Here is a 113487-nt window from a genome sequence, read left to right as displayed (position 1 = left end):
GACGCTGCGGCCAAGGCCCGCTTCCTACAAGGGGAAAATCGCCAGGGAATTGGTCGATCAGGTCTGGCCGTTGCTCGAGAGCGGGCTTATCGTGACCCGTATCCACGAGATCGTCCCGTTCTCGCAGGTTCAGGCCGCCCATACCATCCTCGACGAAAACCGGCAGATCGGCAAGGTTGTGCTGGTGGTCGATCCGGCGCTTGCCGAGACCATTCCTGTGCCCCGCGCAGGATCATGATGCTCCAGAGATTGGTCGGGCGGCAGTGGATGCCGCCGCCCGACCAATCTTCAGCTTTCGGGCAGCGGATAATCGTCTTCGTTCAGAACCCAGCCCGGCTTTGCCGAGAAATCCGCGCGCGGCGGTGCAAAGATATCCACCAGCTGATTGACGCCGGCAGATTCCGCCGTCGTCGTGTGGATGGCGGGTGGCGGGATGACGCAGATCGAAGGCGACTCGCAGTAGAGATGTTCGTCTTCGCGCCAGATATTCATGTTGGTCGCCCACGGCCAACGTAGATGATGGGTAAAGCTGCCGCTGAGCGCCAGAGAGCATTGTTCGAAATCATCGTGATGATGGGGCGAGACCTTGTCGCGCTCGCGGGGACCGATCCGCGGGGTAAGATAGTTGATCATGAAGGTCGTGCAGCGATAGATCCGCCCGAACCGCGACGGATCTTCGGGCACGTCCAGGGTATACCACTTCAACTTGAGTCCGCCGGGCGGTTCGGGCCAGGCTTCGAACGGCGGCACGTTGGGGTGCGGCCCGTTAAAGGCATCGGCGTTGGATGCCGCCTTTGCCAGGTCCTCCGACTTCGGAGTGAATAACCGGACGATCGTGCCGGAGGTCAGCAGTCGGATCGAGCTTGCCCCAGGCGGCACAAAGGCCACGGAATAACCCGGAACGATCGTGCTTCCTTCTGCCGTCGTAATCTCGACCGAGGTCTCCCTGTCCGGGATGATCAACGCATATTCGTCAGGCTGGGTTTCTCTTGAAAAGGTGCCGCCTTCCTTGCCGTTGCTATAGACGACGACGAAGTTCTGCCCGCGACTGATCCAGGTGTCGCCGTTGGCATCGCTGACCTGTGGGTCTTCCCGATAGAAAAGGCCGGTCTGAGAGCCGAAGTAGCTGGTACGCGCCACGGCATCCTTCTGCGCGGCACTGCCCTGCAGGCTCGACCGCGGGTCGCTTTGGACGTACATCTTTATCTCCCTTGCTTTGGATGTGTTTCAGATCGCCATTGGAAGCTGTTTTTTCAGCTTCAGGATCTCGCGCGTCTCACCGACCGTGGCGATCGTGCCTCCGAGTTCCTTCACGATTCGCACGGCCTTTTGGACAAGGACCGTGTTGCTCTCGGCCAGCACGCCTTTTTCGAGATAGATGTTGTCCTCCAGGCCGACGCGGACATGTCCACCCGCCAGCCACGCCTGCGCCAGCATCGGGAACTCGAAGCGCCCCACGCCGAAAGCGGCCCAATGCGATCCCGTCGGGAGAAGCGATTTCATATAAAGAAGGGTTTCCGGTGTGGCGATGGCGCCGTAACGAACGCCGAGCACGATCTGGAAAAGCGCCGGGCCATCGAGCCGCCCCTCCTGCAGGAAATGATTGGCAAGCTGTATGTCCCCTGTATCGAACACTTCGAGTTCGGGGAGGACGCCGGCATTTTGAATGATATCGGCCATGATCGCCAGATTGCGCGGCGTGTTGATGACCACCGATGTCCCGGAATACATCGTGTTGAAGTCGAGGCTGCAGATCTCCGGTCGCAATGCGGCGATATGTTCGACGCGAAGTTCCGGCCGCAGCAGGGTCGTCCCCGGCGCGGCAGTCTTCGGGTCGTCTTCGCTCGGGATGAAGCGACCGCCAGGACCCGTGGTGAGGTTGATGATGACGTCATCGTCGGCCGCCCGAAGGCGCTCGACGACCTCCCGGTAGTGGGAAAGCTCCATGCTCGGTCGGCCGTCGGGATGCCTGACATGGATATGGACGATGGCCGCGCCGGCGCGGGTCGCCTCCAGGCAGGCATTGGCGATTTGTTCCGGCGTGATCGGCAGGTAGGGCGTCTGCGAAGGGCTCGTTATATTGCCGGTAACGGCACAGGTGATGATTGTGGGATCGGCCAAGCGTCGCCTTCCTTGCTGAGTGCGGTCGTCTATCGACCATGAGGGTTCGCGTATTCGCTCGCACCGGAAGCCGCCGATCACAATTCTTATCGCCGGCCGTTTCGCGCCTAGAAACGTACAGGCGGCCGCAGCCGGCGTTCCGCAGCGAGAAACGGTACGGCTATTGGCTTCGTAGTTGCGTCCGCAGCGTATAGGCAGCAGCTATCGAAAGGCAGGCTCAATGACCAACCAACGTCCTCACTTCAGTTCCTTCCGCGATCGTTTGCTGGCGCGAGATCGGATGATCGGCACGTTCCTCAAGCTTCCGACCACCCAGGTGGTCGAGATCCTGGGGGCGGTTGGCTACGACTTCGTGGTCATCGATCAGGAGCATGCGCCGCTTGATCGCACCATTACGGATATGATGATCTTTGCGGCGAGGGCATCGAATATCGCGCCGATCGTGCGCGTCGGCGACTTCAGCGACGCGAATATCCTCTCCGCACTGGATTGCGGTGCCTCCGGCATCATGGTCCCGCATGTGACGACGGTCGAGAAGGCTCAGGCGATTGCCAGAGCCTGCCGGTATAGAGGCGGCAGCCGCGGGTTTGCGGGGCTCACGCGCGCCAGCGGTTGGGGCGTGGTTGGCGGTGTGCAGCATATGGCGATGCAGGATCGACGGGTGACATGCATTGCGATGATCGAGGATGCCGAAGCAGTCGAACATGCAGGCGATATTGCCAGGGTCGACGGCATTGACGCATTGTTCGTGGGACGAGGCGATCTTACCGCATCATTCGGCGACGATCCTGATGCCGGCGCCAAGGTGGCCGAAATCGCCACCACGGTGGCCGCGGCCGCTCGGGAGGCCGGCGTTCCCCTGATGCTGTTGCCGAATGGTAAGGCAGATCTGACCTTTGCCAAGGAGCTCGGCGCCAGCGCCATGTTGGTGTCGAGCGACCATGGCTTTATCCGATCGGCGGCCACCGCGGCGCTGAAGGACTATTGCGACTAATTGGCTGCCGCCGGCGAAACCCCGGCGAAACCGTTGTGGATCGCGATCCCGACACCGGCCGCTTTGGGGCGAGGGGCTTTTCGTGGGGGCGTCGACCGGGCAGATTAGCGACGTCCCTGCTTGATCGGGTTCGACCAGCGGGGGATGGCTGGATGGATACGCATTTTCATCAAGCTTTCGATAATGGGCAGGAACCGCAGAGGTCTTGCCGGGAGGGGAAATGACTGCCATCGAAATCCCGGAACTGAAAATTCCGAAAGTCGCGCTCGTCACCGGTGGAAACAGCGGGATCGGTCGGGCGACAGCGGCACGTCTCGCCAGCATGGGCAGCACCGTCATCGTCGGCTACAACAGCCGACGCGAGATGGCGGAGGAGGTCGTGAACGGCCTCCAGGGCAGCGGTCATGCTGCAATTCGCATCGCGATCGACGATCCGGCCTCGGTCACCGAGGCCGCCGCCGCCGTCGGCGAGAAATTCGGTAGCCTCGATGCCCTGGTGAATTGCGGAGGCGCCACCACACCCGTTGCGGCAAACGATTTCGACGCGTTGACGGATGATATCTTCGATCGAGCGTTGACGGTAAATCTGAGAGGCCCATTTGCCATGATCCGCGCATTTCGACCCTTGTTGGAACAGGCCGACAGCGCGACGATCGTCAACATCTCTTCCATTGCGGCGCGGACGGGGGTGGGAAGCAGTCTCGCATACCTGGCCGCCAAGGGCGGCCTGGATGCGCTCACCATTGCGCTTGCCAAGGTTCTGGCGCCCAAGATTCGCGTCTTTTCCGTTTCACCTGCCGGCGTGGACACGGATTTCGTTCCCAATCGGTCCCGAGACCAGCTGCAGAAGGTTGCGGAAAGGCTGCCTCTTGCGAGGATCACTGCCCCGGATGATGTTGCGCGAGCAGTTATCGCCTGTATCGTTCATCTCACCAGTTCGACCGGCATCGTCGTTCCTGTCGACGAGGGGCGCCATCTATAACGCAAGCATGCAAATTGCCCGAAACGTCGCGCGCTATTCTGCGACACGCCGCTTCGGCCGTCTTCGTCTGGTGAAACATCGTCATTGCCGCGTTGCCAGCCTTCACCAGCTTTGTATTGATCAACCATGTGAGCACGTTTCGTGGTGCGTTGATGATCATGGTCCATTCTCAAGAGATGGACCATGCATCGGGTATCTTACGATAGCGTGCCACTTCTTCTGAGGTGAGGAGCTCGGATGAAGCTTAGCCAGGACGTTTTACTGGGACTGTTTTTTACCACCATCGGTGTCGGGTCGGCAGTGATGGCGGCAAGCTATCCGTTCGGGACATCCAGTCGGATGGGGCCGGGTTATTTTCCTGTCATCGTATCGAGCCTGCTCGTTCTCACGGGCATTCTGGTTCTGTTCCGATCGCGGCTGACCCTTGGAGCGATACCGGAAATCGGCTGGAAGCCGATCGTCGTGGTTTCCCTCGCGATCCTGATTTTTGGCCTGGTCGTCGAACCGCTCGGTCTGCCGATCGCCGTCTTCTTGCTGACGGTCGTCAGCGCCACGACGAGCGAAAAATTCCGGCTCGACTGGAGAGCCTTCGCAGGGGCGGCTGCTTTTGCCGCGTTCTGTTCGGTCCTTTTCGTGGAACTGCTCGGCCTGCCTGTTCCGATTGTCGGAAACTGGCTGCAGGGCCTTGGCCTATAGACATCGCAGGAGTTTGACATGGATATATTCAACGGACTTCTGCTTGGATTTTCGACGGCGACCACGCCGGAGAACTTCCTCTACTGTTTTTTCGGCGTGTTTCTCGGCACGGCCGTCGGTGTGCTGCCTGGCCTTGGCCCCATCGCCACCATTTCGATGCTGCTGCCTTTCACGTTCGGACTGCCGATCGACACGGCGCTGATCATGCTGGCGGGCATCTTCTACGGTTCCCAGTATGGCGGCTCGACCACGGCCATCCTGATGAACATTCCCGGCGAGGCTTCGTCCGTCGTCACGACGCTGGACGGCCATGAAATGGCCAAGCAGGGAAAGGCTGGACGGGCATTGGCGGCGGCAGCGATCGGTAGCTTCTTCGCCGGTACGGTCGGCACGCTTTTCATCGCGATATCGGCGCCGCTTCTTGCAAGTTTCGCCCTGACGTTCGGACCTGCGGAATACTTCTCGCTGATCGTGCTCGGCCTGATCACGTCGATGGTGCTGACAAGTGGTTCCCTGCTCACGGCTTTTGGCATGGCGCTGTTCGGCGTTCTTCTCGGCATGATCGGAACCGACGTCAATTCCGGGGCCGCGCGCTACACATTCGATTCCGCCAACCTCCTGGACGGGCTGGATTTCGTGGTCGTCGCGACCGGCATATTCGGTCTGGGCGATGTTCTTGCAAATCTGGAGAATGAGCGGAACCGGGTCGCCAGCGTGGCGACGGTCAGCAGCCTGTTCCCGACTGCTGACGATTGGCGCCGAATGTCCGCGCCGATCCTGCGCGGCACCGGCATCGGCGTATTGCTCGGCGTGCTGCCGGGCGCTGGGGTCTTGCTCGCCTCCTTTTCAGCCTATGCGCTGGAGAAGAAGATTTCCCGGCATCCCGAGCAATTCGGCAAGGGAGCGATCGAAGGCGTTGCGGCACCCGAGGCTGCCAACAATGCCGCGGCGCAAACCTGTTTCATCCCGATGCTGACGCTCGGCCTTCCCGGAACCGCGACCATGGCGCTGATGATCGGTGCGCTGGTGGTTCAGGGCGTCCAGCCAGGGCCTGAAATCCTGACGCAACAGCCAGCCCTGTTCTGGGGCCTTGTCGTTTCCATGTGGCTCGGCAACCTCATGCTGCTGTTTCTCAACCTTCCGCTTGTCGGCATGTGGGCAAGGCTGATCTCGGTGCCTTACCATTTTCTGTTCCCGGTGATCTGCGTCTTCATCGCGATCGGCGTCTACAGCATCAACAACAACGTCTTCGATGTTTACATGATGGCCCTGTTCGGCGTGCTCGGATATTTCTTCAAGAAAATTGGGGCAGAACCTGCGCCTCTCATTCTCGCGATGATCCTCGGCCCGATGGCGGAAGAGTATCTGCGACGGGCGCTTCTGATCTCCCATGGCGACGCGACGGTCTTTTTCACGAGCCCGCTCAGTCTCGGCACGCTGATCGTTGCCTTCCTGCTCCTCCTGTCGATTGTATCGCCGCGCTTCCGCAAGGTGCGTGAGGAGGGGCTGCAGGAGGCCGACTGATGGCAACAAATGAAGCGTCCGGCGCCTTCTGCCGGAAGCGCCTGACTCTGACCGAACCAATCGATCAACCTTCAGGGGGTTATGATGCAGCTGGACGATGACAAACGCCTTCGAGCTCTTCTCGATCGTGAAGAATTATTCGATCTCGTGCGCCGCGAGCGATTTGCCCGTGACCAACGTCGTTTCGACACCATGAGCGCATGTTTCCACAAGGACGCTTACATTCGCACAAGCTGGTATGACGCCCGCGGCGGAGAGGCCTATGTGGAGGCGACCCGCAAATGGATGGGCGCGACCGGCAACAGCAAGCACTGGGTGTTTCCGGCTTTCGCGCAGGTCAACGGTGATCGAGCAACCGTTGAAAGTCCGGCGATGATTTTCAACCGCGCACGCCCGGACGATATCGAAGTCGACGTTCACGTCTTCTGCCGCTTCTTTTCTCGGGCGGTCCGGGAAACGGGGACGTGGAAGCTGATGAGTTTCGAGGTGCTTTTCGAGAGGGACATCATGAAACCGGTCAATCCGTCGGATTTGCTGCCTGTCGATTGGTCGCTTCTGGCGACGATGCGGCCGTCCTACAAGTTCCTCACCTATATCCAGCACAAGCGGGGTGTGACGGTCAGTCCTGACCTTTTGGGGGACGATCGGCCCGACGAGCTCAGCGCTTTCCACGCCGGCGAAGAAAGCTGGCTTGCCGGCCATGAATGACGGCCGGCGCAGGAAGGCCATGCCGGCCGTTCCAAAGGGCGGAACGGCGATAGTCAGCAGTTCGCCCTGAAGAGCAGACAGGGTAGGGCTTTAGCCAAGGAACTCGATTTAACGAGTGGGAGGAGGAACAGAATGAACAGACGAGAATTCATCGTGCTGGGAGGCTCAGCTGTCGCGCTGGCTTCAGGCAGAATAGCAATTGCTGCCAATTGGCCAAGCAAGTCGGTGGTGGTGATCTCGGCTTACCCTCCGGGCGGCACGAGCGACATTATCGCCCGTCTCGTGGCAGACCTGCTGACGGCGAAATTCGGCCAGCAGTTCGTGATCGAGAACCTGGCCGGCGCGGCCGGCGCACTCGCAGGCGGAAAGCTCGCCCGCTCGGCGCCGGACGGCTACACGATCCTCATCAGCGGCAGTGCACCGATCGCCGCCAACAAGGTAGTGCAGACCAATCTCGCCTATGATCCTCAGGTCGACTTCACGCCCATCACCGTGGTTGCGGAAAGCCCGGCACTGCTGACCGCAAGCGCCAAGGCGCCGGCGAAATCGCTTCAGGAACTGATTGCCTACGCGAAAGCCAGTCCCGGAAAGATAAATATCGGAAACCCGGGCGCCGGAACGAAAGGTCATATCTGTGCTGCCATTATCGGCCTGCAGACCGGCATTGAGATAAACCACATCCCTTACAAGGGCTCGCCGCCTCTGCTCGCCGATCTGCTCGGCGGGCATATCGATTTCGCTCTCGACGCGCCGTCCAATTACCTGCCGCATATCAAGGATGGGAAAATCCACGGCGTTGCCGTGACGTCAGCACAGCGCATCGGCGAATTGCCGGATGTAAAGACGGTCGCCGAACAGGGGCTCAAGGACTATAATCAGACCCTTTGGTTTGGCGCGGTAGGCCCGAAGGGAATGTCTCCCGAGATCGTCAGTGCCATCCATAAGGCCATCAAGGAGTGGAGCGACACGCCCGCCGCCAAAGCCAAGCTGGCGTCGCTGGGTCTGACGGCCGTGGTCAATACGCCGGACGAAATGCGCGGTTCGATGGAGCGCGAGATTGAATCACTCAAACCCCTGGTCAAGGCGGGCCTCGTGCAACCGAGCTGATTTCGATCTGAAGAAGGGCGGCAAAGAGATTGCCGGGTGCTGAAATTCAACGCCCGGCATTTTTCAGAGCAGGCTGGGCGGTCCCGCCAGCTGCGGTCCTCAGCGACCAGATATCTCGTTAGGCAGGCAAAGAAGAGACTACATTGCATGAGCAAGCCTTTTACTCTGGCCGTCAACGGTCGGGAATATGACCTGGATGTTCCTCCCACTATGCCTCTGCTGGACGTGCTGCGTAATCATCTGGGGCTGAAGGGCAGCCGATATGGCTGCGGGCTTGAACAATGCGGCGCGTGCATGGTGCTGATCGATGGTTCTGCAGAGTATTCCTGCAGTCGCGAGGTCGGTACGCTTGGCGGTCACAGCATCACCACCGTGGAAGGTTTGGGCTCGGCTGAAGCGCTGCATCCGCTTCAGCAAGCTTTTCTCGATGAGCAGGCAGGACAGTGCGGATATTGCCTCTCGGGTATTCTCATGTCGGCCAAGGCTTTCCTAGATCGTAATCCGGACCCCACGCGCGCCGAAGTCGCTGCAGCGCTCGATGCAAACCTCTGTCGCTGTGGATCGCATCCCCGCATCCTGCGCGCTGTGCTCAAGGCAGCAGCCGTGTTGCGCCATGAGGCTGCTTGATGACCGGGCTTGTCCACAGTCTGAAGGACAACCCGCGTCTGGACCGCTGGCTTCGCTTCCTCAGCGACCGCACGGTACGGATCGGCACTGGCAAGGTCGAGCTTGGCCAGGGGGTTCTGACGGCGCTCGCCCAAATCGCTGCGGAAGAGCTGGATCTGGGCATCGGCCAGATCAGCATGATGTCCGGCAACAGCGTGGAGGGGCCGGGGGAAGGCTATACCGCCTCCAGCTGGTCGATCGAGCATTCAGGCGCTGCAATTCGCCTCGTCGCAGCGGAAGTCCGTGCGCTTGCCCTGAAGCATGCTGCCCTGCGCCTGAACGCCTCGCCGGATGAACTCACCGTCATCGAAGGCGCCTTTTTCAGAAACGGTATTCCGAGCAGGATCGACTATTGGACGATCGCAGGCGAGCTCGATCTTTCTGCCGAGGCGACAGGCATGGTTTCGCCGAAGCCTGCGGATGCTTATCGTCTCGTCGGCACTTCCGTTGCGCGGCTCGATCTTCCTGCAAAGCTGACCGGATCAGGCTTCATCCACGACATGACGCTGCCCGGCATGCTGCATGCCCGCACCCTGCGCCAGCCCGGCCGCGGTGCTACGCTTACCCTTCTCGACGAGGCGGCCGTGCGGCGCAAGGCCGGCGCCGATATCAACGTCATCCGCATCGACAACTTCCTGGCGTTCGTGGGGGGCGACGAGACCGCCGTTCGCGCGGCGGCCGTCGCTGCGGCGGAATATTCCGTCTGGACCAACGCTCGGACGCTGCATCCCGAACAGGCCACGGCTGAATGGGTGGCCGCACAGCCTTCTATTGACCGGCTGATAGGCGATCCTCTTGCTGACCCCTTATCCGATCGTGTGTCGGCCACCTTTTCCCGCCCCTTTCTGTCTCACGGTTCCTTAGCCCCCTCCTGCGCCGTCGCAGTTTACCGCGACGGCATGCTGACCGTCTGGTCCCACGGCCAGGGCATGCATCCGCTGCGGGAAAACATTGCAAAAACGGTCGGCCTGCCCCTCGAAAATGTTGCATGCCACCATGTGCAAGGCGCTGGCTGTTATGGCCATAACGGCGCCGATGATGCCGCGTTGGATGCCGCTCTTGTGGCATTGGCACTTCCAGGCGAACCGATCCGGCTGATGTGGCGGCGGGAAGAGGAGTTTGGCTACGAACCGCTCTCCTCGGCAATGACCGTCACCGTCCACGCGGCAGTCGACGCCGCCGGGCGCCCTGCCGATTGGACAACCGAGATATGGAGCGCCACGCATGGTCAGCGTCCCGGAGTTGGGGGTGCCTACCTGCTGGCCGCAGAGGCGATGAAGGAGCCACCGCCCGAACGCAAGCCCTTCGACATCCCGCTCGAGCGGGGAGGAGGTGCGGTGCGTAACGGAATTCCGCTCTACGATATGGCCGCCAAGCGGATCAGCTACCACCTGATACACGACGTGCCGGTGCGCACCTCGTCGTTGCGCGGGCTCGGGGCGACTTTGAATGTCTTTGCCATCGAAGCCCTGATCGACGAACTTGCCGCCCGGGCCGGCGAGGATCCGGTGAGATACCGCCTGTCCAGCCTTTCCGACCCGCGGGCCCGCAGAACCCTTGAAAAGGCCGCGGCGATGGCCGGCTGGTCGTCACGTGACGCTGGCGGCGCCGGGAAGGGCTTGGGTATCGGCATCGCCCGCTATAAAAACGCGTCGGCCTATGCCGCGGTCGTTGCAGCCGTCGAGGTCGACGAGGCGGTGCGCGTCACCGATATCTGGTGCGCCGTGGATGCGGGGCTCGTCATCAATCCCGATGGCGTCGTCAACCAGATCGAAGGCAATATCGTTCAGGCCATCAGCTGGGCCCTGATCGAAGAAGTTGGCTTCGGCCCGCAAGGGATCTCGACCGTTGATTGGCATAGCTATCCCGTCATTCGGTTTTCGGACATACCGGAAATTCGTGTCGAACTTATCGAAGCGGACCAGCATGAGGCGCTTGGAGTGGGCGAATGCGCCGGTGGGCCGACCGCTGCAGCCATTGGCAATGCCGTCGCCCATGCGTTGGGCATGCGCATCCACGACATGCCGATGACGCGGGAACGGATCATGACCGCCGCTTTGAGAGCTTAGGCATCCGGCAGACGGCTTGGAGAACAATAGGGAGGAGCGGGATATGGAGAATGTTGAGCTGCTATCGGGCGGGCTCTCGGCTCCGAAGGGTGAAACGATCCTCTTCTATAGTCCGGGAGCCTGTTCGCTTGCTCCCCATATCGCTCTCGAGGAGACCGGCCGGCCGTTTCGACCGATCGAGACATTGCTGGGGAAGCAACAGCACCTCACTCCCGACTATCTGGCGATCAATCCCCGGGGGAAAGTCCCATCCCTTGTGACGCTGGATGGCCAGGTGATCACGGAAAACACCGCGATACTGGCCTATATTGGCCTCATCAATCCCGAACTCCGCATGTTTCCGACAGATGTTGTCGAGCAGATGCAATGTATCGCCCAGATGGCGTGGTTTTCGAACACGCCGCATATATTTCAGAAAGCCAAATTCCGGCCCTATCATTTCGCCGATGAGGAAGAGGTTCACGACGCTATCCGGACGAAGGCTGCGGCGAGATACTGGGAGAGCATGGTAGAAATCGACAGGTTGATTGCCGATCACCATTGGATCATGGGCGAACAATATACGGTCGTGGACCCCTATGCGCTCGTCTTTTACGGCTGGGGCACGAGCAACGGCTTGCCGATGGAGACGCTCGGGCATTTCACCCGGCACAAAAACCAGATGCTCGAAAGAACAGCCGTGCGAACCGTGCTGGAACGCGAGATGAATCCTCATTTTAGAACCGCTATCTCGACCAATGCCTAACCAAAGGCGGGCGACAGGCGGTTCAGGACATTATAGGGAAGCTCAGCGCAGCCGTGAAATGGCGGCGCTTCTGCCGATGTCCGCGTCTGCTTGGGGAAAGGGCAGTCCGTACCGCTCGCGGACAGTTTTTTCCTCGTACCGGGTACGGTAGACGCCGCGCTCCTGCAGGATCGGTACCACCTTATCGACAAATTCCTCGATATCGTCCGGCGCGCGGGGTGGCTGCAGCGTATAGCCGTCGACGGTTCCATCCGCCCAAAGATCGATGATCCCGTCGGCCACCTCCTCGGGCGTGCCGAGCAGGAGGCGGTGATGCCCTTCCGAACGCCGCACGACCTCTCTGGCGGTCAGCTTCTCGTGGGTGAGCAGATCGACAAGCCCAAGTCCCATGCCTACCGCCTGCAGGCGATTTGGATCGGGAATGAAACGCTCCGCATCCAGAACCGCGTCCGGATCGAAACCGTCAGGATCAATGCCGTTCTCCTTGACGAAGCGGGCGATCAGGCCGTCTTCCGAGCCGGCGCCGCTGAAGAGTTCGTGCTTGCGCAGCGCTTCCTCGCGGGTCTCGCCGAGAATGACGACGAGACCGGGCACGATGCGAATGCCCAAGGGGTCGCGGCCGAACGCAATTGCCCGGTCCCTGACCTTCTTGCCGAAGGCTTGGCCGGCGGGACGCGAGAGGATGTTGCAGTAGATGATCTCTCCATGACGGGCGGCGAGGTCGATGCCGCCTTCAGACGCGCCTGCCTGTGCGATGACCGGGTGGCCTTGCGGCCCGCGCGGAACATTGAGCGGGCCCTTGACGGTAAAATAGCTGCCCTGGTGATCGATCGCATGGGCGCTGGTCGCATCCCAGAAACGGTCTTCCGGCACTTCGCCTTCGCGAGAGGGGTCCCAACTCGCCCAGAGCTTCTTGGCGACGTCGAGGAATTCCGATGCCTTCGCGTAACGCTGGTTGCGCGGCGGTAGCGGCTCCGAACCAAAATTGGCGGCGACGTTCGGATTGAAGGAAGAGACGATATTGATAATCAGTCTGCCGCCCGAAATGATGTCCGTCGATTGGGTGCGGCGTGCGAGGTTATAGGGCGAATTGTAGGTCGAGGACATGGTCGCCACGAAACCGATATCCGGTACTTGGGCGGCAAGCGCGGTACAGAGAATAAGCGGATCGATCGTGTGGAAGGGGCGGCCATTCGGATCGGTCATCAGCGCCGGATGGTCGGAGAAGAACACCGCGTCGAACAGGCCCTTGTGGGCAAGCTCGGTCAGGCGCCGGTAATAGTCGGGATCGGTGATCTCGTGCCGGTTGCCCGTCCGGTATTTCCAGGCATTGCCGAGATAACCGGTCGTGTTAATGCCGACATTGAGGTTGAGCTTGCGCTGTGTGCTTGTCATCTGTGTGGAATCCTAAATACGTGAGCCGTCAGTAGGCGGCAGTGAAGCGCCGGCGGACGAACTGGCCCCTGTCGAGTTCGTCGAGGATGGCGATGGCGAAGTCGGCCTCCGAGATGCGGCTTTCGCCGGCTTCATCGCGCAGCAGACGGTCTTCGCCGAGCCGGAACTTGCCGGTGCGCTCGCCAACCTTGATCGAAAGCGGCGGCGAGACATAGGTCCAGTCGAGATCGTGGTCACCGCGCTTGAGGCTCCTCAAGATCTCGCGGTTGCGCAGCGTATGGGCCTTGTGTTCGGCCGGGTAGAAATCGCTGTCGACCACATCGACACCCGGACTCGCCTCAAGGCTGCCAACGCCGCCGACGATAATAAGGCGGCGGACGCCTGCGTGTTTGATCCCCGCAAACAGCGCGTCATGCGTCTTGCGGATGAGTTCGGCTGCGTCATCGGCGCAGTGGCGGCGCAGGCCGGGACTGTAGGCACTGATCACCGCATCATGGCCGGCGGCAATCTTTGCGACGTCGTCGGAATTGGCGATATCCGCCTTGAGGACAGTCAAGCGCTCAGCAGGTTCGATCTCTGTCGAGCGGGTGACGGCGGTGACGCGGTGGCCGCGGGATAGTGCTTCCTTGCGGATATTGCTGCCGATGTTTCCGGAGGCGCCGAAGACGACGATGGACATGCGATTATTTCCTTGAAGCTATTGGGGAGCGGCCACGGCCGAAATCGGCCGGCCGGCACCGACATTGCGTACCATTGCCGAAAGAGAGGAGCGCACGGCCTCGTAGCCGTGCTCGCGCATGGCATTTTCATAATCGTTGACGGCAGCCGCCTGGGGTTTGCCGTGGCGGCGGGCGGCGGCGATCTGCGGCACGAGAAGGCCGGTATCGTAGAGCGCGGTATTGCCGCCCAGGGCGCGAAAATAGGTCATGGCGTGGATGGCGTCGCCAAGCAGGGTGACCGGTCCCGTCTGCCAAATGGCGCCGGGCGTCGAACTCTTCACCTTGAGGAAGGCGACGGTAGAGGGATCGGTATGCCGGATAAGCTTCAGGATGCGTTCGTCCCAATGTGGGATACGGGCGAGAAGCACCTCGAGCAATGCAGCGCCGTCCAGCTTTTCCAAGGCTTCGTCCGGTCCGAGCTCGCCGGTGTCGTAGGCCGTGTTCCACCAGGCATAGCTGGTGGTGTTGTTGAAGTGGAAGCCGGGGATACTCAAATGGCTCGGGTCCTCGGTGCCAATCAGGCCATGGCGCGCGTAAGCAGCCGGATTGACCCGGTGGCTGGTGATCATCAGCGTGCGGCCTCCGCGCGGGCGGATATGGGTGTTGAAATCGGTGAGCAGCGGCGAGATGCCATGGCGTTCGGCGTCCCTGAGCGCGATCTTTCCTGCGAGACGACGTACGCCGGTATCGATGCTGGTGAGATCAGGCAGGAGCTGGCGTCGCACCGCCGATCCCGCCCCGTCGGCACCGACCAGCAGATTGGCGCGCACTGCCGAGCCGTCGGCAAAATGAGCGATCACCGTGCCATCCGGCTGAAGAGCGTATCGTTCAAAACGTTTGCCGGTTTGAACGATATCGTCGAGGCCGGAAAGCAGGATCTGTCGCAGCGTGATGCGGCTTACGGATTTTTCGATATGCGTATCTTCCGGCTCCCCGCTGCCACGCCCCGTGTCGTCCAGCCGATTAAACTGCTCGTCGAGTACAAGATTTTCCGTTGGCGCAAGGCCGAGCGTATCGAGAAAGGCGTCGTACAGATGCGGCGGCAGGTTGGCCTGAAGCGCGTCGATGCCGCGTTGGCGGATACGCATGCGAAAGCCCTGCACATAGTCGGCGTGGACCGGATCGCGCTCGAAGACGGCGGCATCGATGCCGTTTTTCTTGAGGCCCTGAGCCAGGGCGAGGCCTCCAGGGCCGCCGCCGATGATGACGATGTCGACGAAGGGAATACTCATGGGTTCTATCCAACCAGGGCCGCTTCGGCGGCGAGATAATCTGACACGAAGGCCTCGACGCTTCGCGGTGGTCGCCCCAGGATCGAGGCGACGAGATTCGTCGTAACGGCCGCGCGGCCGGCGGCGATGAGGGTGGCGAATTGCGCGACGGCCCGATGTTCAAAATCAGTATCGGAAGGGCCGATGGCAGGCCGCTTCTCGATCGCCGTGACCCGTCGCCCAAGCGCTGTCGCGATGAGGCTGGCGATCTGCCGCGGCATCTTCACGTCAGGGCCGGTCAGGTTGAGCGCGTCGGCGTCGGCGATACGGTCGGCGATCCTGTCGGCGAGAAGAAGATGGACGGCGACATCGGCTATGTCGCGGGCATCGATATATCCGACGCCGGCATCAAGGTTCGCGGCGGTGAGGGGATTGCCGGCCAGGACGTGTTTGATGGTGTTGGCAAGCGACACCTGCATCCACGCATTTGGACGAAGGGAAACCGATTCAATCGAAAGGCGGCGGAGGTGTTGCTCGACGGCCGCGTGGGCGTCACCGGAAATCGAGACGCCGGGCGGATCGATCGTCCAGTCCGAACCCGAAATCTTGACGATGCGCTGCACGCCCGCCGCCTCAGCGGCGTTGGCGACGGCGATCTGGTCCGCCGCCAGCCGCTCACTGATCGGTGACAGGAGGAGAAGCCGCCCGACGCCCCGGAGGGCGGCATCGAGCGAGTAGCGGTCGGCAAATTCGCCGGCGGCGATCTGGACGATGGCGCCGAACAGATTGCGTGCCGTTTCCGGTCGGCGGGTGAGGATCCGGACCGGCCGGTTCTGCGCGACGAGCCGTTCGACGATAAGCTGGCCCAGCCTGCCGGTCGCGCCTGTGACGAGGACCCGGCTCATGCGGCGGCCCGCCGGTTTGCAGCTTCCAATGGCCTGCTGTCGATCCAGGTCGAAACATTGAAGTCGGCGGGAATGAAGCCCCATTCGAGCAGGAAATTCTTGAAATGGTCGAAGGCGGCGATCTGGTCTGCATCCAGCGAGAGCGTCAAGTGCTTGTGCACGTCGGGGCCATTTGCCGCCCAGACCGCATCTTCGCCAACGCCGATCTCATTGGCGATCAAGCGTACCGCATCTCCCGGATTGGCCTCAGCCCACGCCGCCACGCCGCGGATGGTTTCGACAAGCTCGGTCACGAGGTCGAAATGCTCGTCGAGGAAGCGCGCATCGACCGTCAGGGGCCGCGGCGTGCCATTGTTGATGCGAATCTTCGCGTCGGGATGGAAGCCGAACTCCGAGACGACGACGGCGCCGATCTGGTTGGCAAGCACGATGCCTTCCGCACCCTTGACGAAAAAGGCGTCGATGTCGCCGCGGGCAAGGGCCAGAAGTTCGTCGCCATAAGGGTAACGGCGCTTCAGGCCGAGAAAGGCGGTGTTGCCCCGCTCGATCAGGTTGGCCTCGGTGCTGTCGAGATAGACGAGTTTGACGTCATCGTGCGTCAGGCCATCGAGCGAAAGCGCCGAAACAATCCCTTTCAGAGCCGTGGCTCGCTGGAAATCGACGATCTTCTCGTCCGGCTTGCGCGGCACGCCGAGGCGACGGCCCTTCAAGTCGGCACCGGTCTTTATGCCGGATGAGGGGAGCGCGATGATCGCCTGGAACTCATCGGTGCTGGTGATGCCGATGACGCGGGTCTCGCGTCCGCCGGAACGCGCCCAGATCGGCGGGATGTTGCCCCCCTGCCGGAAAGAGTAGTCGAGCGCATGGGTGAAATGGCTCTGACGAACGACGGGGTCCTTGCTGTCGCGGATCGAGCGGACAATGACCCCGGAGGATTCGAACTGCCGGTCGATCCAGCCGAGCTGGTGGGCGATGGAGAGGGGCGTCGGCGCCGGGCAGCGCGTGTACCAGACGGAGGAGAGAAAAGACATGATGGCTCCTAACCGCGGCCGACGACGGCGAGGCGGGGTTGTGGGTGAGGGCGCACCGGCACCGGTTCGAGCACGACCGCGGGTGCAGCGGCGTGCCGGCCGAGCGCGGCCTTGGCGAGCATGGTGCGGATAAGGTTGTTCTGGGGCGCATGGGCCTTGCCGGACAACGCATCCCGGTGATGCCGCTCCAGTGGGTTGTCGCGGCTGATCCCGGGATTGCCGCCGAGTTCCAGTGCCAGCGTGGTGACGGCGATGGCGTTTTCCATGACGGTATGTTTGACCGCCGCCGCATCCGCACCGAACGGCCGTCCTGCATCGAAATCCTCGGCGATCGAGCGGAGCAGGCGGCGGTTCGCCGTCAGCCAGACCTCGATCTGGCCGAGGCCGTCCTGAATTCGGGGTACTGTCGAGAGGGGAGCGCCAAGGCTTGCCGGCGCCCTTGATGTGGTGAATTCGATCAGCCAGTCGCGGGCGCCTCGGGCGGCGCCGTCATAGATCGCCGGGACGAGGCTGAAATACCAGGCGCCTAGGCGTTCGTCACGTTTGATGCCCTCACTGGCCGGCGCGATGTCGAGCACATCCTCCAGCGGGATTGCCACATCGTCGAGGATCAGGTCGTCGCTGTTGGTGGCGCGCATGCCGGTGGCGTTCCAGGTCTTTTCCACTCGGATGCCATCGGCACTGGTCGGCACCAGGAATGAACCGAGGCGCGGCTCCGGCTCGTCGGTAATGGCGAGCACGGAGACCCAGCGCAGCAGCGGAATGCCGGTCGCATAGGTCTTGTGGCCGGTGATCCGCCATTCGTTGCCGACCCTGCGGGCAACGGTTTCCGGTGGCGTGCCGTGCGAAGGCGAGCCGACGCGGGGCTCCACCTGCGCGGCATTGATCAATGCCACGCCTTCACGATTGGCTTTGGTTACCCGCTCGACCAGATGTTTCGGCCATTTGCCCGAAGCGCGGATCGAATAGTGCTGGTTATAATGCATGGAGAGCACCAGCGCGGTGGAAGGCTCGCCGCGGGCGATGGCGGAAACGACCGCAAGCGCTTCGGTCAGTCCTCCGCCGAGGCCGCCATGTTCGACCGCTGTCACGAGCCCAAGAAGGCCGGCTTCGTGAAGGGCATCGAAATTGGCGAAAGGAAATTCGCCCGTGTCGTCATAATGCCGCGCGGTAAGCGCGAAGCGTTTCCCCAGTTCCTCGGCTTTGGCAATCAGCGGTGCGAAATCGATCGAAGCGGTCATAAAGTTCTCCGATCAGGCGACGGCACGGGTTTCGAGCAGTGCCCAGGGACGATGATCGACCCAGGCGTCGATATCGAAATTGGAGGCGAGGAAGCCCCATTCGTGCAGAAAATCCTTGTAGTGGCCGATCGCTTCGACCAGCTCAGGCTCGAGCCCGATACCCAGATGCTTGTGGAGGTCCGGTCCGTTGGCGGAGGCGACGACCTCTTCCGACGCGCCCACCTCGCGGGCAACGAAGCGGCGCACGTCGTCCGGATGGCTCTCCGCCCAGGCGCTGGCGCGCTTTAAGGTTTCGATAAGCTTTGCCACGAGATCCGGCCGGTCTTCGGCAAACCGTTCATCGACGGTGAGGATGCGCGGCGAGCCGGAATTGATGCGGATCTTCGGGTCGGGGTGGAAGCCGAATTCGGCGACCGTGTGGGTCGCGAAGAGGTTGGCGACACCGATGCCGGGCGTGCCTTTCACGTAGATCGCGTCCACCTCGCCGCGCAGCAGGGCGGCGATTTCCGGCCCGTAGGCCTGCCGGTTGCGCAGGCCGTAGAGCTGCGGGCCTTCACGATTGTCGAGTACCGAGTCGGGAAGCGCAAGATCGACGATCTCCACGTCCTGGTGGGCGAGGCCTTCCAGCGAAAGTGCGGAGACCAGGCCTTTCAGCGCGGTGGCGGCCATGAAATCGACGATGCCGGGCGGACGGCGGGTGATGCCGAAACGGCGACCGACGAGATCCCTCGTCGTTCTGATACCGGTGCCGGGCAGGGTAATGATCGCCTGGAACTCGTCTGTCCAGGTAATGCCGACGAGGCGCGTCGGATTGCCCTCCGAACGGGCTCGGATCGGCGGGACATTGCCGCCGTGGCGGAAGGAATAGTCGAGGTGATGATCGAAATGGCTGGACCGGATGTTCCGGTCCTTGCTGTCGATGATCGAGTTGAGGGTGATTCCCTCCCTGGCGAAGGTTTCGTCCAACAGACCGAGCTGGGTCGCGAGACCCACCGGAGTGGGCACGGGGCAGCGCGTGTACCAGATTTGAGAAATGGCGTTGCGAATGGTCATCGTATCCTCCTATGCCTCGTCCGCGTCTTCAGGCCTGCGGAAGCCTTTTTCTCCCAATCGCAGCAAACGAGTGCGTTCTTGCCTCTCGCTCGCGAAACGTGGGAGATAATTGCGATTATCGACCAATATTGAGCATTAACGAAAACCTGATTTCGAAAAATGATTGTTATCTGGTTTTATTTTGCGCAAACAGATTTGACAAAGCCTATAGAATTAGTCAACTATCAAAATTACCGGATACCAAAATCGATGTTTCCGGAAGCTTTGAGCTGCTCCGTGCAGCTATCTTGAACCTGAGAGGCGGAGCACGATGCCGGCGCTGCTGAGAATTGCACGAACACTGCGACGCACGCTGTTGCAGGCGATCCCGACCGTGCTTGGGATCGTCATCCTGAATTTCTTTCTGCTGCAGCTGGCACCCGGTGACGCGGCCGACGTGATGGCCGGCGAGGCGGGATCGGCGACGGCGGAAAGCATGGCGGCACTGCGCTCGCGCTTCGGCCTCGACAATCCCGTGCTCGTGCAGCTCGGGCACTATCTCAACAATCTCGCGCATTTCAGCCTTGGATTTTCGCCGCGCTACGGCATGCCGGTCGCCGACCTGATCGCCCAGCGCCTGCCGGGCACGCTGACCTTGATGGCGCTCGCGCTGACCATCGCCATCCTGCTCGGCGTCGTCCTCGGTTCGCTGATGGCAAGCTTCGCCGGCCGTATTCCGGATCGCTTGCTGTCGATCTTTTCGCTGCTTTTCTATTCGATCCCGAGCTTCTGGATCGGCCTGATGCTGATCGTCTTCTTCTCGGTGAAGCTCGGCTGGTTGCCGAGCGGCGGCGCCGGGACGATCGGTTCGCGGCTGACCGGTGTGCCGGCAATCCTCGACAAGGCGCGCTACATGGTGCTGCCGGCGACGTCGCTCGCGCTGTTCTACGTGGCGATCTATGCCCGGCTGACGCGCGCTTCGATGCTGGAGGTCAAGAACCAGGATTTCGTGCGCACCGCCTATGCCAAGGGGCTGACGCCTTTCGGCGTCACCGCACGGCATATCCTGCGCAATGCGCTGATCCCGATCACCACCATGGCCGGCATGCATATCGGCGGCATGCTGGGTGGCGCGGTAGTGGTCGAGACGGTCTATAGCTGGCCGGGACTCGGTCGGCTCGCTTTCGAGGCTGTCATGGGCCGGGACTTCACAGTGTTGCTCGGCATCCTGCTTTTGTCTTCGCTTCTCGTCATCATCGCCAATGCCGCCGTGGATATCATCCACGCCTGGCTCGACCCCCGTATTGGAGCCCGCTGATGTCCACGACCGATGTCGGAAACTTTCGCAGCCTTGTGGCCGAACGCGAGGCGACCGCCGAGCCGGAAACGGTTGCCGCGAGTGCTGCGGCGAACGGGCCGGCTTGGTCCAACATGAAAGCACCCGATGCCCGCTCGCAGCAGAGCGCGGCGGTTGCGGTGACCAACGGGCGGCGGGCGCTGAAGGTCTTTCTGTCGAACCCGAACGCCTTGTTCGGCACGGGTTTCCTTGCCTTCGTCATCCTCGTCGCTCTTACCGCCCCGATCCTTTATCCGGACGATCCCCTGTCCATGGTGGGCCGCCCGTTCCTGTGGCCGGGGCAGAACTCCGCCTATCCGCTCGGCACGGATTCGCTCGGTCGCGACGTGCTTGCCGGTATCCTGCATGGTTCGCGCATTTCATTGTTCGTCGGGCTCATGGCAACGGCGCTGGGGCTGACGTTCGGCGTCCTGGTTGGCTCGACGGCGGGTTATTTCGGCGGCTGGATTGACGATCTCCTGGTTCGGCTTATCGAAATCTTCCAGACGCTGCCGAGCTTCGTGCTGCTGGTCGTGCTGGTGGCGATCGCTCAGCCCTCGGCGACAACGGTGACGTTGGCGATTGCCGTGATCTCGTGGCCGACGGTCGCCCGGTTGACCCGCGCCGAATTCCGCGCCATCCGCGAGAAGGATTTCGTCATGGCGGCCCGCAGCCTCGGCTACGGCCATGCCCGCATCATCTTCCGGGAGATCCTGCCAAACGCGCTGCCGCCGATCATCGTCACCTCGTCGGTCATGGTGGCGACGGCAATTCTCATGGAATCGGCGCTTTCCTTCATGGGGCTTGGCGATCCGAACGTGGTGAGCTGGGGTTCCATGATCGGTACCGGTCGCGAGCTTGTCCGGACGGCATGGTATCTGACCGCGCTGCCGGGACTGGCAATCGTGTTCACCGTCCTCGCCCTCAATCTTATCGGCGACGGCTTGAACGACGCACTCAATCCCCGTTTCTCGCAGGATCGTTGAGACCATGGCCCCGCTGCTTCAAGTCGATAATCTGACCATCCGCTTTCCCCGTGCAGAACCGGTCCGCAATCTGTCATTCGAAATCGAGCAGGGGGAGACGCTGGCGATCGTCGGCGAATCCGGCTCTGGCAAATCGCTGACGGCGCTGGCGCTGATGCAGCTTCTTCCACGCGCCGCAAAGATCGCCAATGGCCGCATTACGTTCGGCGGGCGCGACCTCACCAAGCTCGATGCGCGCGAGATGCGGCATCTGCGTGGCCGTGAGATCGCCATGATCTTCCAGGAGCCTATGACCAGCCTCAATCCGGTCATGACCATCGGCCGGCAGATTGGCGAGGTGCTGAAGGTGCACGAAAAACTGTCGGGCAAGGCGGCGCGCGAACGGGCGATCGAGCTTTTGAGGCTGGTGCGCATTCCGGCGCCCGAAAAGCGGGTCGACGATTATCCGCATCAGCTCTCCGGCGGCATGCGCCAGCGTGTGATGATCGCGATCGCGGTTGCCTGCAAACCGAAGCTGCTGATCGCCGACGAACCGACCACGGCGCTCGACGTGACCATCCAAGCCCAGGTTCTCGACCTGCTCGACACGCTGCGGCGAGAGCTGCAGATGGCTGTCGTGCTGATCACCCATGACCTCGGCGTGGTAGCGCAATGGGCCGACAAGGTGGTCGTCATGTATGCCGGCCGCAAGGTGGAGCAGGCGCTGCCGGGCGATCTTTTCAACGATCCGCTGCATCCTTATACGCGCGGCCTGCTCGCCGCCTCACCGCGACTGAAGCACGATTTTCATTATCGTGACGGTGCGCTCACCGAAATTCCCGGCTCGATCGTCTCGGCGGTCGGTGAAGCGGGCTGTCCATTCCGGCCACGATGCAATCAGGCGCGCGCCAGCTGCAGCCATCACGTGCCTCAGCTCATCGTTCCGGCCGCAGACCGGCTGGTTGCCTGCCCTTTTACGACATCCATCAAGGCCGTGCCCCATGCCGCTGCTTTCAGTCTCTGATCTCAAGACCCACTACAAGAGCCGGGACGGCCTGTTGCGTGCCGTCGACGGTATCGATCTCGTCGTCGAACGTGGCGAGACAGTCGGGCTGGTCGGCGAGAGCGGCTGTGGCAAGTCCACGCTCGGCAAAACGGTGCTCAGACTGGTCGACCCGACGGCAGGCCGCATCGAGTTCAAGGGCGAGGATATCACCGTGCTCGACCAGCGAAACCTGCAGCGGGTTCGCAGATCGATCCAGATGATTTTCCAGGATCCGTATGCCTCTCTCAATCCGCGCCAGACCATCGGTGAAATCCTCGAAGCGCCGCTTGTCGTCCACAAGGTCGGGGATCGCACCGAACGGCGGCAGATCATCGCCAATATCGTTGCCAAGGTCGGGTTGCCTGCGGAATCCATCAATCGTTATCCTCATGAATTTTCCGGCGGCCAGCGTCAGCGCATCGGCATCGCACGGGCGCTGCTGCTCAATCCCGAACTGATCGTCTGCGACGAGCCCGTCTCAGCGCTCGACCTCTCCATCCAGGCGCAGATCCTCAACCTGCTCGTCGAGATGAAGAAAGAATTCGGCCTTTCCTACCTCTTCATCAGCCATGACCTTTCGGTGGTGCGCTATTTCGCGGACCGGGTTATGGTCATGTATCTCGGGCGGATCGTGGAGAGCGCCGATAACGCGACACTCTGGTCCGATCCGCGGCATCCCTATACGCGGGCGCTGATGGAGGCAGTGCCGGATCCGTCGCGGCCACGCCAGGCAGCCCCTCTCGGCGGTGACCTGCCAAGCCCCAGCGACATTCCTTCGGGCTGTCGGTTCCACACCCGTTGCCCGCTCGCGACAGATCTCTGTCGCGCCGACGAACCCGAATTCCGCGCCATCGCACCCGGCCATCAGGTCGCGTGTCATTTCGCGGACCGCATCAACTGAAAACAAGGGAGTTTTTGAATGGTTGACTATCGCTATCTGGGGCGCAGTGCCCTGAAGGTATCGCCGCTGACGCTGGGAGCCATGATGTTCGGCAACCAGACGCCGGACGACGTCGCTTTCCGCATCATCGATAAGGCGCATGAACAGGGTATCAACTTCATCGATACCGCCGACGTCTATCATGACGGCAAGTCGGAGCAGGTGGTCGGGCGCGGCATCAAGAAGAACCGCGACAGCTGGGTGGTGGCGACCAAGTTCGTCAACTCCCACAACAAGGGTCCGAACCTCGGCGGTTATTCCCGCAAGTGGGTCTATCAGACGGTCGAGAATTCGCTACGCAATCTCGATACCGACTATATCGACATCCTCTACTTTCACCGCGCCGTCTTCGACGCACCCCTGGACGAGCCGGTTCGGGCGATCGCCGATCTGATCAAAGCCGGCAAGCTGCGTTATTTCGGCGTGTCGAACTTCCGCGGCTGGCGTATCGCGGAGGTCGCCCATCTTGCCGACCAGCTCGGCATCGACCGGCCGATCGCCAGCCAGCCGCTCTACAACATCGTCAACCGGACCGCTGAAGCCGAGCAACTGCCGGCCGCTGCCGCATATGGTCTTGGGGTCGTTTCCTACAGCCCGCTGGCGCGCGGTGTTCTCACCGGCAAATATAATGTCGGAGAAGCCCCGGCCGCCGATACCCGTGCAGGTCGCGGCGACAAACGCATGCATGACGTCGAGTTCCGAGAGGAATCGATCGGCATCGCCAAGCAGATCGCGGCGCATGCGCAGGCCAAGGGCATTTCGCCTGCCGATTTCGCGTTGGCCTGGGTGCTCAACAACACGTTGATCACTTCGGCGATCGCCGGCCCACGCACCGAGGAGCAGTGGGACGCCTATATCCGCGCACTCGACGTGAAGCTCGATGCGGAGGATGAAGCGCTCGTCGACCGGCTGGTCGCGACCGGCCATCCGTCCACGCCGGGCTTCACGGATCCGGGTCATCCGGTCGAAGGTCGCGTACCCCGCTCGGTCGCCGCATCCGGCGAAGTCGTTCCGCTCGCCCGTCCCCAGCGCGTTGCCTGATCGGGAACTGTGCCCAATTGACGGACACAATTCTTTAAAAGAAGCCCCGGATTCGGTCCGGGGCTTTGTCGTCGGCCAAGGTCTATTCGGCCGCTTGAGCTTGCGCCTCTCGAACCTCAAGCAGACGCCTGGCATTGCCGCCGGCCACAAGGCGTGCTTCCGCTTCGCTCAGACCTGCCTCGGTGAGGCTGGCGGTCAGGCTCTTTCTATCGAGTGCCGCCAGGATCGGCCAGTCGGTGCCCGCCAGCACCCTTTCTGCGCCAAAGAAACCGGTCAGCGTGCGGATGATGGCCGGGTCGTGCCCCATCGTGTCGAAATAGATGTTCGGGCGCTTGCCTGCCGCTCTTTCCGCGCGACCATAAATGCCGCCGCGTGCCGCCTGAACGATCGCGCCGAGGCCGAGGGTCGCAAAGATGAGGTGAAGGTCCGGCAGGTCGTCGAGCAGCGACGATTGAATGACCGACAGGAAGGCGACACCATTCATCAGGCCGCGGCCAAGGGAATTGCCGAGCGTACCGGCGCCTGCGATCAGCACCTGCGAATTCGGATGGGCGACCGGGTGTACGAAGACGGGCACCTTGTAGCGTGCGGCAACTTCGAGGGTGGGCCTGACAGACGGATCGCTCAGGAATTTGCCGTCGCGCGAGGAATCGATCACCAGGCCCGACAGGGCGAGTTCGCCGATTGCGCGTTCGGCTTCGCGCGCACCCTCTTCGCCGCTGAACGCGTCGGTGACGGCAAAGCCGACCAGCGACGGATCGTAATGGGAGACGGTGGCAAGCCAGTTATTTGCCTCGCGAACCGCGGCAGGATCGACGGCCCCCTCGGCACCGAACAGACTTTCGATCGTGGCAGTGACAATCGCGAGCGATATTCCAGCCGCCTGGAATTCGTCCACCAGCGCCTGCGGCGTGGTGATCTTGCGATAAAGATCGGGGGCAAAGCCGCCTGCGGGTTTGGCATATTGGCCGCCAGGTCCCCAGGCCGGCGGCCAGAGATGCGTATGAATATCGACGATATCGAGCGGCGTGGTCATTCTGCAGCTACCTTCCTGGCTTCGCGTTCGGCAATCCCCGCTTTCACGAGCGGCACCACATCGCGGCCGTAAGTGACGGTGTCTTCCGTCGGATAGAAGCCGCGCACGAGAAAGTTCGAGACGCCGGCGTCGTAATAGTCGAGGATCGCATCGGCCACCTGTTCGGGCGTCCCGACCAGTGCGGTAGAATTGCCGCCGGCGCCGCTTGCTTCTGCAACCTCGGTCCAAAGCCGCTTGTCGAGCACCTTGCCGCGTTTGGCTGCTTCGCGCAGACGCACCGAGCCGACATTCGAGGGCAGCTTTTCGCCATTGCCGCCGGCCACGCGGGCGACTTGCGATTTCACCTTTTGCAGGATATCGGCGGCTTTTTCCCAGGCCGTGTCCTCCGTCTTGGCAACAACGGTCCGGAAGGCGAGCGTGAAGCGGATGTCGCTCGCCGTGCGGCCGTTGGCAACGGCTGCGGCTCGCACCTTGGCGATCGTCTCGCGCGCGCCGTCCAGCGGTTCGCCCCAGAGAGCGTAGATATCGGCATGCTTGCCGGCGACCGCGATCGCGGCATCGGAGGAACCGCCGAAGGAGATCGGGATGCGCGGCTTCTGGTATGGCTTCACCTGGCTGAAGGCGCCCTTGAACTTATAGAAGCGGCCTTCGTGGTCGAAGGGCTGGTCGCTTTCCCAGACCTTCTTCAGCACCGTCAGATATTCGTCGGTGCGGGCGTAACGGGTATCGTGGTCCTCGAAATCGCCGTCGCGAGCCTGGTCGGCCTCCGAGCCGCCGGTGATGATATGGACCCAGACACGCCCTTCGGAAAACTGGTCGAGGGTGGCGAGCTGACGGGCGCCGAGCGTCGGCGCCATCAGGCCGGGTCGGTGGGCAAGGAGCGCGCCGATGCGTTCCGTCTGGCTGAAGACGTAAGACGCGATCTGGTTGTTGTCCGGCCATTGCGCGAACTGGCCAATCAGCAGCCGATCGATGCCGGCGGCTTCCGCAGCCTGAACGTGGTTGCGGATATAGGCCTTGTCGATGACCGGGCCGGAGGCGGGGACGATGTCGGACCCTTCCCGGTTGGACGTGTGGCCGATGAATTCGGGGTGCATCAATAAGCTCCTGAACGCGATCCAGTTTGGTGACCAAGCTGCGGCTGAACCGGAGTTCGAGCGGCTTGGTCGGTTCGCTTTAGTCTATTTCGTTGATAGACTTTGTCGATTGCGTTTTGCGAAGCTATCTTGGGAAGGATTTCCAATCGACGGGCGTTCCGTGGGATTTCCTTCGTGTGTTGAGCGGCAGGCTCGTTCAAGCCGGAACATCCGTCCTGTTTGGAGGACGGCATTCGTGCTGAGGTTAAATTTGCGGCGAGGGACGGCGTTTTGTCGGGCTCGCGCGAAAAATTCTCCAAAAGGCGGGAAAAACCTCCGCCTTTTTCCATTTCTCCATATCGCTTTAGAAATCCAGTATCTCGATAAAGTTAGTAGATTTTATATTCTCAAAGTAACCACGCTCGATCGGGTGTTGGACGAAATCCAGGTCGTTCCTGCTTGATGAATGGCTGCTTTGGGGGATATTTCATGACGATCAAAACCGCTCGTGTGCTGACGCCGACACGCCGCGCCTTCCTGCTTTCCACTGTGGCGCTTGCGGCTGCGGCCGCCGTTCCGCATATGTCCCAGGCACAGGACGAGACACCGCGCGGCGGCAGCGTTTCGATCAATATCGGCACCGAGCCTCCGGTTCTGGTGCTCATCGCCCATAGCGCGGGTGCCGCCTATTACATCAGCGGCAAGGCGACCGAGAGCCTCTTGACCTATGACCGCGGGTTCAATCCGCAGCCGCTTCTGGCGACCGAATGGAAAGTCAGCGAGGATGGCCTGCGCTACTGGTTCAAGCTCAGGCAGGGCGTGCGGTGGCACGACGGCAAGGATTTCACCGCCGAGGACGTGGCCTTTTCCATTCTCGCACTGAAGGAAAACCATCCACGCGGTCGGGCGACTTTCGCCTCTGTCCAGAAAGCCAACGTGCTCAACTCCCATGAGGTCGAGCTCCTTCTGTCCAAGCCGGCGCCCTATCTCCTCAGCGCCTTCGCCAGCTTCGAGGCGCCGATCGTGCCGAAGCATCTCTACGAAGGCACGAAGGTTGCCGAAAACCCGCACAACGTTGCGCCGGTCGGCACGGGACCCTACAAATTCGTCGAGTGGGTGCGCGGCAGCCATGCGCTCTTCGTCCGCAACGAAGATTACTGGGGCTCGCCGAAGCCTTATCTCGACCAGATCATCTTCCGCTTCATCATCGATCCGGCCGCTGCTGTGGCGGCGATCGAAACCGGTGAAGTGCAAGTCTCGACCGCCAATCTGCCGCTGACGGATATCGACCGCCTGAAGGCCAATCCGAACCTGGTCGTCGACACCACGCCGGCCGCCTATTCGCCGAGCATTGCCCGCGCCGAGTTCAACCTGGAAAACAAGTATCTCGCCGACATCAAAGTGCGTCACGCGATCGCCCATGCGGTGGACAAGGATTTCATCGTCAACACGGTCTATCTCGGTTACGCGACGCGGCTCGACGGGCCGGTGAGCCCGGACCTCGCGAAATTCTACAATCCCGATCTGCCGAAATACGAGTTCAATCCGGCAAAGGCGAACCAACTCCTGGATGAAGCCGGTTATAAGCGCGGCGCCGACGGGTTCCGCTTCAAGCTCTTCATCGATCCGACCCAGCCGTCTGGTCCTCCCAAGCAGACGGCTGAATATTTCGCCCAGGCGCTCGGTAAGGTCGGCATCAAGGTTGAGCTTCGCAGCCAGGACTTCGCGACCTTCGTGAAGCGGATCTTCACCGATCGCGATTTCGACATCGCCATCGAAGGTATGAGCAACCTTTACGATCCGACGGTCGGTGTCCAGCGGCTCTACTGGTCGAAGAATTTCAAGCCCGGCGTGCCCTTCACCAACGGCTCGAAATATTTCAACCCCGAGGTCGACCGTCTGCTCGAGACGGCCGCCGTTGAGGTCGATCCGAAGAAGCGGCAGCAACTGTTCAACGATTTCCAGAAGCTCGTCGTGCAGGATCTGCCGACGCTCGACATCGTCACGCCTTCGGTGATCACCGTCTACGACAAGCGGGTGAAGAACCTCAAGATCGGTGTCGAGGACCTCTGGAGCAACGGCGCCGACATCTATCTCGAGGGATGATCGATCATCGAGGCGGCCGGGTTTTCTCCCGGCCCCATGCCTTTTTCTGCGTTTTCGGAGACAATCGCTTGAGCATCGCCAAATTGCAGACCACCAGAAGCCCGACGCGCGCGGAGCTTCTCGCGCGCGTCGCCGCTTTCGCCGCCGAAATCGCCAGGGGCGCCGCGCAGCGTGATCTCGACCGCGAATTGCCCTTCGAAGCCTTCCGGCTGTTTCGCGAACTGGGTCTCGGCACCTTGCGCATTCCGGTAGCACTTGGCGGACCGGGCGGCTCGGTGGCCGACTATATCGAAATGATCGCGGCGATCGGTGCAGCCGATTCCAACGTGGCGCACGCTCTGCGCTCGCATTTCAACTATGTCGAGAACGTTATCCTCAGCGAACCACGGGAGCGGGATTCCGGTGCGGTCGAGCTGATCCTCGCCGGAAAACTGTTCGGCGGTGCCCATACGGAGCAGGGAACCGCACGACCGGGGCAGGTGACGACGACGATCGTGCGCCAAGGCGACACCTATCGCCTCAACGGCCGCAAATGGTATGCCACCGGCACAGCCTTTGCAGATTTTGCGTCTTTCAGCGCTCTGGACGAAGAGGGGCAGACGGTCGGTGTTCTCCTGCCGGTCGATCGCGAGGGTATCAAGATCCTCGACGACTGGGACGGCATGGGCCAGCGCCTGACGGCGAGTGGCGGCGTTCTTCTGGAAAATGTCGAAGTGTTCCCGCATGAGTTCGCGACGCGGGGCCTCGACAATCTCGTCGGCCGGCACTGTTCGGCGCTGCGTCAATTGCATCTGGCAGCAAGTGCGGCTGGAGCGGTTCGCAACGTGCTGACGGACGGGCTTGCCTATGTGCGCCGGCAGGCGCGTTCGGCGGCACACAGCGTGGCGGAAACAGCAAACCAGGATCCGTTCGTACAGCAGGTGATCGGCGAGATAGCCGCCAATTCCTTCGCGATCGATACGGCCGTCGCGGCCGCCGCCGTGGCTCTCGATCGGACCGTGGCTGCCTTCGGCAAAGGCGACGAAGCAGAGATCGAGGAGGCCCTGGTCGCAAGCGCGCTGGCGACGGCACGCACCCAGCTCGTGCTCGGCCAGCTCGGCCCCCGCAGCGCCGAACGCATGTTCGAACTCGGCGGCGGCTCGGCGACCTCCCGCAACAACAATTTCGACCGTCACTGGCGCAATATCCGCACTGTCCTCAACCACAATCCGCTTCTGCATAAGTCGAGGGTGGTCGGCGATTATCTCATCAACGGTACGACGACGCATCTCAAGGAAGGAAGGGTGTTCTGAAATTGACTTCGGCGCGGTTGCAATAAGTCCTGGAGGTTTACATGTTCCCGACCCTGATCTTGCCCGGTCTCAACGGCTCGCCCGAAGGACACTGGCAGCGCCATTGGGCAACGGAGCACTCCAGCGCCTCGATCGTCGAGCAGCAGGATTGGAACTGTCCCGTCATCGAGGATTGGCAGGCGGAGCTGGACAGGGCGCTTTCGGTGGTGGAAGGCGCCTTCCTCGTTGCGCATAGCCTCGGATGCCTGCTGGCGGCGAGCTATGCCGGACGCGGCAATGTGGAGAAGATACGCGGTGCCTTACTTGTCGCACCGTGCTCCCTGGAAGTGACTTTGCGGCGTCATCCCTGCATGATCGAGTTCGGGTATGAACCGCTTGCCCGGCTTCCCTTTCCAAGCCTCGTCATAGGCAGTCTGAACGATCCCTATATGAGCATGCCGGATCTCGAACGCCATGTCCGTGGCTGGGGCAGCGATCTGGCAACGATCGGGTTTGCTGGACACATCAACATCGCAAGTGGTTTCGGGCGCTGGCCCGAGGGTTATTCCTTTTTCAACAGGTTGAAAGGGGGAAGATCGGATGCCCACTCAAAGGGAACCAGTGCGGCGCATACCGATCGGGCCACGGTCAACACCGTCGATGGCGGCCGCCTCCCGGTGACTTAGGTTATCAAACTCCAGAAGCCGTGCTTTTTACCGTGCCGGTCCTTCAGTCCCGCGACATACGCGTCGTGAGATTCGACGCTGCCGAAGTCGTCGACATGCGGGGCAAGCGATGCGCATGCCATAAGATGCTGCGCCGCATAGCGATTGCGGCTCGACCGCGCTCTGTCGAGCGTGAAGTCGATCATCGAACGCAGAACGATCGTTGCTGCAAGTGGGTGTTTCTGCGCCAGAGCGTCCGCTGCCGCCGTCATCAGCTCATAGAGATCGCCATCGAGTTCCGCCTTGCGCTTCAACACGAGCCTGGCTGCCTCGCCAACCGCTGGCCAGCGCAGGAAAAAAGTAAGGGCTCGATGGACCTCCGGAAAAGCCTGGGCATAAGCGAACGCCTTTTCTTCGGCCTCCATGTCGTCGAAGTCCGGCAGCCGGCGGATAAACGCGCGCAAGTGTACGTCGTTCAGCGAGTGCTCAAACCACTTCCATCGATCCGCTTGGGCTTCGTCCGCGCGTCCCAGGGCTTCGAGCACCTCGCTGCGGGCAAGCTGCCATTCGATCGGAGTGTCGGCATGGCCTCGTTCATCGATGGCGTCCAGCGTTTCGAGCGCTTCGGCGGCTCGTCCCGCGGAAAGCAGCCGGCGGGCGATGTCCGTTGCCACCAAGGGCGACCGGCGGGTCTTTTCCGGCTGCTGGGCGATATACGCATCCACGTCGCCCTGGGCATCGGCGATTTCCTGCAAGGCGATCCGTACCAGCAGTTCCTGGTGATTGCCGTAGACCTGGTCTTCGTAGATCGGCCCATTGCTGCTCCAGCCGATGACGCGGCGATCGCTCTCGGCGATTTTGTCCTCAGGCTCCTTCGGCCACTGCCCCAACAGGACCTTGAGTCGTTCAAGACCGTCTCCGCCGAGCGCAGGCGCCATAACGGCAATCAGCGGATCATACTGGCCATAGCCGTTGTTCAGCACCGCTGCGAAGATCTTGTCGGCAAGGGCGTCCTTCTCGACGCCTGAAGACTTCGCGATCGCGCCGGCATCCGCGCACGCGTCGTGAAAGCTCTCGATGATCGAGCCGCTGCCGTCGTCGGATCTCTCAAACACCGGATCGGCAAGCGCCAGGAATTGCCAGATAAGCTCCAAGGCCTCCTTCGGATCGTCGCGGGCAACGACATCGACGATCGTCTTCCGCTGCGTTTCCAGGTCCGTCTTGAGCCCCTTCACCTTGCGCCAGTTTATAAAGGTTCGGGAACGGCCGATGCTTGCGAGCCGTTTGCGCACTTCGCGGGCGACCTCGGCGCTGCTGTGGTTGCCGGCAAGCTCCATGCGAAGCCGTCGTTTGTTTGCCGCACTGCCGGTGCTGATCTCGATCAGCAATTCGGCCAGGCGCGGCGCGCCGAGTGCTTCCAGGTTCTTCGCGTTGAGTGTGGTCTTGGCTGCCATCGATTTCCGCTGTCGTTTGCACCCAACACTAGCCTCGCGGTCGATTGGCGCAAGACGGCTTGGCGTGGCCGACAGATTTTTAGACACTTGAGAAAAGGCATACGGCCGTTTAGCTCAGAAGCAGGGATCACAGCACCATGGCTTACCCGGTCACTTGCCGCCGGCGAGGTCGAAGGCGGGGACCACGTCTCCTTCCGTGCGGAACAATCGTTCCAGTTCCGCCAGATCCGGGCAGACCGGGACAGACTGCAGAAAAGCCGGGTCCATCTCGGCATTGGGGAGCGCGATGACCGCTGCGGCAAGCAGCGTCGTCCCTGCCTCGATCTGTCCACGGAGCTGGGGAAGAAGTGTCTTTGCGTGAATGAGATTGGTATTGGCGATCGGGCTCATGGCATGGCCGTCCCGCCTGAAGGCAGGTGAGAGGTCGATGATTGCACTTGTGTCGGTCTGACCATACCACGCCGCCAGGCCTTCGCCTCGGCTGGCGATATCGGCCTGGAAATCGGCCTGTTCAATGGCAAAGCCGCCCTCCGTCGTTTGCAGGGCACGGGGCGTGACAATGCGGTGGACACGGATATGCCAGGGATTGGCCGGCACCAGCCAGGTCTCCACTGTGACATCGCTCCAGGGCTTCCAGCGGGAGTAGAGCCTGTCGCCGGCGATCAGCGCCTGCTCGAGCGTCTCGCGCATGCGGAAATGCACGCCGTTGTCGGAGAGGCCCAGGATGCCGTCAAAACTTGCCGCGGCAAAATGTCGATCGTTGGCCTCGATGTTGAAGGCATAGCGGGTGGAATAGACGAACTTCGAGTATTTCTCGTGGGCGCCGCGCATCCTGTCGTGCTGCTGCCCGGAGGCGAGAACGACCACGTTGCCGGGCGTATGCATGGCAACCATGCCGGGTTCCTTGAGTGGTACAGGATCCGCAAAGGAGGGTGCTGGCGCTTCTTCTGCCACCCAGAACGGATGGTCGGCGGGCAGAGCCAGGGGCAGAAAGAATTTCAGCGCCCAGTAGGGCGATCCGGCCGAGTTGTAGCTCTCGCTCATCAGGAGATTGGGATAACCGTAGCCGATCGACAGAACCCCGTCCCGGTCGGCGATCGGAAGCTTCGACCACCAGCGGATATGGCGCATGTAGTAGCCCTTGATCTCGGCCCAGGGCAGGGCCTCGACGCCCGCAAATGCCAATGCGCCCCAGAAGCCGCCTGCCGCAAACCGGTATGTCTGGCTGCGCCCGAAGGCGAGGGCGGCGCCATCCGGGCCGAACCAGTGGCGGATATTCTGCGCAAAGACACGGGCACGCTCGCGATAGGCATCGCCGCGCATGGTGTCGCCCTTCGCCAGAACCGAATAGATCAGCGCATAAAAATGCAGGGCGAAGGGGATATAGTGATCGACGCGCTTGACCGGCCCGTCGCGATACCAGCCTTCGCCCAACCGGAAGGCCTCGGTCTCGTCGAGATATTTCTCCGTCATGGATCGGTCGAAGCTTATGCCGACGCGTGTCAGGCCGAGATCGATGAGAACTCGGAAGAATTTCCAGTTGTTGTCGATGAATTCCTTGTCACGGGCCGACAGGAGGTAGGCTGCGACGGTTCTCTTCTCTCCTTCGCCAAGTGGATCCCAGATGTGTTCGGGCACCATGGCAAGCGCAAAACCGACCGCCGCCAGTTCCACCTGACGCTGGTCGCGGTCGGAAATGTCGCCCCAATATTCCGGATGAGACGGATCGGTGCCGTTTGCGAGACCGCGGCGGTAGAGGTCCCAATGCGGGAAATCATGGCCTCCGGCTGCGAGCGGTACGATCCCCCAGAGCGGTCGGGCAAAACCTTCAAGGTCGGCCGCGGCACGATCGAAATGCGCGCCGGTCGCGCTCAGGCGGACCCGTGCGCCGCCTTCGGAAAAATAAGGAAGAAGCGGTTTGAAGAGATCCAGCACCGCCTTGCCAAGATCGTCTCGGGAAAGAAGAGGGTTTCCCCAAAGGGGATTGGCTCGGACTGGGTCGTAGATCACGGGCAAACCATTTATTTATCGAAAGAGGGACCCGCGGAGGACGTGGCCTCCGCGGGTCGGGCTGTTACTTGATGGCCTTCACGCCGTCGGTCATTTCCTTCAGGCCGTCGTCGATGGAGATGTTGTCGGTCATGATCGAGTCATGCGCACGGTTGAGAACAACCTCGATCTTCGCCGCATTCGGATTGACGGCCATCTCCAGGAAGGACTTGCCGGACTGCAGCGCGTCCTTGCTCGCCTGATCCTGGGGGAAGCCGGGCAGGGATGCGATCTTGGCGGTGACTTCCGGCGTACGGACGGTCGGGATCGTGCCGGTACCGGCGATGATGGCCGCACCTTCCGGGCCGGTGACGAACTTGATGAAGTCGAGCACCTCGGCCTTGTGAGCGGAGTTGGTGTTGACCGCGAGACCGGAAATCTGCGCTGCGGTTGTGCCTGCTGCAACGCCATCCGGATGCGGGAACTTCACGATCCCCCAGTTCTTGCTCTTCGACTCGCCGGAGGCGACCTTGGCGATCTGGGTGCCGACGAACCAGGTACCCATCGGCAGCATGCCGATCGTGCTGTTGAAGAACAGCGCCGAGTAGTGGGTATTGGAGGTCTTCAACGACGCATAGGACGGAACGACGCCGGCCTTCTGCAGGGCAAGCGCGCGCTCATACCACGGCTTCAGGAAGGCGTAATCCGGCCCCGCCAGCGTCTTTTTGCCGTCAAGGATGCCCGGCAGCTGAACCGTTGAGCGCCATGTGTGGAAGAGCGCCCCGTAGGTCTTGTTGGCACCCATGCCGCCGGCGAGCTTCGTGGCGATCTGGTCGAACTGCGCCCAGGTCATGTCGTTGGTCGGATAAGTAACCCCGGCCTTGTCGAAAATGTCCTTGTTGTAATAGACGACCCAGAAATCCGAACGGAAAGGCAGGGCATAGATCTTGCCGTCGATCTTGAGTTCGTCGACAAGGCCGCCGAACGACGCCGGGTCGATCTTCTGTTCCGTCATGAAGCCGGAGAGGTCCGAGATCGAGCCAGCGCGGACGAGGTTCGTGTAGTTCGGAACGTCCTTGACGGTGACGATGTCGATATCCTTGGAGCCGCCCGCGAGCTGCGTGGCGATCATCTGCTGGTAGTCCTGCGAACCGAGGTCCACGGATTCGAACTTAACGTTCGGATTCTTGGCCTGGTATGCCGCTATGAGCGGCTTGTAATAAGCCACCTTGTCCCAATCCCACAGCGCCCATTTGAGCGTCACGGCATTGCCCGACTGTGCGTATGCCGATCCTGCGATCGACGTTGCCATGGCGAGACCCGCCATCGCGAACCTCACCGATCTCCCGAATTTCCCCAAATACATTTCCGTTCTCCTTCCCTGAAGTGTCTCTGGATTAGATATGTTTAGCGTCACCAGCATGCGGTTCGCGATGCGCCTGTATTGCCATTGGCAGGGCTAGAACCATGACCGCTGCCCGATGGACGCCGAATGTGACGGCGAACATTCCGAGTGAAAAGTTGAGGGTGGCCGGCATGAAGACGGACACCGGATAAAAGACGATATGCGCGAGCCAGAGTGCCGCCACGAATGCAAGCGCGCCGAGCGCCGGCAGCGGACGCACGACCGATGCAATGGCTGCCAGCCGCAGCAGCACTGGCGCCGAAAGATCACGCATCACCATCAGCACGACGAGGTGGCAGGCCACCACGGCGATGAAAACCGTCGCGATCAGCGCGATCGTCAGCGGCAGGGCCAGGACGAGATTGTCTTTGGCGGCCGCCGCATAGGTGATTAGCGAATAGACGCCGAGTCCGATGGCAAGGGTGAAGGCCAGCCCCCAGGCAGTCGCGCGCCAGAAATATCGGAAAAACGCTTCGACGAAATCGCGCAGGAGATAGGTGTTGCGATCTTCGACGAAGGCGACCGAAATGCGGGCGGTCGCAGCGATTGCAGCGGGAATGGTGACGACGAAGAGTGCCGCCAGAACGAACAGGATGTTCAATTTGACCATCTCCCACCATTCGCGCGCGACCGTGTCGGCGAAAAGGGCAAGACCGGTCTTCTTCGGCGCATTCTTCGGAATGCCCGGTCCTTCCTTCGTCCACATGTTCCGCAGCCACTGCATGGCCGTTCCTCCCGCTCACCTAATAAAGGATCGAGCGCTCCGTTTGCCTGTCGAACAACTGCATGTTGGTGGTGTCGACGACCAGCTTGACCTCGTCGCCGATCGCGCCTTTGAACCGGGGCGACACGCGCGCGATCAAGCTGCGTCCTCCGGCGACGATGTTGAGATGGATCTCCGAGCCCATGGGTTCGGCAAGTTCCATGACGGCGCTGAAGGGCGCCAGGTTTTCCGGCGCGATATCGGCCGGCGGCAATTCGTGAAAATTCTCGGGCCGGATGCCGATGACAAGCTCGCGGCCTTCGTAAGGTGCAATGCGGCTTTTGTCGAAATGCGCCGGCAATGGCAGTTCCCGCCCGTCGAACGCGGCAAAATATCTGTCGCCGCGCCGCTCGATCACGGATGGCATCATGTTCATCTGCGGGGCGCCGATGAAGCCGGCGACGAACATGTTGACCGGCCGATCATAGAGGTTCTGCGGCGTGTCGACCTGCTGGATATGCCCGTCCTTCATCACCACGATGCGATCCGCCATGGTCATCGCCTCGATCTGGTCGTGGGTGACGTAGATGAAGGTGGCATGCAGACGCTTGTGCAGCTTGGTGATCTCGGCGCGCATGGTGCCGCGAAGCTTGGCGTCGAGATTGGAAAGCGGTTCGTCCAGCAGGAAAACTGCCGGATTGCGCACCATGGCTCGCCCGAGTGCGACGCGCTGGCGCTGGCCGCCGGACAGAGCCTTCGGCTTGCGGTTGAGAAGGTGCGTGATGTCGAGGATTTTCGCAGCGTCCTGAACCTGACTGTCGATGAAATCCCGGGACACTTTGCGAAGCTGCAGGCCGAAAGCCATGTTCTTGTAGACGGTCATATGCGGATAAAGCGCATAGTTCTGGAAGACCATGGCGATGTCGCGGTCCTTCGACGGCACATCGTTCATCAGGTCGCCGCCGATCTGCAGTTCGCCGCCGGAAATCTCTTCCAACCCGGCGATCATCCGCAGTGTCGTCGATTTGCCGCAACCCGAAGGGCCGACGAGAATGATGAATTCCTTGTCGGCGATCTCAAGGTCGATGTCGTGGACGACAGTGAGGGCGCCGTAGGACTTGTTCAGTTTTTTCAGCGAAATGCTGGCCATCGGATTCTCTCACCAATAGGAAGACCAGGCGCGCGAGAGGCGCGTCAGGGCTTCCATGTAATAATAGTCGCCCCAGGAGACGCACTCGTCGACGCCTTCGCCGCGGCAGGTGTTGTAGGGCGATTTTTTCGAATAGGTTCCGTTGAGGACAAGGCCGTTGGACATGGTCGGATCCTTGACCGCGTAGCGCTCGGCAAGGCTCTTCATCATGCGCCGCGCGAGATCGCGGTAACGTGCGGCGACATCGGCCTCGACAAGGTCTGCCATTTCGAGCAGTCCGCAGGCGACGATCGAGGCCGACGAACTATCGCGCGGCTCGCCGTCTCCGTCGGAGAACACCAGGTCCCAATAGGGCACCATGTCGGTCGGCAGCTTCTTCAGATAAAAATCGAGAAGCCGGTCGAACGTGTCGCGATACTCGTCGATCGGCTCATAGCGATAGGAAAGCGCCATGCCGGCAATGCCCCAGGCCTGCCCGCGCGCCCAGAAACTGTCGTCCTTGTAGCCCTGTTTCGTCGCACCGCGCACGGGCGCACCGGTAACCGGATCCATGTAAAACGTATGATAGGTGGAATTGTCCGGCCTGACCGAATTTGCCAGCGTCGTGCGGGCATGGATGAGCGCGATGTCGCGATATTTCGCATCGCCCGTCTCACGGCTTGCCCAATAGAGCAGTGGCAGGTTCAGCAGGCAGTCGATGATGTAGCGGTATTCCTCCGCGACACCCTTGCGACCCCAGGCCTGGATGAACTGGCCGATCGGCTGGAAGCGCTCGATAAGCTGATCCGCGGCCAGGATGGCGGCCTTGCGCCCGTCCTCATCGCCCACCAGCTTCCACGCCGCGATGCAGGAGGGCGAATAGAGAAAGCCCATGTCGTGGTGGTCGGTCTCGATGCGGTTCTCGATCCGGTGCAGGAAGCTCTGCACCTGGATCTGCGCCGCATGCTGAAAAACCTTGTCGCCCGTATGCTCGAACGCCAGCCAGATTTCTCCCGGCCAGAAACCTGCGGTCCATTGGGTATTCTCGACAGCGGGATAGAAATTGCCGACGCTGGAATGGTTCTGGGACGCGTAGGTGAAGGCCGGCAGATTGCGCCGGATCTGGGCGACGGCAAGATCGAGCGCCGCCTTGACCTCGGCATCGGTGATCGGTTGGGGAGCGGTCGGCGTGACGGCATTCATGGCATTAACCCTTGAGGCCCGACGAGGCGACGCCTTCGACGAAGAAGCGCTGCAGCGACAGGAAGACGATCAGGACGGGAATGAGGGCGACGACCGATGCAGCCATGATCAGCCCGTATTCGGCGGAATATTGCGAGATGAACATGCGCAGGCCGATCTGGATCGTCTTCAGCTCCGTCTTGGTCAGGTAGATCATCGGACCGAGAAAGTCGTTCCAGGTGGTGACGAAGGTGAAGATGGTCAGCGTCGAAAGTGCGGGCTTCGACAGCGGCAGCATGATGCGCGCCCAGATCTGATATTCGTTCATGCCGTCGATGCGCGCCGCTTCGCAAAGCTCCGTCGGGATCGACATGTAGAACTGCCGCATGAGGAAAACGCCGAAAGCGGTGAAGGCCTGCAGGCAGATCAGCGCCAGATGGGTGTTGTTCAAGCCGAATTCGCGCATCAGCAGGAACTGCGGCACCATGTAGACCTGCCAGGGCATGGCAATGGTCGCGATATAGCCAAGGAAAAGCGTGTTCTTGTAGGGGAAATCGAGCTTGGCAAAGGCATAGGCCGCAAAACTCGACGTCAGCAGCTGAAGCAGGGTGACGATGATCGTCAGCTTCGATGTGTTGTAGATGAACAGCCCGAGCGGGATCTTCGTCCAGATGTCCACGTAGTTCTGCCACTGCGGTTGCGACGGAATCCACTCGATCGGGAATACGAAGACGTCGCGGCTGAGCTTCAGCGAAGCTGACAGCATCCAGGCGAAAGGCATCAGCATCACGGCGGTGATGACGATGACCGTCGCATAGACTGCAATGCTCTTGGCGGTGACCTTGCGACCGGCAATCTTCACGGATCAATCCTCCCTCTGTCGGCGGAACTGGACGACCGTGACCGCCAGTACGAGAAAGAAAAGAACGAGCGCAATCATGCTGGAGTAACCGAGGTCCCAGGAAATGAAGGCTTCGTTGTAGATGTGATAAACGAGGACCAGCGTCGAGGTGCCGGGGCCGCCCTGGGTGATCATGTAGATCTGATCGAAGACCTTGAACGACTGGATGGTCAGCATGACCGTGACGAAGAAGGTGGTCGGTCCGAGCTGCGGCACGGTGACATAGAGAAATTTCTGCCACGAGCTGGCGCCATCGAGATCAGCCGCCTCGTAGAGTTCGGAATTGATGCCCTGCAGCCCAGCGAGATAGATGACCATGTAATAACCCATGCTCTTCCAGACGCCGAAGAGGATGACTGTCACCATCGCCCAATGCCGGTCGGCTGCCCAGCCCGGCATGTCCTTGGGGTCCAGGCCAAGCGTATAGAGGATCATGTTCACCGGCCCCATTTCGGGATTGAAGATCATGTTCCAAACCACGGCGACGGCCACGAGCGAGGCGACGTAGGGAAAGAACATCGCGGTGCGGAAGAAGTCGCGCCCGAAGATCTTCTGGTTCAGCAGGATCGCCAGACCGAGCGCACAGGCGAGCGTCGCGGGAACCGATACGACCGTATAGATGATCGTGTTCCAGAATGCGGCAATGAAGACCTTGTCTTCGAACAGCCGCCAGAAATTGTCGAGACCGGCGAAGGTGATCGCATTCGAGCCGTCCCAGTGCATGAACGCCAGCACGAAGGCGAACAAGATCGGGCCGAGCGTGAAGACGGCAAAACCGAGGAAATTCGGGGCGATGAAGGAGTAGGCGACCAGCGCGCTCTGTATCTTGCGCCGGCGGCGCGACAACACCTTGCTCGACGGCCGGGACGCTACCGGCGCATCACCTGCGGCGATGGTCGAATTCGATATGGACACTTTATCCCTCCTCGAACCAGGATGCTCCGATCGACGCCCAAGGGCTATCCACGGCTCGCCATCGTGTCACGAGCGTGCCGCCTCCCTACCGAGGGGATAGCACATCTCTCACATTGGTCAAACAAATTTATGGATAAATCATATGAATTCTGTAGTCATCTTAAAATACGTATGATAGGTGGCGAATGAGGTCGTTTATCGGTCGCATGGAGGAAGGTTGATGTTCAGCGAGATCGCCGGGTCGTTGCCGCCGGTTTTGGCGGACTTCATGCCCGGCGCGCCGATCGGCAACCGGGCCGCCTGGGATGCCGTATCGGATGATATGCGCTCCGCGGTCATCCGGGATGCGGAGGCGGCGCTTGGCCGGCCGTGGTCGATAATCAAGGCGTCTGACTATCGCGAATATTCGCTGAACGGGAACCGCTCGCGCTTTGAAGCGCTGTATTTTTCGCGGCGACGGATGTTGAACGACCTAGTTCTCGCCGAGCTTCTCGAGGGCACGGGGCGTTTCATCGATGCGATCATCGACGGTGTCTTCCTGATCTGTGAGGAAAGCGGCTGGCAGCTACCGGCCCACAACGCGTACGAACGAGGCGGGCAGCGGTTTGCATTGCCGGATGCGGAGCAGCCGGTCATCGATCTGTTTGCTGCGGAGACCGCTGCCCTGCTGGCAACCGTGGCAGCTCTCATGAAAGATCGGCTCGACGAGGTCAGCCCGCAGATCGTCGCCCGGATCGAGCGGGAAATCCGGGTGCGCATATTGTCGCCCTATCTCGACCGGCATTTCTGGTGGATGGGCAACGGCACTGAACGAATGAACAACTGGACGGCGTGGATAACGCAGAACGTCCTGCTTTCGACCTTTGCCCTGAAGACGGAACAGGACCTGCGGCGGCAGATCGTCGGGAAAGCCCTTTCCAGCCTGGATGCCTTCATCAAGGATTACGCGGAGGACGGGGCCTGCGAGGAGGGAGTGGTCTATTATCGCCATGCGGCGCTTTGTATGGCCGGAGCGATGGCCATCCTCGACAAGGTTGCGCCGGCTTCCATGACACCGCTCTGGAAGGCTCCAAAAATCCGCAGCATGGCGGAATATATCGTCAACATGCATGTCGCCGGTCGCCGGTATTTCAATTTTGCCGATTCCGCCGCGGTCATAGAGCCGTGTACCGTGCGCGAATATTTGTTCGGCAGGGCCGTTGGGTCTGATGTCTTGGCGGCATTTGCCGCGCGCGACCGGCTGTCGTCGGAGCATAAACATCTGCCGGAGGAGTGGAACCTCTGGTACCGCGTGCAGGAACTGCTGGTAACGCCGGCAATCGGTGGACAACCGAAGCCGGCAGGCGATGTGTTCTATCCGGGAATTGGCCTGTTCGTTGCCCGCGACGACCACTTTGCGCTCGCCGTCAAAGGCGGCAACAACGGCGAAAGCCATAACCACAACGATGTCGGCAGCTTGACGGTCTATAAGGACGGCAAGCCGTTCCTGATCGACATTGGCGTCGAAACCTACACGGCAAAAACATTCTCTTCCGAGCGGTATGACATCTGGACCATGCAGTCCGGCTTCCACAACCTGCCGACTTTTGGCGATATCGGCCAGGCACATGGCGCGGATTTTTCGGCGCGGAATGTCCAGGCCGAGTTCGCCGAAAAAGAGGCGCGGATATCGCTGGACATAACGTCCGCCTATCCGGTCGAGGCCCGCGTCCAATCCTACCGGCGAACCGTCACGCTTCGGCGCGGGCAGGAGATCGAGGTCGTGGATATCCACGAGGGTGGCCTGCCGGCGGTGCTTTCTCTGATGACCTGCGTCGAGCCGTTCATCGGCCGTGCCGTTCATTTCGACGGTCTCGGCCGCATTGACCTTGAAGGAGCCGGCGAGATCGAGGTCGATGCAATCGATATCGACGATGCCCGCCTGCGTCTCTCCTGGCCCCCAAGAATTTATCGACTGCGCATCCCCTTTGCCGGGACCTGCCTGAAACTGCGGATCGTCTGAGGAGGACGAGCATGGAACTGACACTGAAAGTCGTGGATGTGGCGGGCGAGGTTCGCGCCAGGGCAACGGGCACGGACGAGGCGTATCTCGTTTATCGCGATAGCTACAATGAAGGCGATCAGGTTGTCGTCGAAGCGTCCGCGCCGGGGTATCTCGTGCTCGCCCTCGACGACGCGATGACGCCCGCGATCGTCTATATGAAGGGGCCGACCTATGCGCTCGCGGTCCCCTTCGGTTCCAAGCGCGTTCCCTATTCTCCGCGGGCCTTCGACGGCAAGATTCATAGATTATGCGTGCGCAAGGCGCGGCCGGACGAAATCGCGGCACGTCGGAACCTGGCATTCAATCCATGGGATGACCACGCCAATGCTTCCGTGTTCCCACACGCCAAGGCGAATGTGGAGACGCGCGGGGAGGCGGTCTTCGCCGCGCGCAACGCCATAGACGGCGAAAAGGCGAACGACGATCATGGCTTCTGGCCCTACACGAGCTGGGGGATCAATCGCGATCCCGAGGCGACGCTGACGCTCGATTTCGGCCGGCCGGTGAAAATCGACGAAATCGTCCTCTACCTGCGAGCGGACTTTCCGCACGACGCCTGGTGGGAAAAAGTAAGCGTCACCTTTTCCAACGCCGAGACCGCATGTTTCTCGCTGGTCAAGACGGGGGCGGCTCAGTGTTTCCCGGTAAGGGAGCAGACCGTGGAATGGATCAGACTGCACAGCCTGATCAAGGCCGACGACCCGTCGCCCTTTCCGGCGCTGACCCAGATCGAAGTCTGGGGACGCGAGGCGGATTATGTGAATTAGCGGCGAAGGTTGCTCCCTATGATCGGTCGCGTAAAGCCTTGATCTACGGAGATGAAATGCAGATCAGGTGGCTGACGATCGGTGCCGATGATGGCCCCGCCCTGGTTGCGAGTAAAGTCAGGCGCAGGCGAGCATCGGATCGATGCACATGAGAGAAAGTGCGCTCCCCTCCCCTGGACGTCCATCGGCGTTGCAGCGTGAGGAGGCCGGCGTGCAAGTGAGAAGGCCGCGTTGGATGCCGGAGCATCCGCCCCACTCGGTCCACGATAATTTCGGGAGGCAGGCGGAATGGCCTCTGCTTCTTTGCCAAACGGTCTCGCCACAGCCCTCATCTAGCCGGAACCAATATCCCGACTGGAGCTGGTGTCCTCTTTGAGACGGTGATGCCCGCTTATTTCTCTGTTCCCGCTGGCTTTGAAAATCGTACGCCAGCACCTCCACCGTTTTCGGCGATGAACTCGAGGCCCGCATCCTGGAAGACAGATCGAAGCGCGTCAATTGTCGATTGTTTGAGTTCCGCGCCGGTTTCGAAGCGAACGACGGTGTTAGTGGAGACACCGGCTAATTTTGCTAGGTCAGCAATAGCTAATCCAAGGGCTGCACGAGCCATCCTGCATTGAACCGGCAGCATTAAAATCGCCTATTTTAGGCGAATATTGTTGATCCGCCACGATTACACGATATAGTTGGGGCCTGCATTGATGCAGTCGGCCAAAGGAAATGCGGTAACATCCCCTCTGGCCTGACCACAATCTAGCTGTTTGGAGCTTGGATCATGGCTGATTCTGAGAATAGCAGAACTTTGTCTGCAATCACCCGCCGAAAATCACCTGCGCCGTACCCGGGGGCGATGCTCACGGACGTCGTTTTGATCGGAGGCGGTTCCAATGGCCTCCTCCGGGAATAAGGATGTCTCCCCCGAGACCATGCGCAGAAACTTTCTGTCCCGTGCTGCGGCTTCGATCGCAGCCGCGCCCGCCCCGGCAGGTGCGGTGGTGGGGACGGAGAGATCGGAGCAAGGCGATCCGGTGGTATCACTTTGGAGAGATTGGATGGTTGCCCATAGGCTCTGCGGAGAAGCCTGCCGCCGGCAGCAAAAGCTTGAAACGGAGTTAATTCGAGAATTCGGTAGTTTCCCCCGCGCCAAAGTCCCACTCTCCGAAGACTGTGGTTTCATATGGGCCTATTCCGGTCGGGAGATCGACCGTCTTTTGCCGAACACTGATCAGGATGAAATGCGGCGGCAAGCAAGGGCCGCGTTGGCGGCAAGCCGGAGCGAATGGAAGAAGGCGGACAGGCGGGTCGGATATACCCGGGCGAAAAAAGCAGAGGAGGAAATCGCAGATGTCGAGGAGGCTTTGGCAAAGGAATTGTGGAGTGCGGTGCCTCAATCTGTCGCCGGCGTCGCGGTGAGGCTGCATTCACTCCTGGAAACGGAGGATCCACGCTCTGCCCTAGAGGAAGCGCCGTGGCCGGAACTGCGGATGATCCTTGCCGATCTTGTGCGGGTTTGTGCAGGTCCGCCTGCGATGCAAGTAAAAGAATAAATAAGAGGGGGAAGATGACCCGGACCGGTTTCAGGCCTTAGAGGCGAGCCGCTCGTCGTCTGGTCGGGCCTCTGGCGCGTCAGTGATGAGCGAGGCACCAACACATCCCTGAGGGGCGGACGAAAGCCGACTGGCGCAGGGCGATCTCAGATGCTCGGCGCTCCTTCGATTCCAGACGCCTTCGAGCTTGAGCTTGGCGAAGGCGGATGATTTGCGGGAGCCGTTCGGCCCACCGAGGATAATGCACGACAGTTCCGGCATGAAGCGATTACTGCCTCATGGAAGCATGCGCCGGTTCTTCGTATTTCTGTTCCGCCCGATCCTTGGCCTCGGTTTCGAGATCCTTGGCAGAGATCGGCAGACCGAGGAGACGGCTCTCGGCAAGAGCTTCCCGACCGATCTGCATCAGGACTTCGTAGCGTCACCAGCATCCCTTGTCGAGGATGTTGATCCAGCCACGGCCGTCTTCGGTTAGGTCGCGGCCGCAGTCGAGCTCGACGATCTCCGAACGGCGTAGGCCGCCGGCAAAGCCGATCAGCAGCATGGCCCGGTCACGTAAGCCGCCCCATCACGTGCACCAAAGCTCATCGATCACCGAAAGCCATCGCTATCGTCAGCATGGTCGGCGCCATTCCGGACCTGTTGTCATAGGCCACCGCATCGATGACCGCGAAGACCGATCTTTTCCAGCAATTGGTTCAAAGCCGGCTTATTGGATGGAAATGGATGGATTAATGGATGCCGTTGTGCCATACCCTTTGTGGATGGAAATGGATGGACTAATGGATGCCGGCGCTCGATCTATTCAAACTGCGCATCACGCCCGAAATCCTGTCGCTGATCGCCGAGATTGACGAGTTCAAAGGCGCCTGGCGAGCGTTGGGACGGATCGCGCCCGACCGACTGTCCAGCCTGCGCCGGGTTGCAACGATCGAGAGCATCGGATCGTCAACCCGTATCGAGGGAGCAAAACTGAACGACCGCGAGGTCGAGAGGCTACTCTCGAATCTGCGCATCGGCTTTTTCACCAGCCGTGACGAACAGGAAGTCGCAGGCTATGCCGAGGTGACGGAAACTATCTTTTCCGCTTTCGAAGAGATCTCCCTGAACGAAAACCATATCCGCCAACTCCATCGGGACCTGCTCATTCACTCGACCAAGGATGAGCGGCATCGGGGAAGTTGGAAGACGCTCTCCAACAATGTCGAAGCGTTCGACGAAGACGGCCATAGCCTTGGCATCGTCTTTACGACGGCATCGCCTTTCGATACGCCGGGCCGGATGGCCGACCTGATGGCCTGGCAACAGGCTCAGGAGAAGGATGGTACGTTTCATCCGTTGCTCATCGTGGCGGTTTTTGTCGTCGTTTTTCTGGAGATCCATCCATTTCAGGACGGCAATGGCCGGCTCTCGCGCGCCTTGACCACCTTGCTCCTGCTTCGGGCCGGTTATTCCTATGTGCCCTATAGCTCCCTCGAAAGCGTCATCGAGCAAAACAAGGAAGCGTATTATCTTGCTCTGCGACGGACACAGGGCACGATCCAAACCGATGAGCAGGATTGGAATCCGTGGGTCGAGTTCTTCCTGCGAAGCCTGCAGCGGCAGAAACAGCAGCTGGAGCGCAAGATCGAACGCGAGCGCATCCTTCTTGGTGATCTGCCGGAGCTGTCCATCGCAATTCTCGAATTGGCCCGCGAGCGTGGAAGAGTGACCGTGATGGACGCGGCCAAGGCCACAGGTGCAAGCAGAAATACCGTCAAGGATCATCTGCGCGCATTAAACGAGCAGGGACATCTAACCCTTCATGGAGCGGGCCGCGGTACCTGGTACGGCCTGAGCTGACCAAGAAAATGAATGGCGGACCGCCAGTGAGCTGAAATTGGCGTTAACGGGACCCCGGGGTGCGGTCCGATCGTCCCCCGGCCTTCGCTACTGCCATCGAGGCTGTGAATCAGCGTCGATGGTTGACCCCTATGATCGGTCCCGTAGAGCCTTGATCTACTGAGATGAAATGCAGATCGGGTGTGGTCACGATCGTCGCCGATGATGTCTCCGCCCTCGTTGCGAGTTTGCAAGTGAAGTCAGGCGCTTGCCGCATTTTCAAACGGTCAACCTTCGGTGCTGTTCACAGCGGATTGGGCCCCGAAAGCCGGGTCGGCCATGCGGCTGGCCTACTGGAGCATCAGCTTGAAAACGCTTTGAAATCCCTCAGTACATCCCGATAGCGGATCTGGCTTCCTCTCAGGTGGTCTCGCATGGCATTGCGCGCCGCCTCCTCGTTGCGATCCGAGATCGCCACGACGATCGCTTCATGTTCCGTATGGATCATGCGGCGGTAGGCGGTCTGTTCACCGGACCGTTCGCCGGGCGTCGCCCGCGATTGCGGAATGGCCGCAGTGCCGTGAAATTCCAGATGTTGCCGGAATAGCGGGTTGTTCGTGGCGTCGGCGATGGCAAAATGCAGCGCAAAATCCGCCTCACGGATCGATTCGTTCTGCTCGATGCATTGCAGAATATGCCGATGACAATCGAAAATTGCTTCTTCCTGCGCCGGAGACCGGCGCATCGCCGCCAGCCCGGCAGCTTCGATCTCCAGCGGAGCCCGCACCTCGAGCACCTCCAGGTCGGACGATACGCGCGCCCGGTCGATTTTTCGGCCGGAAGGGGCGGGGGCCTCCTGGCTGAGCACGTAAATTCCGGCGCCCTGCCTCACTTCGACAAGCCCGTCCGATCTGAGAGCCGCGACCGCTTCCCGGACCACCGTACGGCTTACGCCGTGGGTTTCCGTCAGTTCGACTTCGCTTGGGAGTTTGTCGCCGGGCGAATATTGACCGCTGGCAATTGCGGTCCGAAGACTTTCCCCGACCCGTGACACCAGCGACCCCGGTCCCTTGTTCCGATCCTTGATCTGGGTTGTCACGCTCAATCCCCGCTGCAACGACGCGACGCGTCTGCGCCGTATTCATCACACGTGTATGACAAATTCAGGCTCATATCAATGCGGGAGTGAATTCCATTTGTCTTTAGAGACATCGATCAGCGCCGAGGGAGGTCGAAAACAAAAGCTGGACGCTTAAATTCGTCTGCTATATTTCGTCAATATGGCGAATGTCAAAAATTGGTATGATGACATCGATCCACCGAATTCCGACCTGTCGGCATTTTTTCGAGCATGGAAACCGGCGTGCAAACGAGTGACGAGATGCGGACACATCAAGACGTTTCCGAATCCGAGATGGATCGGGAAGCCAGGCTGCAATTCCTCCCCTGGGAGCGCAGGCCTGCGGATATCCAAGGCGATCCTCAAAAGAGGCTGAAGGAAAAACTGGCGCGGTCCGCCGGGGCGCAGATCGCAGACAGCGCTTACATCGCAAGCGACGCCCGCATTTTCACATCATCGCTGATCCTCGGCGATCGTTCCTGGATTGCGGGGCACGCGCTCGTGCGTGGAGACGTGGAAATCGGCTCCAATTGTTCGGTCAACCCATACGCATGCATCTCCGGAAAGGTCCGGTGCGGAAACGGCGTGCGTATTGCGTCGCTGGTGTCGATCGTCGGCTTCAATCACGGCTTCGACAATCCGAACGTACCGATCAACGATCAGCCTCACGAGACACTCGGGATTACGATCGGCGATGATGTGTGGATCGGTGCCAATGCGGTCATCCTTGACGGCGTGACGATCGGGAGGGGTGCCGTTATCGCCGCCGGGGCCGTTGTAACCAAGGACATTCCAGATCTGGCGATCGCGGCGGGGGTGCCGGCCAAAGTCGTGCGCCGTCGTGGGGAAACGACAGCCGCTGGAAAATCGCGTCGTGCGGAGGTGAAGCAGGCGCTGCTGCGGATCAGCAAGGTGGCGGAAGCTGAGTGGCGGGATGTGCGGGAACAGCATCTGACACCGGACGGCTATCTGTCGATGGACGCCGACGGCATCGCGCGCATGAGCGTCAGGCATGAATGCGATGCGATCGAGATCGCCGCCGGTTTTGGAGAACAGCCTTCGGGGAATGAGGCGAAGGCGATCATCGCTCGTCTGCAGGCGTTACAGGACCCAGCGACCGGCTTTTTCCCCGATCCGTTTCGGTCCCCTGGTCCTGCGAAGAACATCCGCGATGATTCTCCTTCTCTCTATAACGTGCTGGCGGTCGGTTATGCGCTGGAGATACTCGGCGCCCATCCGTCTCACCCGATCTCCGGCGTCGAAATGGATGCCGTTGCGCTATGCGACTGGCTGGAAGCCTTGCCCTGGAGCACCCGCGCATGGTGGTGCGGCGACCGGGTGGACGCTATCGCCACTGCGCTCTATTTCAACGCGCGGTATTTCAGGAGCGGCAGGGGTAAGGAAATCCTCTTTGGCTGGCTGACGACCCGTGCGGATCGTTCGACCGGGTTATGGGGAAAACCGACCGCGGAACAAGGGCTGCTGCAACCGGTCAACGGCTTTTATCGCCTCACCCGTGGAGCCCATGCCCAGTTCGGCATTCCTGTTCCTTTTCCCGAAGCCGCGATCAACTCCGTTATTTTGCATTACCGAAACAATGGTGGTTTTTCCGGCCCAACCTATACGGCCTGCAATCTGCTCGACACGGTCCATCCGCTTTGGCTGTGCCTCAAACAAACGGATTTCATGCGCAGCCACGCGGAAACCGTGGCCGAGGACATTATCCTGCATTCGCCGGACCGGTGGCAGCCGAAACGAGGTTTTGCCTTCGCCGACGGTCAGGCAGGAAGCTTGCAGGGTACCGAGATGTGGCTTTCGGCGCTGCACCTTGCTGCGGACCTGTTGGGCATTGCCGAGCAATTCGCTTTCGTTCCAAAGGGGGTGCATCGGACGCGGCCGGCGGGAATGGGGCTGTAGCCATCTGAAGCGCCATTGCCGCTCGTTAACGGAACCGCGGTGGTCGCGGCGGAGAGTTCGAGTGGATCTCATGGGCAGGGGCGTGCTTTCCCAGCAGCCTCAGCATCTTCCTCTCGTCTTCCGGCCTCATCCCATTCTTGCGGCAGTGTTCTGCGACGTCGTGATCGCGCGGCCCAGGGATCCTGACCTGTCGATTGCTGTCCTTTTTCATGGCCGTTTCCTCCTGGCTACCCAACATTCCGAACCCGAAAATGTTCGTTAGGAATGGCTAAAATTCAATCCAATGAAAGCAGCCAACTCGACTTGTCGCGGGGGAGGAGGAACGTTGCGCGCGCCCTACGGTCTCGGAGACGTAATACCGGTCATCGCAGCCGGCGTGACCAAGAAAAAAGCCCCTCTGCAGAACAGAAGGGCCTTTTTCATTTCAACGCCAGTCCCGGCGATCGCGCCAGTAACCTCGGCCTTCCCAGCGCGGCGGTCCCCGGTCGTCCCATCGATCACGACGGTCCCACCGATGGCCATAATAGCGCGGTGGCGGTGGCGGGCGCCAGTGGTTGGGGCGGCAATCGCCCCACGGGTTCATGTGGTAACCACGGCCGCAAGCCCAATCGACTTTTTCGGCGATTGGCTTCGCGGGGACGACAATGTCGCCAATCGGCATGGCGTTTGCCGCGCCGCCGAACAGACAAGCTGCGGCCAGACTGGCCGCCAAGATAATCCTGCGCATCGGTTTCCTCCAGAGTGCACACGGTGACAGATTGCGGCAGGGTCGTTGAACCGTTGCTGAAGTCCGTATTCATCTGTGCTTCAGCTTCTCTGTGGTCGCTTCCGCGCCGCCTTAAGCTCAAACGCCTTGGAGAAGATCCGCTATCTTAGCCCGCTTCAGCGATCACGTGAGCGGTCCCGGCCGTAGTCGCGAGAGTCGGAATCGTATGAGGAGTTTCCTCGTTGCAGCCGGTCCAGCACCTGCAGGAGAAGATCCGCGCAATCCTTCGTCGGTTCGCCGTCGGCACAACGCAGGTCGATCGTGGTCCGGCCGTTCTCGATGCGGAACCGCGCTCCCCGCTCCCGCGGCGGCGAACGGTCTGCCATGGGTGCCATCCGCCATTCGTTTCCGTCCCTGTCTGCGTCAAGTTCTCGAGTGACAGGCGACGGCGCCTTCGGGGAGCGATCCGCCTCGGCCGGCGGTGGTGTGCCCGGAGACGCGTTGGGCGTCTCCTGCGCTGACGTGAGGTTAGCCGACAGCGAAAGAACGGCTGCGGCCGTGATGACCAGAAGTTTCATGTCGTGACCTCCGATTGCGGATGGCCAACAACAATCACCGGCTTGGTTTGTTCCAGACGCCCTTGGAACAGAGAAGCTGCAAAGCTTCGAACATCATCAGATGTCGGCATAGCTGTCTTGGGGCCCCGGTTCCAATGCCTTCACACGATCAGACCCTTTGCCGCCTGAACGCTTTCCGAGCCGGGGAAAACCACGTCGCGGAGATGGTTGGCGTTCGCGCCGAGGAGATCGCTTGCGACACCCTTGATGATCGCCCGGATGTCGGTGGTTGGCGCAAGGTCGCGGCCGTCGCGCAACTGCGCTTCCTTCAATCCGGGCCAGTCGGTGATGACCCGGCCGCCGCGGATCGCGCCGCCGGCCAGAAAGGCCGTCGTGCCCGTGCCGTGGTCGGTGCCCTCGGTTCCGTTGATGCGGGCCGTGCGGCCGAACTCCGTCGCGACCAGGATCGCGGTATCCTTCCAGACCGGGCCGAGTTCCTGCTCGAACGCGGCAAGCGAGTTGTCGAGGCCGGTCAGCAATTTTGCCAGCCGATCGGTTTCCTGAGCGTGGGTATCCCATCCTTCGAAAGCCAGAGCCGCGACGCGGGGGCCTTCAGGATGAGCAATCAGCCGGGCAGCGCCTCTTGCCATCTGTTCCATGCCGTTCGGGTCTCCCGGACCTCCGCGCGCCTTGATGTCGATGCCGGAAGCGATTTTCCCGGTGTCGATCCCTTCCTGGAGAAGGCGGGCGAGAACCGGATCCTTCTGTCCGTAGAGATCGGCCAGACGGGGAGCGAGATCGCCGTCGGCCGGTTTCAGGATGGAAGGCGCCCAACCGAGCACCGGCGCCTTGCCGCGGATGAGAAGTGCCGCAGTCGTTCCGACCGATAGCCCCCGCACGCGTTCGGTGGCGCCTGGCGCCACCCTTTCACCCGCCGGCAATCCTTCGAGCAATCTATTGAGCCAGCCGGTTTCAACATGGCCCGGCGACGGAAAGCCGGACTCGAGGACGTCCTGCCCGTCGAAATGCGAGCGGTCCCTGTAGGCGGTTGCACTGGCATGCACGACGGCCGCCTGCCCCGCACGGAAAAGACGCTGAAAATTGCGCATTGAGGGATGCAGGGCGAAGAAGCCGTCAAGCGGCAGTGCCGGATTGGCGCCATCAATCCGCATGGCGCTCTGTTGCCGCAACGCTTCATAGTCGGGATCGCCGATCGGCGGGACCGCCGTCAGGCCATCCAGCGCACCACGCAGGATGATCGTCACGAAACGCGGGTCTCGCCCTCCGGCGGCATGTGCGAAGCGGGGCATGAAGGCCCAGGCGAAGAGCGCGCCGGAAGCGCCCAGAACGGCACGACGGGTCGGGGAAATATGTTCGCACAACATGATCAACGCCTCTGAAATTCGGGGGAAAGGAATGCGATCGACAGGCCCTGCGCCTTGGTTTCGGCCCGGGCCACCGCCTGCAGCGTTTCGGCAGAAAGAAGCGGTCCCAACCGGTCCTTGACGAACTCTCTGGGATCCGTTGTCCCGCTCGCCTGATGGGCGAAAATGCTGGCGGCGTCGATCCGGGTGGCAAGACCTTCAGACGAAGCCCAGCCATCCGTGACATCCGAGAAACCGTTCGGGCCGGAAGGGTTCCAGAAGGGCTGGCCGAGTGCGTTGAGGGTGGACATGATCTGCTCTGGTTTTGGCCTGAGACCTGTTGCCCGGATCATCGCCACCACGTAGTCGAGCGGCGGTCGCATCTTGGACAATTCAGGGTTCCAGGCTTCCTCGCTGTCGATCAGCGCCTTGTAGACGGCAGAAAGGTCGCCGTGTGTCTTCGTGTAAGCCGCAGCGACTTTGCGGACGATACCGGCCGGTGGCTCGTCCGCGACGAAATGCCGAACGAGCTTGAAGGCGATGTGTTTGGCCGTGGCTGGGTGGCGGGCCAGGTCGCGAAGTGCGGAACGCCCCTGTTCCACGCCGTCCTCGGCATAGGTCATCCCCATCACCGGATGGTCGCCGGGCTCGTGCGCAGAGCTATTGAAGACGAAACTGCCCATCGGGCCGGGACGTTTTTCATCGCGGTAGATCGTCCAGCCGGTGATGATACGCGCAAGCGATGTCACGTCCGCCTGATCGTAACCGCCATTTACCCCCAGCGTGTGCAACTCCATGATCTCGCGGGCGAGGTTTTCGTTGAGCCCACGTTTTCCGTTCTTGTTGGCCTGCGAATTCGGGCCGATCGATTGATGGTTATCGAGGAAATACAGCATGGCCGGATGGCTCTCGACCGCAAGCAGCATGTCTTCGAAGCGGCCGAAGACATGCGGGCGTATCGCTTCGCGTTCGAAGGCTCCGGCCATGATATGCACGTCGCCGCCCTTGCCGGTGGCAATTGCGAAATGGTTTGCCCAAAACATCGCGAGCCGTTCGCCGAAACCGATCAACGGCTGGTGTATCGTGCCGTTGAACCGGGCATCAGCCTCGGCAATGAGGATCTGCTGGGGAAGATACGGGCGTTTCGAAGCCGGTGTTGCTTTCTTATCCGGTTGCGAGGATGGAGCTGCCATCGCCCCCGGATCCATCATGCCGCCGGTGGGGCGGGTTGCCTCCATGGCGTTGCCGGCGGCTGTTGCGACCGGCTGCGGACCGGGCATTGGCGCCGCGGCAGGACGGTCGCGCTCGGCCTGAATTTCCTTGTTGTACTCGATCAGGGACATCAGCAGATCGGCGCTGGAACGCAGTGCCGGCCCGACGGGCGTCGGCGTATAACATTCAACCACCTCCTGCCGCAGAAGATCGCGGGGGTCGTCCTTGATCGCCTGCAGATCGCCTTCGCGCGCGCCGAGGCCAAAGCGCCAAAGTGTCAGGGCGGCGTCAATGTCTTTGGAATTGGCCATAACCGATACGAACTCCGTTTCGTCATAGGCTCTTTAACGGCGGCAGGCGGCAAATCCGTCGCTTTCCAAATGCGGTCATTTCGTGGCTGGACGGGGAGCCTCGCGGGCCAGCAGCCCCTCGGCCAGCCGCCGGCGGGCTTCGAGAGGCAGTCCCTGCGCAAATTCCACGGCCCGGTCTTCGGTGGCGGCGCGCACGGCAATCTCCGCCCGGCGCGCGCGGTCCAGCGCACTTGCCAGAGCCTTTGCGTCGAGTTCCGGTTCGCCCATCAGCGCGGCAGCCTCTATACGGGCCTGGCGCGCTTCCAGTGAAGTCTGGCGTACCGTGCGGCGAGCATCGTTCATGGCGCGTTGAAAGGCCTCCCGATCATCCTTGGAGAGTTGCTCGCCAGCGAGCGGCATTCGGGTAACGGCGGGCGGCGGGTCTGTCCTCAGATAGACCAGCCCGGCACCTGCAAGCGCACAGATGAGGAACGTGTTGAGCGCAAGCAGTGAAATCACCAGCCTTCTGAATTGGATGTCGGTCATGGTGCCTCCTGCGTCCACTCACTGTCGGACTGCAATTCGCCGAACGCGGTCATGGTGCCGTTCAGGGAAAGAGCAGGCGGGGGCGTGACGACGACGACCGCGACGGCGCCCGTCAGGCCGCCGGCAAGCCCGACCCCGATCAATCCGGCGCTGATCGCCCAGCGACGCAATCTCGTCCTCCTGGCGAGCCATGTTTCGCCATCGGCGAGAATGCCGGCCGTCAGGCGGGTTGAAGGCGAGGGCGACTGCAGACGGGATAAGACCGCGTCGAGCTGATCGGCATCCGTCATCAGCACGCGGCCTTCCTCGGTTTCCATGAAAGAGACCGCGCCATCCCTGACAGTGTCGGGCCAACGATGGGGGCTCGATCCATAGGCATCGATCAGGGCCCGAAAGGCCTCGCGATCGATCGAAGGTGCTTTTTTCTCGGTCATGTCATTTCTCCGTTCAAGATCACCCGTAACGTTCGGCGTCCCCTTGCCAGCAAGCTCTCGAGCGCATCGACCTTGATTTGCATCACGTCCGCCGCATCGCGATTGGACATGTCCTGATAATACACCAGAATGATCGCTTCCCGCTGGCGTGGCGCCAGGCTTTGCAGTGCGCGCTGCACCGTTTCGCCATCCCGGTCGTCGGACAACAATCCGGCGTCGGGCAACGGGCCATGGTCAACCATCTCCGGAGCCTCCGCGACGAGGATATCCCTTCGGCGGCGAAGTCGGTCGTAGCATAAGTTGAGCACGACCCGATGAGCCCAGGTGTCAAACTTCGCTCTTCCCTGTCGCCAGCCACCTGCATGTTTCCATATGCGTAGAAAAGTTTCCTGAGCGACATCTTCCGCCTCGCCCTTGTCGCCCAGCATGCGCGTCGCGACCAGCAATATTCTTGGCAGTTTTGCCGCCACCATCTTGCGCATCGCCTGGGGGTCGCCCGAAGCTATGCCTTCGACCAGGTCTGCATCAGGGTCGTCCATCATCAGTCCGATTCTTTACGGTCGATCAGCACGCGAGAATCTATCCCACTATCCGATCGAAGGATGAACAACGTTCATGACAACCCTGTCGAGGCAATCCTTGGCTTCCATACCGCTTAAACGCACCGACCTGGCAAATCCGTCTCTGGAATTCTTGAAAATCTGCCAAGCATCCGGAGCGTGACAGAGGGGGCGGCGCATGCGCCTTCGCGATCGTTACGCTTTCGTCGCAAGGGAAATGATCAGACGAGGTAATGAATATGCGGCCGCGAATGATGCGGTGACGCCTCGACCCGCGCCTCGACGGAAAATACGTCCCTGAGCAGAGCTTCGGTCATCACCTCTTCCGGCGCCCCGCACGCGACGATCCTGCCATTTTGCATGATGATCAGTTGGTCGCAGAACATCGCTGCATGATTGAGGTCGTGAAGCGCGATGATGCTCGTCATCGGCAGGCCGGAAACCAGCCGCATCAGGCCGATCTGATGCTGGATATCCAAATGGTTGGTCGGCTCGTCGAGGATGAGTTCCTTCGGCGATTGCGCCAGCGCCCTGGCAATATGGGTCCGCTGCTTCTCGCCGCCCGAAAGCGATTGCCAGCGATCGTTGCGCTTGTGCGCCATCCCGGCACGCGCAAGCGCGGTCTCAACCGCTTCGTCATCGGTGAGCGTCCAGCCCGAAAATATCGACCGGTGCGGAAACCGCCCGAGCTTGACCACGTCGACGACCTTCAGATTGGCATTGGTGGTGGCATGCTGTTCGACGAAGGCGACCCGCTTTGCGATCGAACGCCGCCCGATCGTCTTGAGATCCTTGCCTTCGAGCAGGATTGAGCCTGAATGCGGCGGTTTCAACCCGGCGAGCAGACGCAGGAGCGAGGTCTTTCCCGAGCCGTTGGGTCCGAGCAAGCCGAGCGTCTTACCCGGCTGTGCCTCGAAGGAAACGCCGTCGAGGATGGTCTTCCTGCCAATTTTCCAGGTGAGGTTCTCGGTCTTGATGCTCATGACGCGCGTTGAAACCGGTAGAGGATGATCGAGAAGAAGGGCACGCCGACCAGCGCGGTGACGACGCCGATCGGCAGGACCTGCTGCGGGATGAGAGTGCGTGACGCAATGTCCGCCACCACCATGAAAACGGCACCGACAACCGCGCAGGCCGGCAGCAATCGGACATGCAGCGGCCCGACTAGGAAGCGCGCCACATGCGGTACGACAAGGCCGACGAAGCCGATCGAGCCGACCATGCTGACGATCGTCGCGGTCATCACCGCCGTCAGCGCGAAAAGAACGATGCGTGCCCGCCCGACATTGACGCCGAGCGACGCCGCCGCCTCGTCGCCGAAGGCGAACGCATCCAGCACCCGGGCATAGAGCAGGCAGGCCACAAGCGCGATGCCGACGACGATCGAGACCAGCGTCAATTCCGGCCAGCGTACACCGCCGAAACTGCCGAGCAACCAGAACATCACGTCGCGCGCCTGCTGGGCGTTACCCGATGTCGTGACGATGTAGGAGGTCGAGGCATTGAAGAGCTGCGACGCGGCCACGCCGGCAAGAATGGTGCGGTCCGCGCCGCCGCGGGTTCCATTCGAAAGCAGTGCGACGAAGAAGAAGGCGGCGAAGGCACCCGCAAAGGCCCCGGCCGAGAGTGAAACCGTGCCTGCGCCGACACCGAGGATGATGACCGCGACCGCGCCGGTGGACGAGCCGGCGGAGATACCGAGCACATAGGGTTCGGCCAGCGGGTTGCGCAGCAGCGACTGCATGATCGCTCCCGACAGCGCAAGGCCCGCGCCGCAGAACGCCGCGACCAATGCCCGGCTGAGGCGGTAATCCCAGATGACGGTTTCGTGGATACGGTTGAGCCCCACCGCGGTCCATCCCAGCCGATTGGTGACGGCTGAAAAGGTCGTTGCGAGCGGGATCGGCAGATCGCCGATCCCGACGCTTATGCCGACGGCAAGCCCGATAGCTGCAAGCGACGCCACCAGCACAGCCGCGAAGGCGGAAAACTGTCGAACTGGGTTGCGCCTCACGATCACTTCAGACGACCGAGGGCCTTCAGCTGTTCGGCCACCTGTTCGGCGCCATAGATCGTCCGCACGGTCGGGTTCATGGCCTGGCCGTCCATCACCACCATTGCCTTGTTCTTCACGGCGGTGATCTGGCTGACGGCCGGGTCGGTGGTCAGGAACTTGATCTTGGCTTCCGGCTTGTCGAGTTCCCAGCGGTTGCGGTCCAGGTTGGCGACGACGATCACGTCCGGATTGGCGGCGATGATGCTTTCCCAGCCGAGTGTCGGCCATTCGGCTTCGGCGGTGACGGCGTTCTTGCCCCCGAGAAGGTCGGCGATGAAGCCCGATGCGCCGTTCTTGCCTCCCAGATAGGCGTCGGATGAGGGCGACTGGCTTGAGAACCAGAAGACATAGGAAAGCTGCTTGCCATCCTTTGCCACGCTCGCACGCAATGCCGCTTCACGCTTCTTGAAGTCGGCGATCAGCGCTTGGCCGCGATCGGAGACATCGAAAATCTGCGAAAGCTCGTCGATCTCCTTGTAGAGCAGATCCATGTTCCAGAGTTGCGCGCGGCTGCCGTACTGGTCCTTGACCTCCTTGGTGCTGAGGCAGGTGCTGGGCGAGAGATAGGTCGGGACGCCGACCTTGTCGAAGTCCTCACGTTTGGCGACCTTGCTGCTTGGGCCGAGCAGGCTTGGCAAAGCGGCCGCTACGAAATCCGGGTTCTCCGCCAGGATCGATTCGAAGGTCGGGAATTCGACGCTCAGAAGCTTGACCTTCGTATTGGCCTCGGCAAGCTGCGGCAGCACCTTGCTCGGCCAGAAGGCAGTACCGGCCATCTTGTCCTGAAGGCCGAGCAGCAGCAGGATCTCCGCGCTGTTCTGACCAAGCCCGATCGCCCGCTCGGGAGCCTTCGGGAAACTGACCTGCGCCCCACAATTTTCGAGGGTCAGGGGGTATTTCGTCGACGCGAACGCCGGGGAAACGGTCAAGCTGGATGCTGCAGCGATCAGCAGCGCGGTCAAGGTGGATTTTAGCATGAGCATGGCAGGTCCTGGTTCAAGTCTGCCACGGCGAATAGCCGTTCTTGCTCGCTATAACAAGATAAACGCAGTCACCTTTAATGTCGCAAGCTCATATGCGGCCAAGGCGCGTCCTCGCCTGCGTTGCAGATATTGGCCGCAGCTGAACAGGCTTCGTCAGATCAGGTTGCGCCGTTTTGCCTTTATCAGTGCCGCCAGTTCGTCACCGCTGATGATCGGCTCGGGGACCTGTCCGCAATGCACGAAGACCTCGATGGCCGGGAGCTCGCCGATATTCTTTTTGCAGTAGGCCAGGGCCTTTTCCAACGAGACGAAGGTCTGGCTTGGGACATCTTCTGACCAGCAATGGACCGTGGCTGGCACACGCGCATTTCCCGGAATTCGGTCGGGCATTTTTGGGGTTTCCTCGGCGTCTCGTTCTGATGCGAATTTTGATCACAATTATCATATGACAAGAATATGCGATGGCTTAGCTGGTTGGGTGGTTACCGATCTCAAAGCCGGAACGGAGCAATTTGAACGGTCGGCTCCTGATGAACGATCAGGCGCAAACCCCAATCTGGCGGTGCTTAGGTGCTGGCATAGATCCCGTAGAGCGCGATGAGGACGTAAAGGCAGAAGGCTGCGACAGCCACGCCGGCGACGAAAATGGCCAAGCCGCGACCGACAACGACCTTGCGCTTCTTTTGAGGCTCGGGATCTGCCGAGGGCGACAAACCCGTCGGGGTTTCGCGTTGCTTCATGGTTCGTTAGTTCGTCTGATCAATGGCGTGGGGAGAGGGCTGTGTTTGCGGACCTGTCGGCTGTCCGGGTGTCAGCAAGAAGAAATAGATAGCACCTATGACAAGCGCCGCTGTCAGGATCGTGGCGACGAACTTCATCATGTTGTTGCCGGCTTTTCTGGACGTGTCGTTCATGAAGGCTCCAACAGGGGGATCGGCAAATAGTTCCTTCGCCAGCTGCCGTAAAACGAAGAGGACAATGCTCCTACAGCGCCGTCCGGCTCGACATCGATCGACGGCTTCTTGGAGCAAACCGAAGCTCAGATCGTTGCCGCGAGCAAGATGCTGGCTGCGATCAAACAGGCGAGGGCCGCGTTGAGCCCAATGTAGAACACCAGTTCGTGTTGATGGGCGGGTTTGCGGTGCATCTCGTTCTCCTCCTGCGTGCCCGAACCGGCCGCTGGGCTGAAAGTTCCGTTCCGGATTGGCGACGCGGTTGAAAAAGGCGGCGCGCACGAACGAGAGAAAGCGCGAAGCTAGTCTCCCGCTGCGCCAAGCCCCAGCGGGCCATTGATCCTGTTCAAGGCTTCCCCCAGGGATTTGACCGCTTCCATTGTCACGGCCTGCGCCGACATCAGCATCGCAAGATCGGCATCCTTTCCCTGGTGGGACAGCGCGAGGGCGCGTTTCTGCAGGTTCTGGCTCATCGAGCTGAGCTGCGCAAAAGTATCTTCGTCCATCTTCATCCTCCGAAGTCTGCGCGGTTCAAAGCTTCAAGCCGCCGTTCGGTTCCAATCAGCGAGCAGCGGACTGAACACGCGGGGATCATCCGCTTGCGCCGCCGGCGCCGGCTCCCGCTCTTTCGCGGGAGCCGATCCATCGATGACCAAATCACTGCTGCGGCAAAACGACATTGCTCTCGGTGTTGCTTTTGACCGGCTTCTGCCCCGGTACGTGGGACATGCTGCGCGTCTTGCTTTGCAGCTCGTCACCCTTAACCCGAGTCTTCGTCTGTGATTTGCTGAAGGTGCCTTGGTCCATGGCCTGCGCCCGCGACTGCGCCTTCAGCTGGTTCGGGTTCTCGTTGATCTTGGTCTGGCTTCGGGCTTTGCCATCGGCCGTCGCCGCACTGCCTCCGGAGCCGATCGAGGATGTCGTGCCGCTGTCGGTCCGACAGGCTCCGGCAGTGCCGAGGGTACTTGCCGATGTGCCGCCTGCGGCGGCGCTGCCGCCGGAGCCGACCGTGCCGGCAGCGTTGCAGTCCTGTGCAAGCACCGGTGTGGTAGCAACCGAGACGATCAGCGCCAGGCACGCCAGTGATAGTTTCTTCGACATGTCCATCTCCTTCATTTCTGCGGTTTGGTGACGTCACAGGTGCCGTCTGACCGACGGGTGATAACGGTTCCATCGGGGCGGGTGACGCTTGCCGTCGAGAAAGCCTGATTGCCGGCCGTTCCGGTTGTGACGGACGAACCGGCGCTGGACGAAGCCGAGCCGCCGCCCGAGTTCATCGTTGTTGTCTTGCCGTCGATTGTCGTCGAGGACGAAACGCTGCCGCCGCCTGCGGTGACCGATGTGGATGTCCCATTGCCGGTCGAGCCCGTGCTTTCGATGACGGTGCAGGTGGTGCCGTCGTCAAGCTTGATGGTTTCGGTGGCAAAGGCCGAGATCGCGATAAAGGTCGTCAGGATCAGCGGCAGCGCGAAGGTTCCCTTATATACGATTGATGCCGAGGTCATTTCGGCTCTCCTATTGATAGGGCGAAGGCGGAACGATCCGCCCTCGTCCGATGGATGGAACTAGCAGGAAGCGCCGTCTTTTTTGGCTTGGCCCGGAGGACATGCCTTCTTGCCCTGTCCGTGTTCCGAGCCGGCCGCGCCCGCCGAACTGCCGCCAGTTCCGACGGAGCTGGTCGACATGCCGTCCTTGGCCGACGTACCGCCGGTGCCGAGCGTCGAGGCGGAACCCGAGCCGCTACCCGAGCCAGCCGCAGATCCACCGGTGCCGACCGAGCTGCTGGACTGGCCATCGCCTGCGGACGTGCCACCGGTGCCGAGCGTCGACGCCGAGCCGGAGCCGCTGCCCGAGCCTGCCGCCGAACCGCCGGTGCCAACCGAGCTGCTCGACTGGCCGCCGCCTGCGGAAGACCCGCCGGTACCCAGGGTCGAGGCGGAACCGGAGTTGCAGTTGGTGGTGCCCGGCGCACAATTCGTTCCTCCGGCAGAACTGCCGCCGGTACCAATCGTGCTGCTGGACGTTCCGCCGCCGGCGCTGGTTCCTCCGGTTCCGACGGTGCTGCTGGTTTGCGCGAATGCGGACAGGGTTGTGCCCGCCAGAAGGGCCGCGGCAAAGGCCGCGCGCATGATCATGTTCATGTCTTTTATCTCCTTGAGTTTCCACATGCTTCTGACCGCGACCGCGTTCCCGAAGCTGTGGAGAAAACTGGCTTCCGACGGCGCATGTTCCCGCCTTGGGGCTTCAGTCCGATCCAGGCTTGGACCTTTGACCATGAGCGACATCGACCAAGGTCCGGTGCGACGAGGAAAAGGCCGCGAACGCGGAACTTGGGCCGCAATCGCGGCGTTCACGGCGGCTTCAAAAGGAGGTTCAGATGGAAGAGAGCGTGTATCAGGCGCGTTGGCTGCTGATCATCATGGCTTTGCTGGTGGTCGGCATGACCACTGTCGGTGCCGCAGCCGGGTGAGCCGGCCTGAGGGCGACTGGCGCGTGGCCCTTGGAAATTGATACCGGGGCGGGCCTTTAGCTGCCGGTCTGAGAGACAGGCAGCCGAGCACCTGTCACCCGATCGCAGCAGTTCTTACCTCAGGTCTTCGGTAAGGCATGCCGGGCTGCATCGCCACCCGGCATGCCTGATCGTCACTTTGCTGCCAGCGCCTCATTGATCTTGCCGGCGTCGGCCTCGAGATTCTTGTAGGTTTCCTCCAGGCTCAATTCGCCAACGATGAGCTGGCTCATGCGCTGGACGATCTGCTGGTAGATCGCCGTCCCGCCCTTCATGCGTTCGAAATCGCGCGCGGCCTGCGGAACGTTCTTCTTGTTGTCCAGAAACACCGCCATGGATGCCTTGGCGTCGTCGCTGGAGATCTTGTATTGCGGGTTCTTGATGTCCGCTCCGGTCAGGATGACATAGCTCTCGGCGATTTCGCGCTGCACCTTTTCGGAGCCGAGAAATTCGATGAACTGTGCTACCGCTTCGGGATGTTCGGTGCGCTTGAAGCCGACGATCGCCGTCGCGCCCGGCATTGCATAGCAACCCGCGTCGCCGCAGGGTGCATTGATGGCCGTCCACTGGAAGGCGTTGCCGATCTTCTTCTGGAAGGGGTTCACCATCCAGTTGCCGGCGAGATAGGTGACGACATTGCCGTTGACGAACTCGTCGCCCATGTTCTTGTACTGCGAGCCGCCGGCCGCGCCCCACATTTCCTTCGGGAAACTGCCGTTCTGGGTCCAGGAATAGAGGTCGGCGATATATTTGCGCGCGCCTGCATCCGGGAAGTTGAACTTGCCGTCCTTGACATAGACCGAACCGTAGGAATAGGCACCGCCGGAAAAGCGGTGGCCCGACCGGTCCATGGTGAAGGGGATCTGCGCGCCCGTCGCCTTTGCGACGCGGGCGGAGGCTTCCACGATCTCCTTGAGCGTGGCCTTCGGGCCGGGCAGCGGTTCGCCGGCCTGCTCGAACAAGGTCTTGTTGACGAACGGCAGGTTCAGTGTCTGGGACGCGACGTAGCCGTTGATCGACTTCGGATCGTTGATATTGGGCAGGCGGAGTTGGTTGAGGCTGTCCCCGTGGAGCTTGGCGAAGGCGTCCGGGTCCTTCATGTAGGAGCGCATGTCGAGATAATAGGGCGCGAGCTGCCAATCTGTGATCTTGGCGAGGTCCGGTCCCTTGCCTGCCGCCAGCTGGACCGGCAGCTGCTTGACCACCGCGTCATAGCCGGACGATACGAAATTGACCTTGACGTCGGGATGTGACGCCTCGAACTCCTTGCTCAAGGCGGCCATGCGCTCGACATAACCCTGGTCGTCGTCGGTGAACAGGAAAGTAATGGTCTTGGCGTCCGCCATGGCCGCGCCGGAAAGAGCGAAGGCCGAGAATACGAACGCACCTATCCCTGATAGAAGTCTCTGCATTTTTCATCCTCCCAATGAAAATATTTTCACAATTCGGAAGATTTCCTTTCGGATTTTCCTTCGAATTTTTCCTTTTTGAAGCTTGACAATCCAAACGTCAAGCTGTCTTGTCGCGTTAAATTCGAAACTGCTCACAAAGCTGACGTGCGAGTTTCAATTTATGAAAAGATTTTCATGATCTGAGGGAGGCAGTCATGGAGCACTCACCTGCAGCCGCAGGCCGTTCCGGCGGTGCCAGCTATCATGTCGCCCCGGGCGAAACCTTCACCGCATGGGTCGTCTCGGATTTGCGCCAGGTGTATTTTCCGGGTGAACCGGCGCCGGCGGAAGATCGCGTCAATTACCGCTTCATCAACGGCTTCGTGGATGTCGGCGACCTGCCTTGCAGGAAGGCCTTCCAGGCGCAGATGGTCGGACGGGAAGTTCGTGCTGAGCACGACTGGAAGCCCGCCTCCCTGAACCTGCCGGGGCCGAACCGCCGCGTCGAGTTCACCGGCTTCTGGCACGTGCCCACCCATGTCGGCCGCTGGCTGCGCGGCAGTTTCCGCGCCGAGGCTGCCCGCCACGTCCCGATGCGGCTGCGAACCTGCGGCGGCGTGCGGATCTGGGTGAATGGCAAGGAACAGGTGCGGTTTGAGCCCTTCCGGCGCAATGTCGAGAGCGAAACGGGGATCGTCCTGGCGCTGAAGGCCGGCGACAATGACGTCCTTGTGCTGACCGAAGACCTGGCGGAGCGGGACACGATCTGGTTCTTCGAGCTGGAACTGGCCGATACCCAGCCGCTGGACATCGCCCTGCCCACCGCACTGGACCGGCAGGAGGTCCGGCGGCTCGAGCTCCTCGCGCGCGCCATCCGGCCCGCCGCCGACGTTTTCGTCGACCGCCCGCTGGAAATTCTCTTCGACACCCCGCCGGGGGCCGATCTGCCCGTCGGCATCGAGGTCTACAGCCATGGTCATGACCGGGCCGTGCTGGCGAAGGCGGATCTGATATTAGGTGCCGGCGAGACGCGGCTTGTCGCTCCCGCAATCAAAAGCCTGCCGGACGGATATCACGGCATCAGGCTGAAGATCGGTTCCGGCGCCGCGGCCGTCGCCCGCCATATCGACGCCGCCTTCATGAGCGGCCTCGTCCTGCCGCAAGCAGCCGCCACCCTTGCCGACCGCAAGCGTGAGGCGCTGGCCTTCAGCGCCCGTTTCGGCGCCGAGCGGATCGGCCGCGTGCTTGCCATGGCCGCAGCGGGTGAGATCGACCGCGAGACGATGGACAGGATCATCGCCGCCACGCTCGAGATCATCGACCGGCGGGAAGATTGTTCGGATTTCGTGATGGTGCCGCTCCTCTGGCTCCTCGGCGAATACGAGCATGTCCTGGCACCGGAGACGGCGGCAGACATCCGCGCCTCGGTCGCCGGCTACCGCTACTGGGTGGACGAGCCCGGCAACGACGTCATGTGGTTCTGGAGTGAGAACCATGTCCTGTGCTTCCACACCAGCCAGCTGATCGCCGGCAAGTTGATGCCGGATACCGTGTTCTCCGCTTCCGGCAGGACGGGCCGCGAGCAAGCGCGGCTGGCGGAAGGCCGGCTTCGCCGCTGGTTCGACAGCGTCGAGGCGCACGGCCTCGCCGAATGGAATTCCGCAGCCTATTATCCGGTGGATTTCATCGGCCTGCTCGCCCTCGAACGCTGGGGCGGGGACGATATCGCCCCGCGTGCCCGCCATCAGCTGGATCTGATCTTCCGGATGATCGCGCTGCACATGCTGGCGGGCGTTCCCGCCGGCTCGCAGGGGCGCGCCTACGACAAGGAGCTGCGGGCCGGGCCTCTGACGGAACTGGCGCCATTCGCCCGCGTGGCATTCGGCAGCGGCTGGCTGAACGGTGGCGTCGCTTCCCTGCCGATGTTCTGCGCCGGTTCCTACGCGCCGCCGGATGACCTGCCGGAATTTGCCCAGCTGGCGCCCGGACGCTCGATAGAAGCGCGCTACGCCCAGGGGCTCGAAAGCGGCAAGCTCGTGCTTTTCAAGACGGAAGCTTCGCAGCTCTCGACGGTGGTCGATCACAAGACAGGCCAGCGGGGCCACCAGCAGCACGTGCTCGACATTCGGCTTGCGGGCCACCCGATGGCGAGGCTCTGGGTCAACCATCCCGGCGAAGACGACCCCTGGGGCACGCAGCGCCCGTCCTATTGGGCCGGCAACGGCGTTCTGCCGCGCGTGATGCAATATCGCGACGTCGCCCTGCTGATCGCCGACACCGAAGGCACGCGCCATGCCTGGACCCATGCCTATCTCGGTCGCGACGGCCTCGACGAGGTTGTCATGGACGGAAACTGGCTCCTGACCCGCTCGGGCCGGGGCTTTGCGGCACTCTACGCCACGAACGGACTGGATCTCGTCACCGACGGAGCGACCGCCGGGCGCGAGGTGCGCTCCGAGGGTGCGCTCACCGGCTGGGCGGCCGTGGTGGGCGCGGGCGACGAAGCCGCTTTCCGTCGTTTCGTCGAACGTATCCGCGCCACCTCCGTCTCATTCGACACCGACAGCAAGGTGCTGAGCCTTTCGCCGCCGGACCACGAAACACTGACGCTCTCTTATGCCGGCGAATTCACCGTCGGCGGAGAGCCGCGACCCTTCATCCACGACCAGCCCGTGCCGGTTCTGACCTATGACAGCACGACCGCCGGCGACGGCGACGGCGACCATCCATTCTATGCATAAAGGACATTCCGACCGATGGATTCGATGACCCTCAACAAACCGGCCCTGCAGGAGACGATCGATCAGGTCGCGGTCGCGTTCAGCCGCCTCAAGGGCATCAAGGAAGGCCTCGCTGGTGCCGATGCCGGCGGTGGTATCCAGTTCGACGAATGGGACTGGGAAGTCGGCGTCGGCCTCTACGGCTTCCTGCGCCGCGCGCTTGCCGCCGACGACCGGAAGGCCATCGACGACCTGGTCGCCTGGTACGGCCGGCAAATCGGCCGGGGCTTGCCGCCGAGGCAGATCAACAGCACGGCACCGATGCTGCCGCTTGCCATTCTCATCGAACATGTCGACCGGCCGGATTTCCGTGCGCTCGTCGAGGACTGGGCGGACTGGCTTGTCCACCGGCTTCCGAAGACCGAGGACGGCGGTTTTCAGCACGTCGTCAAGGAACGGCTGAACGACGGCGAGCTCTGGGACGATACGCTGTTTATGGCCGCACTGTTTCTGGCACGCGCGGGCGTCGCCTGCGGGCGTCGCGACTGGATCGACGAGGCCGTCTACCAGTTCATGGTGCATGCCCGCTATCTGTCCGATCCGGTCACCGGGCTCTGGTATCACGGCTGGACCTTCAACGGCCGGCACAATTTCGCCAGGGCTTTCTGGGCGCGCGGCAACGCCTGGATCACGGTTGCCATTCCCGAACTGTTCGAGCTCGTTCTCGATCTCGAGGAAAAGGACAAGCGTTTCCTGTCGAACGTGCTTGCAAGCCAGGTGCGTTCGCTGAAGCGACTGCAGCGCCCGGACGGCATGTTCCATACGCTGCTCGACGACCCCACATCCCCCCTCGAAACATCGGCGACGGCCGGGATCGCCTATGGTATCCTGCGCGGCATCGATGCAGGCATCCTTGATCCTTCCAACCGGGTGCATGCGGAACGCGCGCTGGCAGCCGTGCTCTCACAGGTCGATGACGAGGGCGTCGTCCAGGGCGTCTCGGACGGCACGCCGATGGGGCACGATCTGGATTTCTATCGTCATATCCCCAACCTGCCGACCCCCTATGGGCAGGCGCTGACGATGCTGCTGCTGACGGAAGTCCTGCTCGAGGGCGAGGAGGGCGCATGAACAGGTTCCTGTCCCTTCTCATCGAGCCCGTGCAGGAGGACGAGACCGCGCGCATTCAGGCGGCAATCGACCAGGTGGCCGCGCGCGGCGGCGGCTGCGTGGAACTTGCCGAAGGCATCCACAATACGCGCGGCCTGAGGCTGCAATCCGGCGTCGAGCTTCATCTGGCGATGGGCGCGATCCTGCGCCCTGCGGCCGACTACGGAGCCTACGAGGAGACATCGGTTTCGGTTATCGCCGAGAAGTCGAACCGTGCGATGATCGTTGCAAGAAATACGACGGACATAGCCTTGACCGGCCCTGGACGGATCGAGGCGGGAGGCGAACATTTCATCGCCGGCAGCGATGAGGCGATGGGCACCTTTGTCCCGGCGGAATACCGCCCGCGGGTGGTGGTCTTCGAATCCTGCCGCGGCGTCAGGATCGAGCGGCTGGAAATCGTCGATTCGCCGATGTGGACGCTGCACCTGGTCAATTGCGACGACGTTTATGTCGGCGGCGTAAAGATCTCGAACAACCGGCGCATGCCGAATACCGACGGCCTCGTGCTCGACGCCTGCCGGCATACGGTTGTGGAGGACTGCGACATAGCGACCGCGGATGACGGTATCTGCCTGAAGACCAGCGCCGGACCCGACAGACAAGCGATCGGAGAATGCGAAAACGTGCTCGTGCGCCGCTGCCTGGTCGCAAGCAACAGCTGCGCGCTCAAGATCGGCACGGAATCCTACGGCGATTTCACCGGCGTCGTCTTCGAGGACTGCCGCGTCCACGATTCAAACCGGGGACTGGGGCTGTTTTCGCGCGACGGCGGCCATATGACCGATATCCGCTTCTCCCGGATAGAAGTCGATTGCCACGAGACGCTCGACGGCTTCTGGGGATCGGGCGAAGCGCTGACGGTGACGGTGGTGGATCGCATCCCCACCCGCCGGGCCGGCGCCGTTCGAAATCTCGTCGTCGAGGACCTGCGCGGCCAAATGGACGGGGCGATCGCGCTCGTTTCGACTTCCGCCGCGAAAATCCACGGCGTCAGGCTCTCGCGGCTGCGACTGCGGCAGCGGAAGGGCCCGCTCGGCACCGGACTTCGTTATGATCTGAGGCCGACCAACGCGGATATCGCACCGAGCGCGGACGCTGCCGGCCGGGCGAATGCATGGACGAAGGGCGCGGACGGGCGGGTGGTCGGCCTTATCGACTACCCGGGCGGCATGCCGGCGCTTTTTACCGCCGGCATAGAGGAGATTACGATCGAGGAGACGCATTTCGAGAGGCCGCAACCGATACCGGAAGGCTGGAACGTCGAGAGCGTCGTCCATAAAGTGACTGAACCTGACGGGAGCAGGGAATGGGAAATCTGAAACTTACGAATGTCACCAAGGCGTTCGGCGCGCTGACCGTTCTGCACGGCATCGACCTGACGATCGACAACGGCAAGTTCGTCGTTTTCGTCGGTCCGTCCGGCTGCGGCAAGTCGACCCTCCTCAGGATCATCGCGGGGCTGGAGGACATCAGCGCCGGCGGCATCGAGATCGGCGGGCGCGACGTCGTCCAGCTGTCGCCGGCGGAGCGGAAGATCGCCATGGTCTTCCAGTCCTATGCGCTCTATCCCCATATGAGCGTGCGCAAGAACCTCGCCTTCGGGCTCGAGAACCTGAAATTCAAGCGCAGTGAAATCGAGACGCGGATCGGGGAGGCGGCGCGGATGCTGGCGATCGAACCCTATCTGGATCGCAAGCCACGGCAACTTTCCGGCGGCCAGCGCCAGCGGGTCGCGATCGGCCGCGCCATCGTGCGCAACCCGGATATCTTCCTCTTCGACGAGCCGCTCTCGAACCTCGACGCGGCGCTGCGCGTGCAGACAAGGGCGGAAATCACCCGGCTGCATCGCCAGCTGAAAACGACGATGATCTACGTCACCCACGACCAGGTCGAGGCGATGACCATGGCCGACGAGATCGTCGTGCTCAATGCCGGCCGGATCGAGCAGGTCGGAACCCCGCTCGAACTCTTCGACAACCCGAGGAACCTCTTCGTGGCGGGCTTCCTGGGTTCGCCGCGGATGAACATGCTGAAGGGCCAGGTGACAGCGGTCGGCGAAGCCGGGATGACGATCGATGTCGGCTACGGCGCGCCGCTCTCCGCGTCGATCGATCCGACCGCGGCGAAACTAGGCCAGGCCGCGCTTGTCGGCATACGGCCCGCGCATTTTTCGGTCGGCGACGAAGGATTGCCGTTCGTCGTCCAGTATCACGAGAGCCTTGGGACCGAGACCTATGTCTACGGGACGCTCGAGGGGCGGGAAGAGCCAATCATCGTCCACCAGACCGGCCATTTCGCGCCGCGGCCCGGCGACCTTCTGCGGATCATGCCGCTATCCGGCCGAGTGCATGTCTTCGATCCCGATAGCGGCCTGGCTCTGCCGCAATCCGTTGGCCAACGGAGTGATGTCCATGAGCACGCCTAAGGCGACCGATCTCGGCGGCCGTGCCCTCGACTTCGTCATGGGCATCGTCGAGGCGCCCATCAACGGGTTCGAGCGGCTGATGGGCAGGAAGCGGATGCCCTATCTGTTCCTCGCGCCGAACCTCATCCTTTTCGGCATATTCACCTTCTTGCCCATCGCCATCGCGGTTGGTTACGCCTTTACCGGCGGCACCGGCCTTTTCGTGTCGGAGCGGCCTTTCGTCGGTTTCGACAATTTCCGTCAGCTCCTGCAGTGCGAGGACTACCTTCGTCCGGGGAGCTGCCGCGAATCCCTGTTCTGGACGGCGGTCTGGAACACGCTCTGGTTCGTCGGCTTCAATGTCGCTGCGACCCTGCTCGTGGCATTGGTGACGGCTCTCATCCTCAACCGGGCGATGGCCGCCCGCGGTTTCTTCCGGGCCATGTTCTTTTATCCCGTCCTGCTGTCGCCGGTCGTCATCGGCCTGATCTGGAAGTGGTTCCTGGACCGCAACGGCCTGCTCAACGCCTTCCTGCAGATGCTCGGCGTACCGCCGGAAATCTTCCTGCTGGACGTCGGCTGGTCACGCTTCTTCGTGGTGGTCGTGTCCGTCTGGTTCCACATGGGCTTTTATACGCTGATCCTTCTGGCCGGCCTGCAGGCCATTCCGAAGGATCTCTACGAGGCGGCCTCGATCGATGCGGCTTCGCCCCGGCGTACGCTTTTCCGGATCACGCTTCCGCTTCTCGGGCCGAACCTGCTCGTCGTGCTGATCCTCTTGATGATCCGCTCGGTCCAGATATTCGATGAAGCCTGGGTGCTGACCAATGGCGGCGGGCCCGGCACCGCGAACAGCTTCATCGTGCAGTACATCTACCAGATGGCCTTCGGCAGCGACCTGCGCCTTTTCGGCCTCGCCTCGGCGGCCTCGGTACTGATGGGCCTCGTGTTGCTGACCCTGACGCTCATACAGCTGCGGCTTGGCCGCAAGATGGAGTCCTGACCATGTCGCAAGGCCTCTCACCCATCGCCTTCCTGACCCGCACCCGCCGGCCGGGCCGGATCGGCGTCACCGACATGCTCTCCTGGGCTTGGTTGATCCTGGGCACGCTTGCCGTGCTCATTCCGGTAGTCTGGGCGGGCCTTTCCTCGTTCAAGCCCGCCGCCGAGATCACCCGCTTTCCGCCGACGCTGCTGCCGCGTGCGGCGGTTCAGCAGACCGTACCGGGTTTCGACGCCCCGCTCAGCCTCTGGACCGTCGACGTCGACGGCCAACGGCGCGAGATGGCGATGGTGCGGCGCATCGGGCTGAAAGCCCAGATGGTCGATCCGAGCAATCCCGGACCGCCGGTCAGCGTCGACGTCAAAAGCATGTCGCCGGTCCAGCGGCTTACGATCGCGACCGAGAACTATACCGATCCGCTCACCAGGTTCGACTTCCTCACCTTTCTGAAAAATTCGGTCTTCGTTACCTTCGTGGCGACGCTGCTGACGCTCGTCGTCAACGCGCTTGCGGCTTTCGCGCTGTCGAAATACCGGTTCCGGGGCGAGAAGGCGATTTTCGTGCTGATCATCTCGACGCTGATGATCCCTCTCACGGTGGTCATGGTCCCAGCCTATCTGGTCGTCGTCGGCGTCGGCCTGGTGGACAGTCTCTGGGGCATCATCATTCCGACCGTTGCCTCGCCGACCGGGGTCTTCCTGCTGCGCCAGTACATGCTCACCATTCCCGACGAACTCATCGAAGCGGCCCGTGTCGACGCGGCAAGCGAGTTCCGGATATTCTGGCGCATCGTGCTGCCGCTGACCGCGCCGGCGCTCGCGGTGCTGGCGATCTTTTCCGTCCTGTGGCGGTGGAACGACTTTCTCTGGCCTTTGATCGTCTTGAGCAGCCGCGAAAACTTCACCCTGCAGGTCGGGCTCAACGCTTTCCAGGGCGAGTTTTCCGTGCAGTGGAATTACATCCTCGCCATGACCTTCCTGAGCCTGGCACCGGTCACAGTCGTCTTCCTGTTCCTGCAGAAATACATCACCACCGGCATTGCCGGCACCGGAATGAAGTGAGGTTCACCTGCGGGGCGGAGCGACGCTGCCCCGCAGCACCAGCTTGCAGCCGAGTTCCAGCCGGTAGGCCGGCCGCAGCGGATCGTTGGCGACGAGCCGTTGTTCCAGAAGGCTGATAGCGGCCGCCCCCAGCCGGTCGGTCGGTAACTGGACCGTCGAGAGCGGCGGTGTGCTGAACTCGCCGGGCACGATGTCGTCGAAGCCGAGCACGGACATTTCTTCCGGCACGCGCATGCCGAATGCCGCAAGCGCTCTTAAGCAGCCGAGCGCCAGGTTATCGGCGGCGCAGAAGATCGCGGTCGCGCCGCGCAGGCTGCTATCTGCGGAAAGCAATTGGCGGATCGCCTGCTCGCCCTGGTGGGGCTCGTATCCCTCCGCCTCGACGATCATCTCCGGCGATACGGCAAGGCCGGCCGCAAGATGCGCATCGGCGTAGCCGTCATATCGGCGGCGAATGGTGGTCCGGCCCTTCCAGGTCAGATGCAGGATACGGCGATGGCCGAGCGAAAGCAGGTGCTCGGTTCCCTGGCGGGCGCCGAAGCGGTTTTCACCGGTGACCGTATCGACCAGCATCGAAGGGTCCTCGCCGTTCAGGATGACGAGCGGCACCCGCCCCGCGGCAAGGGCGCGGATCAGTTCCGGCCGGTCGTCGTTGAGGATGACGATGCCGTCGACATTTTCGACCTGCGCCAGCCGGCGCACCTCACTCGCGTCGATCCGGCTGCCGGCGCTGACGAAAGGGACGATACGGATGCTGAGGCGCTCGCATTCCTGGCGCAGGCTGTTGAGCATCGTCCAGCTGACGAGATTGACATCGCTGTGAGGCGCCGCATCGCTGGTGATCGCCAGGAGGATCGTGCGAAGCGTGGCGATCGTCGCCCGGCTTCGACGCTTTTCCAGATATCCCAGCCTTTGCGCGGAATTAAGGACCCGCTCCCGAACTTCTATGGATATGGGCGCGGTTCCGTTGAGAACATGGGACGCGGTACTGAGCGAAACACCGGCATCCAGAGCCACATCTTTCAAGCCTATCTTGGCTTTCAATAGAATTTCTTTCGATTTAAGCTGGGTTTTCGAAGCGCCAATACGAGCAAACAATGTCTCACATTGTTCGTGCCGGCCATTTGGATATCCCCGCGCAGACCTGTTGCCGGAGCGATGCCTCATCCCCTGATGCGATCAACTTCGTCCATCATGCACGCTCAAGAGGCTCCAATGCAAGACGATCTTGACGCGGCCTTTCGCAGAAAAGCCGCGTCACATTGTTGTGGAAGCGCTCCGTCTCGCGCCTCAAGCAGCTGGCTTCAATACCAGGGCCTCAGACTATTCATCGACGACGATCGACTTGCCTTCCTTGACGGCCCGCAGGGCTGCGTCGGCCAGCATCAGCGCGATCACGCCGTCTTCGGCGGAGGGCGAGGGGGTCGAGCCGCTTTCGACGCTGTCGATGAAGGCGGAAATTTCCGCTGCATAAGCCTCGGTATAACGGGTCATGAAGAAATCATGCAGCGGCGGGCGGGTATAGCCGTCCTTGTTGGCGATCTCGATCGAGACCGGCCGCTGGTTCTCGGCGGCGACGGAGCCGAGCGATCCGTGCACCTCGATGCGCTGGTCATAACCGTAGCTCGCCCGGCGGGAGTTGGAGATGATTGCCTGCCTGCCGCTTTTCGTGGTCAGGATGAGGCTTGCGCTGTCATAGTCGCCAAGCTCGCCGATTTTCGGGTCGACCAGCACGGCGCCGGACGCCATGACGCTGTGGATTTCCTCACCGAGCAGGAAACGCGCCATGTCGAAGTCGTGGATCGTCATATCGCGGAAAATGCCGCCGGAAACCTTGATGTATTCGGCCGGCGGCGGGCCGGGATCGCGGCTGGTGATCGTCACCATTTCCACCTTGCCGATCCTGCCGTCGTCGATCGCCTGTCGCACGGCCCGGAAATGCGGATCGAAGCGGCGGTTGAAACCGAGCATTACCTTGGCGCCGGTCCTGCGAACCGTCTCGACGCAGGCCTTGGCGCGGTCGACGTCGAGGTCGATCGGCTTTTCACAAAAGATCGCCTTGCCGGCCTTGGCGAAGCGTTCGATCAGATCCGCATGGGTGTTGGTCGGCGTGCAGATGATCACGGCATCGACATCGCCATCGGCCTCGACCGCATCGATCGTGCTGACCTTGCAGCCGGTGCTGTCGGCTATCGCTTTCGCCGCATCGGCCATGGCATCCACGACTGCGACGAGTTTCGCTCGCCTGTCCTGAGCGATGGCGCGCGCATGTACCTTGCCGATGCGGCCTGCGCCGAGAAGCGCCAGTTTCGTGACCATGATGTCCTCCCGTGACATTGTCAGCTGTTTCAGCTAGTGCCGCCATCGCGGGCGACACGGCCATTTTCCCTGCTGTGTTTCAGGGTGTCCAAATCAAAATTTGGAATATATGTTCTATTTTGCTAGTTTGTGATTTTACCTGTGTCAAGGAAAACGGAAGGACCGAATGGAGGACAGAGCGCCGGCCAGCATCAGGCAATTCGAAGAGCGGCTGATCGACGTTGCGGAGAGCCTGCCGAAGCGGCTGCGGCAATGCGCCGACTATGTCGCGGCCAACAAGGACCGGATTGCGGTGTCTACGGTGGCCGAGATGGCGGAAGGTGCGGGCGTGCAGCCTTCGGCCTTCATGCGTTTCTGCCGGATTCTCGGTTTTTCCGGTTTTTCTGAAATGCAGCGGCTGTTTCGCGAGTCCTACGCGGGCAGCTGGCCGGATTATTCGACGCGGCTGAAACATCTGCGGGACAAGGCCGAGGGTAGTGCTTCCGCGCTGCTGGCCGAGTTCGTCGATGCGGGCCGTGCTTCGCTCGAAAGCCTCCTGAAGACGATCGATGCGAAGACCCTGGACGACGCAGTCGAGGCGCTGGCGAAGGCGCAGATGATCCACATCATCGGCCTCAGGCGCTCGTTTCCCGTCGCAAGCTATATTTCCTATGCGTTCGAGAAGATGAACGTTCCGGCCATCCTGCATTCCGGCGTCGGCGGGCTCGACAACCACAATGCCATCCGCACCGGCGACGTGCTGCTGGCGATCACCTTTTCTCCCTATTCGGCAGAGACGGTCGATATGGTCGAGTCAGTGAGCGCGCGGGGAATCCCGGTCGTGGCCCTGACCGATACGATCGTCAGCCCCTTGCGGAAGTTCGAAGCGATCACACTTTCCGTCTCGGAGGTTGATTTCGGCGCTTTCCGCTCGCTGTCGGCGACGCTCTGTTTGGCCATCGTGCTGTCGGTGGCTGTGGGCACAAAACGATCCGAGTGAATGTTTATATTGAAAAGTCAGAAAATAGAATTTATAGTCCATTTCTGATTGGAGGCGGCCGGGGAGGATCGGCCGGCTTCGGCCGGTATCGACGGGGCATAAAGCCCTGCCGCCGCAAGGGAGGAAATCTTGGCGTCATTGGATCTTATCACGATCGGCCGTTCGTCCGTTGATCTCTACGGCGTGCAGGTTGGCGGGCGTCTGGAGGATATGGCCTCCTTCAACAAATATATCGGCGGCTCACCGACGAACATCGCCGCGGGTGCGGCAAGGCTCGGGCTGAAATCGGCGCTGATCACCCGCGTCGGCGCCGAGCATATGGGCCGGTTCATCCGCGAGCAGCTCGTCCGCGAGAAGGTCGACGTGCGCGGCGTCAAGACCGATCCGGAGCGGCTGACGGCACTCGTTTTGCTCGGCATCCGCGACCAGCATCAGTTTCCGCTGATCTTTTATCGCGAGAACTGCGCCGACATGGCGCTTTGCGAAGACGATATCGATCCCGGCTTTATTGCAGAGGCGGGCTGCGTCTGCGTCACGGGCACCCATCTTTCCCATCCGAACACCGAGGCCGCCGTCCTGAAGGCGCTGCGGCTCGCCCGCGAGAATGGCGCCCGCACGGCCCTCGACATCGACTATCGCCCCAATCTGTGGGGTCTTGCGGGCCATGAGGCGGGAGAAAGCCGCTTTATCGAGTCCAGCAAGGTGACCGCCAAGCTGCAATCGAGCCTGCATCTGTTCGACCTGCTGGTCGGGACGGAAGAGGAGTTTCATATCGCCGGCGGTTCGACCGACACGCTCGAGGCGCTGAGAGCGGTTCGCGCCGTTTCCAAGGCGACGCTGGTCTGCAAGCGCGGCCCGATGGGGGCCGTCGTCTTCGAAGGCGATATTCCCGACAGCCTCGAAAAAGGCCAGACGGGGCAGGGTTTTCCGATCGAGGTCTTCAACGTGCTCGGTGCCGGCGACGGCTTCATGGCAGGCCTGCTGAAGGGCTGGCTCACCGGTGAGGACTGGCCGACCGCGCTGAAATACGCCAACGCCTGCGGCGCCTTCGCCGTCTCGCGCCACGGCTGCACGCCGGCCTATCCGAGCTGGGAAGAGCTACAGTATTTCTTCCGCACCGGCATCCGGGACAGGGCGCTGCGTAAGGACGATGCGCTGGAGCAGGTGCACTGGTCGACCAACCGGACGGGCGCGTGGCCGCAATTGCGGGTCTTCGCCTTCGATCACCGCATGCAGCTCGAAGCGATCGCCGATGAGGCCGGACAGAGTTCGGAGCGGATCGATGAGTTCAAGGCGCTTTGCCTGAAGGCCGCGCTCGACGTCTCGGATGGCAGGCAGGGCTACGGCATTCTCTGCGACGGGCGGCTCGGCCGCGAGACGCTTTACAAGGCGACGGGCACGGGGTTGTGGATCGGCCGGCCGGTGGAATGGCCAGGCTCGCGCCCGCTGACCCTGGAGCCAGAGCTTGGTCCCGATCTCGGTGGCATCACGGAATGGCCGGTCGAGAATGTCGCCAAGGTTCTTTGCTTCTACCATCCCGATGACCCGGCAGAGATGCGGGAGAAACAGGAAGAGGTGATCCAGCGCCTGTTTGCCGCCACCCGCCGCAACCGGCTGGAAATGCTGCTGGAGGTGATCCCCTCCAAGGTCGGACCGGTCAACGATCGAACCGTTGCCGATATCATCGAGCGTTTCTACGAGATCGGCGTTTACCCCGACTGGTGGAAGCTCGAACCGATGACGAGCGAGGCCGCCTGGGCGAATGCTTGCGCCGCGATCGAGAAGCACGATCCCTATGTGCGCGGTATCGTCGTGCTCGGGCTCGATGCGCCGATGGCGGAGCTGGAGGAAAGTTTTGCCACCGCGGCACGCTTCGACCTTGTGAAGGGTTTTGCCGTCGGCCGGACGATTTTTGGCGATGCGGCGCGGCGGTGGTTTGCCGGTGCGATCGGTGACGACGAGGCAGTGGCCGACATGGTGCGAAAATACCGCGAACTCTGCACGGCCTGGGACACGGCACGCGCAAGAGCCGGCAGCGGAGGAGGAAACGGGCGATGACAACAGTGAGACTGACCGCCGCGCAGGCGATGGTGCGCTATCTCGCAAACCAGATGACGGAGGAGGGCGTGCCCTTCATCGCCGGCGTCTGGGCGATCTTCGGGCACGGCAATGTCGCCGGCATGGGCGAGGCGCTGGCGGGCATCCGGCCGGACCTGCCGACCTATCGCGGCCAGAACGAGCAGTCGATGGCCCATGCGGCGATCGCCTATTCCAAACAGCTTCGCCGCAGCCGAGCAATGGCGGTGACCTCCTCGATCGGACCGGGCGCGCTCAACATGGTGACGGCGGCAGCGCTCGCGCATGTGAACCGCCTGCCGGTGCTCTTCATCCCAGGCGATGTCTTCGCCAATCGCGGGCCCGATCCCGTCCTGCAGCAGATCGAGAATTTCGGCGACGGCCTTGCAAGCGTCAACGACTGCTTCCGACCGATTAGCCGTTATTTCGACCGCATCAGCCGGCCGGAACATCTTTTGACTGCACTGCCGCGCGCCATGCGGACCCTGACGGATCCTGCCGATTGCGGCCCAGTGACATTGGCTTTCTGCCAGGACACCCAGGCCGAGGCCTATGATTATCCGGAAAGTTTCTTCGAGCCGAAGACGTGGCATTGGCGCCGGCCGCGGCCGGATGAAAACGAGCTCGGGCGTGCGGTCGAGGCGATCCGGGCAGCAAAAAATCCGGTCATCGTCGCCGGCGGCGGCGTGCATTTTTCCGGCGCGACCGGGACGCTCGCGGCGTTTGCGAGCCGGCACAATATCCCGGTCGTCGAGACGCAGGCCGGCAAGTCGGCGCTGCCCTGGGACCATACATCCAATTTCGGCCCGGTCGGCGTGACCGGCGCTTCGAGCGCCAATGCCGTTTGCGAAAACGCCGATCTGGTGATTGGCGTCGGCACCCGGTTCCAGGATTTCACCACCGGCTCCTGGGCGCTCTTCAGGAACCCGACGCGCCGTATCCTGTCGCTCAATGTCCAGCCCTATGACAGCGCCAAGCACGAAGCGATCCCGCTCGTCTCGGACGCGAAGGTCGGGCTGGAGCTGGTGAGTGCGGCGCTCGGCGATCATCGTTTCCGAGGAGTGGATGCCGGCCTCAAGGAGGATTGGTTCGCCAATGCGGATGCCGTCACCGCTGCCCCCGAGGATGGCAATCTGCTGCCGACCGACATGCAGGTGATCGGCGCAGTCCAGCGCGCCTCGCGCGACAATACGGTCGTCATGTGCGCCGCCGGCACCATGCCGGGCGAGCTGCACCAGCTCTGGAAGGCGGGAAGGCCGCTCTCCTACCATATGGAATACGGCTTCTCCTGCATGGGCTACGAGATCGCCGGCGGGCTCGGCATCAAGATGGCGGAGCCGGATCGCGACGTGATCGTCATGATCGGCGACGGCTCCTACATGATGATGAACTCCGAGCTTGCGACGGCCGTTGCCATGGGCGTCAAGATCACCGTCGTGATCACCGACAACCGCGGTTACGGCTGCATCAACCGGCTGCAGATGGCGACCGGCGGCGAGCAGTTCAACAACCTCTATGCGCACACCAATCAGGCGAACCCGATGCAGATCGATTTCGCCGCCCATGCCGCCGCAATGGGCGCCGATGCCCGCAAGGTCTCCTCGATCGCCGATCTGGAAGCGGCATTGAACGGTGCGCGGGAAGCGAAGGTCGCAACCGTTATTGTCATCGACACCGATCCCTATCCGACGCCTGAAGGCGGGGGATACTGGTGGGACGTCGCGGTGCCGGAGGTCTCGACCCGCGCTGAAGTCACGCAAGCTCGCGCCGCCTACGAAGCCGCACTCAAGGAAAGACGCTGACATGATCCTCTACGGTACCAATCCCATCGCCTGGTCGAACGACGACGACCGTTCGCTTGGCGCCCATATCAGCCTCGACCAGTGCCTCGACGAGACCGCCAAGATCGGTTTTGACGGCATCGAGAAGGGCCACAAGTTTCCGCAGGAGCCGGCGGCGCTCAAGGCCGTGCTGGAGCCGCGCGGGCTGCGCTATGTTTCCGGCTGGCACTCCCTGAACCTGCTCGTCAACTCCGTCGAGGACGAGAAACGAGCGATGCAGCCGGCGCTCGATCTCCTCAAGGCGATGGGTTCGAAAGTCATCATCGTCTGCGAGACGTCGAATGCCATCCACGGCGACGACGGCAAGGCCGTCAACGACCGTCCGAAACTCCCCGACAGCGAGTGGAAATCCTTCGGCGCCGGCGTCGAGGCGCTGGCGGAGTTTGCGGCCGAGCAGGGCATCAGCCTCGTCTATCACCACCACATGGGCACGATCATCGAGAGCGAAGCCGAGATCGACAGGCTGATGGCAAATACCGGCCCGCATGCAAAACTCCTGCTCGATACCGGCCATTGCCTGTTCGGCGGCGGTAACCCGGAGCGCGCCGCAAGCAATCACATGGCCCGCGTCGGCCATATCCATGCCAAGAACGTCCGCCCAGACGTCGCCGCGCAGGTGCGGAACGAAGGTCTTTCTTTTCTCGAAGGCGTGCGCCGTGGCGTCTTCACCGTCCCGGGCGACAAGGAAGGCGGCGTGAGTTTCCCCCCGGTGCTGAAGGTCGCCGCCGACCATGGTTATGAAGGCTGGCTGGTGATCGAGGCCGAGCAGGACCCGGACGTGCGCAATCCCTTCGAATACCAGAGCATGGGTCTTTCCTCGCTGAAGGCGATGGCGCAGGCAGCCGGCCTCGACAAGGGGAGGGGCAACGCATGACGAACCTGCTGCGCAAGCCGAAAGACGCATCCGGCAAGGTGCATGACGTCACGCCGAAGGATGCCGGCTGGGGTTATGTCGGCTTTGGCCTCTACCGCCTGAAGCCGGGCGAAAGTGCTGCCGAAAAGACCGGCGAGACGGAAGTCATCCTCGTGCTGGTCGAGGGCAAGGCGGATATCTCCGGAGGCGGCAAGGCTTTCGGCGAGCTCGGCGACCGGATGAACGTCTTCGAGCGCAAGCCGCCGCACTGCGTTTATGTGCCCGCCGGTTCCGACTGGAGCGCCAAGGCGACCACCGAATGCACGCTCGCTGTCTGCACCGCGCCAGCCAGGCCGGGACGCGAAGCGGCGGTGATCGGGCCGGAAGGGCTTTCCCTCAATACCCGCGGCAAGGACGCCAATACCCGCTACATCTTCCCGATCGCCATGGAAGAGCGGGATGTCGCCGACAGCCTTCTGGTGACCGAGGTGTTCACGCCGGCTGGCAATTGGTCCTCCTATCCGCCACACCGGCATGACGAGGACAATTTCCCCGACATGACCTATCTGGAAGAAACCTATTACCACCGGCTGAACCCGGCGCAGGGGTTCGGTTTCCAGCGGGTCTTCACCGAAGACGGCTCGCTTGACGAGACCATGGCCGTTTCGGACCACGATCTCGTGCTGGTGCCGAAGGGCCATCATCCCTGCGGTGCGCCTTATGGCTACGAGATGTATTATCTGAACGTCATGGCCGGCCCGATCCGCAAATGGCGGTTCAAGAACCACCCGGACCACGACTGGATCTTCAGAAGGGACAATCCCTAAACCGGTTGCTTGGGATGCTCGGCGATGTCGCCGATCTCGGCCATCTGGGTGTCGAGTTTGTCGAGCATCTCGCGGAAAATCCCCGCATAGGCCGGATCGTCGGCGATGTTCCGCAACTCGTGCGGATCTTCCATGCAGTCGAATAATTCCCATTCCGGCGGGGCGCCGTTCGGTCTGGCGCCTGGCTGTCCCAGATCGTCATTGTACCAGTAGATGAGCTTGTAGCGGGCGTCGCGTACCCCGTAATGCGCCCAGGCGCCATGGATGGCATCGTTGTGCATCCAATAGCGATGGTACACCAATTGCTGCCAGTCGTCCGGAGTCCGCCCCTCCAGCACCGGTCGCATCGATCGCCCCTGCATGAAGGAAGGCGTCCGCACCTCGGCATAGTCCAGGAAGGTGGGCGCAAAATCGACGTTGCAGGCGAGATCACGACTGGTCGTGCCACCCGGAATCGCCGCCGGATAACGCGCCAAAAACGGCATCTGCAGACTTTCCTCATACATGAAACGCTTGTCGAACCAGCCGTGCTCACCAAGGAAGAAGCCCTGGTCGGATGTGTAGATCACCAGCGTGTTCTCGGTCAGGCCTTTTTCGTCGAGGTAGTCGAGCAGGCGGCCGACATTGTCGTCGATCGATTGAACCGTCCGGAGGTAGCGCTTCATGTAGCGTTGATATTTGAATTCTGCGAAAGCCTGTGGATCGGTGAAGGTGTAATTCCGGCCGGTCGAAGCGCATACCACAGTGATGCTTTCGCCACTTTTAAGTTCCGGCACGCGGCGCACCGGAATCTGATCCAGCATCAGTTCTCCCGTGACGGTGGCAGGCCCCTCCGGCTGCACGAGCCCGAGATCCTCCCAGGTGAGATCGGAACGAACGCGCATGCGGGCGGCGGCGGCCGCTGCCGCACGGCCGGAATAATCGTCGTTGAACGTCGACGGCAGCGGAAGATCCTCTTCCGCCCAGAGATGATTGTGTTTGTGGTCGGGCACGAAATTACGATGGGGCGCCTTGTGGTGGCACATCAGAAAGAAGGGCCGGTCGTCGCCTTGTTCGATGAAATCGATCGATTTGTCGGTAATGATATCGGTGACATAGCCCGGAATTCGGCGCCGGCCATCACGATCGATGAAGGCCGGGTCCCAATAATCACCCTGCCCTGGAACGACGGCCCAGTCATCGAACCCCTTCGGCTCGTGGAGAGGCCCTTCGCCGAGATGCCATTTGCCGAAGATGCCGGTGCGGTATCCTGCCGCTTTCAAAAGCTTGGCCACGTTGGGGATGCGATTGTTCATGTGCGTGACGAGCGTCGTGACGCCATTGACGTGGTTATGCGTGCCGGTCAGGATCGCGGCCCTCGACGGCGTGCAGATCGAGTTCGTGACATAGGTCGCGTCATGTCTCACACCCTCCTTCGCCAGCCGATCGATATTGGGGGTGTGGTTGAGACCTGCGCCATAGGCCGAGATTGCCCGCGCGGCATGGTCATCCGACATGATGAAAAGGATATTCGGTCGCAAGTATTCCTCCCTCGCACGCGGCAGGAATACGTATGATCGCAACCATCGAACCCGTCCGCCTTGGTCAAGGATACAGTGTCAGGTCATGCGCAAATAATGCAATTTCAGAAGCAAGCGATGCGAAAAACTGATCACTGCTGACCGCTTCGCCCGGTCTCCGGTGACTTCTCGAGATGAAACCGCTCCTTGCAGAGTGCGATCAGCTGGCGCACCGGAGCCCAGTCACCGAGTTCTTCGCGATAGATCACCCCCGTCCGCGTATGCCTGTAATTGAGGTTGACCGGCACCGGGACGATGCGTGGGCAGGAGGTCGCAAGAACGGCCGCGTCGGGCAGCAGGCAGAGGCAATCGCTCCGCTGAAGGATGGACAATGTCGAATGCAGGCTCTCACAGCTCAACCGGATATCGGGCTCCCGCCCCAGCCGCTCGAAAAGACCGTGCTGGGTGGTGGCCTGATAGATCGGAAGCTCGGAATGAACGAGCCAGGGATAATCGAGCAGGCGCTCCGGCGGAACCGCTCCTGCCGCATCACGGGCGGCGAAGATCGGATGATCCTCGCGCGCCATGACATTGTTGATCACCTTCGTCAGCGGAAGCGCAACGAGGCGGAAGTCTTGCGAATCATCGACCGTCATTCCCGTGAACAGCATGTCGAGGCGCCCCTCCAGGAGATCGGTGATCGAGGTCGCATAACGGCTGTTCCTGAGCTCGAAGACGATCTTGGGGAACCGCCGCTGCATGTCGACGAGCAGTTCCGGCAGGATTGCGGGGCGCCACATCGGCCCGGCGCCGATCCTCAGATAGGCCTTGCCTATCGCCCTGTCGGACATGAGCTCCTGCTCGGCCACTTCCCAGTGGCGCATCATCCGCAGTGATTCTGACAAGACCTTCTCGCCGAACAGCGTCGGACGGACACCACGTGCATGCCGCTCCAGAAGCGGCCGCCCGAAATGGGCCTCCAATTGGGCGAGAGATCGAGACAAGGCGGGCTGCGTGAGGTTCAGCCGTTCGGCGGCACGACGGAGACTGCCTTCCTCCACGATCGCCTGGAGACGGAAGAGGTGGGTGATCTGATCCAGCATGGCAGTGATAAGCTTCGTTTATCGGTCACGCCGTTAATTGCATTTTTCCTGCATTGCCTCAACTGCTATGGCATTCGGAATGCCAAGAATGCGTATTTGGCAGGATCTTATTCGCTACATGCAGCCTGTCTGGCCGGGGAGCGGGCAAGTCAGGCTCTCGGGGAGGAGAGCATGCGAAACCGATTGATTTTGTCCGCCTTGACGGCGGCTTTTTTATCCGTGCCGCCAGTCGCCAAAGCAGAAGTCGGGAACAACCCCGAGACGCTTGCGCTCGCTGGCATTCTGGATAACGACACCTTCGACCGTGCCGGCCTTTCCATCGGCCATCGCGCCCAGTACTGGATGCCGGTCTTCGACACGCTGCTCTATACCGCACCGGACGGCAAGACGATGCCAAATCTGGCCACGGAATGGCACTTTAACGGCGATGGTACGGAGCTGACGCTCAAGCTGCGCGAAGGCGTCAAATTCACCGACGGAACGCCTTTCAACGCCGAGGCGGTGAAGGCAAACCTCGAATATCTGCGCGATGGCGTCGGGCAGAACACCTGGATGGCTGGCGCCGTCCAGAATGTCGAGATCGTAGGCCCGGCAGAGCTGAAGCTGCACCTCAAGGAACCAGATCCGGGCATGCTCTTCAACCTGGCGACCGTGGGCGGCGCGATGGCGAGCCCCGCGACGCTCGGCAAGGCTGATTCCAAGATGCTCCCGATCGGCTCCGGGCCTTACATCTACGACACGGCGCGCTCGGTGACCGGGCGGCAATACGTCTACAAGCGCAATCCGGATTATTGGAATGCCGGCGCCTTTCCGTTCGAAACCATGACGATCACGCCGATCAACGATCTCAGCGCGCGGATGAATGCGCTGAAATCCGGTCAGGTGGATGCCGCCGCGGGCGAAGGACAGGTCGTCACCGAGGCCGAGGCGAGCAAACTGACCGTCTCCAGATTGCCCGTGGACTGGCTGGGTCTGTTTCTCTCCGACCGCGACGGCAAAATGGTAAAGGCGCTGTCCGACGTCCGCGTCCGGCGCGCGCTCAATATGGCATTCGATGAAAAAGCGATCCTGAAGTTCGTCGCTAGGGGTTATGGCGAAGTCACGGATCAACCTTTCGTCCCGCCGAGCGAGGCATTTGATCCATCGCTCGACGGGACCTATCACTACGACCCGAAGGCGGCCCGTGCACTGCTTGCCGAAGCGGGTTATCCCAACGGCTTCAGCGTCACGATGCCGGATATCGGCACGCTTGCTGCCTATACGCCGATCATCACCCAGCAGCTCAAGGATATCGGCGTCACCGTCAGCTGGGTGAAAGTTCCGCCGAACGTCACGATCGCCGAGTTGCTGTCGGGCAAATACCCGATGTTCCTTTTTCGTCTGGGGAGCCAGTCGCCTTGGGCCGACTTCAACAAATTCGCCTTCGCAAACTCCCCCTGGAACACCTCCAAGGCAAAGGACGAAAAACTGGAGGCTCTCCTGAAGACAGCCCAGTATACGCCTCCAGGCAAGGAGCAGAATGCCGCGATGCAGGCTGCCAATCGATATATGGTCGAGAATGCCTTCTTTGCGCCGTGGTTCCGCATCGACAGCATCTACATTTCCAACGCTGAGGTGAAGGTCCAGATGCAGGCGCAGAACATCGTGCCTTGGCCGCGCAATTATGCGCCCGCAAAGTGAGCTCGGACGCCGATGGTACGTTATCTTCTGAGACGGGTGGCTTCCGGCATCGCGCTGCTTTGCCTGGTCTCGACCGTAACCTTCATGATGGTTTTCGGCGCCACGGGCAACGTCGCCCGCAACATCCTCGGTGAGAACGCGACGGTCGACCAGCTGAAGGCGCTGAACAGCCGGCTGGGGCTCGACCGACCGCTGATGGTCCAGTTCGGGGATTGGGTGAGCCATGCCGTCCGCGGCGACCTCGGTCCGTCATGGACGATGAGCGAGAGCGTGGCGTCGGCACTTGCGAGCCGGCTGCCCGTCACCCTGTCGATGGTGACCATCGCCGTGGCGCTGATGGCGCTCCTTTCGGCGATGCTCGGCATCGCCGCGGCTGTTCGCGGCGGCTGGGCCGATCGGGCGATCCAGATCGTCAGCGTCGCAGGTTTCGCCATGCCGAATTTCTGGCTCGGCCTGCTGCTGGTCCTCACCTTCTCGGTCAAGTTCGGCTGGCTGCCGGCGACGGGTTATGTTTCGTTCGGCGCCTCGCCGTCCGCATGGGCGGCTTCCCTGGTGCTTCCCGTAACGGCGCTGGTGCTTTCGGGGATAGCCTCGGCCTCCCAGCAGATCCGGGGCGCAGTCATCGATGCGCTCAAGCAGGATTATGTGCGCACACTCCGCGCCCGCGGCGTCAGTCCCCGTTCGGTTCTCTATCGCCATGCGCTGCGCAATGCGATGCCGGCGGCGCTGACCGTTCTTTCCGTACAGTTCATCGCTCTTCTTGGCGGTGCCGCCGTCATCGAGCGCGTGTTCGCCATTCCCGGCATGGGATCGTTGACGGTTTCGGCTGCGCTGATCGGCGATGTTCCCGTGCTCATGGGAGTGGTGGTGACCCTCATCATCGTGGTCGTTCTGGTGAACATACTGGTCGACTTCCTCAACGCATGGGCAAATCCGAAGGTGAGGATGTCATGAGCGATATCAACACCGCCCAGCCGCCAATCCCCGCCGCTTCGCAGCGCCGTCATTTCGTCCGTTCGGTGCTCACCAATCCGACAGGCCTTGTCGCTGCGCTGGCGCTGCTGATCGTCATCGCATCGGCGATCTTCGCGCCTCTGCTTGCCCCCAACGATCCGTCCGCCGTCCAGATATTCAAGGTCAATGCCGTCGCCGGCGACGGTTATCTCTTCGGCGGAGACGGTTCGGGACGCGACATATGGAGCCGTCTCCTCCATGGTGGCCGCAACACATTCCTCGGTGCCCTGATCACGGTTGTCATCGCCGCATCCATCGGGGTGACAGCGGGGCTCTTCGCCGGTTTTTACGGCAGGAAACTCGATCTCGTGGCCCGCTGGATCTCCGACGGAATCATGGCACTGCCGGCGCTGATCGTATTGCTCGCCTTCTATCAGGCGCTTGGGGCCTCGATCTACCTGTCGATGGCGGTTTTCGGAGTGATGCTGTCACCGGGTTTCTTCCGGCTTACGCGCAATCTCGTCAACGGGGTCAAACACGAGCTCTATATCGACGCCGCGCGCGTCTCGGGCCTCAGCGATCTCAGGATCATCACGAAGCACATCCTGCTTTCGGTACGGGCACCGGTGGTGATCCAGACCTCAATCGTCGCCGGGATTGCCATCGTCGTCCAGTCCGGTCTCGAATTCCTCGGGCTGGGCGACCCCAGCACGCCGACCTGGGGCGGAATGCTGCAGGATGCCTTCTCCAACATCTATGTCACTCCGCAGGCTATTCTCTGGCCGGGGCTTGCAATCACGGCAACGGTCGCTTCGCTGGTGTTGCTTGCGAATGCCATTCGCGACCGCATGCAGCAGGGCGGCGTTCAGGTGAGAGCGCCCAAGATTCTCCCCCTGGCGGTGAGCGAATCGCTGCCGCAAACCGCATCCGACGTGCTCCTCGACGTGCGGGATCTGGTTGTTGCCTATCCCGCGAACGACGGTTGGCGCGAAGTCGTCAAGGGCGTGAGCCTCAGCCTCAGGCGCGGCGAAGTTCTGGGGCTTGTCGGCGAAAGCGGATCAGGCAAGAGCCAGACGGCGTTTTCCATCCTCGGACTTTTGTCGCCCGGGGGCCGTGTGCTTTCCGGTTCCATCCAGTTCGACGGTATCGAACTGGGGAAGTCTTCCGAAGATGAGCTGCGTACCCTTCGCGGCAAGCGCATCGCCTATGTCCCCCAGGAGCCGATGGCCAATCTCGATCCGGCGTTCCGGATCGGGTTCCAGCTCGTCGAGCCGATGATGACGGTGCTCGGAATCTCTCGGGCGGAAGCGACGCGGCGGGCGCTGAAACTGCTTGCCCGCGTGAAGCTGCCGGACCCCGAACGGGTATTTCGCGCCTATCCACACGAGATTTCGGGGGGCATGGCCCAGCGCGTCCTCATTGCCGGCGCCGTCGCCTGCAGTCCCGACCTTCTGATCGCCGACGAACCGACGACGGCGCTCGACGTAACCGTGCAGGCGGAGGTGCTCGACCTTCTGCGCGACCTGCAAAAGGAGTTCAACATGGCGGTCATGCTGGTGACCCACAATTTCGGTGTCGTGGCGGATAGTTGTGACCGGGTGGCCGTCATGAAGGACGGCAGGATCGTGGAAATCAACACCGTTGCTGACCTCTTCGCCGCGCCGGCGCACGACTACACTCGCATGCTTCTCGGATCTGTCCTCGAAGATGGCAGGACGCGCACATATCGACCACCGACGTCGGAAGGAATGCGGGCATGAACGATCAGATCCTTGTCGATTGCCGCAACGTCAACGTCCATTTCGGCGCCCACCATGTCCTGAAGCACGTCAATCTGACCATCCGCCCCGGTGAAACCGTAGGGCTGGTGGGCGAGAGCGGATCGGGCAAGACGACGCTCGGACGCGCCATTCTCGGCATCGGCCCGGTCAGCTCCGGCGAGATAGTGTTCGACGGCGAGAATATCGCCGGAGTTCCGCCCCGCGCCCGCAAAGGCCAGGCCGCCATCCAGGCGGTCTTCCAGGATCCCTACAGTTCGCTCAACCCGTCGATGACGATCGACGACATCCTGACGGAACCGATTGTTGCGCGCCGCCTCGCCTCGCGTGCCGATGCCTCCCGGCAGGTTCGCAAGCTGCTCGATCAGGTCGCCCTGCCAAGCGACGCGGCGGACCGGTTCGCCCGCGAGTTTTCCGGCGGCCAGCGTCAGCGCATCGCCATTGCCCGTGCGCTGGCGCTGTCCCCGCGCCTCATCGTCTGCGATGAACCGGTCTCGGCACTCGATCTTTCCACCCAGTCGCGGGTCATGGACCTGTTTATCGAGATCCAGGAGCGGACGGGCGTCGCCTATCTTTTCGTTTCCCACGATCTGGCGGCGGTGCGTCACATCTCGCATCGTGTTGCGGTCATGCGTTTCGGCGAGATCGTCGAATTCGGAGAATGCGATCAGGTGACGGCGCGCCCCGCTCACGACTACACCAAGCGCCTGCTTCTCGCCGCGCCCGTCGCCGATCCCGCAAGGCAGGCGGAACGGCGCGCGGCGTTCCGCGCCCTCGCAATGACGGCTTAAACCATGCGCGCCATCGTCCTGATGTTCGACAGCCTCAACCGCCGCCTTCTGCCGCCCTATGGCGACAGGACGGCCCATGCCCCGAATTTCGGGCGGCTTGCGGAAAAGACGGCCACGTTCGACCGCTGTTATGCCGGTTCCATGCCCTGCATGCCGGCCCGGCGCGAAATGCATACCGGCAGGTATAACTTTCTCCACCGGTCCTGGTCACCGATCGAGCCGTTCGACGACAGCGTGCCGGAATTGCTGAGAAACGCCGGAATCTACACCCACCTGGTCACCGACCATCAGCATTATTGGGAGGATGGGGGCGCGACCTATCACACGCGCTTTTCTTCGCACGAGTTCTTTCGCGGCCAGGAAGGCGACCTCTGGAAAGGCATTGTCGAAGGTGTGGATCGCACGCGTCTCGTCGACTTCCTCTACCAGATGAAGCGGCAGGACCCGATCAACCGGACCTATCTCAGAGACGAGCGAGACCACCCGCAAACCCGGACATTCGATGCCGGGCTGCAATTCATCGAAACCAATGCCGGCCAGGACGATTGGATGCTGCAGCTCGAGACCTTCGATCCGCACGAGCCGTTTTTCAGCTATGCCGAATATCACGCGCTCTACCCGGATACCGGCGAGGATTTCGACTGGCCGCCCTATGATCGCGTCACCGAGGCGGAAGAACAGGTCCTCCAGGCGCGGCATCGCTATCTGGCACTGCTTTCGATGTGCGACCGCAATCTCGGCCGGCTGCTTGACATGATGGACGAGAAGAACATGTGGGACGATACGATGCTGATCGTCTGCACGGACCATGGTTATATGCTCGGCGAAAAGGGCTGGTGGGGTAAATCCGTTATGCCGTGGTACGACGATACGATCCACACGCCTTTCTTCGTCTGGGATCCGCGGGCCAGGGTTGCCGGCGAACGGCGCTCCGCGCTCGTTCAGACCATAGACATTGCGCCGACGCTCCTCGACCTGTTCGGCCTCCGGCCGACGCCCGATATGCAGGGAAAACCGCTTCTTGAGACGGTCAGAAACGATGTTCCGGTTCGCAAGGCCGGACTGTTCGGGAATTTCGGGGGGCACGTGTGTGTCACCGATGGCCGTTACGTCTACATGCGATGCTGCGCCACGGAGGACAATTCGCCGCTCCATGAATATACGCTGATGCCGACCCACATGCGCGCCCGCTTCTCCCCGGACGAACTGTCGAAGGCGGAGCTCGCGCCGCCTTTCTCTTTCACCAAGGGAGCCCCCGTCCTGCGCATGCCGGGATGGACGATCCGGGGCCCCTGGGTTTTCGGGACCCTGCTCTACGATCTTGAGACGGATCCCGAGCAGAAAAATCCGCTCAGAGATGATAGAATTGAAATGCGGATGGCCGAGCTGCTCGTCAATCTGATGCGTGCCTCCGATGCACCCTCCGATCAGTTCGAACGGCTCGGCCTTCCCGAGACGGGACCGGTGCGCGGCGAACACCTGCTCATCGAAAAACAATGGGCGCAGGTCGTTTCCAGCCAGCGCAGCGTGGCGCGGGCAAGCGATTTCCCACAAGGGGCTCGGGTGGCGAATATCCCCATCGCGAAGCTTATGGCCGACGAAACGACCCGCCGCATCCTGATTGCGGAGGTTCCTCGTCTTGCGTCCAAGCCGCTGCCCGCGCCACTCGCCGCAAAGACGCTGGTGCAGGCAGCAACGGTTTGGCAGGAACTGGACCTGGAAAAGCTCGAGGCGCTTGAGCGTGCACTCACCGAGCAGGTTTGAACGGAGAGATCGATGCCATCGACACTGGATCATCTGACGAAATCGCCCTTCAACCTCGATCGTGAAGCCCTCGACTGGGTGACCCGGACGTTCCAGGCCCTGGACGATACCGGGCGCGCAGCCCAGCTTTTTAATCTCAATTCGCGCGGTGACGACCGCGAGACGGAGATCGTCCGCCTCGGCGAGCTGCAGCCTGGCGGCATCACCCGTTATTTCGGCGCGGATGGCACGAGGGAACGCGCGCATATGGCAGCGGTTCAGGCCGGGGCCACGGTCCCTCTGCTCGTTTCCGCCGATCTTGAAGGCTCACGCATGAGCCTCTCCTTCGGCACGGCCGTTCCCAACCCGCTGGCCCTGGCCGCCGTCGACGATGTCGAACTGACCGAGGCGATCTCCGACCTGATGGCGCGCGAAGCCCGTTCCGTCGGGATCAACTGGTCCTTCACACCGGTGCTGGATATCAACGCGGCCTTTCGCAGCCCAATCGTCGCAACGCGGGGATACGGCTCGGATCCGGCGCTGATCGAACGTCATGCACTGGCGCAGATGCGCGTCTTCCAGCGCCTTGGCCTTGCCGCGACCGTGAAACATTGGCCGGGCGAAGGGTATGACGAACGCGACCAGCACCTGGTCACCACCATCAATCCACTGTCGATGGAAGAATGGCGAGCCACCTTCGGTCTGCTCTACAAGGCCGCCATCGATCAGGGGGTCAAGTCGGTCATGTCGGCGCATATCGCGCTGCCGGCTTATGTCCTGGAATGCGATCCCGATGCGGGCGAAGAAGCCTATCTGCCGGCTTCGGTCTCCGCGCCGCTCAATACCGCGCTCCTGCGGGGCGAGTTCGGCTTCAACGGCCTGATCGTCTCCGACGCCAGCGAGATGGCAGGCCTTTCGGGCGTGATGCCGGCGCATGACGCGAAGATCGAGATCATCGCGAGCGGCTGCGACATGGTTCTTTTCTCCTCCAAACCGGAGGCGGAAATCGCTGCGGTGCGTGACGCCGCCCATTCCGGGCGCATTCCAGCGGAGCGTTTCCACGACGCGGTCACACGCGTCCTCGCCCTGAAGGCCTCGCTCGGCCTGCATCGCGGCGTCGCGATGCCGGTCCATGTGAGTGAACCGTCTGCCCAGGAAGTGGCCAGCGAGGCTTTTGCTCGCGCGCCCACGCTGGTGAAGGACAGGAACGGTACGCTGCCGCTCGATCCTGAAAAGCATCGCCGTATCCTTGTCGTTTCCGGCGGTATCGTTGAGCCGATGCAGAATGCGAGGCTGGATTTCAAGCTGCCGGAAATGCTGGCTGCCGAGGGCTTCGAGGTGACCCTCAATCCCCATGGCACCCCGCTCGATGCAGACGGGCACGACCTCGTCCTCTATCTGTTCGGCGAAGAGACGCTTCTGACGCGCGGGCGCATCTTTCTGGATTGGCGGGCACTTCACGGGGATTTCAGGGCCGCCATGAAACGGCCTTGGACGAGCTTGCCGACGGTGATGATTTCCTTCGGCTTTCCCTATTATCTCTACGATGCCCCCCGGGTGCCGACCTATATCAATGCCTATTCCACCCACGAGGCGATGCAGACCGCTGTGGTGGAGGCGCTGATGGGGCGAAGGCTGTGGAACCGGAGGAGCCCCGTCGATCCTTTTGCCGGAGCGTTTGACGCTCAATATTGATTAGGTTCTGGGACGGATGCCGGATGAAAGGCAGGCGGCATCCCGTCGGCCGTAACAGGGCATTCGTCGCGGTCCCGCCTGCGGATCAAAGGCCATGGTCATTTCCGGCGCCGGCGTCATACGCGATCCGGAAGCCGGTATTGCTCGAGGCGCTATCCGGGGAAAGGCCCATTCGCGCCGCGATGCGGTACCGATAGCAGTAACTCTTGTGGCAGAGGAACGAGCCGCCCTTCAGCACTTTGTCGGAAAAGCGCTTGGCATGCTCGTTTCGCGCCTTTGCCTGTTTCGACAGCGAGCGCACCTTGAAGGGATCCGCGGTCCATTCCCAGACATTGCCGGCGAGATTGTAGAAACCGGCCTCGTTGGGGGCGAAGCTGCGCGCCGGCGCGGTGCCGAAATATCCGTCCTGCAGCGTGTTGGTGTCGGGAAAGCGGCCCTGCCAGATATTGCAGAAGATCGCTTCGTCGGTCGGCTCTTCCTCGCCCCAGGGATACCGCCGGCGGCGGTTGCCGCCGCGTGCGGCATGCTCCCACTCCGCTTCTGTCGGCAGACGGCCGCCGACCCATCGCGCGAACGCGAGCGCATCATTCCAGGAGACGTGGGTGACCGGATGGTCAAGCCGATCGTCGATCGAACTGCCGTGGCCTTCCGGTTGCCGCCATGTGGCGCCGTCGACGCGCGTCCACCAAGGGGTACCGACGACACCCCCCGTCGCAAGGCTGCTGTCACCGAGCAGCGATGCGAATACGGCCGACGAGCCGAACCGCTCCGATTCCGTCACATGGCCGGTCGCCTCGACGAACTGGGCAAACCGACGGATGGTGACCGTCTCGACCTCGAGGTGAAAATCCTGCAACGAAATCCTGCGCTCCGGCCCCTCGCCATCGGCGGAGATTACCGGGTCATGGGTTCCAACGAATGTCTCGCCCCCCTTGATGGCAATCGCTTCCCCTCGGATGCCGGCAGAGACCGTGTTTGCCGGTACGCCAGATATCGCCTGCTCCGTCTCCCGCCTTGATCCTGAACAGCATCCACTCATTGCGTCTTCCTGATGTATCTTATTTCGTCTTGCGGATTTTTCAGGCCGCCAACCTTCTGATCTTCGGTGGTCCACGACTTCGCTTTGGCAAACATATAAACGCTCCATTGCGGGAATGCCAAAAGCATTTAGGCGATCGAATGATAGACGGACTTTCGTCCTTTCAGCGGGCCATTGTTCCTTGAGGGAGCTCTGTTGACTAATTGATCAACTCGGCTGACAAAGACGGCGATAAAGAGAGGGAACATTCATGGCCGACGAAGAAAACATCGAGCTTTCTACCGTGTCTGCGACGGCTGAATCCGCGCCGGCGCCGTCCGTTGCCAAGAAGGCGGCCTCTCGACGAAAAAAAGCTTCGGTCGAACCTGTTCGCGCCACATCGAAGGCGGCTTCATCAACGAGGTCTAAAAGGCATACGGACGAAGGCAAGCTTGAAAAGCTGGGACAGATCGACGCCCAGCTGGCAAACGGGGTAACGCTCAAGGACGCAGTCAAGACCGTCGGTATTTCGGACCAAACATATTACCAATGGAAGAAGGCCGTAAAGTCCGAGGGCGCCGTTCGGAAAGCGCCTGTTTCTGTTCCCGTTACCGACGATCTTGCCGAGTTCACCCAGCTCGAAGAGGAGAACCAACGGCTTCGCAAGCTGTTGGCGGAAAAGTTGCGCACCGAGAATGCAGAACTGCGCAGACGACTCGGTCTTGAGTGAAGCCGACACCGGAATCTCGCGTCATGTGCCCAATTTGACTACAGGATTCATTGGCTAGCCGATAAAGACAAAAGGCTTGTGGGACCCGCTCGATAGCGCAGGACTCGGCAATCGACATATCCACGCTGAGAGACAGATGAAGACCACACGGCGCAACTTTGTTGTCGAGTACAAAACCAATCGACGGCAGCCGAAGACCCCAGCAAACTCGATCTGGGGTGATACGGATTTGAGGGCACTGGCCCGGGCGGTGGAAAGCGACACGTCGCTGCCACATCGCATCCAGCCGATTGAGGAGCGCCCGCGAACCTCCGCCAATGCCGCGGTCACGTCCGAACGAGTGAAGCTGGAGCCGAGCATTGAAAACGGCCATCGCGCCGACGATCCAGGAACAATCCTTTCATTGGACGGCGAAGCCGGTTCATCGCCGCCGCCTCAAATCGAATTGCCGGCGGCAATTGATGCTCAGCCATCCCCCGAAATGGTAGCGGTAGTAAGAGATCACGTACCGTTGTCGAGCGCCGAGAAGCCGCACGTAAACGTTCAGACCATCGAAATTGTCACGCCGTCCGGAAAGGACCATCCTCAGCGATGGAGTGTCCATCTGCCGGACGTGGTTTCGGATGACGATCTGGCGGCGCTCGACGCCGAGAACAGGCGGCTCAAAAAGCTGCTGGCCGACAAACTTCGGACCGAGAATGCTCGCCTGACGAACATGCTTCAGCGGCTCGGCAGCTTATAGTCGGCTTGAGAAGTCGGACCCAGCCAACCTGACATCGCCAACACAGGTTCCGAACTACCGTCAATCGGGAACCACGACCAGTTTGCCGACGAAATTCTTGGCCATGAAGTCCGTTTGGGCGTTGTGGAATTTCGACAACGGATAGACGCCGCCGACGAGCGGTCGGACCTTTCCGCTTTCGATATAGCCGACGAGGCGGCGAAAATCGGCGCGGCTTCCCTGGCTGGAACCGTGCAGCTCCAGCTGCTTCAGATACATCGTCCTGAGATCGAGCTGGACGACCGGACCTGCGATTGCCCCCGCGGTCGTGTAACGGCCCTCGGGGCGCAGGATTTTCAGAAGATCGTTGAACATCGGGCCGGCCACGAGATCCGCGACCACGTCGATCTGCGCCCCGCCTGTTGCTTCGGTCACCGCCTCGGCGAGGTCGCCTTTCCCGCGCGTCACCACGGCCTCGGCGCCGATCTCGAGTATTGCGGTTTCCTTGCCAGGGCCCGCGACGGCGATCGGGATAGCGCCGCGCGCCCGCGCGAGCTGAATGATCGCCGAGCCGACGCCCCCCGAGGCGCCGGTGACGAGTACCCGTTCCCCGACGGAAAGCCTGGCTCTTTCCAGCATTCGCTCGCCGGTCAGATAGGCGCAGCAGAAAGTCGCAAGCTCGATGTCGGTCATGGTGGTTTTGATCACATGGGCGTTTTCTGCCGGCAGTGCCATGTATTCGGCATAACCACCGTCGCGTCCGTGGCCCATGTAGTCGATGTCGGCAAGGCTATCGTCCTCGCGGTTGTAGATGGAGAAATCGACCATCACCCGCTCGCCGATCCGTGTCGGATCGACACCCTCTCCGACGGCAACCACGTGACCGACGGTATCGGCGCCCTGGATGCGCGGAAAAGTGAGCGTATTGCCCTGCCGTCGCCACGTAGAAACGGCGCCGGGATCCTCTTCGGTACCGTAGGCGCCCTGGCGCACCCAGACATCGGTATTGTTCATGCCGCAGGCCGCCACTCGGATGAGGACCTCGCCGGCGGCCGGTCCGGGCACCGGGACGTTCCGGCTGTAGACGAGCTTGTCGAGCCCGCCATGGCCGGTCAGGAGGACGGCTGCCATCGTTTCGGGGATAGAGGCCATGTGTCTTCTCCCGTCAGCGGTTGGCGAATACACTGTCGATCGCCTCGGCCGTCGCCTTGACGACGATATCCGCTTCCTCGCGGGTGAGGCAAAGCGGTGGCGCAAAACCGAGAATGTCGCCCTGGGGCATGGCGCGGCCGATGACGCCGCGCTCCAGAAGCGCTGCTGCGATTTGTGGGCCGATCTTCTGGGAAGGATCGAAGAACCTGCGATCGTCCTTGTCCTCCACGAATTCCACCGCGGCCATGAGCCCATCGCCCCGGACTTCGCCGACATGCTTGTGGCCGGCAACGGCCTTGGCCAGTTCGGAGCGGAAATAGGCTCCGGTCTCGGCAGCATTCTGCACCAATCCCATCTCGTCGATCAGTTCGAGGTTGGCGATGCCGGCCGCCGCGCAGATCGGGTGCGAGGAATAGGTCCAGCCGTGGCCGATCGCGCCGAGCTGGTCCGAACCCTGCACCAGGACCTGCCAGAAACGGTCGGAGACGATCGTGCCGGACAGCGGCGCATAGGCGGAGGTCAGGCCTTTGGCGATGGTGATGAGATCCGGTTTCATGCCGTAATGGTCGGAGCCGAACATCGTGCCGAGGCGGCCGAAACCGGTCACCACCTCGTCGGCGACGAGCAGGATGTCGTATTTCTGAAGCACGGCCTGGATCTTGTCCCAATAGCCCCTGGGCGGCGGCACGATGCCGCCGGTACCGAGGATGGGCTCTCCGATGAAGGCTGCGATTGTCTCCGGGCCCTCCGAAAGGATCATCTCCTCCAGCTTGTCGGCACAATATTGCGAGAACTGTTCCTCGCTCATCGAGCGGTCCGGGCGGCGGAAGTAATAGGGCGCTTCGGTATGCAGGATCGGCACGCGCGGCAGGTCGAAGGCCTTGTGGAAGAGTTCGAGGCCGGTGAGACTGCCGGTCATGACGCCGGAGCCGTGATAGCCGCGCCAGCGCGAGATGATCTTCTTCTTTTCCGGCCGCCCGCGGACGTTGTTGTAGTACCAGATCAGCTTGATGTTGGTCTCGTTGGCATCGGAGCCGGAAAGACCGAAATAGACCCTCGACATGCCTTCCGGGGCCCGGTCGATGATCATCTTCGAAAGCGTGATCGACGCTTCCGTGCCGTGCCCGACATAGGCATGGTAATAGGCCAGGTTCCGGGCCTGTTCGGCGATTGCATCGGCGATTTTCTGTCGGCCGTAGCCGACATTGACGCAATAGAGACCAGCAAAGGCATCGAGGCTGGTGCGGCCGTCGCGGTCAGTGATGTAGACGCCTTCGCCGCTGCCGATCACCCGCGTCGGCGTTTCGCCACGCGCATGCATGCCCATATGGGTCGACGGATGGAAGAAATGATCACGGTCCCAGGCGGTGAGTTCGTTGTTTCTTTCGAGCATTGGCTTTTCCTTCAAGATTATGGGATCGGTCAGCAGGCGGTGTCGATGCAGAGATATTTGAGCTCTGTGAAAGCCTCGATGCCGTGGCGGGAGCCCTCGCGTCCGAGGCCGGATTGTTTCCAGCCGCCGAAAGGAACAGGCCCGCCGGTGATCTTCACGCGGTTGATCGCGACCATTCCGTATTCGAGCGCCCGCCCGAGGCGCATCTGCCGAGCGCCGTTTTCAGTGACGACGTAAGCGACGAGCCCGTATTCGGTGTCGTTGGCGCGGGCGACGACCTCGTCTTCCGTGTCGAAGAGGGTGACGGCGGCAACCGGCCCGAAGGTCTCCTCGCGCATGATGACCGCATCGTCCGGTACGTTGGTGATGAGTGTCGGCTCGAAGAAAAGCGGACCGGCCTTGTGGCGTTTGCCGCCGGCAAGCAGCCTGGCGCCCTTGTCGAGCGCATCCTTCACCTGTGCCTCGATCTTCACTACGGCTCGTTCGTGCATCAGCGGGCCTATGTCGACGCCCTCAGCCAATCCGTTGCCGACCGTCAGGGCAGCAATCCGTTTGGCAAAAGCGGAGTTGAAGGCCTCGAATATGGATCGCTGCACGAAAATCCGGTTGGCTGCGAGGCAGTCCTGGCCGGAGGTCGCGAATTTGGCGGCGACCGCGATATCGGCGGCGCGATCGATGTCGGCGTCGTCGAACACGATCAGCGGCGCATGGCCGCCGAGTTCCATCACCAGCCGCTTCATCGTCGGCGCACATTGTGCGGCGATCAGACGGCCGATCTCTGTGGAACCGGTAAAGCTCATCGCGCGCACCCGTGCATCTTGGCAGAGCCGGCCGACGATGCTGGCGGCATTGCCGGTCACCACATTGAATACGCCCGCCGGCACTCCCGCCCGTTCGCCGAGCTCGGCCAGCGCCAGCGCCGAAAGCGGCGTTTCGCAAGAGGGGTGCGCGACGACCGTACAGCCGGCGGCAAGTGCCGCAGCCGCCTTGCGGGTGACCATGGCGGAGGGAAAGTTCCAGGGCGTGACGATGCCGGCAACGCCGAGCGCCTCCCGCCGCACGATCATTTCGACACCCGGAAGATGGCTGGTGACGCTTTCGGCGTTAACCCGTTTGCCTTCCTCGGCATACCACTCGATGAAGGAGGCAGCGTAGTCGATCTCCCCGCGGGACTCGGCAAGTGGCTTGCCCTGCTCCAGCGTCATCAAGAGAGCCAGATCCTCCCTGGCTTGGAGTATCAGCCGATGCCATTCCTTCAGGATTGCCGCCCGCTCCTGCGGTAGCTTCGCCCGCCAGACGGGAAAGGCGGTCGCGGCAGCATCGATCGCTGCATCGGTTTCCTCGGCGCTAAGACTCGCGACCCACGCGAGTGTTGCGGAGGAAGCGGGGTCGGCGACCTGGAAGCTTTGGCCGTCGGCGCCGGCAACCCAGCGCCCATCCACATAGGCAAGGTCGCGCAGCAGGTGGCGGTCGGCAAGCCGTGTCAGGGCCTCGTGATAGGCGGGGCGTGCAAAAATTGCAGTCATGGCCAGATCCTCGTTCGGTCGTGGCGCCAGTATCGCCTTGCCGATGCGAGAGATTGTCCATTCGCGAGGGGAAAAAGAGAGAGATGGTCTAAACTGGCCGGGCTATGAGGAGAGATCGTCTATGGCCGCTGGCCGGCATCCGGCTCGAACAGGGCGGTAACGGGCACGCCCGTTTCCTCCTTCACCGTCTTGGTGACGATATAGGTGAAATAGCGTTCGATGCCGAGTTCGCGGTCGAGCAGGCTGTCGATCAGGCGTTGATAGGCGTCGATATCGGGGGCCACGATCTTGGCGATATAATCGACGCCGCCGCCGACCGACCAGCAGGCGGTGATCTCAGGGATAGCTGCGACGGCGCGTTCGAAACGATCGAAGTCGCCCTGGCGATGGTTGGCGAGCGTGATCTCCACCATGACGCTGGCGATCGGCGCGATCTTCCTTGGCACGAGCCGGGCATGATAGCCGGCGATGATGCCCGCCTTTTCCAGCTTCCGAAGACGCATCCAGCAGGGCGTCGGCGAAAGGCCGACCTTTTCGGCGAGCGCTAGCTTGGTGATCCGGCCATCACCTTGGACCGCCTCGAGAATGCGCAGATCGATGGCGTCGAGTTTCATATGGTTTCCTGTCGTGCGGTTGTTGAGGAAGACAATGAAAATTCGTTTTGCCATTGTCAATTGAACTGATTTTAAGCACAGTAAAATCATGACAAATTGGCGCCCCGATCCCTCCCAGCTCCGCCGACCGGCCTATCTTTCGCTCGCCGAGCAGATCGCCCGCGCCGTCCAGGAAGGAAAGCTCGTCAACGGGGCCAAGCTGCCGACCCATCGCCGCATGGCGGATGATCTCGGCCTGTCGGTCCAGACGGTCAGTCGCGCCTATGACGACCTTATCCGCCGGGGGCTGATTTCCGGCGAAATCGGGCGAGGCAGCTTTGTGCAGACGCAGGCGCGCGAGCCCGAACCGCCTTACCTGCCCGAACGTCTGGGTGAGGTCATCGACCTGTCGATCCTGAAGCCGGTCTGCGAGCAGATCCATGTCGATAAATTCCGGCAGGCCTTCGCCTGGCTTTCTGAAAACCTGCCGGCGAGTTCGGCCCTGTCGTTCCGGCCGAATATGGTGTTCCCCCGCCACCGGGCGATCGCGACCGAATGGCTTGCACGCTGCGGCCTGGATGTTTCGCCGCTGAATGTCAGCGTGACCAACGGCGCAACATCGGGAATGACGGTGGCGCTGATGAGCGTCGCACCACCCGGCTCGACCGTCGCCACGGAAGTGGTCAGCCATCATACGCTCGTTCCGCTTTCCACCTATCTCGGCCTGCATCTGGAAGGGCTGGCGATCGACGAGGAGGGCATGATCCCCGAGGCGCTCGACGAAGCCTGCCGCAAAGGTCCGATCCGGGCGATCTTCCTGCAGCCATCCGTGATCAATCCCATGGCGGCTCTGATGAGCGCCGGTCGCCGCGAGGCACTTGCAGCCGTGGCCGCGAAGCATGACATAGCGATCATCGAGAACGACGTCCTCGGGCCCATGGTGGAGGGCCGTGCGCCGCCGATGGCCGCCTTCGCTCCGGAACGGACGCTCTACGTGACGAGCTTCACGAAAATCACCGTTCCGGGCCTGCGCATCGGTTATCTCGTCGCGCCGGACCGTTATGTGGCGGCGGTTGCCAACCGGCATCTGGTCTCCAACTGGATGGCAACGCCCGCAATGGCCGAGATCGCCACCCGCTGGGTCAGCGACGGCACCGCCATGGAACTCGTCAACTGGCAGCGCCGCGCCCTCGTCAGTCGTCATGCCATCGCCGCCGAGACGCTGGCGGGTCTGTCCTATCGAGCGCATCCACAGAGCCTGCACGTTTGGCTGCCGCTTTCCGGCAGTCACACCGAAGATGCCTTCGTGGCCCAGGCGCGGCTACGCGGCGTGGGCATTGCACCGGGCAAGTCGTTCCATACGACGGATCAGGGATGGACGCCGGCCCTGCGCATCTCGCTGGGGTCGACAACGGAAAGCGAGTTGCGCACCGGGCTCGCAATCGTCGCGTCGCTGGCGCAGGGAAACCCCGAAGAGCTGCTGCTTGCGATTTGATGCAAGCGCCTCCCGTTTGTACAGGCGGAGAAATATTGTCATGATATTATTTTCCGAATTGACATGATTTCTTGAGGCGGTCATCGTTGATGCATTGCTTGTCTCAACAGGGAGAGACATGAATGCCATCGCCCATCATCCGCATCGACAGCATCGTCAAGAGATACGGCCCACTGACCGTTCTCGATGGTTTGTCGATGAATGTGATGCCGGGCGAGAAGCTGGCGCTGATCGGCCCATCCGGCTCGGGCAAGACCACGATCCTGCGTATTCTGATGACGCTGGAATCGATCAGCGGCGGCCATATCGAGGTCGACGGCGAGCAGCTTTATCACATGAAGAAGGGCGCCGATCTGGTTGCCGCAGACGAGCGCCATCTGCATCGCATGCGCAAGAAGATCGGCATGGTCTTCCAGCACTTCAATCTGTTTCCGCACAAATGCGTCCTCGACAATGTCACGCTCGCGCCGATGCTCACCCAGGGTGCGACACGTGCCGATGCCGAAAAACGGGCCATGGATCTGCTGGACATGGTCGGCATGGCGGACAAGGCGAAGGCGGTGCCGGCACAGCTTTCCGGCGGCCAGAAACAGCGTGTCGCAATCGCCCGGGCGCTCGCGCTCTCTCCGAAGATCATGCTGTTCGACGAAGTGACATCAGCACTCGATCCGGAACTCGTCGAGGAGGTGCTGAATGTCATGCGGCGGCTCGCGGCCGAGACCGACATGACCATGCTGCTGGTGACCCACGAGATGGGTTTTGCCCATGATTTCGCAGACCGCGTGTTGTTTTTCGATCGCGGCAAGATCGTCGAGGAGGGCGGACCGGATGAGATTTTCCGGAACCCCAAGCAGGAGCGCACCCAGACCTTCCTGCGCAAGATCATAGCGGCAGGCCACCGCGTCTGACCGCCAAAGACAGCGATACAGCCCGAAGACATCGGGAAAAAACCAGAGGAGTAGGGAACAATGAAAACGAGAATTTTAGCATCAGCCGTCAGCATTTCGGTCCTCGCCGCTATCGCGGGCGGTATTTCTGCATCCGCAGCGGACCTGAAGCAGTTGAAGGAGCAGGGCTTTGCCCGTATCGCCATCGCCAATGAGCCGCCCTATACGGCGGTCGGCGCCGACGGCAAGGTTTCGGGTGCCGCTCCCGACGTTGCCCGCGTCATCTTCGAGCGTCTCGGCATCAAGGAGGTGGTGGCTTCGATCTCCGAATATGGTGCGATGATCCCAGGCCTGCAGGCCGGCCGCCACGATGCGATTACCGCAGGCCTGTTCATGAAGCCGGAACGCTGCAACGCGGTGGCCTATTCCGAGCCGATCCTTTGCGATGCGGAAGCTTTCGCCCTCAGGAAAGGCAATCCACTGAAACTGACGAGCTACAAGGACATTGCCAACAATACCAACGCCAAGATCGGCGCGCCGGGCGGCGGCACCGAGGAGAAGCTGGCCCTGCAGGCTGGCGTGCCGCGTGAGCGCGTCATCGTCGTGCCGGATGGGCAGAGCGGCATCAAGATGCTCCAGGATGGCCGCATCGACGTCTATTCTCTTCCGGTCCTGTCGATCCACGACCTTCTGGACAAAGCGAAGGATCCGAATCTCGAAGTCGTCGCACCGGTGGTCGGCGCGCCGGTCTATTGCGATGGCGCGGCCTTCCGAAAGCAGGACGTCGCCCTCCGCGATGCGTTTGATGGGGAACTCAAGAAGCTGAAGGAATCGGGTGAGTTTGCCAAGCTTATCGAACCCTATGGCTTCTCCGCCAAGGCAGCCATGTCGACCACTCGCGACAAGCAATGCACTGCCGCCCAGTAAACGGCCGAACTGAGGTGGACGGAGCGGCTCATGTGCCGTTCCGCCACCGATCGCGATGGCCTTGGGCCGTTTCTGCACTGTCTCGGATGATGGGAAGTTTCCGCTGATGTCGGTCTGGTCCGGCTATTTGACGCTGATCCTCGAGGGCGCACTGGTAACGCTGCAGCTGACCGTCATGGGTTCGGCTCTGGCGCTGGTGATGGCTTTCCTGGCCGGCCTCGGGCGGCTTTCGCGCTTCTTTGCCGTGCGGGCGCTTGCGACGACCTATATCGAATTCTTCCGGGGCACCTCGATCTTCGTCCAGCTCTTCTGGGTCTATTTCGTCCTTCCTTTCGCGGGCCTCACCCTCACGCCGCTTCAGGCGGGCGTTCTGGCTTTGGGGCTGAATGTCGGGGCTTACGGGGCGGAAGTTGTGCGCGGTGCCGTCAAGGCGGTCGGGCGAGAACAGACCGAGGCCTGCATCGCCCTTAATCTCTCCCGTTTTCAGCGGATGCGCCATGTGATCCTGCCGCAGGCGCTGCCGCTGATGCTGCCGACCTTCTGCAACAACGCCATCGAGCTTTTGAAGGGCACTGCTGTAGTCTCGTTGATCTCGCTGACGGACCTCACCTTCCAGGCGCAGGTCGTCCGTGCCCAGACCGGCAATACGCTCATTCCCTTCGCGACCATCCTCTTTCTCTACTTCGCCATGGCCTGGGCGATTTCCACCGTGATGCGCTGGCTGGAGCGGCGGGTGACGCGCAGCCTCGACGGCGTGAGGACCTGACCATGGAGTGGGATTGGGATTTCGTCTGGCAGATCATGCCGACCCTTCTCGAAGGGTTCAAGATTACTCTCCTGGCGACCGTCCTCGGTGCGGCCGTCGCGGCGGTGATCGGTCTGGCTCTTGCCATCGTGCGCCGCTCGCCGGTCACCGCGGTCTCGCGCACGGTCGGCTTCGTTTCGGAATTCATCCGCGGAACGCCGCTTCTCATGCAGCTCTATTTCATTTTCTACGTGCTGCCGGATATCGGCATCCGCCTGTCGCCGCTGGTCGCCGGCGTCATCGGCATCGGCGTCCACTATGCCACCTATACCGCCGAGGTCTATCGCGCCGGCATCGAAAACGTGCCGCGCGGCCAGTGGGAAGCGGCAAAGGCGGCCAATCTCACGACAAGGCAGGCGTGGATCCACGTCATCCTGCCCCAGGCGGTGCCGCCGATGATCCCGGCGCTCGCCAACTATTTCATCGCGATGTTCAAGGAAACGCCGCTGCTTTCGGCCATCACCGTGCTGGAGCTGATGAACCAGGCAAAGAGCATCGCCAACAGCAACTATCGCTATATCGAGCCGATGACGCTTGTCGGCGTCTTCTTTCTCGTGGTCAGCCTGATCTCGGTCCTGGGGCTGCGCTGGCTGGAGGAACGTTATGCCAGGATGGACGACTGAGATGACTTGCGCTGAGATAAGCCTCGCCGGCCGAAAGCCGCGACTGGATGATCGCCCGCTTCAGAAACGCATCGGTCTGGTGATCCTGGCCACCGACCATACGACGGAGGTCGACTTCCAGCGCATGGTCGCGAGCGATCGCATCGGCGTCTATGTCAACCGCATCCCTTATGCCAATCCGACGACACCCGAAAATCTCCTCAGGATGCAGCCGGTGCTGACCGAGGGCGCCTCGTTGATCTTGCCGGGCGAGACGCTGGATGCGGTCATGTATTCCTGCACGTCCGCCTCCGTGGTCATCGGCGATGCCCGCATCGAGGAGGCGATCCGCGCCGCCAAGCCGGGCGTTCGCGTGGTGACGCCGACGGCTGCGGCCGTAAAAGGCCTGCGGGCTATCGGTGCAAGCCGAATCTCGATCCTGACGCCCTATACCGTGGAGACGAGCCGGCCGATGGCCGATTATTTCGCCGGCCTCGGCTTCACGATCGACAGGTTTACCTGCCTGGGTTTCGACGACGACCGCGAAATGGCGCGCATTGCACCGGACGAGATCGTTTCGCTCGCCCGCGATGCAATCGCACCGGTTTCGCAGGCGCTTTTCATCTCCTGTACGGCGGTGCGCGCCGCCCAGGTCGTCGCCCGTATCGAAGCCGAGATTGGCAGGCCTGTCGTCAGCAGCAACCTCGCCACCGGCTGGGCCTGCCTGCGGCTTTGCGGGGAAATGGCATCGCGTCCTGAACTGGGCACGCTGATGACCAAGCCCTATCCGGAAGGCTGAGACCATGAGCGGGAAGACCTTGCCGGTTCAACTTGACGATATCCGCGCCGCCGCGGTCCGCATCGATGGCCGCGTGTGCCGGACGCCGATGGCGGCATCGGTCGTTCTAAGCGAGCGGATGGGCGTACCGGTCCATCTGAAGCTCGAACACCATCAGACCACCGGCAGCTTCAAGCTGCGCGGTGCGACGAACGCCATCCTTTCGCTGACGCCGGAGGAGCGGACGCGCGGTGTGGTGGCGGCCTCCACAGGCAATCATGGGCGGGCGCTCGCCTTTGCGGCGAGAGCGGAAGGTGCCGTCGCAACCATCTGCATGTCGTCGCTCGTCCCGGAAAACAAAGTCGCGGAAATCCGCCGCCTCGGTGCGCGCGTGCGCATCATCGGATGGTCGCAGGACGAAGCGCAGGAAGAGGTCGACAGGCTGGTGGCAGAAGAGGGGCTGGTCATGGTGCCGCCTTTCGATCATCCGGCCATCGTGGCGGGGCAGGGTACTCTCGGTCTTGAGATCGTCGAACAGGTGCCGGAGATCGGAACAGTTCTGGTGCCGCTGTCCGGCGGCGGGCTTGCCGCCGGCATCGCTGCCGCGGTGAAGGGACTGAGGCCGCAGGCGCGGGTCATCGGCCTGACGATGGAGCGCGGCGCGGCAATGAAGGCGAGCCTGGACGCTGGCAAGCCGGTTCTAATCGAGGAAGTGCCGAGCCTTGCGGATTCGCTCGGCGGCGGAATCGGGCTTGATAACCGCGTGACGTTCCCGATGTGCCGGGATCTCCTCGATGACGTCGTCCTGCTCTCCGAAGCGGAAATTGCAGCCGGCATCGCACATGCCTATTCGGCCGAGCGCGAGGTGGTCGAAGGCGCCGCCGCTGTCGGTATCGGGGCGCTGCTTGCCGGAAAGGTCAAAAGCCTTGGGCCCATCGTCGCACTCCTCTCCGGCCGCAATATCGACATGGAACAGCACCGGCGGGTGATCAACGGTGACGCCATCCATGGAAAGGACGCCGCATGAGCCGGATCGTCATTCTCACGGAAAAGGACCTGCGCAAGCTCGTTCCGCTCGACGGCGAAGCGGTCGCCTGCATCGAGGACGCTTTCCATGCGCTCGCCACCAAGCCGGTCGCCATGCCGCCGATCCTGTGCCTCGATATTCCCGAGCATCGCGGCGAAGTGGATGTAAAGACGGCCTATGTGCCGGGCATCGAAGGGTTTGCCATCAAGATCAGCCCCGGCTTCTTCGACAATCCGAAGATCGGCCTGCCGAGCACGAATGGGATGATGGTCCTGCTGTCCAGCCGCACGGGTCTCGTGCAGGCGCTGTTGCTCGACAACGGTTACCTGACCGATGTCCGGACGGCTGCGGCGGGCGCAGTTGCGGCAAAACATCTTTCGCGTCCGGACTCGACCGTTGCAGCGATTTTTGGCGCAGGCATGCAGGCGCGGTTGCAACTGGAGGCTTTGGCGCTGGTCCGGCCGATTCGTGAGGCGCGCATCTGGGCGCGCGACCTCGGGAAAGCCAAAACCGTTGCCGCGGAATTGACGATCAGGCTCGGCATCACAGTAACGGCCGAGGCCGATCCTGAGATCGCCGTCGCCGGTGCCGATATCGTTGTCACGACGACCCCATCGGAAATCCCGATCCTGAAGGCGGAATGGCTCCAGCCTGGCCAGCATGTGACCGCCATGGGTTCGGATGCGGAACACAAGAACGAGATCGACCCGGCAGCCATCGCCAAGGTCGATGTCTACGTCGCCGACAGCCTGAAACAGACGCGCCGGCTCGGGGAACTGCATCATGGCATCAGGGCCGGGCTCATTTTGCCGGGCGCCGAATTTTCCGAGCTTGGGCAAGTCATAGCCCGCATCCGCCCCGGACGCGAAAACGCAGGACAGATCACACTCGCCGACCTCACCGGGACCGGCATCCAGGATACCGCCATCGCCACGCTCGCCTTCGCGCGGGCGGATGCCGCCGGCGCTGGCACCGCATTTGAAAGCTGAGCCGGCCTTGCGCCGGATAAGAAGGGAAGAAACATGACCCAGCCCAATCTCAAATTCTCGCGTGGGGAATATGCCGCGCGGCTGGAAAAGACCCGGCATGCCATGGAGGCGAAGGGGGTCGACCTCCTGATCGTCAGCGATCCGTCCAACATGGCCTGGCTGACGGGTTATGACGGCTGGTCGTTTTATGTGCATCAGGCCGTCATCGTACCGCCGTCCGGCGAACCGGTCTGGTTCGGCCGCGGCCAGGACGCCAACGGCGCCAAGCTGACTTCTTATCTCAGCCAGGAAAATATCGTCGGCTATCCCGATCATTACGTGCAGTCGACCGAGCGACACCCGATGGATTATCTCTCCGGTATCCTGACGGATCGCGGCTTCGGCACGCTGACGATCGGCGTCGAGATGGACAATTACTGGTTCTCCGCGGCGGCCTTCGCCTCGCTGCAGAAACATCTACCGAATGCCCGTTTCGTGGATGCGACCGCGCTCGTGAACTGGCAGCGTGCAGTGAAAAGCGAAACCGAGATCAAATACATGCGCAACGCCGCGCGGATCGTCGAGGCAATGCATGCCCGTATCTTCGACAAGATCGAGGTCGGCATGCGCAAATGCGATCTGGTCGCCGAAATCTACGATGCCGGCACCCGCGGCGTCGATGGCATCGGCGGCGATTATCCGGCGATCGTGCCGCTCTTGCCGTCAGGTGTCGAAGCCTCCGCGCCGCACCTGACCTGGGACGACCGGCCGATGAAGAGGGGCGAGGGCACCTTCTTCGAGATCGCCGGCTGCTATAATCGCTATCACGTGCCGCTGTCGCGCACGGTCTTCCTCGGCAAGCCGACGCAGGCCTTCCTCGACGCGGAAAAGGCGACTCTGGAGGGCATGGAGGCCGGCCTTGCTGTGGCCAAGCCCGGCAATACCTGCGAGGACATCGCCAATGCCTTCTTCGCCGTGCTCAGGAAATACGGGATCGTCAAGGACAACCGCACCGGCTATCCGATCGGCCTGTCCTATCCGCCGGACTGGGGCGAGCGCACCATGAGCCTGCGCCCCGGCGACCGCACCGAGTTGAAGCCCGGCATGACCTTCCATTTCATGACCGGCCTCTGGCTCGAGGACATGGGTTTCGAGACAACCGAGAGTATCCTCATTACCGATACCGGGGTCGAATGCTTCGCCAACGTACCGCGCAAGCTGATGGTCAAGGATTGAGACTGCGATGAGCGAGAACGCCTTGCGACCGTCGCCGATCAGCCCGACGGTGGATTTCGACGCCGACGGCGTGCAGCACGGTTTCCTGCGGCTGCCCTATAGCCGCGACGATTCCGCCTGGGGATCGGTGATGATCCCGCTTACGGTTATCCGCAACGGCAAGGGGCCCGTGGCGCTCTTGACCGGCGGCAATCACGGCGACGAATACGAAGGGCCGATTGCGCTCTTCGATCTGGCCCGCAGCCTCAAACCGGAGGATGTCAGCGGCACGGTGATCATCGTTCCGGCGATGAACTACCCGGCATTCCTGGCCGGAACGCGAACGTCGCCGATCGACAAGGGCAACCTGAACCGCAGCTTTCCCGGTCGCCCGGACGGCACGGTAACGCAGAAGATCGCCGATTATTTCCAGCGAGATTTGCTGCCCCGCGCCGACGTCGTCCTCGACTTTCACTCCGGGGGCAGGACACTCGATTTCCTGCCCTTCTGCGCTGCCCATATCCTGCCCGACAAGGAACAGGAGGCCCGCGCCTTCGAGCTGGTCAAGGCGTTTTCGGCGCCCTATTCGATGAAGATGCTCGAGATCGACGCGGTCGGCATGTACGACACGGCCGCCGAGGAGATGGGCAAGGTCTTCATCACCACGGAGCTTGGCGGTGGCGGCACGGCGACGGCGAAAAGCGCAGGGATCGCCAAGCGCGGCGTCATCAACGTGCTGCGCCATGCAGGCATCGTCGCGGGCAGCGCGGATGTCATGCCGACGACCTGGCTCGACATGCCGGACGGCAATTGCTTTTCCTTCGCCGAGGAAGATGGACTGATCGAGCCCGTCTTCGATCTCGGAGATGAGGTTGGCGAAGGCGCCATTGTGGCCCGCATCTACCCAACCGGACGGACCGGTGCAGCTCCCTGTGAAATCCGCGCGAAGATGGGCGGCATCCTGTGCGCCCGGCATTTCCCGGGATTGGTCAAGGCCGGCGACTGTGTGGTCGTCATCGCCGTCGTCGTCAGCTGACGTAATCGAAAACTGTTTTTTCTGCTCCGCCGCTTCGTTATGAAGGCGGCGGAGCGAATATATTCCGAGCTTGGATCAAAGCCGGATGCGCGCAAATCGCAGGTGATGCCGCCTTGGATCGCGGCCGCGCGCGCAGGTTCTTTCGCACTTGCGAAGGGCACCACAAAACCAACATCATTTCCCGCCAACTAGATCGTCAGCGGTCTTAAGCCTTGGCCATGGCTTCCGGATCGCGCCGCTGAACGAGGTAAACGACAAGGGAAAAATTGCATGGAGAACTCGATGACCGAAGTGTCCAGCAGATAGCCCGCCCTTCGAATGCGGCAAGGAGATCTCACGCATCATGTGCGCGAAACCCGCGCTTGCGGCAAGACGGCACAGCCTTCTCGCGGCTTGAAAAGGGGCCGAAACTCCACGAAAAAGGGTAGCTATGGAATGATGTCGCTCACATACGATCGGTATTTGTTGCGAAGAGGTCGGCCATGAGCATTGCTGATCGCCTGGTAACGGGAAGTCTCTGGGTTTCCCTCTCGAGGATCATCGTCAACGGGTTGTCGACCCTCAGCACCATTGTTCTGGCGTGGTATCTCTTGCCGTCGGATTTTGGCTTGGTTGCGCTTGCGACGACGATGCTCGCCATCGTGACGACGATAACCGAGCTTTCCCTGAACGAGGCGCTCATCCGCCACGAGGCTCCCGGGGAATCCCATTTCAGCGCCGCATGGACACTGGCTGCAACGCGCGGTCTGATATTGTGCGTCCTATTCGCCGCCTTCGCCTATCCGGCTTCCCTCATCTATGATGAGCCGCGCCTTTTCGGCGTCCTTCTTGTTCTGAGCCTTAGCCTCCTCATAAACGGGTTCGCCAATCCGCGACGGATCATGCTCCAGCGGGAGCTGATTTTCTGGCAGGAATTCGTGCTGAACGTTGCCCAGAAGGTTGCCGGATTTGTGGCGACCGTCGCCATCGCCGTCATCTATCAAACCTATTGGGCGCTTGTGGTCGGCACGTTGGTGATGCAGATCACCAACGTTGTGGCATCCTATTTCATCCTGCCGTTCCGCCCCCGGGTCACCTTTTCCCATATGCGCGAATTCTTTTCGTTCTCGATCTGGATTACCGCCGGGCAGATCGTCAACACCCTCAATTGGCGTTTCGATTACCTGCTGATCGGCAAGCTGCTGACGGGTTCGGCCCTTGGATATTATTCGCTTGGCGGGCAGCTCGCGATGACGCCCACGCGCGAAGCGACGGCGCCTCTGACCGCCACCATCTACCCCGCTTTTGCCAATGTCCGCCATGATCCTGCCCGTCTCGCCGCAGCCTATCAGCGAACGCAGGCGTTGCTGACGGCGGTCGCGTTACCCGCCGGCATAGGGATGGCGGTCATCGCAGATCCCCTGGTCAGGCTGGTGCTTGGTGAAAAATGGCTTCCGGTGATTTTCATCATCCAGGCGCTGGCCTCTGTTTATGCGCTGCAGACACTGGGATCTCTCAATCAGCCTCTCGGCATGGCGCTGGGGCAAACCCGGAACCTGTTCATCCGCGACGCGCAGATGCTTCTTGTCCGGATCCCGGTGATCACGATCGGCCTGGTGTTCTGGGGGCTTCCGGGGCTGATATTCAGCCGGGTGCTCACCGGCCTCTTCAGCGCGTTTGTGAACATGGTGATCGTGAAGCGTTTCATAAATGTCTCAGTCACCGCCCAGCTATGGGCAAATTTCAGGGCGCTTGCCAGTTCGGCGGTCATGGCTGCTGGCGTGTCGCTCGCTGATCGCTACATGGGAATTGAGACCACGCATACCGGACTTGTTCTACAACTTGCCGCCCTTATTTGCCTTGGAGGCGTTCTCTATTGCGGTTCCAGCCTCTTTCTCTGGCTGGTTATGGATCGCCCAAATGGTCCGGAGACTGAAGTCAGAAAGATTGCTTCCAAGGTGTTGTCCAAAGTCAGTCACGCCTGATCGCGGGACTTGTTGTTCTAATTTTTGAAAGAGAGGCGTAATGTCACCCGTTCAGCAATCCGAGCTTATCGCCAAGCTTCAGGACAGGACCCACGATTGCCTTAAACAGTTCATCCGCCCTGATGAACCGATAGCGATACTGGACTTTCCCGATATCAGGAATTGCGGAGATTCCGCGATCTGGCTGGGAGAAATGGCCTATTTGCAGCAGCGCTACGCAAAGCGGCCTTCCTACGTCTGCACGACCGACGATTTTTCACCGGATGAACTCAAAAGCTCTGCCCCGAACGGTCCGATCTTCATCCATGGGGGCGGCAATTTCGGCGATATCTGGGTGTTTCACCAGGATTTCCGGGAGCGCGTGATGGAGCTGTTTCCCGACCGGCAGATCGTCCAATTTCCGCAATCGATTCACTATAAATCCCCGGAACGGCTGGAGCAAAGCAAGCGCGCGATCGGCAAGCACAAGAACTTCGTGCTGCTGGTACGCGACGAGGAATCGTTTCAGTTCGCCAAGGAAAATTTTGATTGCCAGGTCTATCTGTGCCCGGACATGGCCTTCTGCATCGGCAGCCTAGAGCCCGCTGCGCCGGAATTTCCCGTGCTTGCGATGCTCCGCCAGGACAAGGAGCAGGTCGGGACCGTTGACTTTTCCGCCTATCCGGACATCCCGAAAGAGGATTGGATTACCGAGAGCCGATCGAAGGTGCGCGTTGCAAAAGCGCTCGGGGCGGCCTCGGCACTGCTGCATCTCACCCCTTCCGAAATGCGGCTGCGCAAACTGGATGCCGCGGCCAACAACCGCTTCCAGCGTGGCATAAGCCAGATTTCCCGCGGCAAGGCCATCGTGACCGACCGCCTGCATGTGCATATCTGCTCGCTTCTCATCGGACGCAGCCATGCTGTGCTCGACAACAATTACGGAAAAATCCGCCGCTTCATGAACGCCTTTTCCGGAGGCACCGATCTCTCCTACAAGGCGACGTCGCTCGACGACGGCATCAGATGGGCAAGAGAACAGGCGGGTGTCGCGGCATGATCGCGCCTGAGATCAACGACCGGAGGCTGTCATGAGCGTTATCACCTTCATCATTCCCGTCAGGCACCAGGACAACGCACGTGACTGGAGCATCCTGAAGCGAAATCTGACGCAGACCGTGGCGTCCATCGCCAACCAGACCAGTCCCGACTGGCGGGGCGTGATTGTCGCCAACAGGGGCGCCGATCTTCCGGTCCTGCCGGACAAGTTCTCGGTGGCATGGGTGGACTTTCCGCCGAACGACATCCACGAGCGCGGCGATGCGACGGAAGAGGATTTTCTCGATTCATTCCGCGCCGACAAAGGCCGCCGCGTGCTTGCGGGCATGCTCACGGCCCGCGATTGTCGCTTCTTCATGATCGTCGACGACGACGATTTTGTCAGCGCCCGAATTACCGAATACGCCGCCCGGCACCAGAACGAGAACGGCTGGACGATTGACAAGGGCTATATCTGGGACGACGGCGGCAGCATTCTGTTGTGCCGCGACCAGTTCAACCACTATTGCGGAACGTCGCTGATCATCCGTTCGGACCTCTACGGACTGCCATCCAAGGCTGAAGACGTTTCACTCCCATGGATCAAGGACATGCTTGGCAGCCATGTTCGCATAGAATCAGTTTTGGCCGAACGCGGAACGCCCTTGAATGCCCTGCCATTCCGAGGTGCAGTTTATCGTGTCGCCCACAAGGGATCACACAGCAAGGCGCCCAGCCTGATCCATATGTATTTCCTGAACAGGAACGTTCTCAGGCAGCCTGTCCGGATTCTCAAAAATTTGGCGAAGCTCCGACCGCTGTCGGCGGGATACAGAAAAGAGTTTTTTGGGCTTTCCGCCGGAAAGACGGAGTAGAAATCGCGGCGTCCCGGTCGACAGGCACCGGTCTCGCTACCACTTCATGCTAAACCCGACTTTGGCGCCGATAGCGTTGCTGTCGCCGAAGTCCTTGAGGCTGGTGCGGGCGAAGGCTTCTGCGTGGACTGCATATCGATCGTCGGACCAGCTGAGCGAACCGCCCAGGCTGAGGCCGCCCCAGAGTGGTCGGTTTTCGCTGGCGACGCTGATCCCGGAGACATCGACGTTCGAGCCGTCGAGAAAGTCGTAATAGAGATTGGCGATGCCGTAGACCTTCGCGCGGCTGATCTGTCCGGTGGCGTCCTTCCAGTCGCGGTCATAATCCGCCGAGATGCCGAGGCGGCCGGTCAGGCTGTCGGCGTCGTCCAGTGAGACGGCGGCGCCATAGCGGTCGGTGAAACGGTCGAAGCGCACGGAGGAATAGGCCAGTTGCGCCTGCGGCGTCAGCGACCACTGGCGCGTCAGGGCGATCTTCTGTCCGGCTTCGACGCTGAGGCCATAACCGAAGCCGTCATTGCCGCTGGCAAGCGTGGCGTTAAGGGTCGAGGATTTGAGACTGCTGTCATACCAGGTCAAAGCAGCCTGAGTATCGACGTAGAAGCCGCTATTGCCGTACCAGGTCAATGTGCCGTCGAAACCATAGCCCGTTGTATCGATATTGCCTTTGCCGAAGCGCGAGGAGACGTCCGCCGAGGCTGTATCGACATGAAAGCTGACGCCGCCGATCAACGCGCCGGCGCCGCTTTCATGCAGCATTCCATCGATGCCCGCCTGCATCGTCCAGCTGTCCACGTCGTATTCGGTTCCGGTGGTCGAAGTTTTCGGATTGAAATGTGTATGCGTGCCGTCGATGCGGGTCCAGATCGCCTTGGCGGGATCATTCTCCGCTTGCCCCTCATCGAGTGCCCGCCCGCTGGTGCGCTGGCGCAGCGTGCCGAATTCGTTGAGGGTCTGCAGCACGCCGGCGTAGCTCTCGTAGAGCGGCACGCCCGGCGCATAGACCATCCCGATCGCGGCGCCTGCAGGGTTGAGCAGGGCCGAACGGAGATACCAGTCGCCGTCGGCAGGCGTGCTGACCCCGCCCTGGTAGAGCCGATAGGCATAGGCTCCGCCGACCACGGCCTGATCGCCCTCGAACACATAGTTGCCGAGCAGCGAAAAAGTGCCGGCGGAC

General features: G+C 61.6%; 106 protein-coding genes and 1 pseudogene (2 of these 107 only partly in view). 55 read left to right on the top strand and 52 right to left on the bottom strand.

All coding sequences use genetic code 11. The features are described 5' to 3' along the window. Positions 1 to 238, top strand: the 3' end of a protein-coding gene (locus AC1D3C_RS01005) for an NAD(P)H-quinone oxidoreductase (RefSeq protein ID WP_293402801.1). Its footprint begins 806 nt before the window's first position; 238 of the gene's 1044 nt are visible here — the last part of the coding sequence; its start codon lies off the left edge, out of view; the stop codon is at positions 236 to 238. A 50-nt stretch (positions 239 to 288) separates the two neighbouring features. Here the strand turns inward: AC1D3C_RS01005 and AC1D3C_RS01000 are convergent, their stop codons facing one another. Further along, a complete protein-coding gene (locus AC1D3C_RS01000) occupies positions 289 to 1200 on the bottom strand; it encodes a cupin domain-containing protein (protein WP_040125558.1) in 912 nt (303 codons plus the stop codon). Positions 1201 to 1227: 27 nt separating this feature from the next. Then, entirely contained in the window at positions 1228 to 2121 is an 894-nt protein-coding gene (locus AC1D3C_RS00995; RefSeq protein ID WP_040125557.1) for a beta-keto acid cleavage family enzyme, read from the bottom strand. Between the two features lie 220 nt (positions 2122 to 2341). On the opposite strand from AC1D3C_RS00995, the gene AC1D3C_RS00990 reads away from it, so the two are divergent. The 9 genes from AC1D3C_RS00990 (at position 2342) to AC1D3C_RS00950 (ending at position 11612) form a co-directional block, all read left to right on the top strand. Further along, positions 2342 to 3115 (top strand): HpcH/HpaI aldolase family protein, encoded by a 774-nt coding sequence (locus AC1D3C_RS00990; RefSeq protein WP_040125556.1) that lies wholly within the window; start codon positions 2342 to 2344, stop codon positions 3113 to 3115. 220 nt (positions 3116 to 3335) lie between these two features. Continuing rightward, positions 3336 to 4097 carry an SDR family NAD(P)-dependent oxidoreductase gene (locus AC1D3C_RS00985; protein ID WP_051900655.1) on the top strand — a complete coding sequence of 254 codons (762 nt, stop codon included), beginning with the start codon at positions 3336 to 3338 and terminating at the stop codon, positions 4095 to 4097. Between the two features lie 237 nt (positions 4098 to 4334). Then, a complete protein-coding gene (locus AC1D3C_RS00980) occupies positions 4335 to 4793 on the top strand; it encodes a tripartite tricarboxylate transporter TctB family protein (protein WP_040125555.1) in 459 nt (152 codons plus the stop codon). An 18-nt stretch (positions 4794 to 4811) separates the two neighbouring features. Further along, positions 4812 to 6317 carry a tripartite tricarboxylate transporter permease gene (locus AC1D3C_RS00975; RefSeq protein ID WP_477481583.1) on the top strand — a complete coding sequence of 502 codons (1506 nt, stop codon included), beginning with the start codon at positions 4812 to 4814 and terminating at the stop codon, positions 6315 to 6317. 81 nt (positions 6318 to 6398) lie between these two features. Continuing rightward, positions 6399 to 7025 (top strand): nuclear transport factor 2 family protein, encoded by a 627-nt coding sequence (locus AC1D3C_RS00970; RefSeq protein ID WP_244447588.1) that lies wholly within the window; start codon positions 6399 to 6401, stop codon positions 7023 to 7025. A 132-nt stretch (positions 7026 to 7157) separates the two neighbouring features. Further along, positions 7158 to 8132 (top strand): Bug family tripartite tricarboxylate transporter substrate binding protein, encoded by a 975-nt coding sequence (locus AC1D3C_RS00965; RefSeq protein WP_477481582.1) that lies wholly within the window; start codon positions 7158 to 7160, stop codon positions 8130 to 8132. 147 nt (positions 8133 to 8279) lie between these two features. Beyond that, positions 8280 to 8759 (top strand): (2Fe-2S)-binding protein, encoded by a 480-nt coding sequence (locus tag AC1D3C_RS00960; protein ID WP_477481581.1) that lies wholly within the window; start codon positions 8280 to 8282, stop codon positions 8757 to 8759. Further along, complete coding sequence (locus tag AC1D3C_RS00955) at positions 8759 to 10867, top strand: molybdopterin cofactor-binding domain-containing protein (protein ID WP_477481580.1); 2109 nt, start codon at positions 8759 to 8761, stop codon at positions 10865 to 10867. The genes AC1D3C_RS00960 and AC1D3C_RS00955 overlap by 1 nt, the downstream gene beginning before the upstream one ends. A gap of 43 nt (positions 10868 to 10910) precedes the next feature. After that, positions 10911 to 11612, top strand: coding sequence for a glutathione S-transferase family protein (locus AC1D3C_RS00950; protein WP_477481579.1), 702 nt, complete (start codon positions 10911 to 10913; stop codon positions 11610 to 11612). A 42-nt stretch (positions 11613 to 11654) separates the two neighbouring features. Here AC1D3C_RS00950 and AC1D3C_RS00945 read toward each other — a convergent pair whose 3' ends face one another. Genes AC1D3C_RS00945 through AC1D3C_RS00915 form a run of 7 tightly spaced genes read right to left on the bottom strand, consistent with a single transcriptional unit; the run spans position 11655 to position 19167 of the window. Beyond that, the gene (locus tag AC1D3C_RS00945; RefSeq protein WP_477481578.1) at positions 11655 to 13007 is read right to left on the bottom strand and encodes an NtaA/DmoA family FMN-dependent monooxygenase; all 1353 of its coding nucleotides are present in this window, start codon (positions 13005 to 13007) and stop codon (positions 11655 to 11657) included. A 28-nt stretch (positions 13008 to 13035) separates the two neighbouring features. Further along, positions 13036 to 13686 (bottom strand): NAD(P)-dependent oxidoreductase, encoded by a 651-nt coding sequence (locus AC1D3C_RS00940; protein ID WP_477481577.1) that lies wholly within the window; start codon positions 13684 to 13686, stop codon positions 13036 to 13038. Positions 13687 to 13704: 18 nt separating this feature from the next. Next, a complete protein-coding gene (locus tag AC1D3C_RS00935; protein ID WP_477481576.1) occupies positions 13705 to 14958 on the bottom strand; it encodes an FAD-dependent oxidoreductase in 1254 nt (417 codons plus the stop codon). 5 nt (positions 14959 to 14963) lie between these two features. Beyond that, on the bottom strand, positions 14964 to 15842 hold the full coding sequence (locus tag AC1D3C_RS00930; protein WP_477481575.1) for an NmrA family NAD(P)-binding protein: 879 nt from the start codon (positions 15840 to 15842) through the stop codon (positions 14964 to 14966). Beyond that, entirely contained in the window at positions 15839 to 16873 is a 1035-nt protein-coding gene (locus tag AC1D3C_RS00925; protein WP_477481574.1) for an ABC transporter substrate-binding protein, read from the bottom strand. Before AC1D3C_RS00925 ends, AC1D3C_RS00930 begins: the two co-directional genes overlap by 4 nt. Positions 16874 to 16881: 8 nt before the next feature. Further along, complete coding sequence (locus AC1D3C_RS00920) at positions 16882 to 18114, bottom strand: acyl-CoA dehydrogenase family protein (RefSeq protein ID WP_477481573.1); 1233 nt, start codon at positions 18112 to 18114, stop codon at positions 16882 to 16884. A 12-nt stretch (positions 18115 to 18126) separates the two neighbouring features. After that, positions 18127 to 19167 (bottom strand): ABC transporter substrate-binding protein, encoded by a 1041-nt coding sequence (locus AC1D3C_RS00915; RefSeq protein WP_477481572.1) that lies wholly within the window; start codon positions 19165 to 19167, stop codon positions 18127 to 18129. 310 nt (positions 19168 to 19477) lie between these two features. Between AC1D3C_RS00915 and AC1D3C_RS00910 the strand changes: the two genes are divergently transcribed. The 5 genes from AC1D3C_RS00910 to AC1D3C_RS00890 are packed head-to-tail and all read left to right on the top strand — an operon-like array spanning position 19478 to position 24473. Next, positions 19478 to 20464: an ABC transporter permease gene (locus AC1D3C_RS00910; protein ID WP_247031227.1), complete on the top strand. Its 987-nt coding sequence runs from the start codon at positions 19478 to 19480 to the stop codon at positions 20462 to 20464. Continuing rightward, positions 20464 to 21468 (top strand): ABC transporter permease, encoded by a 1005-nt coding sequence (locus AC1D3C_RS00905; RefSeq protein WP_040125544.1) that lies wholly within the window; start codon positions 20464 to 20466, stop codon positions 21466 to 21468. The genes AC1D3C_RS00910 and AC1D3C_RS00905 overlap by 1 nt, the downstream gene beginning before the upstream one ends. Positions 21469 to 21472: 4 nt before the next feature. Further along, positions 21473 to 22471 carry an ABC transporter ATP-binding protein gene (locus tag AC1D3C_RS00900; RefSeq protein ID WP_477481571.1) on the top strand — a complete coding sequence of 333 codons (999 nt, stop codon included), beginning with the start codon at positions 21473 to 21475 and terminating at the stop codon, positions 22469 to 22471. After that, a complete protein-coding gene (locus AC1D3C_RS00895; protein ID WP_040125542.1) occupies positions 22449 to 23393 on the top strand; it encodes an ABC transporter ATP-binding protein in 945 nt (314 codons plus the stop codon). Before AC1D3C_RS00900 ends, AC1D3C_RS00895 begins: the two co-directional genes overlap by 23 nt. Before the next feature lie 18 nt (positions 23394 to 23411). Then, entirely contained in the window at positions 23412 to 24473 is a 1062-nt protein-coding gene (locus AC1D3C_RS00890; RefSeq protein WP_040125541.1) for an aldo/keto reductase, read from the top strand. An 82-nt stretch (positions 24474 to 24555) separates the two neighbouring features. Here AC1D3C_RS00890 and AC1D3C_RS00885 read toward each other — a convergent pair whose 3' ends face one another. Together AC1D3C_RS00885 and AC1D3C_RS00880 are read right to left on the bottom strand one after the other, a co-directional pair. After that, positions 24556 to 25509: an amidohydrolase family protein gene (locus AC1D3C_RS00885; protein ID WP_040125540.1), complete on the bottom strand. Its 954-nt coding sequence runs from the start codon at positions 25507 to 25509 to the stop codon at positions 24556 to 24558. Further along, positions 25506 to 26606 (bottom strand): LLM class flavin-dependent oxidoreductase, encoded by a 1101-nt coding sequence (locus AC1D3C_RS00880; RefSeq protein WP_040125539.1) that lies wholly within the window; start codon positions 26604 to 26606, stop codon positions 25506 to 25508. The genes AC1D3C_RS00885 and AC1D3C_RS00880 overlap by 4 nt, the downstream gene beginning before the upstream one ends. 468 nt (positions 26607 to 27074) lie before the next feature. On the opposite strand from AC1D3C_RS00880, the gene AC1D3C_RS00875 reads away from it, so the two are divergent. The 3 genes from AC1D3C_RS00875 (at position 27075) to AC1D3C_RS00865 (ending at position 30648) form a co-directional block, all read left to right on the top strand. Then, on the top strand, positions 27075 to 28691 hold the full coding sequence (locus AC1D3C_RS00875) for an ABC transporter substrate-binding protein (RefSeq protein WP_040125538.1): 1617 nt from the start codon (positions 27075 to 27077) through the stop codon (positions 28689 to 28691). A 68-nt stretch (positions 28692 to 28759) separates the two neighbouring features. Next, positions 28760 to 29983: an acyl-CoA dehydrogenase family protein gene (locus AC1D3C_RS00870; protein WP_477481570.1), complete on the top strand. Its 1224-nt coding sequence runs from the start codon at positions 28760 to 28762 to the stop codon at positions 29981 to 29983. A 41-nt stretch (positions 29984 to 30024) separates the two neighbouring features. Next, entirely contained in the window at positions 30025 to 30648 is a 624-nt protein-coding gene (locus AC1D3C_RS00865) for an RBBP9/YdeN family alpha/beta hydrolase (RefSeq protein WP_477481569.1), read from the top strand. On the opposite strand, the gene AC1D3C_RS00860 is transcribed toward AC1D3C_RS00865, so the two are convergent. The 8 genes from AC1D3C_RS00860 to AC1D3C_RS00825 form a co-directional block, all read right to left on the bottom strand. Then, a complete protein-coding gene (locus AC1D3C_RS00860; protein WP_477481568.1) occupies positions 30645 to 32081 on the bottom strand; it encodes a DUF6880 family protein in 1437 nt (478 codons plus the stop codon). The genes AC1D3C_RS00865 and AC1D3C_RS00860 overlap by 4 nt on opposite strands. A gap of 150 nt (positions 32082 to 32231) precedes the next feature. Further along, the gene (locus tag AC1D3C_RS00855) at positions 32232 to 34091 is read right to left on the bottom strand and encodes a DUF2264 domain-containing protein (RefSeq protein WP_477481567.1); all 1860 of its coding nucleotides are present in this window, start codon (positions 34089 to 34091) and stop codon (positions 32232 to 32234) included. A 64-nt stretch (positions 34092 to 34155) separates the two neighbouring features. After that, on the bottom strand, positions 34156 to 35436 hold the full coding sequence (locus tag AC1D3C_RS00850; RefSeq protein WP_477481566.1) for an ABC transporter substrate-binding protein: 1281 nt from the start codon (positions 35434 to 35436) through the stop codon (positions 34156 to 34158). A gap of 31 nt (positions 35437 to 35467) precedes the next feature. Continuing rightward, positions 35468 to 36199, bottom strand: coding sequence for a DUF624 domain-containing protein (locus AC1D3C_RS00845; RefSeq protein ID WP_477481565.1), 732 nt, complete (start codon positions 36197 to 36199; stop codon positions 35468 to 35470). Between the two features lie 19 nt (positions 36200 to 36218). After that, positions 36219 to 37328, bottom strand: a complete 1110-nt coding sequence (locus AC1D3C_RS00840; protein ID WP_477481564.1) for an ABC transporter ATP-binding protein — start codon at positions 37326 to 37328, stop codon at positions 36219 to 36221. A gap of 9 nt (positions 37329 to 37337) precedes the next feature. Further along, positions 37338 to 38510: a glycoside hydrolase family 88 protein gene (locus tag AC1D3C_RS00835; RefSeq protein ID WP_477481563.1), complete on the bottom strand. Its 1173-nt coding sequence runs from the start codon at positions 38508 to 38510 to the stop codon at positions 37338 to 37340. Positions 38511 to 38514: 4 nt separating this feature from the next. Further along, the gene (locus AC1D3C_RS00830) at positions 38515 to 39351 is read right to left on the bottom strand and encodes a carbohydrate ABC transporter permease (RefSeq protein ID WP_040125532.1); all 837 of its coding nucleotides are present in this window, start codon (positions 39349 to 39351) and stop codon (positions 38515 to 38517) included. Between the two features lie 3 nt (positions 39352 to 39354). Further along, on the bottom strand, positions 39355 to 40305 hold the full coding sequence (locus AC1D3C_RS00825; protein ID WP_040125531.1) for a carbohydrate ABC transporter permease: 951 nt from the start codon (positions 40303 to 40305) through the stop codon (positions 39355 to 39357). A gap of 220 nt (positions 40306 to 40525) precedes the next feature. Here AC1D3C_RS00825 and AC1D3C_RS00820 point away from each other — a divergent pair, with 220 nt between their 5' ends. Together AC1D3C_RS00820 and AC1D3C_RS00815 are read left to right on the top strand one after the other, a co-directional pair. Further along, entirely contained in the window at positions 40526 to 42307 is a 1782-nt protein-coding gene (locus AC1D3C_RS00820) for a heparinase II/III domain-containing protein (RefSeq protein WP_040125530.1), read from the top strand. Positions 42308 to 42318: 11 nt separating this feature from the next. Beyond that, on the top strand, positions 42319 to 43116 hold the full coding sequence (locus tag AC1D3C_RS00815; RefSeq protein WP_040125529.1) for a discoidin domain-containing protein: 798 nt from the start codon (positions 42319 to 42321) through the stop codon (positions 43114 to 43116). Between the two features lie 391 nt (positions 43117 to 43507). Here the strand turns inward: AC1D3C_RS00815 and AC1D3C_RS00810 are convergent, their stop codons facing one another. Continuing rightward, a complete protein-coding gene (locus AC1D3C_RS00810) occupies positions 43508 to 43747 on the bottom strand; it encodes a helix-turn-helix domain-containing protein (protein WP_080719386.1) in 240 nt (79 codons plus the stop codon). Between the two features lie 421 nt (positions 43748 to 44168). Here AC1D3C_RS00810 and AC1D3C_RS00805 point away from each other — a divergent pair, with 421 nt between their 5' ends. Further along, positions 44169 to 44663 carry a hypothetical protein gene (locus tag AC1D3C_RS00805; RefSeq protein WP_157885342.1) on the top strand — a complete coding sequence of 165 codons (495 nt, stop codon included), beginning with the start codon at positions 44169 to 44171 and terminating at the stop codon, positions 44661 to 44663. A gap of 268 nt (positions 44664 to 44931) precedes the next feature. On the opposite strand, the gene AC1D3C_RS00800 is transcribed toward AC1D3C_RS00805, so the two are convergent. Then, the gene (locus AC1D3C_RS00800; protein WP_173426782.1) at positions 44932 to 45069 is read right to left on the bottom strand and encodes a hypothetical protein; all 138 of its coding nucleotides are present in this window, start codon (positions 45067 to 45069) and stop codon (positions 44932 to 44934) included. 24 nt (positions 45070 to 45093) lie between these two features. Further along, positions 45094 to 45225, bottom strand: a pseudogene (locus tag AC1D3C_RS00795) (integrase); the annotation flags it as partial. Positions 45226 to 45449: 224 nt separating this feature from the next. On the opposite strand from AC1D3C_RS00795, the gene AC1D3C_RS00790 reads away from it, so the two are divergent. Continuing rightward, positions 45450 to 46505 (top strand): Fic family protein, encoded by a 1056-nt coding sequence (locus AC1D3C_RS00790; protein ID WP_040125528.1) that lies wholly within the window; start codon positions 45450 to 45452, stop codon positions 46503 to 46505. A 340-nt stretch (positions 46506 to 46845) separates the two neighbouring features. On the opposite strand, the gene AC1D3C_RS00785 is transcribed toward AC1D3C_RS00790, so the two are convergent. Beyond that, complete coding sequence (locus AC1D3C_RS00785) at positions 46846 to 47583, bottom strand: FadR/GntR family transcriptional regulator (RefSeq protein WP_080719407.1); 738 nt, start codon at positions 47581 to 47583, stop codon at positions 46846 to 46848. 282 nt (positions 47584 to 47865) lie between these two features. Between AC1D3C_RS00785 and AC1D3C_RS00780 the strand changes: the two genes are divergently transcribed. Then, entirely contained in the window at positions 47866 to 49521 is a 1656-nt protein-coding gene (locus tag AC1D3C_RS00780) for an acyltransferase (RefSeq protein WP_040125911.1), read from the top strand. 25 nt (positions 49522 to 49546) lie between these two features. On the opposite strand, the gene AC1D3C_RS00775 is transcribed toward AC1D3C_RS00780, so the two are convergent. The 19 genes from AC1D3C_RS00775 to AC1D3C_RS00685 all read right to left on the bottom strand — a co-directional run bounded on the left by AC1D3C_RS00775 (position 49547) and on the right by AC1D3C_RS00685 (position 63103). Beyond that, complete coding sequence (locus tag AC1D3C_RS00775; protein WP_040125526.1) at positions 49547 to 49732, bottom strand: hypothetical protein; 186 nt, start codon at positions 49730 to 49732, stop codon at positions 49547 to 49549. A 213-nt stretch (positions 49733 to 49945) separates the two neighbouring features. Next, positions 49946 to 50182 (bottom strand): GCG_CRPN prefix-to-repeats domain-containing protein, encoded by a 237-nt coding sequence (locus AC1D3C_RS00770; protein WP_437179078.1) that lies wholly within the window; start codon positions 50180 to 50182, stop codon positions 49946 to 49948. 221 nt (positions 50183 to 50403) lie between these two features. Further along, positions 50404 to 50805, bottom strand: a complete 402-nt coding sequence (locus AC1D3C_RS00765; RefSeq protein WP_040125524.1) for a hypothetical protein — start codon at positions 50803 to 50805, stop codon at positions 50404 to 50406. A gap of 140 nt (positions 50806 to 50945) precedes the next feature. Continuing rightward, positions 50946 to 52169 (bottom strand): DUF1501 domain-containing protein, encoded by a 1224-nt coding sequence (locus AC1D3C_RS00760; RefSeq protein ID WP_040125523.1) that lies wholly within the window; start codon positions 52167 to 52169, stop codon positions 50946 to 50948. Between the two features lie 2 nt (positions 52170 to 52171). Further along, positions 52172 to 53671 (bottom strand): DUF1800 domain-containing protein, encoded by a 1500-nt coding sequence (locus AC1D3C_RS00755; RefSeq protein ID WP_040125522.1) that lies wholly within the window; start codon positions 53669 to 53671, stop codon positions 52172 to 52174. Positions 53672 to 53746: 75 nt separating this feature from the next. Next, positions 53747 to 54196, bottom strand: a complete 450-nt coding sequence (locus AC1D3C_RS00750; protein WP_040125521.1) for a periplasmic heavy metal sensor — start codon at positions 54194 to 54196, stop codon at positions 53747 to 53749. Further along, positions 54193 to 54630 carry a hypothetical protein gene (locus AC1D3C_RS00745; RefSeq protein ID WP_040125520.1) on the bottom strand — a complete coding sequence of 146 codons (438 nt, stop codon included), beginning with the start codon at positions 54628 to 54630 and terminating at the stop codon, positions 54193 to 54195. Before AC1D3C_RS00745 ends, AC1D3C_RS00750 begins: the two co-directional genes overlap by 4 nt. Next, positions 54627 to 55172 (bottom strand): RNA polymerase sigma factor, encoded by a 546-nt coding sequence (locus AC1D3C_RS00740; protein ID WP_040125519.1) that lies wholly within the window; start codon positions 55170 to 55172, stop codon positions 54627 to 54629. The genes AC1D3C_RS00745 and AC1D3C_RS00740 overlap by 4 nt, the downstream gene beginning before the upstream one ends. Positions 55173 to 55411: 239 nt before the next feature. Further along, the gene (locus AC1D3C_RS00735; protein ID WP_040125518.1) at positions 55412 to 56173 is read right to left on the bottom strand and encodes an ABC transporter ATP-binding protein; all 762 of its coding nucleotides are present in this window, start codon (positions 56171 to 56173) and stop codon (positions 55412 to 55414) included. After that, positions 56170 to 57204: a FecCD family ABC transporter permease gene (locus tag AC1D3C_RS00730; protein WP_244447587.1), complete on the bottom strand. Its 1035-nt coding sequence runs from the start codon at positions 57202 to 57204 to the stop codon at positions 56170 to 56172. The genes AC1D3C_RS00735 and AC1D3C_RS00730 overlap by 4 nt, the downstream gene beginning before the upstream one ends. Positions 57205 to 57206: 2 nt before the next feature. Further along, positions 57207 to 58229, bottom strand: coding sequence for an ABC transporter substrate-binding protein (locus AC1D3C_RS00725; RefSeq protein ID WP_040125516.1), 1023 nt, complete (start codon positions 58227 to 58229; stop codon positions 57207 to 57209). A gap of 153 nt (positions 58230 to 58382) precedes the next feature. After that, positions 58383 to 58619 (bottom strand): hypothetical protein, encoded by a 237-nt coding sequence (locus AC1D3C_RS00720; RefSeq protein ID WP_157885341.1) that lies wholly within the window; start codon positions 58617 to 58619, stop codon positions 58383 to 58385. A 176-nt stretch (positions 58620 to 58795) separates the two neighbouring features. Next, positions 58796 to 58969 carry a hypothetical protein gene (locus tag AC1D3C_RS00715; RefSeq protein ID WP_157885340.1) on the bottom strand — a complete coding sequence of 58 codons (174 nt, stop codon included), beginning with the start codon at positions 58967 to 58969 and terminating at the stop codon, positions 58796 to 58798. Between the two features lie 6 nt (positions 58970 to 58975). Further along, positions 58976 to 59143 carry a hypothetical protein gene (locus AC1D3C_RS00710; protein ID WP_157885339.1) on the bottom strand — a complete coding sequence of 56 codons (168 nt, stop codon included), beginning with the start codon at positions 59141 to 59143 and terminating at the stop codon, positions 58976 to 58978. A 341-nt stretch (positions 59144 to 59484) separates the two neighbouring features. Next, positions 59485 to 59688, bottom strand: coding sequence for a hypothetical protein (locus tag AC1D3C_RS00705; protein ID WP_040125515.1), 204 nt, complete (start codon positions 59686 to 59688; stop codon positions 59485 to 59487). 151 nt (positions 59689 to 59839) lie between these two features. After that, entirely contained in the window at positions 59840 to 60283 is a 444-nt protein-coding gene (locus AC1D3C_RS00700) for a hypothetical protein (protein WP_157885338.1), read from the bottom strand. A gap of 11 nt (positions 60284 to 60294) precedes the next feature. Next, on the bottom strand, positions 60295 to 60687 hold the full coding sequence (locus tag AC1D3C_RS00695) for a hypothetical protein (protein ID WP_051900641.1): 393 nt from the start codon (positions 60685 to 60687) through the stop codon (positions 60295 to 60297). Positions 60688 to 60747: 60 nt separating this feature from the next. Continuing rightward, positions 60748 to 61323, bottom strand: coding sequence for a hypothetical protein (locus AC1D3C_RS00690; protein ID WP_040125909.1), 576 nt, complete (start codon positions 61321 to 61323; stop codon positions 60748 to 60750). Positions 61324 to 61825: 502 nt separating this feature from the next. Further along, complete coding sequence (locus tag AC1D3C_RS00685) at positions 61826 to 63103, bottom strand: ABC transporter substrate-binding protein (RefSeq protein ID WP_040125513.1); 1278 nt, start codon at positions 63101 to 63103, stop codon at positions 61826 to 61828. A gap of 194 nt (positions 63104 to 63297) precedes the next feature. Here AC1D3C_RS00685 and AC1D3C_RS00680 point away from each other — a divergent pair, with 194 nt between their 5' ends. The 6 genes from AC1D3C_RS00680 to AC1D3C_RS00655 are packed head-to-tail and all read left to right on the top strand — an operon-like array spanning position 63298 to position 71443. Beyond that, positions 63298 to 65823, top strand: a complete 2526-nt coding sequence (locus tag AC1D3C_RS00680; protein ID WP_477481562.1) for a hypothetical protein — start codon at positions 63298 to 63300, stop codon at positions 65821 to 65823. 15 nt (positions 65824 to 65838) lie between these two features. Next, positions 65839 to 66933 carry a beta-galactosidase BglB gene (bglB, locus tag AC1D3C_RS00675; RefSeq protein WP_477481561.1) on the top strand — a complete coding sequence of 365 codons (1095 nt, stop codon included), beginning with the start codon at positions 65839 to 65841 and terminating at the stop codon, positions 66931 to 66933. Further along, on the top strand, positions 66930 to 68294 hold the full coding sequence (gene pglB, locus AC1D3C_RS00670) for a polygalacturonase PglB (RefSeq protein ID WP_477481560.1): 1365 nt from the start codon (positions 66930 to 66932) through the stop codon (positions 68292 to 68294). Before bglB ends, pglB begins: the two co-directional genes overlap by 4 nt. After that, positions 68282 to 69400 (top strand): ABC transporter ATP-binding protein, encoded by a 1119-nt coding sequence (locus tag AC1D3C_RS00665; protein WP_477481559.1) that lies wholly within the window; start codon positions 68282 to 68284, stop codon positions 69398 to 69400. Before pglB ends, AC1D3C_RS00665 begins: the two co-directional genes overlap by 13 nt. Beyond that, positions 69387 to 70382, top strand: coding sequence for a carbohydrate ABC transporter permease (locus AC1D3C_RS00660; protein WP_477481558.1), 996 nt, complete (start codon positions 69387 to 69389; stop codon positions 70380 to 70382). The genes AC1D3C_RS00665 and AC1D3C_RS00660 overlap by 14 nt, the downstream gene beginning before the upstream one ends. Positions 70383 to 70384: 2 nt before the next feature. Continuing rightward, positions 70385 to 71443, top strand: a complete 1059-nt coding sequence (locus tag AC1D3C_RS00655; protein ID WP_477481557.1) for a carbohydrate ABC transporter permease — start codon at positions 70385 to 70387, stop codon at positions 71441 to 71443. Positions 71444 to 71446: 3 nt separating this feature from the next. Here AC1D3C_RS00655 and AC1D3C_RS00650 read toward each other — a convergent pair whose 3' ends face one another. Further along, positions 71447 to 72610 carry a LacI family DNA-binding transcriptional regulator gene (locus AC1D3C_RS00650; RefSeq protein ID WP_477481556.1) on the bottom strand — a complete coding sequence of 388 codons (1164 nt, stop codon included), beginning with the start codon at positions 72608 to 72610 and terminating at the stop codon, positions 71447 to 71449. Positions 72611 to 72766: 156 nt separating this feature from the next. Beyond that, positions 72767 to 73762, bottom strand: coding sequence for an inositol 2-dehydrogenase (gene iolG / locus AC1D3C_RS00645; protein WP_477481555.1), 996 nt, complete (start codon positions 73760 to 73762; stop codon positions 72767 to 72769). Positions 73763 to 73928: 166 nt separating this feature from the next. On the opposite strand from iolG, the gene AC1D3C_RS00640 reads away from it, so the two are divergent. The 5 genes from AC1D3C_RS00640 to iolB all read left to right on the top strand — a co-directional run bounded on the left by AC1D3C_RS00640 (position 73929) and on the right by iolB (position 80338). After that, positions 73929 to 74741, top strand: coding sequence for a MurR/RpiR family transcriptional regulator (locus AC1D3C_RS00640; protein WP_477481554.1), 813 nt, complete (start codon positions 73929 to 73931; stop codon positions 74739 to 74741). 129 nt (positions 74742 to 74870) lie between these two features. Then, the gene (locus tag AC1D3C_RS00635) at positions 74871 to 76799 is read left to right on the top strand and encodes a bifunctional 5-dehydro-2-deoxygluconokinase/5-dehydro-2-deoxyphosphogluconate aldolase (protein ID WP_477481553.1); all 1929 of its coding nucleotides are present in this window, start codon (positions 74871 to 74873) and stop codon (positions 76797 to 76799) included. Continuing rightward, positions 76796 to 78619 carry a 3D-(3,5/4)-trihydroxycyclohexane-1,2-dione acylhydrolase (decyclizing) gene (gene iolD, locus AC1D3C_RS00630; protein ID WP_477481552.1) on the top strand — a complete coding sequence of 608 codons (1824 nt, stop codon included), beginning with the start codon at positions 76796 to 76798 and terminating at the stop codon, positions 78617 to 78619. Before AC1D3C_RS00635 ends, iolD begins: the two co-directional genes overlap by 4 nt. Position 78620: 1 nt before the next feature. Continuing rightward, positions 78621 to 79532, top strand: a complete 912-nt coding sequence (iolE, locus tag AC1D3C_RS00625) for a myo-inosose-2 dehydratase (RefSeq protein WP_477481551.1) — start codon at positions 78621 to 78623, stop codon at positions 79530 to 79532. Continuing rightward, positions 79529 to 80338, top strand: coding sequence for a 5-deoxy-glucuronate isomerase (gene iolB / locus AC1D3C_RS00620; protein ID WP_477481550.1), 810 nt, complete (start codon positions 79529 to 79531; stop codon positions 80336 to 80338). Before iolE ends, iolB begins: the two co-directional genes overlap by 4 nt. Here the strand turns inward: iolB and AC1D3C_RS00615 are convergent. Together AC1D3C_RS00615 and AC1D3C_RS00610 are read right to left on the bottom strand one after the other, a co-directional pair. Continuing rightward, positions 80335 to 81858 (bottom strand): sulfatase family protein, encoded by a 1524-nt coding sequence (locus AC1D3C_RS00615; protein WP_477481549.1) that lies wholly within the window; start codon positions 81856 to 81858, stop codon positions 80335 to 80337. The genes iolB and AC1D3C_RS00615 overlap by 4 nt on opposite strands. A 131-nt stretch (positions 81859 to 81989) precedes the next feature. Beyond that, on the bottom strand, positions 81990 to 82940 hold the full coding sequence (locus tag AC1D3C_RS00610; protein WP_477481548.1) for a LysR family transcriptional regulator: 951 nt from the start codon (positions 82938 to 82940) through the stop codon (positions 81990 to 81992). Between the two features lie 171 nt (positions 82941 to 83111). On the opposite strand from AC1D3C_RS00610, the gene AC1D3C_RS00605 reads away from it, so the two are divergent. Genes AC1D3C_RS00605 through AC1D3C_RS00580 form a run of 6 tightly spaced genes read left to right on the top strand, consistent with a single transcriptional unit; the run spans position 83112 to position 91581 of the window. Beyond that, complete coding sequence (locus AC1D3C_RS00605) at positions 83112 to 84620, top strand: ABC transporter substrate-binding protein (RefSeq protein ID WP_477481547.1); 1509 nt, start codon at positions 83112 to 83114, stop codon at positions 84618 to 84620. A gap of 12 nt (positions 84621 to 84632) precedes the next feature. After that, positions 84633 to 85574 carry an ABC transporter permease gene (locus tag AC1D3C_RS00600; RefSeq protein WP_477481546.1) on the top strand — a complete coding sequence of 314 codons (942 nt, stop codon included), beginning with the start codon at positions 84633 to 84635 and terminating at the stop codon, positions 85572 to 85574. After that, complete coding sequence (locus AC1D3C_RS00595; protein ID WP_477481545.1) at positions 85571 to 87334, top strand: dipeptide/oligopeptide/nickel ABC transporter permease/ATP-binding protein; 1764 nt, start codon at positions 85571 to 85573, stop codon at positions 87332 to 87334. Before AC1D3C_RS00600 ends, AC1D3C_RS00595 begins: the two co-directional genes overlap by 4 nt. Then, complete coding sequence (locus AC1D3C_RS00590) at positions 87331 to 88143, top strand: ATP-binding cassette domain-containing protein (RefSeq protein ID WP_477481544.1); 813 nt, start codon at positions 87331 to 87333, stop codon at positions 88141 to 88143. The genes AC1D3C_RS00595 and AC1D3C_RS00590 overlap by 4 nt, the downstream gene beginning before the upstream one ends. Before the next feature lie 3 nt (positions 88144 to 88146). After that, positions 88147 to 89907, top strand: coding sequence for a sulfatase family protein (locus tag AC1D3C_RS00585; RefSeq protein WP_040125482.1), 1761 nt, complete (start codon positions 88147 to 88149; stop codon positions 89905 to 89907). A 12-nt stretch (positions 89908 to 89919) separates the two neighbouring features. Continuing rightward, the gene (locus tag AC1D3C_RS00580; protein WP_477481543.1) at positions 89920 to 91581 is read left to right on the top strand and encodes a glycoside hydrolase family 3 protein; all 1662 of its coding nucleotides are present in this window, start codon (positions 89920 to 89922) and stop codon (positions 91579 to 91581) included. 85 nt (positions 91582 to 91666) lie between these two features. Here AC1D3C_RS00580 and AC1D3C_RS00575 read toward each other — a convergent pair whose 3' ends face one another. After that, positions 91667 to 92620 carry a formylglycine-generating enzyme family protein gene (locus AC1D3C_RS00575; RefSeq protein ID WP_477481542.1) on the bottom strand — a complete coding sequence of 318 codons (954 nt, stop codon included), beginning with the start codon at positions 92618 to 92620 and terminating at the stop codon, positions 91667 to 91669. Positions 92621 to 92870: 250 nt separating this feature from the next. Here AC1D3C_RS00575 and AC1D3C_RS00570 point away from each other — a divergent pair, with 250 nt between their 5' ends. Continuing rightward, complete coding sequence (locus AC1D3C_RS00570; protein WP_040125478.1) at positions 92871 to 93329, top strand: transposase; 459 nt, start codon at positions 92871 to 92873, stop codon at positions 93327 to 93329. A gap of 136 nt (positions 93330 to 93465) precedes the next feature. Next, a complete protein-coding gene (locus tag AC1D3C_RS00565; RefSeq protein ID WP_040125477.1) occupies positions 93466 to 94071 on the top strand; it encodes a hypothetical protein in 606 nt (201 codons plus the stop codon). 60 nt (positions 94072 to 94131) lie between these two features. Here AC1D3C_RS00565 and AC1D3C_RS00560 read toward each other — a convergent pair whose 3' ends face one another. The 4 genes from AC1D3C_RS00560 to AC1D3C_RS00545 form a co-directional block, all read right to left on the bottom strand. Continuing rightward, positions 94132 to 95202 (bottom strand): alcohol dehydrogenase family protein, encoded by a 1071-nt coding sequence (locus AC1D3C_RS00560; protein WP_477481541.1) that lies wholly within the window; start codon positions 95200 to 95202, stop codon positions 94132 to 94134. Between the two features lie 13 nt (positions 95203 to 95215). Beyond that, on the bottom strand, positions 95216 to 96595 hold the full coding sequence (locus AC1D3C_RS00555) for an aminotransferase (protein WP_477481540.1): 1380 nt from the start codon (positions 96593 to 96595) through the stop codon (positions 95216 to 95218). Positions 96596 to 96624: 29 nt separating this feature from the next. Next, positions 96625 to 98121 carry an NAD-dependent succinate-semialdehyde dehydrogenase gene (locus tag AC1D3C_RS00550; RefSeq protein WP_477481539.1) on the bottom strand — a complete coding sequence of 499 codons (1497 nt, stop codon included), beginning with the start codon at positions 98119 to 98121 and terminating at the stop codon, positions 96625 to 96627. Positions 98122 to 98240: 119 nt separating this feature from the next. Beyond that, a complete protein-coding gene (locus AC1D3C_RS00545; RefSeq protein WP_477481538.1) occupies positions 98241 to 98735 on the bottom strand; it encodes an Lrp/AsnC family transcriptional regulator in 495 nt (164 codons plus the stop codon). A gap of 88 nt (positions 98736 to 98823) precedes the next feature. On the opposite strand from AC1D3C_RS00545, the gene ehuR reads away from it, so the two are divergent. The 13 genes from ehuR to AC1D3C_RS00480 all read left to right on the top strand — a co-directional run bounded on the left by ehuR (position 98824) and on the right by AC1D3C_RS00480 (position 112310). Next, positions 98824 to 100209 carry a MocR-like ectoine utilization transcription factor EhuR gene (gene ehuR / locus AC1D3C_RS00540; RefSeq protein ID WP_477481537.1) on the top strand — a complete coding sequence of 462 codons (1386 nt, stop codon included), beginning with the start codon at positions 98824 to 98826 and terminating at the stop codon, positions 100207 to 100209. Positions 100210 to 100331: 122 nt separating this feature from the next. Beyond that, complete coding sequence (ehuA, locus tag AC1D3C_RS00535; protein ID WP_040125472.1) at positions 100332 to 101117, top strand: ectoine/hydroxyectoine ABC transporter ATP-binding protein EhuA; 786 nt, start codon at positions 100332 to 100334, stop codon at positions 101115 to 101117. A 60-nt stretch (positions 101118 to 101177) separates the two neighbouring features. Further along, a complete protein-coding gene (gene ehuB / locus AC1D3C_RS00530; protein ID WP_040125471.1) occupies positions 101178 to 102023 on the top strand; it encodes an ectoine/hydroxyectoine ABC transporter substrate-binding protein EhuB in 846 nt (281 codons plus the stop codon). Positions 102024 to 102129: 106 nt separating this feature from the next. After that, the gene (ehuC, locus tag AC1D3C_RS00525) at positions 102130 to 102789 is read left to right on the top strand and encodes an ectoine/hydroxyectoine ABC transporter permease subunit EhuC (RefSeq protein ID WP_040125899.1); all 660 of its coding nucleotides are present in this window, start codon (positions 102130 to 102132) and stop codon (positions 102787 to 102789) included. A gap of 2 nt (positions 102790 to 102791) precedes the next feature. Then, positions 102792 to 103451: an ectoine/hydroxyectoine ABC transporter permease subunit EhuD gene (gene ehuD, locus AC1D3C_RS00520; protein WP_477481536.1), complete on the top strand. Its 660-nt coding sequence runs from the start codon at positions 102792 to 102794 to the stop codon at positions 103449 to 103451. A 1-nt stretch (position 103452) separates the two neighbouring features. Then, positions 103453 to 104229, top strand: coding sequence for an ectoine utilization protein EutA (eutA, locus tag AC1D3C_RS00515; protein ID WP_477481535.1), 777 nt, complete (start codon positions 103453 to 103455; stop codon positions 104227 to 104229). A 4-nt stretch (positions 104230 to 104233) separates the two neighbouring features. Then, entirely contained in the window at positions 104234 to 105235 is a 1002-nt protein-coding gene (gene eutB / locus AC1D3C_RS00510) for a hydroxyectoine utilization dehydratase EutB (protein ID WP_477481534.1), read from the top strand. Beyond that, positions 105232 to 106224, top strand: a complete 993-nt coding sequence (gene eutC / locus AC1D3C_RS00505; RefSeq protein ID WP_477481533.1) for an ectoine utilization protein EutC — start codon at positions 105232 to 105234, stop codon at positions 106222 to 106224. Before eutB ends, eutC begins: the two co-directional genes overlap by 4 nt. Positions 106225 to 106257: 33 nt before the next feature. Further along, the gene (gene doeA / locus AC1D3C_RS00500) at positions 106258 to 107439 is read left to right on the top strand and encodes an ectoine hydrolase DoeA (protein ID WP_247137765.1); all 1182 of its coding nucleotides are present in this window, start codon (positions 106258 to 106260) and stop codon (positions 107437 to 107439) included. 7 nt (positions 107440 to 107446) lie between these two features. Then, positions 107447 to 108454 carry a N(2)-acetyl-L-2,4-diaminobutanoate deacetylase DoeB gene (doeB, locus tag AC1D3C_RS00495; protein WP_477481532.1) on the top strand — a complete coding sequence of 336 codons (1008 nt, stop codon included), beginning with the start codon at positions 107447 to 107449 and terminating at the stop codon, positions 108452 to 108454. Positions 108455 to 108936: 482 nt separating this feature from the next. Beyond that, complete coding sequence (locus AC1D3C_RS00490) at positions 108937 to 110418, top strand: lipopolysaccharide biosynthesis protein (RefSeq protein WP_477481531.1); 1482 nt, start codon at positions 108937 to 108939, stop codon at positions 110416 to 110418. Between the two features lie 40 nt (positions 110419 to 110458). Next, positions 110459 to 111457 carry a polysaccharide pyruvyl transferase family protein gene (locus AC1D3C_RS00485; protein ID WP_477481530.1) on the top strand — a complete coding sequence of 333 codons (999 nt, stop codon included), beginning with the start codon at positions 110459 to 110461 and terminating at the stop codon, positions 111455 to 111457. Between the two features lie 31 nt (positions 111458 to 111488). Further along, positions 111489 to 112310 (top strand): galactosyl transferase, encoded by an 822-nt coding sequence (locus tag AC1D3C_RS00480; RefSeq protein WP_477481529.1) that lies wholly within the window; start codon positions 111489 to 111491, stop codon positions 112308 to 112310. Positions 112311 to 112346: 36 nt separating this feature from the next. Here AC1D3C_RS00480 and AC1D3C_RS00475 read toward each other — a convergent pair whose 3' ends face one another. Next, positions 112347 to 113487, bottom strand: partial view of an autotransporter family protein gene (locus AC1D3C_RS00475; protein ID WP_477481528.1) — the 3' portion only. Its footprint extends 1469 nt past the window's final position; the window shows 1141 of its 2610 coding nt (coding positions 1470-2610); its start codon lies off the right edge, out of view; it ends in the stop codon at positions 112347 to 112349.

This window comes from Neorhizobium sp. P1_A6, assembly GCF_056406795.1.
Note: the sequence above shows the minus strand (reverse complement) of the source record. Positions and strands in the feature narration are given on the sequence as shown.

Coding starts and splice junctions, on each gene's coding strand:
- AC1D3C_RS00950 (WP_477481579.1), top strand. CDS start 10,911: ATGGAGAATGTTGAGCTGCTATCGGGCGGGCTCTCGGCTCCGAAGGGT.
- AC1D3C_RS00900 (WP_477481571.1), top strand. CDS start 21,473: ATGGCCCCGCTGCTTCAAGTCGATAATCTGACCATCCGCTTTCCCCGT.
- AC1D3C_RS00925 (WP_477481574.1), bottom strand. CDS start 16,873: ATGTCTTTTCTCTCCTCCGTCTGGTACACGCGCTGCCCGGCGCCGACG.
- AC1D3C_RS00765 (WP_040125524.1), bottom strand. CDS start 50,805: ATGAAACTTCTGGTCATCACGGCCGCAGCCGTTCTTTCGCTGTCGGCT.
- AC1D3C_RS00805 (WP_157885342.1), top strand. CDS start 44,169: ATGGTTGCCCATAGGCTCTGCGGAGAAGCCTGCCGCCGGCAGCAAAAG.
- AC1D3C_RS00610 (WP_477481548.1), bottom strand. CDS start 82,940: ATGCTGGATCAGATCACCCACCTCTTCCGTCTCCAGGCGATCGTGGAG.
- AC1D3C_RS00800 (WP_173426782.1), bottom strand. CDS start 45,069: ATGCAGATCGGTCGGGAAGCTCTTGCCGAGAGCCGTCTCCTCGGTCTG.
- AC1D3C_RS00815 (WP_040125529.1), top strand. CDS start 42,319: ATGGAACTGACACTGAAAGTCGTGGATGTGGCGGGCGAGGTTCGCGCC.
- AC1D3C_RS00480 (WP_477481529.1), top strand. CDS start 111,489: ATGAGCGTTATCACCTTCATCATTCCCGTCAGGCACCAGGACAACGCA.
- AC1D3C_RS00810 (WP_080719386.1), bottom strand. CDS start 43,747: ATGCTGCCGGTTCAATGCAGGATGGCTCGTGCAGCCCTTGGATTAGCT.
- AC1D3C_RS00845 (WP_477481565.1), bottom strand. CDS start 36,199: ATGCAGTGGCTGCGGAACATGTGGACGAAGGAAGGACCGGGCATTCCG.
- AC1D3C_RS00650 (WP_477481556.1), bottom strand. CDS start 72,610: ATGAGGCATCGCTCCGGCAACAGGTCTGCGCGGGGATATCCAAATGGC.
- AC1D3C_RS00955 (WP_477481580.1), top strand. CDS start 8,759: ATGACCGGGCTTGTCCACAGTCTGAAGGACAACCCGCGTCTGGACCGC.
- AC1D3C_RS01000 (WP_040125558.1), bottom strand. CDS start 1,200: ATGTACGTCCAAAGCGACCCGCGGTCGAGCCTGCAGGGCAGTGCCGCG.
- AC1D3C_RS00790 (WP_040125528.1), top strand. CDS start 45,450: ATGCCGGCGCTCGATCTATTCAAACTGCGCATCACGCCCGAAATCCTG.
- AC1D3C_RS00720 (WP_157885341.1), bottom strand. CDS start 58,619: ATGCCCGACCGAATTCCGGGAAATGCGCGTGTGCCAGCCACGGTCCAT.
- AC1D3C_RS00770 (WP_437179078.1), bottom strand. CDS start 50,182: ATGCCGATTGGCGACATTGTCGTCCCCGCGAAGCCAATCGCCGAAAAA.
- iolB (WP_477481550.1), top strand. CDS start 79,529: ATGACGAACCTGCTGCGCAAGCCGAAAGACGCATCCGGCAAGGTGCAT.
- AC1D3C_RS00755 (WP_040125522.1), bottom strand. CDS start 53,671: ATGGCCAATTCCAAAGACATTGACGCCGCCCTGACACTTTGGCGCTTT.
- AC1D3C_RS00740 (WP_040125519.1), bottom strand. CDS start 55,172: ATGATGGACGACCCTGATGCAGACCTGGTCGAAGGCATAGCTTCGGGC.
- AC1D3C_RS00980 (WP_040125555.1), top strand. CDS start 4,335: ATGAAGCTTAGCCAGGACGTTTTACTGGGACTGTTTTTTACCACCATC.
- AC1D3C_RS00485 (WP_477481530.1), top strand. CDS start 110,459: ATGTCACCCGTTCAGCAATCCGAGCTTATCGCCAAGCTTCAGGACAGG.
- AC1D3C_RS00875 (WP_040125538.1), top strand. CDS start 27,075: ATGACGATCAAAACCGCTCGTGTGCTGACGCCGACACGCCGCGCCTTC.
- iolD (WP_477481552.1), top strand. CDS start 76,796: ATGACAACAGTGAGACTGACCGCCGCGCAGGCGATGGTGCGCTATCTC.
- AC1D3C_RS00885 (WP_040125540.1), bottom strand. CDS start 25,509: ATGACCACGCCGCTCGATATCGTCGATATTCATACGCATCTCTGGCCG.
- AC1D3C_RS00715 (WP_157885340.1), bottom strand. CDS start 58,969: ATGAAGCAACGCGAAACCCCGACGGGTTTGTCGCCCTCGGCAGATCCC.
- AC1D3C_RS00775 (WP_040125526.1), bottom strand. CDS start 49,732: ATGAAAAAGGACAGCAATCGACAGGTCAGGATCCCTGGGCCGCGCGAT.
- AC1D3C_RS00595 (WP_477481545.1), top strand. CDS start 85,571: ATGAGCGATATCAACACCGCCCAGCCGCCAATCCCCGCCGCTTCGCAG.
- ehuA (WP_040125472.1), top strand. CDS start 100,332: ATGCCATCGCCCATCATCCGCATCGACAGCATCGTCAAGAGATACGGC.
- doeB (WP_477481532.1), top strand. CDS start 107,447: ATGAGCGAGAACGCCTTGCGACCGTCGCCGATCAGCCCGACGGTGGAT.
- AC1D3C_RS00660 (WP_477481558.1), top strand. CDS start 69,387: ATGAGCACGCCTAAGGCGACCGATCTCGGCGGCCGTGCCCTCGACTTC.
- bglB (WP_477481561.1), top strand. CDS start 65,839: ATGGATTCGATGACCCTCAACAAACCGGCCCTGCAGGAGACGATCGAT.
- AC1D3C_RS00750 (WP_040125521.1), bottom strand. CDS start 54,196: ATGACCGACATCCAATTCAGAAGGCTGGTGATTTCACTGCTTGCGCTC.
- AC1D3C_RS00840 (WP_477481564.1), bottom strand. CDS start 37,328: ATGGCCAGCATTTCGCTGAAAAAACTGAACAAGTCCTACGGCGCCCTC.
- AC1D3C_RS00680 (WP_477481562.1), top strand. CDS start 63,298: ATGGAGCACTCACCTGCAGCCGCAGGCCGTTCCGGCGGTGCCAGCTAT.
- AC1D3C_RS00745 (WP_040125520.1), bottom strand. CDS start 54,630: ATGACCGAGAAAAAAGCACCTTCGATCGATCGCGAGGCCTTTCGGGCC.
- ehuD (WP_477481536.1), top strand. CDS start 102,792: ATGGAGTGGGATTGGGATTTCGTCTGGCAGATCATGCCGACCCTTCTC.
- AC1D3C_RS00915 (WP_477481572.1), bottom strand. CDS start 19,167: ATGACCATTCGCAACGCCATTTCTCAAATCTGGTACACGCGCTGCCCC.
- AC1D3C_RS00910 (WP_247031227.1), top strand. CDS start 19,478: ATGCCGGCGCTGCTGAGAATTGCACGAACACTGCGACGCACGCTGTTG.
- AC1D3C_RS00960 (WP_477481581.1), top strand. CDS start 8,280: ATGAGCAAGCCTTTTACTCTGGCCGTCAACGGTCGGGAATATGACCTG.
- AC1D3C_RS00725 (WP_040125516.1), bottom strand. CDS start 58,229: ATGCTCATGCTAAAATCCACCTTGACCGCGCTGCTGATCGCTGCAGCA.
- eutC (WP_477481533.1), top strand. CDS start 105,232: ATGAGCCGGATCGTCATTCTCACGGAAAAGGACCTGCGCAAGCTCGTT.
- AC1D3C_RS00490 (WP_477481531.1), top strand. CDS start 108,937: ATGAGCATTGCTGATCGCCTGGTAACGGGAAGTCTCTGGGTTTCCCTC.
- doeA (WP_247137765.1), top strand. CDS start 106,258: ATGACCCAGCCCAATCTCAAATTCTCGCGTGGGGAATATGCCGCGCGG.
- AC1D3C_RS00640 (WP_477481554.1), top strand. CDS start 73,929: ATGGAGGACAGAGCGCCGGCCAGCATCAGGCAATTCGAAGAGCGGCTG.
- AC1D3C_RS00920 (WP_477481573.1), bottom strand. CDS start 18,114: ATGACCGCTTCGATCGATTTCGCACCGCTGATTGCCAAAGCCGAGGAA.
- AC1D3C_RS00890 (WP_040125541.1), top strand. CDS start 23,412: ATGGTTGACTATCGCTATCTGGGGCGCAGTGCCCTGAAGGTATCGCCG.
- AC1D3C_RS00970 (WP_244447588.1), top strand. CDS start 6,399: ATGATGCAGCTGGACGATGACAAACGCCTTCGAGCTCTTCTCGATCGT.
- AC1D3C_RS00560 (WP_477481541.1), bottom strand. CDS start 95,202: ATGGCCTCTATCCCCGAAACGATGGCAGCCGTCCTCCTGACCGGCCAT.
- eutB (WP_477481534.1), top strand. CDS start 104,234: ATGAGCGGGAAGACCTTGCCGGTTCAACTTGACGATATCCGCGCCGCC.
- AC1D3C_RS00940 (WP_477481577.1), bottom strand. CDS start 13,686: ATGTCCATCGTCGTCTTCGGCGCCTCCGGAAACATCGGCAGCAATATC.
- AC1D3C_RS00605 (WP_477481547.1), top strand. CDS start 83,112: ATGCGAAACCGATTGATTTTGTCCGCCTTGACGGCGGCTTTTTTATCC.
- AC1D3C_RS00905 (WP_040125544.1), top strand. CDS start 20,464: ATGTCCACGACCGATGTCGGAAACTTTCGCAGCCTTGTGGCCGAACGC.
- AC1D3C_RS00550 (WP_477481539.1), bottom strand. CDS start 98,121: ATGACTGCAATTTTTGCACGCCCCGCCTATCACGAGGCCCTGACACGG.
- AC1D3C_RS00590 (WP_477481544.1), top strand. CDS start 87,331: ATGAACGATCAGATCCTTGTCGATTGCCGCAACGTCAACGTCCATTTC.
- AC1D3C_RS00710 (WP_157885339.1), bottom strand. CDS start 59,143: ATGAACGACACGTCCAGAAAAGCCGGCAACAACATGATGAAGTTCGTC.
- AC1D3C_RS00965 (WP_477481582.1), top strand. CDS start 7,158: ATGAACAGACGAGAATTCATCGTGCTGGGAGGCTCAGCTGTCGCGCTG.
- eutA (WP_477481535.1), top strand. CDS start 103,453: ATGACTTGCGCTGAGATAAGCCTCGCCGGCCGAAAGCCGCGACTGGAT.
- AC1D3C_RS00865 (WP_477481569.1), top strand. CDS start 30,025: ATGTTCCCGACCCTGATCTTGCCCGGTCTCAACGGCTCGCCCGAAGGA.
- AC1D3C_RS00760 (WP_040125523.1), bottom strand. CDS start 52,169: ATGTTGTGCGAACATATTTCCCCGACCCGTCGTGCCGTTCTGGGCGCT.
- AC1D3C_RS00585 (WP_040125482.1), top strand. CDS start 88,147: ATGCGCGCCATCGTCCTGATGTTCGACAGCCTCAACCGCCGCCTTCTG.
- AC1D3C_RS00975 (WP_477481583.1), top strand. CDS start 4,812: ATGGATATATTCAACGGACTTCTGCTTGGATTTTCGACGGCGACCACG.
- AC1D3C_RS00565 (WP_040125477.1), top strand. CDS start 93,466: ATGAAGACCACACGGCGCAACTTTGTTGTCGAGTACAAAACCAATCGA.
- AC1D3C_RS00600 (WP_477481546.1), top strand. CDS start 84,633: ATGGTACGTTATCTTCTGAGACGGGTGGCTTCCGGCATCGCGCTGCTT.
- ehuC (WP_040125899.1), top strand. CDS start 102,130: ATGTCGGTCTGGTCCGGCTATTTGACGCTGATCCTCGAGGGCGCACTG.
- AC1D3C_RS00570 (WP_040125478.1), top strand. CDS start 92,871: ATGGCCGACGAAGAAAACATCGAGCTTTCTACCGTGTCTGCGACGGCT.
- AC1D3C_RS00580 (WP_477481543.1), top strand. CDS start 89,920: ATGCCATCGACACTGGATCATCTGACGAAATCGCCCTTCAACCTCGAT.
- AC1D3C_RS00850 (WP_477481566.1), bottom strand. CDS start 35,436: ATGTATTTGGGGAAATTCGGGAGATCGGTGAGGTTCGCGATGGCGGGT.
- AC1D3C_RS00930 (WP_477481575.1), bottom strand. CDS start 15,842: ATGAGCCGGGTCCTCGTCACAGGCGCGACCGGCAGGCTGGGCCAGCTT.
- AC1D3C_RS00880 (WP_040125539.1), bottom strand. CDS start 26,606: ATGCACCCCGAATTCATCGGCCACACGTCCAACCGGGAAGGGTCCGAC.
- AC1D3C_RS00820 (WP_040125530.1), top strand. CDS start 40,526: ATGTTCAGCGAGATCGCCGGGTCGTTGCCGCCGGTTTTGGCGGACTTC.
- iolE (WP_477481551.1), top strand. CDS start 78,621: ATGATCCTCTACGGTACCAATCCCATCGCCTGGTCGAACGACGACGAC.
- AC1D3C_RS00895 (WP_040125542.1), top strand. CDS start 22,449: ATGCCGCTGCTTTCAGTCTCTGATCTCAAGACCCACTACAAGAGCCGG.
- AC1D3C_RS00545 (WP_477481538.1), bottom strand. CDS start 98,735: ATGAAACTCGACGCCATCGATCTGCGCATTCTCGAGGCGGTCCAAGGT.
- AC1D3C_RS00655 (WP_477481557.1), top strand. CDS start 70,385: ATGTCGCAAGGCCTCTCACCCATCGCCTTCCTGACCCGCACCCGCCGG.
- AC1D3C_RS00860 (WP_477481568.1), bottom strand. CDS start 32,081: ATGGCAGCCAAGACCACACTCAACGCGAAGAACCTGGAAGCACTCGGC.
- AC1D3C_RS00945 (WP_477481578.1), bottom strand. CDS start 13,007: ATGACAAGCACACAGCGCAAGCTCAACCTCAATGTCGGCATTAACACG.
- AC1D3C_RS00985 (WP_051900655.1), top strand. CDS start 3,336: ATGACTGCCATCGAAATCCCGGAACTGAAAATTCCGAAAGTCGCGCTC.
- AC1D3C_RS00700 (WP_157885338.1), bottom strand. CDS start 60,283: ATGTCGAAGAAACTATCACTGGCGTGCCTGGCGCTGATCGTCTCGGTT.
- AC1D3C_RS00685 (WP_040125513.1), bottom strand. CDS start 63,103: ATGCAGAGACTTCTATCAGGGATAGGTGCGTTCGTATTCTCGGCCTTC.
- AC1D3C_RS00695 (WP_051900641.1), bottom strand. CDS start 60,687: ATGACCTCGGCATCAATCGTATATAAGGGAACCTTCGCGCTGCCGCTG.
- AC1D3C_RS00780 (WP_040125911.1), top strand. CDS start 47,866: ATGCGGACACATCAAGACGTTTCCGAATCCGAGATGGATCGGGAAGCC.
- AC1D3C_RS00990 (WP_040125556.1), top strand. CDS start 2,342: ATGACCAACCAACGTCCTCACTTCAGTTCCTTCCGCGATCGTTTGCTG.
- ehuR (WP_477481537.1), top strand. CDS start 98,824: ATGACAAATTGGCGCCCCGATCCCTCCCAGCTCCGCCGACCGGCCTAT.
- AC1D3C_RS00665 (WP_477481559.1), top strand. CDS start 68,282: ATGGGAAATCTGAAACTTACGAATGTCACCAAGGCGTTCGGCGCGCTG.
- AC1D3C_RS00735 (WP_040125518.1), bottom strand. CDS start 56,173: ATGAGCATCAAGACCGAGAACCTCACCTGGAAAATTGGCAGGAAGACC.
- AC1D3C_RS00935 (WP_477481576.1), bottom strand. CDS start 14,958: ATGAGTATTCCCTTCGTCGACATCGTCATCATCGGCGGCGGCCCTGGA.
- AC1D3C_RS00705 (WP_040125515.1), bottom strand. CDS start 59,688: ATGGACGAAGATACTTTTGCGCAGCTCAGCTCGATGAGCCAGAACCTG.
- AC1D3C_RS00835 (WP_477481563.1), bottom strand. CDS start 38,510: ATGAATGCCGTCACGCCGACCGCTCCCCAACCGATCACCGATGCCGAG.
- AC1D3C_RS00575 (WP_477481542.1), bottom strand. CDS start 92,620: ATGAGTGGATGCTGTTCAGGATCAAGGCGGGAGACGGAGCAGGCGATA.
- AC1D3C_RS00690 (WP_040125909.1), bottom strand. CDS start 61,323: ATGAACATGATCATGCGCGCGGCCTTTGCCGCGGCCCTTCTGGCGGGC.
- AC1D3C_RS00555 (WP_477481540.1), bottom strand. CDS start 96,595: ATGCTCGAAAGAAACAACGAACTCACCGCCTGGGACCGTGATCATTTC.
- ehuB (WP_040125471.1), top strand. CDS start 101,178: ATGAAAACGAGAATTTTAGCATCAGCCGTCAGCATTTCGGTCCTCGCC.
- iolG (WP_477481555.1), bottom strand. CDS start 73,762: ATGGTCACGAAACTGGCGCTTCTCGGCGCAGGCCGCATCGGCAAGGTA.
- pglB (WP_477481560.1), top strand. CDS start 66,930: ATGAACAGGTTCCTGTCCCTTCTCATCGAGCCCGTGCAGGAGGACGAG.